85 protein-coding genes and 1 tRNA gene (2 of these 86 cut by a window edge) are annotated in these 115,343 nt (G+C 71.6%); 43 read left to right on the top strand and 43 right to left on the bottom strand.

From position 1 onward, the window contains the following. Positions 1 to 1,475, top strand: partial view of an arginine--tRNA ligase gene (gene argS / locus POL25_RS10820; protein ID WP_272085874.1) — the 3' portion only. Its footprint begins 337 nt before the window's first position; only the last 1,475 of its 1,812 coding nucleotides appear in the window; its start codon lies off the left edge, out of view; its stop codon occupies positions 1,473 to 1,475. Positions 1,476 to 1,647: 172 nt separating this feature from the next. After that, a complete protein-coding gene (locus POL25_RS10815) occupies positions 1,648 to 2,040 on the top strand; it encodes an MAPEG family protein (protein WP_272085873.1) in 393 nt (130 codons plus the stop codon). A 135-nt stretch (positions 2,041 to 2,175) separates the two neighbouring features. Here the strand turns inward: POL25_RS10815 and POL25_RS10810 are convergent, their stop codons facing one another. Next, positions 2,176 to 2,751 (bottom strand): hypothetical protein, encoded by a 576-nt coding sequence (locus tag POL25_RS10810; protein ID WP_272085872.1) that lies wholly within the window; start codon positions 2,749 to 2,751, stop codon positions 2,176 to 2,178. 171 nt (positions 2,752 to 2,922) lie between these two features. Here POL25_RS10810 and POL25_RS10805 point away from each other — a divergent pair, with 171 nt between their 5' ends. Continuing rightward, positions 2,923 to 4,491: an MYXO-CTERM sorting domain-containing protein gene (locus POL25_RS10805; protein WP_272085871.1), complete on the top strand. Its 1,569-nt coding sequence runs from the start codon at positions 2,923 to 2,925 to the stop codon at positions 4,489 to 4,491. Between the two features lie 106 nt (positions 4,492 to 4,597). Here POL25_RS10805 and POL25_RS10800 read toward each other — a convergent pair whose 3' ends face one another. Both POL25_RS10800 and POL25_RS10795 read right to left on the bottom strand, forming a co-directional pair. Then, a complete protein-coding gene (locus tag POL25_RS10800) occupies positions 4,598 to 6,994 on the bottom strand; it encodes a hypothetical protein (protein ID WP_272085870.1) in 2,397 nt (798 codons plus the stop codon). Between the two features lie 107 nt (positions 6,995 to 7,101). Continuing rightward, a tRNA-Gly gene (locus POL25_RS10795) sits at positions 7,102 to 7,174 on the bottom strand. A 160-nt stretch (positions 7,175 to 7,334) separates the two neighbouring features. Here POL25_RS10795 and POL25_RS10790 point away from each other — a divergent pair. Next, positions 7,335 to 7,925 carry a 5-formyltetrahydrofolate cyclo-ligase gene (locus POL25_RS10790; RefSeq protein ID WP_272085869.1) on the top strand — a complete coding sequence of 197 codons (591 nt, stop codon included), beginning with the start codon at positions 7,335 to 7,337 and terminating at the stop codon, positions 7,923 to 7,925. Between the two features lie 76 nt (positions 7,926 to 8,001). Here POL25_RS10790 and POL25_RS10785 read toward each other — a convergent pair whose 3' ends face one another. Next, entirely contained in the window at positions 8,002 to 8,826 is an 825-nt protein-coding gene (locus tag POL25_RS10785) for a peptidylprolyl isomerase (RefSeq protein WP_272085868.1), read from the bottom strand. 292 nt (positions 8,827 to 9,118) lie between these two features. On the opposite strand from POL25_RS10785, the gene POL25_RS10780 reads away from it, so the two are divergent. From POL25_RS10780 to POL25_RS10770, 3 genes are read left to right on the top strand one after another with little or no spacing between them, the layout of a single operon-like run. Continuing rightward, positions 9,119 to 9,418, top strand: a complete 300-nt coding sequence (locus POL25_RS10780; RefSeq protein ID WP_272085867.1) for a putative quinol monooxygenase — start codon at positions 9,119 to 9,121, stop codon at positions 9,416 to 9,418. Between the two features lie 14 nt (positions 9,419 to 9,432). Then, a complete protein-coding gene (locus POL25_RS10775; protein WP_272085866.1) occupies positions 9,433 to 9,816 on the top strand; it encodes a hypothetical protein in 384 nt (127 codons plus the stop codon). A gap of 13 nt (positions 9,817 to 9,829) precedes the next feature. Further along, positions 9,830 to 10,132, top strand: coding sequence for a putative quinol monooxygenase (locus POL25_RS10770; protein ID WP_272085865.1), 303 nt, complete (start codon positions 9,830 to 9,832; stop codon positions 10,130 to 10,132). Positions 10,133 to 10,135: 3 nt separating this feature from the next. Here the strand turns inward: POL25_RS10770 and POL25_RS10765 are convergent, their stop codons facing one another. Beyond that, positions 10,136 to 10,912 carry a creatininase family protein gene (locus POL25_RS10765; protein WP_272085864.1) on the bottom strand — a complete coding sequence of 259 codons (777 nt, stop codon included), beginning with the start codon at positions 10,910 to 10,912 and terminating at the stop codon, positions 10,136 to 10,138. Between the two features lie 38 nt (positions 10,913 to 10,950). Then, entirely contained in the window at positions 10,951 to 12,531 is a 1,581-nt protein-coding gene (locus POL25_RS10760) for a benzoate-CoA ligase family protein (protein ID WP_272085863.1), read from the bottom strand. 131 nt (positions 12,532 to 12,662) lie between these two features. Here POL25_RS10760 and POL25_RS10755 point away from each other — a divergent pair, with 131 nt between their 5' ends. Then, complete coding sequence (locus POL25_RS10755; RefSeq protein WP_272085862.1) at positions 12,663 to 13,148, top strand: hypothetical protein; 486 nt, start codon at positions 12,663 to 12,665, stop codon at positions 13,146 to 13,148. Positions 13,149 to 13,247: 99 nt separating this feature from the next. Here POL25_RS10755 and POL25_RS10750 read toward each other — a convergent pair whose 3' ends face one another. Further along, positions 13,248 to 14,066 carry an OmpA family protein gene (locus POL25_RS10750; RefSeq protein ID WP_272085861.1) on the bottom strand — a complete coding sequence of 273 codons (819 nt, stop codon included), beginning with the start codon at positions 14,064 to 14,066 and terminating at the stop codon, positions 13,248 to 13,250. Between the two features lie 208 nt (positions 14,067 to 14,274). Here POL25_RS10750 and POL25_RS10745 point away from each other — a divergent pair, with 208 nt between their 5' ends. The 3 genes from POL25_RS10745 to POL25_RS10735 all read left to right on the top strand — a co-directional run bounded on the left by POL25_RS10745 (position 14,275) and on the right by POL25_RS10735 (position 19,226). Next, the gene (locus tag POL25_RS10745; RefSeq protein ID WP_272085860.1) at positions 14,275 to 17,124 is read left to right on the top strand and encodes a DNA translocase FtsK 4TM domain-containing protein; all 2,850 of its coding nucleotides are present in this window, start codon (positions 14,275 to 14,277) and stop codon (positions 17,122 to 17,124) included. Positions 17,125 to 17,287: 163 nt separating this feature from the next. Then, positions 17,288 to 18,040: a LolA family protein gene (locus POL25_RS10740; RefSeq protein ID WP_272085859.1), complete on the top strand. Its 753-nt coding sequence runs from the start codon at positions 17,288 to 17,290 to the stop codon at positions 18,038 to 18,040. Positions 18,041 to 18,209: 169 nt separating this feature from the next. Continuing rightward, positions 18,210 to 19,226: a hypothetical protein gene (locus tag POL25_RS10735; protein ID WP_272085858.1), complete on the top strand. Its 1,017-nt coding sequence runs from the start codon at positions 18,210 to 18,212 to the stop codon at positions 19,224 to 19,226. Positions 19,227 to 19,355: 129 nt separating this feature from the next. Here the strand turns inward: POL25_RS10735 and POL25_RS10730 are convergent, their stop codons facing one another. Further along, a complete protein-coding gene (locus POL25_RS10730) occupies positions 19,356 to 21,590 on the bottom strand; it encodes an alkaline phosphatase D family protein (protein ID WP_272085857.1) in 2,235 nt (744 codons plus the stop codon). Between the two features lie 191 nt (positions 21,591 to 21,781). Between POL25_RS10730 and POL25_RS10725 the strand changes: the two genes are divergently transcribed. After that, on the top strand, positions 21,782 to 23,161 hold the full coding sequence (locus tag POL25_RS10725; protein WP_272085856.1) for a parallel beta-helix domain-containing protein: 1,380 nt from the start codon (positions 21,782 to 21,784) through the stop codon (positions 23,159 to 23,161). 13 nt (positions 23,162 to 23,174) lie between these two features. Next, positions 23,175 to 24,365: a hypothetical protein gene (locus POL25_RS10720; protein WP_272085855.1), complete on the top strand. Its 1,191-nt coding sequence runs from the start codon at positions 23,175 to 23,177 to the stop codon at positions 24,363 to 24,365. Positions 24,366 to 24,416: 51 nt separating this feature from the next. Here the strand turns inward: POL25_RS10720 and POL25_RS10715 are convergent, their stop codons facing one another. Further along, complete coding sequence (locus tag POL25_RS10715; RefSeq protein ID WP_272085854.1) at positions 24,417 to 25,631, bottom strand: hypothetical protein; 1,215 nt, start codon at positions 25,629 to 25,631, stop codon at positions 24,417 to 24,419. 282 nt (positions 25,632 to 25,913) lie between these two features. Here POL25_RS10715 and POL25_RS10710 point away from each other — a divergent pair, with 282 nt between their 5' ends. The 4 genes from POL25_RS10710 to POL25_RS10695 all read left to right on the top strand — a co-directional run bounded on the left by POL25_RS10710 (position 25,914) and on the right by POL25_RS10695 (position 30,800). Then, complete coding sequence (locus POL25_RS10710; protein WP_272085853.1) at positions 25,914 to 26,429, top strand: (2Fe-2S)-binding protein; 516 nt, start codon at positions 25,914 to 25,916, stop codon at positions 26,427 to 26,429. Then, positions 26,419 to 28,869: a xanthine dehydrogenase family protein molybdopterin-binding subunit gene (locus tag POL25_RS10705; protein WP_272085852.1), complete on the top strand. Its 2,451-nt coding sequence runs from the start codon at positions 26,419 to 26,421 to the stop codon at positions 28,867 to 28,869. The genes POL25_RS10710 and POL25_RS10705 overlap by 11 nt, the downstream gene beginning before the upstream one ends. Continuing rightward, positions 28,869 to 29,888, top strand: a complete 1,020-nt coding sequence (locus tag POL25_RS10700) for an FAD binding domain-containing protein (RefSeq protein ID WP_272085851.1) — start codon at positions 28,869 to 28,871, stop codon at positions 29,886 to 29,888. Before POL25_RS10705 ends, POL25_RS10700 begins: the two co-directional genes overlap by 1 nt. Positions 29,889 to 30,107: 219 nt before the next feature. Further along, the gene (locus tag POL25_RS10695; RefSeq protein ID WP_272085850.1) at positions 30,108 to 30,800 is read left to right on the top strand and encodes a hypothetical protein; all 693 of its coding nucleotides are present in this window, start codon (positions 30,108 to 30,110) and stop codon (positions 30,798 to 30,800) included. A 53-nt stretch (positions 30,801 to 30,853) separates the two neighbouring features. On the opposite strand, the gene POL25_RS10690 is transcribed toward POL25_RS10695, so the two are convergent. The 3 genes from POL25_RS10690 to POL25_RS10680 form a co-directional block, all read right to left on the bottom strand. Beyond that, the gene (locus tag POL25_RS10690) at positions 30,854 to 31,768 is read right to left on the bottom strand and encodes a hypothetical protein (RefSeq protein WP_272085849.1); all 915 of its coding nucleotides are present in this window, start codon (positions 31,766 to 31,768) and stop codon (positions 30,854 to 30,856) included. A 44-nt stretch (positions 31,769 to 31,812) separates the two neighbouring features. Beyond that, positions 31,813 to 33,372, bottom strand: coding sequence for a hypothetical protein (locus POL25_RS10685; RefSeq protein WP_272085848.1), 1,560 nt, complete (start codon positions 33,370 to 33,372; stop codon positions 31,813 to 31,815). A 240-nt stretch (positions 33,373 to 33,612) separates the two neighbouring features. Then, positions 33,613 to 34,188 (bottom strand): alpha/beta hydrolase, encoded by a 576-nt coding sequence (locus POL25_RS10680; protein WP_272085847.1) that lies wholly within the window; start codon positions 34,186 to 34,188, stop codon positions 33,613 to 33,615. 360 nt (positions 34,189 to 34,548) lie between these two features. On the opposite strand from POL25_RS10680, the gene POL25_RS10675 reads away from it, so the two are divergent. The 4 genes from POL25_RS10675 (at position 34,549) to POL25_RS10660 (ending at position 40,408) form a co-directional block, all read left to right on the top strand. Then, positions 34,549 to 35,781 carry an efflux RND transporter periplasmic adaptor subunit gene (locus tag POL25_RS10675; RefSeq protein WP_272085846.1) on the top strand — a complete coding sequence of 411 codons (1,233 nt, stop codon included), beginning with the start codon at positions 34,549 to 34,551 and terminating at the stop codon, positions 35,779 to 35,781. Beyond that, positions 35,778 to 38,861, top strand: coding sequence for an efflux RND transporter permease subunit (locus tag POL25_RS10670; protein ID WP_272085845.1), 3,084 nt, complete (start codon positions 35,778 to 35,780; stop codon positions 38,859 to 38,861). Before POL25_RS10675 ends, POL25_RS10670 begins: the two co-directional genes overlap by 4 nt. Further along, a complete protein-coding gene (locus tag POL25_RS10665; protein WP_272085844.1) occupies positions 38,862 to 39,623 on the top strand; it encodes an NRDE family protein in 762 nt (253 codons plus the stop codon). Positions 39,624 to 39,721: 98 nt separating this feature from the next. Beyond that, positions 39,722 to 40,408, top strand: a complete 687-nt coding sequence (locus POL25_RS10660) for a porin family protein (RefSeq protein ID WP_272085843.1) — start codon at positions 39,722 to 39,724, stop codon at positions 40,406 to 40,408. Between the two features lie 231 nt (positions 40,409 to 40,639). Here the strand turns inward: POL25_RS10660 and POL25_RS10655 are convergent, their stop codons facing one another. The 5 genes from POL25_RS10655 to POL25_RS10635 form a co-directional block, all read right to left on the bottom strand. Then, positions 40,640 to 43,480 carry a DNA methyltransferase gene (locus POL25_RS10655; protein WP_272085842.1) on the bottom strand — a complete coding sequence of 947 codons (2,841 nt, stop codon included), beginning with the start codon at positions 43,478 to 43,480 and terminating at the stop codon, positions 40,640 to 40,642. 168 nt (positions 43,481 to 43,648) lie between these two features. After that, positions 43,649 to 44,842, bottom strand: a complete 1,194-nt coding sequence (locus POL25_RS10650) for a hypothetical protein (protein ID WP_272085841.1) — start codon at positions 44,840 to 44,842, stop codon at positions 43,649 to 43,651. A gap of 107 nt (positions 44,843 to 44,949) precedes the next feature. After that, positions 44,950 to 46,371, bottom strand: coding sequence for a sensor histidine kinase (locus POL25_RS10645; protein ID WP_272085840.1), 1,422 nt, complete (start codon positions 46,369 to 46,371; stop codon positions 44,950 to 44,952). Positions 46,372 to 46,501: 130 nt separating this feature from the next. Then, positions 46,502 to 51,772 (bottom strand): ATP-binding protein, encoded by a 5,271-nt coding sequence (locus POL25_RS10640; RefSeq protein WP_272085839.1) that lies wholly within the window; start codon positions 51,770 to 51,772, stop codon positions 46,502 to 46,504. 81 nt (positions 51,773 to 51,853) lie between these two features. After that, positions 51,854 to 53,269, bottom strand: coding sequence for a DsbA family protein (locus POL25_RS10635; RefSeq protein ID WP_272085838.1), 1,416 nt, complete (start codon positions 53,267 to 53,269; stop codon positions 51,854 to 51,856). Between the two features lie 109 nt (positions 53,270 to 53,378). Here POL25_RS10635 and POL25_RS10630 point away from each other — a divergent pair, with 109 nt between their 5' ends. Further along, positions 53,379 to 54,359 carry an ABC transporter ATP-binding protein gene (locus tag POL25_RS10630; RefSeq protein WP_272085837.1) on the top strand — a complete coding sequence of 327 codons (981 nt, stop codon included), beginning with the start codon at positions 53,379 to 53,381 and terminating at the stop codon, positions 54,357 to 54,359. A 170-nt stretch (positions 54,360 to 54,529) separates the two neighbouring features. On the opposite strand, the gene POL25_RS10625 is transcribed toward POL25_RS10630, so the two are convergent. Together POL25_RS10625 and POL25_RS10620 are read right to left on the bottom strand one after the other, a co-directional pair. Continuing rightward, positions 54,530 to 54,925 (bottom strand): YqaA family protein, encoded by a 396-nt coding sequence (locus tag POL25_RS10625; RefSeq protein ID WP_272085836.1) that lies wholly within the window; start codon positions 54,923 to 54,925, stop codon positions 54,530 to 54,532. A 355-nt stretch (positions 54,926 to 55,280) separates the two neighbouring features. Beyond that, the gene (locus POL25_RS10620) at positions 55,281 to 55,985 is read right to left on the bottom strand and encodes a hypothetical protein (protein WP_272085835.1); all 705 of its coding nucleotides are present in this window, start codon (positions 55,983 to 55,985) and stop codon (positions 55,281 to 55,283) included. 230 nt (positions 55,986 to 56,215) lie between these two features. Here POL25_RS10620 and POL25_RS10615 point away from each other — a divergent pair, with 230 nt between their 5' ends. Together POL25_RS10615 and tcmP are read left to right on the top strand one after the other, a co-directional pair. Further along, positions 56,216 to 57,007, top strand: a complete 792-nt coding sequence (locus POL25_RS10615; RefSeq protein WP_272085834.1) for a DUF5131 family protein — start codon at positions 56,216 to 56,218, stop codon at positions 57,005 to 57,007. Between the two features lie 21 nt (positions 57,008 to 57,028). Continuing rightward, entirely contained in the window at positions 57,029 to 58,204 is a 1,176-nt protein-coding gene (gene tcmP, locus POL25_RS10610) for a three-Cys-motif partner protein TcmP (protein ID WP_272085833.1), read from the top strand. Positions 58,205 to 58,450: 246 nt separating this feature from the next. On the opposite strand, the gene POL25_RS10605 is transcribed toward tcmP, so the two are convergent. The 8 genes from POL25_RS10605 to POL25_RS10570 all read right to left on the bottom strand — a co-directional run bounded on the left by POL25_RS10605 (position 58,451) and on the right by POL25_RS10570 (position 70,865). Continuing rightward, positions 58,451 to 59,434, bottom strand: a complete 984-nt coding sequence (locus POL25_RS10605) for a hypothetical protein (protein WP_272085832.1) — start codon at positions 59,432 to 59,434, stop codon at positions 58,451 to 58,453. 142 nt (positions 59,435 to 59,576) lie between these two features. Next, a complete protein-coding gene (locus POL25_RS10600; RefSeq protein WP_272085831.1) occupies positions 59,577 to 60,809 on the bottom strand; it encodes an LLM class flavin-dependent oxidoreductase in 1,233 nt (410 codons plus the stop codon). A 236-nt stretch (positions 60,810 to 61,045) separates the two neighbouring features. Next, positions 61,046 to 63,763, bottom strand: a complete 2,718-nt coding sequence (locus POL25_RS44215) for a DUF4215 domain-containing protein (protein WP_272085830.1) — start codon at positions 63,761 to 63,763, stop codon at positions 61,046 to 61,048. A 196-nt stretch (positions 63,764 to 63,959) separates the two neighbouring features. Then, positions 63,960 to 66,848: a DUF4215 domain-containing protein gene (locus POL25_RS44210; protein WP_272085829.1), complete on the bottom strand. Its 2,889-nt coding sequence runs from the start codon at positions 66,846 to 66,848 to the stop codon at positions 63,960 to 63,962. A gap of 105 nt (positions 66,849 to 66,953) precedes the next feature. Continuing rightward, positions 66,954 to 68,093 carry a phosphatidate phosphatase App1 family protein gene (locus tag POL25_RS10585; protein WP_272085828.1) on the bottom strand — a complete coding sequence of 380 codons (1,140 nt, stop codon included), beginning with the start codon at positions 68,091 to 68,093 and terminating at the stop codon, positions 66,954 to 66,956. Between the two features lie 115 nt (positions 68,094 to 68,208). Next, positions 68,209 to 68,844 carry a glutathione S-transferase family protein gene (locus POL25_RS10580; RefSeq protein WP_272085827.1) on the bottom strand — a complete coding sequence of 212 codons (636 nt, stop codon included), beginning with the start codon at positions 68,842 to 68,844 and terminating at the stop codon, positions 68,209 to 68,211. A 149-nt stretch (positions 68,845 to 68,993) separates the two neighbouring features. Beyond that, a complete protein-coding gene (locus POL25_RS10575) occupies positions 68,994 to 69,257 on the bottom strand; it encodes a hypothetical protein (protein WP_272085826.1) in 264 nt (87 codons plus the stop codon). 15 nt (positions 69,258 to 69,272) lie between these two features. After that, on the bottom strand, positions 69,273 to 70,865 hold the full coding sequence (locus POL25_RS10570) for a L,D-transpeptidase (protein WP_272085825.1): 1,593 nt from the start codon (positions 70,863 to 70,865) through the stop codon (positions 69,273 to 69,275). A 90-nt stretch (positions 70,866 to 70,955) separates the two neighbouring features. Here POL25_RS10570 and POL25_RS10565 point away from each other — a divergent pair, with 90 nt between their 5' ends. Then, complete coding sequence (locus POL25_RS10565; protein ID WP_272085824.1) at positions 70,956 to 71,924, top strand: hypothetical protein; 969 nt, start codon at positions 70,956 to 70,958, stop codon at positions 71,922 to 71,924. Positions 71,925 to 72,041: 117 nt separating this feature from the next. Here the strand turns inward: POL25_RS10565 and POL25_RS10560 are convergent, their stop codons facing one another. Beyond that, a complete protein-coding gene (locus POL25_RS10560) occupies positions 72,042 to 72,548 on the bottom strand; it encodes a hypothetical protein (protein WP_272085823.1) in 507 nt (168 codons plus the stop codon). A gap of 70 nt (positions 72,549 to 72,618) precedes the next feature. On the opposite strand from POL25_RS10560, the gene POL25_RS10555 reads away from it, so the two are divergent. The 3 genes from POL25_RS10555 to POL25_RS10545 all read left to right on the top strand — a co-directional run bounded on the left by POL25_RS10555 (position 72,619) and on the right by POL25_RS10545 (position 76,814). Next, entirely contained in the window at positions 72,619 to 73,929 is a 1,311-nt protein-coding gene (locus POL25_RS10555; protein ID WP_373372088.1) for an N-succinylarginine dihydrolase, read from the top strand. A 160-nt stretch (positions 73,930 to 74,089) separates the two neighbouring features. Beyond that, positions 74,090 to 75,250 (top strand): sensor histidine kinase, encoded by a 1,161-nt coding sequence (locus POL25_RS10550; RefSeq protein ID WP_272085821.1) that lies wholly within the window; start codon positions 74,090 to 74,092, stop codon positions 75,248 to 75,250. Positions 75,251 to 75,293: 43 nt separating this feature from the next. Beyond that, positions 75,294 to 76,814 (top strand): 4-hydroxyphenylacetate 3-hydroxylase family protein, encoded by a 1,521-nt coding sequence (locus tag POL25_RS10545; protein WP_272085820.1) that lies wholly within the window; start codon positions 75,294 to 75,296, stop codon positions 76,812 to 76,814. A gap of 297 nt (positions 76,815 to 77,111) precedes the next feature. Here the strand turns inward: POL25_RS10545 and POL25_RS10540 are convergent, their stop codons facing one another. After that, complete coding sequence (locus POL25_RS10540) at positions 77,112 to 78,395, bottom strand: vWA domain-containing protein (protein ID WP_272085819.1); 1,284 nt, start codon at positions 78,393 to 78,395, stop codon at positions 77,112 to 77,114. Positions 78,396 to 78,466: 71 nt separating this feature from the next. Continuing rightward, positions 78,467 to 79,024 carry a YybH family protein gene (locus POL25_RS10535; RefSeq protein WP_272085818.1) on the bottom strand — a complete coding sequence of 186 codons (558 nt, stop codon included), beginning with the start codon at positions 79,022 to 79,024 and terminating at the stop codon, positions 78,467 to 78,469. Positions 79,025 to 79,183: 159 nt separating this feature from the next. On the opposite strand from POL25_RS10535, the gene POL25_RS10530 reads away from it, so the two are divergent. Together POL25_RS10530 and POL25_RS10525 are read left to right on the top strand one after the other, a co-directional pair. After that, entirely contained in the window at positions 79,184 to 81,880 is a 2,697-nt protein-coding gene (locus POL25_RS10530) for an MMPL family transporter (protein WP_272085817.1), read from the top strand. Between the two features lie 141 nt (positions 81,881 to 82,021). Next, positions 82,022 to 82,978: a hypothetical protein gene (locus tag POL25_RS10525; RefSeq protein WP_272085816.1), complete on the top strand. Its 957-nt coding sequence runs from the start codon at positions 82,022 to 82,024 to the stop codon at positions 82,976 to 82,978. Between the two features lie 151 nt (positions 82,979 to 83,129). On the opposite strand, the gene POL25_RS10520 is transcribed toward POL25_RS10525, so the two are convergent. Both POL25_RS10520 and POL25_RS44205 read right to left on the bottom strand, forming a co-directional pair. Next, entirely contained in the window at positions 83,130 to 83,675 is a 546-nt protein-coding gene (locus POL25_RS10520) for a DUF924 family protein (protein ID WP_272085815.1), read from the bottom strand. Between the two features lie 177 nt (positions 83,676 to 83,852). Further along, entirely contained in the window at positions 83,853 to 84,752 is a 900-nt protein-coding gene (locus POL25_RS44205) for a DMT family transporter (RefSeq protein ID WP_272085814.1), read from the bottom strand. 281 nt (positions 84,753 to 85,033) lie between these two features. Here POL25_RS44205 and POL25_RS10510 point away from each other — a divergent pair, with 281 nt between their 5' ends. Then, the gene (locus POL25_RS10510) at positions 85,034 to 85,477 is read left to right on the top strand and encodes a hypothetical protein (RefSeq protein ID WP_272085813.1); all 444 of its coding nucleotides are present in this window, start codon (positions 85,034 to 85,036) and stop codon (positions 85,475 to 85,477) included. An 85-nt stretch (positions 85,478 to 85,562) separates the two neighbouring features. Here POL25_RS10510 and POL25_RS10505 read toward each other — a convergent pair whose 3' ends face one another. Next, a complete protein-coding gene (locus POL25_RS10505; RefSeq protein WP_272085812.1) occupies positions 85,563 to 85,805 on the bottom strand; it encodes a hypothetical protein in 243 nt (80 codons plus the stop codon). Positions 85,806 to 86,237: 432 nt separating this feature from the next. Continuing rightward, positions 86,238 to 86,408, bottom strand: coding sequence for a hypothetical protein (locus POL25_RS10500; RefSeq protein WP_272085811.1), 171 nt, complete (start codon positions 86,406 to 86,408; stop codon positions 86,238 to 86,240). Positions 86,409 to 86,421: 13 nt separating this feature from the next. Between POL25_RS10500 and POL25_RS10495 the strand changes: the two genes are divergently transcribed. Further along, positions 86,422 to 87,324 (top strand): hypothetical protein, encoded by a 903-nt coding sequence (locus POL25_RS10495; RefSeq protein ID WP_272085810.1) that lies wholly within the window; start codon positions 86,422 to 86,424, stop codon positions 87,322 to 87,324. A 553-nt stretch (positions 87,325 to 87,877) separates the two neighbouring features. On the opposite strand, the gene POL25_RS10490 is transcribed toward POL25_RS10495, so the two are convergent. Further along, entirely contained in the window at positions 87,878 to 88,048 is a 171-nt protein-coding gene (locus POL25_RS10490; RefSeq protein ID WP_272085809.1) for a hypothetical protein, read from the bottom strand. Positions 88,049 to 88,061: 13 nt separating this feature from the next. Here POL25_RS10490 and POL25_RS10485 point away from each other — a divergent pair, with 13 nt between their 5' ends. Continuing rightward, on the top strand, positions 88,062 to 88,964 hold the full coding sequence (locus POL25_RS10485; RefSeq protein ID WP_272085808.1) for a hypothetical protein: 903 nt from the start codon (positions 88,062 to 88,064) through the stop codon (positions 88,962 to 88,964). A gap of 266 nt (positions 88,965 to 89,230) precedes the next feature. Here the strand turns inward: POL25_RS10485 and POL25_RS10480 are convergent, their stop codons facing one another. Further along, on the bottom strand, positions 89,231 to 90,850 hold the full coding sequence (locus POL25_RS10480) for a hypothetical protein (protein ID WP_272085807.1): 1,620 nt from the start codon (positions 90,848 to 90,850) through the stop codon (positions 89,231 to 89,233). A 246-nt stretch (positions 90,851 to 91,096) separates the two neighbouring features. On the opposite strand from POL25_RS10480, the gene POL25_RS10475 reads away from it, so the two are divergent. Further along, the gene (locus tag POL25_RS10475) at positions 91,097 to 92,212 is read left to right on the top strand and encodes a hypothetical protein (protein ID WP_272085806.1); all 1,116 of its coding nucleotides are present in this window, start codon (positions 91,097 to 91,099) and stop codon (positions 92,210 to 92,212) included. 14 nt (positions 92,213 to 92,226) lie between these two features. On the opposite strand, the gene POL25_RS10470 is transcribed toward POL25_RS10475, so the two are convergent. Beyond that, positions 92,227 to 93,846: a hypothetical protein gene (locus tag POL25_RS10470; protein ID WP_272085805.1), complete on the bottom strand. Its 1,620-nt coding sequence runs from the start codon at positions 93,844 to 93,846 to the stop codon at positions 92,227 to 92,229. Between the two features lie 14 nt (positions 93,847 to 93,860). Next, positions 93,861 to 94,646 (bottom strand): hypothetical protein, encoded by a 786-nt coding sequence (locus POL25_RS10465; protein ID WP_272085804.1) that lies wholly within the window; start codon positions 94,644 to 94,646, stop codon positions 93,861 to 93,863. A 170-nt stretch (positions 94,647 to 94,816) separates the two neighbouring features. On the opposite strand from POL25_RS10465, the gene POL25_RS10460 reads away from it, so the two are divergent. The 4 genes from POL25_RS10460 (at position 94,817) to POL25_RS10445 (ending at position 101,554) form a co-directional block, all read left to right on the top strand. Then, on the top strand, positions 94,817 to 96,223 hold the full coding sequence (locus POL25_RS10460; RefSeq protein WP_272085803.1) for a serine/threonine protein kinase: 1,407 nt from the start codon (positions 94,817 to 94,819) through the stop codon (positions 96,221 to 96,223). Between the two features lie 332 nt (positions 96,224 to 96,555). After that, positions 96,556 to 97,116, top strand: a complete 561-nt coding sequence (locus POL25_RS10455; RefSeq protein WP_272085802.1) for a TetR/AcrR family transcriptional regulator — start codon at positions 96,556 to 96,558, stop codon at positions 97,114 to 97,116. Positions 97,117 to 97,237: 121 nt separating this feature from the next. Then, positions 97,238 to 98,416 carry an efflux RND transporter periplasmic adaptor subunit gene (locus POL25_RS10450; RefSeq protein ID WP_272085801.1) on the top strand — a complete coding sequence of 393 codons (1,179 nt, stop codon included), beginning with the start codon at positions 97,238 to 97,240 and terminating at the stop codon, positions 98,414 to 98,416. Positions 98,417 to 98,443: 27 nt separating this feature from the next. Next, positions 98,444 to 101,554 (top strand): multidrug efflux RND transporter permease subunit, encoded by a 3,111-nt coding sequence (locus POL25_RS10445; protein WP_272085800.1) that lies wholly within the window; start codon positions 98,444 to 98,446, stop codon positions 101,552 to 101,554. A 76-nt stretch (positions 101,555 to 101,630) separates the two neighbouring features. On the opposite strand, the gene POL25_RS10440 is transcribed toward POL25_RS10445, so the two are convergent. After that, on the bottom strand, positions 101,631 to 102,242 hold the full coding sequence (locus POL25_RS10440) for an RNA polymerase sigma factor (protein ID WP_272085799.1): 612 nt from the start codon (positions 102,240 to 102,242) through the stop codon (positions 101,631 to 101,633). Between the two features lie 99 nt (positions 102,243 to 102,341). Between POL25_RS10440 and POL25_RS10435 the strand changes: the two genes are divergently transcribed. Together POL25_RS10435 and POL25_RS10430 are read left to right on the top strand one after the other, a co-directional pair. Beyond that, positions 102,342 to 104,966 (top strand): protein kinase domain-containing protein, encoded by a 2,625-nt coding sequence (locus POL25_RS10435; RefSeq protein ID WP_272085798.1) that lies wholly within the window; start codon positions 102,342 to 102,344, stop codon positions 104,964 to 104,966. Between the two features lie 815 nt (positions 104,967 to 105,781). Beyond that, positions 105,782 to 106,582, top strand: a complete 801-nt coding sequence (locus tag POL25_RS10430) for a hypothetical protein (RefSeq protein WP_272085797.1) — start codon at positions 105,782 to 105,784, stop codon at positions 106,580 to 106,582. A gap of 512 nt (positions 106,583 to 107,094) precedes the next feature. Here POL25_RS10430 and POL25_RS10425 read toward each other — a convergent pair. Both POL25_RS10425 and POL25_RS10420 read right to left on the bottom strand, forming a co-directional pair. Continuing rightward, a complete protein-coding gene (locus POL25_RS10425) occupies positions 107,095 to 107,565 on the bottom strand; it encodes a hypothetical protein (RefSeq protein WP_272085796.1) in 471 nt (156 codons plus the stop codon). 60 nt (positions 107,566 to 107,625) lie between these two features. Continuing rightward, positions 107,626 to 108,522 carry a UbiA-like polyprenyltransferase gene (locus tag POL25_RS10420; protein ID WP_272085795.1) on the bottom strand — a complete coding sequence of 299 codons (897 nt, stop codon included), beginning with the start codon at positions 108,520 to 108,522 and terminating at the stop codon, positions 107,626 to 107,628. 628 nt (positions 108,523 to 109,150) lie between these two features. Here POL25_RS10420 and POL25_RS10415 point away from each other — a divergent pair. After that, entirely contained in the window at positions 109,151 to 110,065 is a 915-nt protein-coding gene (locus POL25_RS10415; RefSeq protein ID WP_272085794.1) for a hypothetical protein, read from the top strand. Positions 110,066 to 110,125: 60 nt separating this feature from the next. Here POL25_RS10415 and POL25_RS10410 read toward each other — a convergent pair whose 3' ends face one another. Continuing rightward, positions 110,126 to 112,582, bottom strand: a complete 2,457-nt coding sequence (locus tag POL25_RS10410) for a serine/threonine-protein kinase (RefSeq protein WP_272085793.1) — start codon at positions 112,580 to 112,582, stop codon at positions 110,126 to 110,128. A gap of 136 nt (positions 112,583 to 112,718) precedes the next feature. On the opposite strand from POL25_RS10410, the gene POL25_RS44200 reads away from it, so the two are divergent. Then, positions 112,719 to 113,714, top strand: a complete 996-nt coding sequence (locus POL25_RS44200) for a PEGA domain-containing protein (RefSeq protein ID WP_272085792.1) — start codon at positions 112,719 to 112,721, stop codon at positions 113,712 to 113,714. A 17-nt stretch (positions 113,715 to 113,731) separates the two neighbouring features. On the opposite strand, the gene POL25_RS10400 is transcribed toward POL25_RS44200, so the two are convergent. Then, positions 113,732 to 114,304: a hypothetical protein gene (locus POL25_RS10400; protein ID WP_272085790.1), complete on the bottom strand. Its 573-nt coding sequence runs from the start codon at positions 114,302 to 114,304 to the stop codon at positions 113,732 to 113,734. Positions 114,305 to 114,390: 86 nt separating this feature from the next. On the opposite strand from POL25_RS10400, the gene POL25_RS10395 reads away from it, so the two are divergent. Further along, positions 114,391 to 115,343: the 5' end (the start) of an ATP-binding cassette domain-containing protein gene (locus tag POL25_RS10395; RefSeq protein WP_272085789.1), read on the top strand. Its footprint extends 1,627 nt past the window's final position; the window shows 953 of its 2,580 coding nt (coding positions 1-953); the start codon lies at positions 114,391 to 114,393; its stop codon lies beyond the right edge, outside the window.

Below are 115,343 nucleotides of genomic sequence, written 5' to 3'. Positions count from 1 at the left end.
CGGCCACCGGCGTGCGGGTGATGATCGAGTTCTCGCAGCCCAACACGCACAAGGCGTTCCACGTCGGCCACATGCGCAACCTGTGCCTCGGCGACTCGCTGGTCCGCCTGCTGCGCGTGGCCGGCGACGACGTCGTGGCCGCCAACTACCTCGGCGACGTCGGGGCTCACATCGCCAAGTGCCTGTGGTGGTTCCTCGATCGCCTCCACGATCGGACCCCGCCGGCCGACCGCCGCGGCGAGTGGCTGGGCGAGCTCTACGCGGCCGCCAGCAATCAGCTCGACGCCTGGGAGGACCAGGCGCAGGCCGGCGACGTCGAGGCCGCGAGCGCGCTGCAGCAGGCCAAGGCGCGCACGTCGGAGATCCTGCATCGCCTCGAGGCGCGCGAGCCGGAGATCATGGCGGTGTGGCAGGAGACCCGCGCGTGGTCGCTCGAGGAGTTCGCCGAGATCTACGACTGGTGCGACGTCGGCTTCGACCGCGTGTTCTTCGAGAGCGAGGTCGACGAGCCCGGCCTCAAGCTGGTCGCCGAGTTCCTCGAGCGGGGCGTCTTCGTGGTCTCCAACGGCGCCGTCGGCGTCGTCAACGACGAGGTCAAGCACATGCCGTTCTTCATGCTGCGCAAGCAGGACGGCACCAGCCTCTACTCGACCAAGGACCTCGCGCTCGCCCGCCTCAAGTTCGAGGAGTACCGCATCGACCGCTCGATCTACGTCGTCGACGTGCGCCAGAGCGACCACTTCCGCCACGTCTTCCTCACCCTCAAGAAGATGGGCTTCCCGCAGGCCGAGCGCTGCCAGCACGTGCCCTACGAGATGGTCGAGCTGCCCGACGGGCCGATGGCCGGGCGCAAGGGCAACGTGGTGCTGTTCCGCAGCCTGCGCCAGCAGATGACGGCGCACCTGCGCAAGACGTGGTTCCAGCAGTTCGAGGGCCAGTGGCCGGCGGAGGAGATCGACGCCGCGGAGCGCATGGTAGCCCTCGGCGCGATCAAGTACGGGATGCTGAACCGCGACGTGAACCAGAAGATCGTGTTCGACCTCGCGGCCTGGCTCACCCTCGACGGCAACACCGGCCCGTACCTGCAGTACACCGGCGCCCGCGCCGGCTCGATCCTCCGCGAGTGCGGCGAGGTCGGCAAATCGCTCGACCCGGCGATCCTCGCCGGCGAGGCGGACCTGCAGGCGATCACCGCGGCGCTCAAGGAGCCGCAGGAGCGCGAGCTGCTGCTGGCCCTCGACCGCCTGCCGCAGGTCCTGCATGCCGCGGCCGAGCAGCTGCGGCCGTCGGTCGTGTGCACCTACGCGTTCGAGCTGTGCCGCACCTTCAACCGGTTCTACAACGCCGACAACTGCCGCGTGAAGCCGAGCGAGGGCGAGCAGCTCCAGGCGCGCCTGCTGCTCGTGCACGCGTTCGTGCACGCGCTGCGCGAGACGCTGGTGGTGCTCGGCATCGCGGTGCCGCGGCGGATGTGACGGCCGAGGCCGCCGCGCTCGGGCGGCGAGGTTCGGCCTCGCCGTCGAGTTCGCTTCGAGCTGCTCAGGCCGGCTCGCACCTGCGCAAAGTTGCTCGCAGAGCCCCGCGGACCGCGTGGACGCGGGCTTGCCCGCAGGTCGCGGCGGGGCCTTCGTGATAGCGTCCCGCGCCATGACCGTCGCCCTCTGGTGCCTGTTCGCCGCCGCGCTCCTCCATCCGCTCAGCAAGTTCCCGCTCGCCGCCGCTCAGGCCCGCGAGGGCCGCGGCTACGACAACCGCAACCCCCGCGCCCAGCAGGAGCGCCTGACCGGCTGGGGCGCGCGCGCCCGGGCGATCCACGCCAACCAGATCGAGAGCTTCCCGCTGTTCGCCGCCGGCGTGCTGGTGGCCACCGTGGCCGCCCCCAAGGTCTGCGCGGTCGACTGCCTCGCGCTCGCCTACATCGGCGCGCGCCTGGTCTACCCGATCCTCTACCTCGCCGATGTCCACTACGCCCGCTCGCTGGTGTGGAGCGTCGGCTTCGGCGCCAGCCTGGCGCTGCTCACCAGCCCGGCGTGGGCGTAGCCGGCTGGCGCGCGGGACATGCTCTTCGGAGCATGTCCTCTCGCGCATGCTGAAGAGGACATGTCGCGGAGGACATGTCCTTGAGAGAGAGCACCTCGTGGAGAGCATGCCCCGAAGGACATGTGATTCCACTCTTTAAAAAACCGCGAGGAGGCCGATCTGCGGGCCGAATTGCAGCTCGCAGAAGCCGGGCGCCGCCGGGGCCGAGAACGCCGCGCGGCAGCGGCCGCCGGGGAAGCTGAGCGAGAAGCGGATCGCCAGGTCGAGCCAGACGCGGCCGCCGAGGTGGATCGTCGCGCCGGGGGCCGCCACCGCGTGACCCAGCACCCCGCCGCGGGCGCCGAGCACCTGCGGCCCGACGGCGGCGAGCAGATAGGCCGCGAAGCTCTCGGTGCGCAGCGGGATCCACCGCACCATCGGCGCGACGCGGAACGCCGCCGTGGGATCGCCGGCGCGCGGCCGCTGCGACGGATCGGTCGGCGACGCCAGCAGCACCGTCGCCTGCAGCTCTCCGCCGATCTCCACGCTCTCGCGCAGGAAGTACCCGCCGCGCAGACCGACCCCGACCAGCGTCAACTGGCTGGCGATGCTGCTGTCGGCGAACAGCCCCAGCTCACCGCCGCGGCGGCGGAACGGGGCCGCCGGCGTCGGCTCGGCCGCCCGGACCTCGAGCGACGCGCCCACGATCGCCACGGCCACGACCAGCTTCACGAGCCGCGCGGCGGCGCAGCTCCGCCGCCCGAGTGAACGCCCCGGGGCGGGCCCACGCGACGCGACGCGCGAAACGAAGGCCCGCAGTCGCGGCACGGGGGAGAGGTCGCGCACGGCGGGGCGATCGTAGCGGTCCGCGGGGCAGGGTCAATCCGCGACTACGATCGTCCGATGTCGAGCCTCACGTTGGTCCTCACGCTCGCCGCGGCTGCGGTGGCCAACCCGTACGCCCCTGATGCGCGGCCGGTCGTGCTCGATCTGCGACCCGGGGCCGTCAACGCCGTGCCGCTCCTGCCCGGGCCTGACGCGGGCGCGACGTTCGCGGACCTGGCCGCGCACGAGGGCCGGCCGGTGGTCGAGAAGGAGCCTGGCAGCTTGCCGCCCGGGTGGGTGCAACTCGGCGGCATGGTCGTGCCCGAGGCCGTCGCCAACGGCGCGCCGGTGATCTCGCCGTTCGCGGCCCGCCCCGAGGTCGCGCGCAGCAAGGTCGAGGGGCCCGGCGCCGACGACCTGTGCGCCTACCCCGACGCCGTCCCTGGCGGCGTTTATCCGGGCGAGTTCCGCCGCGGCACCGAGTACCCGCGCCGCGGCACGATCTACATGAACTACACCGGCGGCGTCCTCTATAACGGCATGGGCGACAACTCGGCCGAGAACTGGTCCGCGCTGGCCAAGACCGGCTCGCAGTACCCGGTCTACACCGGCGGCGAGGAGCGGGCGATCGCCGTCGCCCAGGCCGTCCAGGCCGACTTCGCCGCCTGGGCCCTGCGCGTGGTCTACCTCGCGCGCCCGCCGAAGGTCCTGCCCTACGTGATGATCATGATGGGCGGCCACTACAGCGACACCGTGGCCGGCCCCTCGGGCGGCGTGGCTCCGGGCGCCGACTGCGAGGACCTCGGCCTGCGCAACGTCTGCTACGCGTTCGTCAACAACGACTCGACGAGCAACCAGGCCAACGTGGCGAGCCAGGAGATCGGCCACACGATGGGCCTCGGCCACACCGAGGGCAACGATCGGGTCATGGCGTTCGGCTACGACACCTACGCCCCGATCGACATGGGCTTCGGCGCCGAGTGCACCCCGACCATCACCGTGCAGGGCCAGTCGGGCGCGTGCGTCGGGGTCAACAAGTGCCACTGCAACGAGGGCGAGCTGCAGGACGACACGCGCACGCTGTCGGCGATCTACGCCCCGCCCGGGCCCGACGTGGTGCCGCCGGAGATCGCCATCACCGCGCCGGAGGACGGCGCGGTGTTCCAGGAGGGCGACGCCGTGACGGTGAAGTTCGAGCCGTGGGACGACTACGGCGGCTACGGCTGGAAGCTGCTCGTCAAGCACGACGGCGCGCTGGTGGCCGACGTGGTCGACTACAACGCCGCGCTCGAGTTCACCCTCAGCAACCTGCCTTCCGGCAGCTTCGAGCTGACCGCGCTGGTGATGGACCAGGCCGACCAGACCGCCGAGCACACGATCACCATCACCGTCGAGGGCACGGCCGCCCCGACCACCAGCGCCGGCGAGACCGACAGCGACAGCGACGGCGACACCGACGCGAGCACCGACGCGAGCACCGGCGAGACCGACGCGGCCAGCGAGACCGGCGACAGCAGCAGCGACAGCGACGGCACGCCCGCGGACGGGGCCGACGACTCGTGCGCGTGCCAGTCGGACGGCGCCCCGGCCGGCGCTGCGTGGGGCCTGCTCGCGCTGCTCGGCCTGCGTCGCCGCCGCGGCGCGTGAGCGAAGCGGAGCCGCTCGCGCCGACGCGCGGCGCGATGGGCATGTCGTTTCAGACATGGTTGAAAGGGCATGTCCCGGTGGACATGTCCTTGCGGTCTATGAGAGATCACGCGACGCGTCGGCGCCGCCGCAGCAGCGCCAGCGCGGTCAGCCACCACGCGCCGTCCGGGCCGCTCGCGCACGCGCAGCCGGGCTCGCCGTGCTCGCCGCCGGTCGCCGGTGGGACGATGAACGTGGCGCCCGCGTCGCTCGTCGGCTCGTCGCTCGCGCCGGTGGTCGGCAGCTCCTCGGCGCCCGACGAGGTGGTCGTGTCATCGCCTGTCTCTTCGGACATGCAGCCATCGACCACCCACTCACACGCCGCGTCGCACGTCAGGTCGCCGGCGCCGAGGCCGAGGTCCGCGCAGGTCTGGCCGCCGAGGTCGCCGCCGTCGCAGGCCTCGCCGCCGCTGCGGACCCCGTCGCCGCAGAAGTCGCAGACGGCCGGCGTCGGCGCGTCGCACGGGCGGATGTGGTGGTGGCACAGGACCTCGTTGAGCTCGAGGTAGGCCGCCTCGCCGTGGTTGCAGGCGACGTACGTGGCGACGTCGTCGGCGAACCCGCGGTAGGTCGCGCTCGACACCTGGGCCGCGTAGAGGAGCGCGCGGCCGATCGCGTCGGCGGCCGGCGCGGCGCTCAGCGCGGGCAGGGGCGTGCAGTCGTATGGCGGCGCGGTCGCGCAGGTCTCGCCGTGCAGCAGCTCCCAGAAGGCCTGGAACCAGCTGTCGAGCGCGTAGCCGAGCCCGCGGTCGCACAGGCCGGTGCCCTCGGCGAAATCGATGTCGATCGGCGTCGGCAAGTCGCAGCGGTCGGGGAAGTTGGACTCGCCGTTGCCGCAGGCGGGGTCGTCGTCGGCGACGAAGCGCGAGAACTCGCTGGCCCCGGGTCGGCAGGCGGCGTTGTGCGGGTTGCGGTTCTCGCCCAGGCTGAGCGACGTCAGCGTCACGCACGAATCGGCCTGCCCGGCCGCCGGGTAGAGCACGGCGTAGAACCACAGCGCCATCAAGCTGGCGTAGGTCTCGGACAGCGGCAGCACGTCGTCGGTGGTGCCCGGGTAGCAGTCGGCCGCGCACGGCATGCACACGAACGGCTCGAACATCAGGCCCGGCGCGGCGAACAGATCGACGAAGTGGCCGAACTCGTGCGGCAGCACCGACGGCGAGGCGCTGGTGCCCTTGAGGTACATCGCGCCGGTGACCTCGTACGGGCCGGCGCCGAGCGGGTGGCGCAGCGCCTCGGGCGGCTCGTCGCTCGCGCCGGCCCAGGCCGACGTCACGCACCAGCTGGCCTGCGCCCCGCACAGCGGCACGGCCGGGTCGGCGGCGGCGATCAGCCGCGGCGCGAACTGCCCCGCCGGCAGCGCGCTCTCCAGCCCCAGCGCCGGCATCGCGCTGTCCCAGCGGCCGTGCAAGATCGCGTCGGTATGATCATAGTAGCGGCGCAGCAGCGAATAGGTGTTCTGCAGCCCGTATTCACGCGAGTCGGGGTAAGCGTCGAACTCGGCGCCTTGCTGGCCGTGGATCGGGCTCGCCAGCGCCTCCGCGCGCGAGGTGGCCCCGGCGGCGTCGATCAGCACCACGCGCGCGTCGGCCAGCCGCACGCTGCCGTCAGCCAGCGAGCCGGTGGTCGGCACCAGCGTCGTCTCGATCGTCGCGTCGTGGATGTCGCTGGCCAGATCTTCGGCCCGCACCGCGAACGCCACGGTGTCGCCGAGCCCGGCCCCGCGCGGGTCGACGTACGCCAGCAGCGGCAAGCTCGCGGCCCGCGGATCGGCGGCCACGACCACGTCGGCGACCCGCGCCGGACCGTGGAACACCGCGGCGGCCCAGCCCAGCGCGCGCGCCCGCGGGAACGCGACCAGGCGCAGGTTCACCAGCCGCAGGTCGCCCTCTGCGAGGCCCGTGCGCGCGCCCGCGTGGGCCAGCACGCTGGCGGCGGCGACGTCGCGGGCGGCCGGCGCGGCGGCGAAGGCGTAGTCGTCGCGGCCGTCGGCGATCGCGCCGCGGATGCCGATCACGCCGGTGCGATCGGCGATCAGCGTCAAGGTGGCGTCGGCGCCGTACACCGGCCATTCGCGGTAGCGCTGACGCAATCGCAGCAGCCGCAGCGCGCCGGCCTCGCGGCGCACGACCGGCGTCTCGGCCACGCCGAGGTCGCCCGCGCGCAGCCCGTCGCGCAGGCCGAGGTCGCGCGGGTGAGCGACGATGAATTGCAGCAGCCGCAGCCGCACCAGCCAGTCGGGCTCGCCAGGGCCCAGCGTGAACAGCCGGGCCCCGAATGTCGACAGTCCGTAGGTGTCGCCGTCGTCGTGGCAGTACAGCGCGTGATCGCAGCGCTCGCCGACGCAGGCCAGGTCGCAGGCCGGTCCGGTCATTCCCGGCGGGCAGCTCGGCGCCCCGCCGGCGCGACAATCGTGGCGGTCCGCGTCGGGCGCCGACAGCAGGAGCAACCACGCCAGCAGCATCGCCGCCAGCGTTTCACACGCGGGCCGCGAGCGTCAACGGAGGCGAGCCCCGCGAGCAAACCGACCCCGAAAGCAAACAAGGCCCCGAGTGGGGCCTTGCTATCGAGAGCGGGAGACGGGAATCGAACCCGCGACATTCAGCTTGGGAAGCTGACACTCTACCAACTGAGTTACTCCCGCGAGGCCGCCCTGTGTACCAGGGGGCGCGGCTGGCCGCAAGTCCGGCGCGCATCCGCCACGGGCCCGGGCGACGACCGGGCGGCGGCTGCAGGTCCCGGCCGGAGACCCCACGCGGCCTGCTTTCTTGCGAGCGGCGTCCGCCCGCGGTAAGTGCGCGTGAATGCTTACGAAGGCGGACATTCGAGCGCACAGCGCGGCGAGGCGGCGCGAACGCGGGCCGGAGGACGTGGCGGCCCGCTCGGCCGAGCTGTGCGCGCACGTGCTGGGCGAGGCCCGCTGGCGCGCGGCGACCTCGGTGGCCGCGTTCGTCGGCGTGAAGGGCGAGCCCGACACCCGGCCGCTGCTGATCGCCGCGCTGGCGGCCGGAAAACGGCTGTGGCTGCCGCGCATGGCCGGGCCGCGTCGGCAGAACCTCGAGTTCGTGGCGGTCACCGACCTCGCCGCTCTGGCGCCGGCCTCGTTCGGCCTGCTCGAGCCGCGCGACGGTCCCGGCGTCACCCTGGCCGACGCCGACGTCGACCTGGTGCTGATGCCCGGCCTCGCCTTCACCCGCGCCGGCGTCCGCCTCGGCTACGGCAAGGGCCACTACGACGGCGCGACCGCCCCGCTGCGCAGCGCCTCGCGCCCGGTCCGCGTGGGCCTGTGCTTCGCCGACGAGCTGGTCGAGACGCTGCCCGTGGAGCCGCACGACGTCGGCGTGCACGCGCTGGCGACCGAGCTCGGGCTGCTCGATTGCACATGTCCTGAGTGACATGTCCGAGGGGGCATGTTGTAGAGGACATGCCCGCGAGGGCATGTCGTCCAGGACAGCATGCCGCCCCAGCCCGTCACTCGATCCGCTGGATCACGTGGAAGCCGAAGTCGCTCTCGACCACCGCGCTGAGCTCGCCGGGCTTCAGCGCGAACGCGGCGGCCTCGTAGGCCGGGGCGAACATGCCGCGGCCGACCGCGCCGAGGTCGCCGCCGCGCTCGGCCGAGCCGTCCTCGCTGCGCTTCTTGGCCAGCGCCTCGAAGTCGGCCCCGGGCTCGCTGGCAGCGACGTGGATCTCCGTCGCCAGCTTCTGCGCCTGCTCCTTGGTGCGCTTGAGCTTCGCCTCGGCGTTCCGCGCCCCGGCGTAGCGGACCAGGATGTGCCGCGTGTGCACCTTCTCGACCTTGCAGCGCTGGGCGACCACGAAGCCGTGCGGGTGCTCGACCGCGGCCGAGGTCTCGCCGATGCCGAGCGCGAACACCACGTCCTTGAGCGGCGCGTACTTGTCCGGCCAATTGTCCCTGGCGTAGGTGCCCATCGCCCCGCCCTTGGCCTTCGTCTTCGGCTCGTCGGACTCGGCGGCCAGCTCGGCGAAGGCTGTCCCGGAGGACAGCTTCTTCTGCAGCTCCCCGGCGCGCGCCTGCGCGGCCGCCTTGTCGCGGGTGATCGTCGCTTCGGCGTCCTCGGCCCCCTGCCAGGCGACCACCACGATCTTCGTGCACGCCTCGTCGGCCTCGCCCTGCGGGTACTTCGGGGTCGGCGGCGCCTCCGGCTCGGCCCTGGTCGGCGGGGCGACCGCGACCTTCTCGGCCGGCTCGGCCGGCGGGCCCGCGGGCTTGGCGGCGCCGCCGTCGCAGGCGGCCAGCAGCAGGACGAGGCAGGACAGGGCAGGGCGCGTCATCGCGGCCAGGATACACCGCGGCAGCCGGCGCGAGCGAGCGGCCGCGCGCGCCCGGTCGCCCGCTGAAGGATATCGACAAGCGACGGCGCCGGAGAACACCTGTCCCGGAGGACAGACACAAAGGCCGCCCGTGCGTCGCCCGGCTCGCAGCGGCCGCAAGAACCCATCTTGGCTCTTCGACGCGGCCACGGCGGGCGGTCGCGGAAATTCGCGAGTGCCCGGCCCGCGGGCGCCGGGGCGAGCGACGAAATCAGCAATCGACAGCCCGGCGGGCGGCCCGCAACTTGCGGGCATGGAAGAACGAACGGTCCACGTCGTCACGACCATGATGACCCGGCCGCAGGCCCCGGAGACGTTCGCCGGCGCCATGCGCTCGCTGGTCGAGGCCGGCCGGGAGCTGCCCGGCAACCGCCGCTTCGAGGCCTACCAGGGCACCTCGGACCCGCGCGAGTTCGTGGTCATCGAGGCGTGGGACAGCGACGAGGCCGCGGACGCGCACCTCGGCGCGGACCACACCGAGCAGACCTTCGTGGCGATCGGCCCCTTGCTCGAGCAGCCGTCGGCGATCGTCCGCCACGTACGCGTGGCCTGACCCCGAGGAGCGCCATGAACCTGCCGGAGATCCACGCGACCCTCAGCGAGATGGAGGACACGATGCTCGGCGGCCTGGCCGCGATCGACGTGTTCGCCAAGAACTCGGGCAGGTCGGTCGCCGGCCTGCGCACCTCGCCGCGGGCGTGCGCGCTGTTCAACATCCTGTTCGACCGCATCGGCGACACGCTCAAGCGGACCGGCCTGCCGGTGCCCGAGACCATGCACCAGACCATGCTGCGGCTCGGCGAGGACGGGGAGGTCATGATCATCGTCGTCGATCTGTCCGACAAGTACCGCATGGGCATGGCGCTCGACTGCACCCGCGCCCAGCTCGGCATCATGGTCAGCGTCGTCCTCCCGGACGCCATCACCCGCATGCGCGCCGCGCTGCGCTGAGAGTCGTATGCCCGTGTTCAATCCATCGCTCCTCGTCGTCGTGCAGTTGACCGTCGACCGCGCCGCTCTGGTGACCGCGATCTCCCTCCTCCAGGATCTGGCCGAGCGCAGCCGATCGGAGCGCGGCTGCTCGCGCTTCGAGGTGCTGCAGCAGGCGGCCGACCCGGGCCAGCTCGTCACCGTCGAGCGCTGGGACAGCGAGGTCGCGGCCGACGCTCACATGCGCAGCCCGCACGTGAAGGTGCTGCTGGCCCGGCTGTCGCCGCTGCTGCTGCACGAGCCGCGGTTCGCCCGCTACCGCAGCGTCGAGCGCTGAGGTTCACGCCAGCGAGCCGACCACTGCCTCGACGACGAGGGTGGCGAGGGTCGCCAAGATCTCGCGGCCCTCGTCGGCGGTCGCGTCGGCCGGAGCGCCGCAGTAGGCCCGCGGCATGTCGCACTCGAGGAAGCCGCGCTTGCCGGCGCGGATGTGCTCGGCGAGCGCGACCGGGTGCTCGGGCAGCGCGGCCGCCAGGTCCATGCGCACCAGGTCGGGGCGGATCGCCAGGACCAGGCTGGTCTCGTAGCGGCCGGCGTGACACGAGCCGCTCTGGAACTCCGGCGTCAACCGGGCCGCGAGCGCGCGTCGGGTGGTGTCGACGAACAGCAGCACGTCACCGGTCTCGGCCTGATAGCGGCGCGCGACCTCCCGCAGCGAGCCGATGTGGTCGGGCTCGAGGTGGGCGGTGAACACCACCACGCGGTCGAAGCCCATCGCCCGCATCGCCCGACAGGTCCCGAGGACCAGGCCGATCGCGACCTCGGCGTCGATCGACGTCGAGCCGGCGAACTCCTTGGCCCACTCGGTCACCGCGTAGTGGATCGGCGGCAGCGCGGCCGCCAGGTGCCCGCGGGCCGCCAGCTCGCCGGCGGCCAGGCCGACCACCGCCTCGCCGATCAGGCTGTCGGTCGCCAGCGGCAGGTGCGGGCCGTGGGCCTCGGTGCTGCCGACCGGCAGCAGGGCGATCTTCGGCTGCGGCAGCGCCAGCAGCCGCTCGACCTCGGGGTAGCTCAGCTCGGCGAAGCGGACGTAGAGGCCGGGTGTCTTTTCGGTCATGGTACTCAGGCCAGGTCCTTCAGGACATGTCGAAAGGTTCAGGTGAGCGCGGCGGCCAGCTTGCGCAGCTCGCCGCGCTTGATCTTGCCGGTCTCGGTGCGCGGCAGGGTGGCGATGAACTCGACCCGGCGCGGGGCCTTGAAGGCGGCGATGTTGGCACGGGCGTGGGCCAGGATCTCGGCGGCCAGCGCCTCGCCGGCGGCGTGCCCGGCGGCCAGCTCGACGTAGGCGACCGCGCGCTCGAGCCCGTCGGCGTCGCGGTAGCCGACCACCCCGGCCTCGTGCACGGCCGGGTGGCCGAGGAGGCAGTTCTCGACCTCGACCGGCGAGACGTACACGCCCGAGCACTTGAGCATGTCGTCGCCGCGGCCGCAGAACCAGAAGTAGCCGTCGCTGTCGACGTGGAACTTGTCGGCGCCCTTGACCGAGTCGCCCCAGAAGGTCGCGCGGCTCTGGTCGCGCATGCGCCAGTAGCCCTGGCCGGCCGAGGGCCCGGTGATCACGAGGGTGCCGATCTCGCCGGGCGGCACGTCGCGCCCGTCGTCGTCGATCAGGCGGTAGGTGTAGCCGTCGACGAGCTTGCCGAGGCTGCCGTCCTTGACGTCGCCGGGGCGGTTGGTGATGTAGACGTGGAACATCTCGGCCGAGCCGATGCCGTCGAAGATCTCGACCCCGGTCGACTGCTTCCACAGCCGGTACAGCCGCGACGGCAGCGCCTCGCCGGCGCTGACCAGCGAGTGCAGCGACGACAGGTCGCGCCGCCCGGCCTCGTCGAGGTGGTCGAGCATCTTGGCGATCGTCGTCGGCACGGTCACGAACTGGGTCGCGCGGTACCGCTCGATCAGGCCGTACCAGCGCTCGGGCGCGACGCGCTCGGGCACCATCACGCAGCTGCCGCCGACGCTGAACGGGAACAGCATGTTGCTGGCCAGCGCGTAGCCGAAGAACAGCTTGGGCGCGGAGATCGTGATGTCGTCGCGGGTGATGCCGAGGGTCCGCTGGGCGTAGGCGACGGTGTTCCACACGAAATCGTGGTGCATGTGGACGACGCACTTGGGCTTGCCGGTCGAGCCCGACGACGAGAGCCAGGTCGAGAAGTCGTCGCGATAGGTCGGCTCGGTGCGCGCGGTGTCGGGCTGGCGGGCCAGCTCGGCGTGCCAGTCGAGGGTGTCCTTCGGGACAGGTTCGCCGGCACGGTCGACGACGATCACGATCGGCGGGTAGGGCGCTTCGCGCCACACGGGCTCGAGCTGCGGGTAGATCTCGGCGTCGACGATCACCACCCGCGGCCGCGCGTACTCGAGGTAGTAGGCGTAGTCGGCCGGCAGCAGCCAGGTGTTGGTCGGCACCGCCACGCAGCCGGCCCGCAACACGCCGAAGTACGCGGCCGCGAACTCCGGGGTGTCGAGCAGCAGCAGCTGCACGCGATCCTCGATGCGCAGGCCGAGCGAGCGCAGCAGGTTGGTGACGCGACACGACGCGGCCACCAGCTCGCGGTAGGTCACCTGCGCGTCGCCGCAGTAGATCGCGGTCTTGTCGCCGAGGCCCTCGGCGACGCGGGCGTCGAGGAACCACTCGACCATGTTGAGGCGATCGGGGACGACGATCGGTGCAGGCATGGGGCGCGGGCAAAATCCCACAAGGGCCGCGCGCACGGGCAGCCGCGGGCGGGTGCGAGGCCTCACGGAGCCCCGGCCGCCGCGCCGCCGCGCCCCCACAGGCGGGCGAGCTGCGGTATGTTCCCCGCCCCGTGGAGGTCGTCTACCCGCGCCTCGCCTTCGATCTCGACCGCGACGCGTTCGTGGTCTGGCTGCGCTGGGTGTCGCTCGAGCGGCCGCTGTCGCCGGAGGCGCCGCCGTCGCAGGGGATCCGCGTCGAGCTGCAGCTCAACCGCAACGCGGTGCTGGGCCCGACGATCGCCTACCGCCGCGAGCTCGAGCCGGCGCCGCGGCTGTACCGGGTGCCGCGCAGCCGCTGCACCGAGGTCCTGCGGGTCGCCGCGCGCCGCGGGGTGCTCGACGTCCAGCTCATCATCCATGGCTCGATCGCCAACGCGCCCTACGCCGCGCTCTACCACGTGCGCGACGACGACGGCGAGCTGACCGAGATGCCCGGGACGCCGCTCTTGCAGGTGCAACCATCGACGCCCGGCGACCGCTGGCACGTGGCCGGCCAGGCCAACCTGCGGGTGCAGCTCGACCTGATCGAGCGCAAGCACCTGCGCGTGCTGGCGTGAGGCGAGCGCGGCGAGCCCGTCGCGCACGCCGAGCGCACGCCGGTGACCCAACGAAGACGGCCGCCCGGAGGCGGCCGCGTGGGCGGGGCGAACCGGGGCTCAGCTCTGGCCGCCGGTGAGCATCTCCTTGAGGCCGGGGATCTCGCCGAGCAGCGGCATCAGGACGATCTCGATGCGGCGGTTCTTGGCCTTGCCGTCCTCGCTGGTGTTGTCGGCGACCGGGTCGACGTCGCCGTAACCAGCGGCGCCGAGGGTGCCCTGCGGCATGCCCTGGGTGACGAGGAACTGCACGACCTCGACCGAGCGGGCGGTCGACAGCTCCCAGTTGTTCTTGAACTTGGCGGTCTTGATCGGGACGTTGTCGGTGTGGCCGGCGACCAGCCACTCGCGATCGTTGAGGCTCTTGAGCGCGCCGGCGAGGTTCGAAAGCGCGGCCTGACCCTCGGGCTTGAGGTCGGTCTTGCCGGAGTCGAACAGGATGCTGCTGGCCAGCTTGACGACGAAGCGGCCCTTGCGGACCTCGACCTGGATCGTGCCGGCGTCGATGAGCGACTTGAGCTTGGCGAACAGGTCCTTGTAGACCTGCAGCTCGGCCAGGCGCTTGGCCTTCTCGTCGCGCAGCTTCTTGAGCTCGTCGGCGGTCGCGCCGGCCTTGCGCGCGAGGTCGGCGTTCTGCTCCTCGAGCACCTTGATCTCGTTGCCGAGGCGCGCCACGTCCTTCTCGAGCTGGGCGATCTTGTCCTTGAGCGAGGTGTTCTCCTCGTTCAACTGCTTGTTCTTGCCCTGCTCGCTCCGCAGATCGCCCTCGGTCTTCGACAGCTTGGCCTGCGTCTCGGCGAGGGCTGCCTCGAGTTCTTTGCGTTTGCAGCCGGTCAGGGCCAGCGTGGACAGGAGCGTGAGGACGGCGAGCTTGCGCATGGCGGAAGGCTATCCCATGCCGGCCAAATTTTTGACGCATCTCGTGTTCGGGGCTTACCCTCGCGGTCCGGGCCCGGCATTCGGGCCATAACGCAGCGAGATCACAGAGAAAATGGCCAAACCACGAGCCGGCTCTCAGTCTGCGCGCAATGCGCATGCGCGCGAAAGTTCTAACGGGCTGCCACGGCCCTGGGGCGAGTTCCTCGGCGTGGTGCTGCTCGCCATCGGCGTGCTCATGCTCGGCGGGCTGTTCTCGTATCAGTTCGGCACCGGCACGCTGATGGGACCGGTCGGCCGCCTGGTCGCGGGGGCGCTGTACGCCTCGCTCGGCATGGGCGCGTACCTGCTGGTGCTCGGGGTGCTCGGGCTCGGGGTCAAGGCGCTGCACGGCGACGCGATGGAGCTGCGCTCGGGCGAGGGCCTCGGCTTCTCGCTGGCGACGGTGGCCGGCTGCGTGCTGCTGCACGTGATGTTCCCGGTCTACCGGATCTACGGCTTCACGGCCGGCGGCCTGGCTGGCGAGGTGCTCGGCGAGATCGGCCTCGGCATGTTCGATCGGGCAGGGACCTACCTGATCGCCGGCGCGCTGATGTGCGTCGGCCTGTTCGCCTCGACGCCGCTGTCGACCGCGCACCTGATCGGCGCCGTGCGCATGATCGGTCGCGGCTTTATCGCCATCGGCCAGTACCTGTGGGGCGGGCTGGTCGGCATCGGTGAGTCGCTGCGCGGTCGCCCGGACGACAGCGCCGAGGACGACGAGGAAGAGGAGTACGACGAAGAGGTCGACGAGGACGAGGAGGTCGACGAGGAAGAGGCCGAGGAGGAGGAAGAAGAGGAAGAGGAGGAGGAGGCCGAGGAGGAGCCCAAGCCCAAGCGTCGCCGCCGCAAGCCCAAGGCCGAGGTCGCCGAGGAGGAAGAGGCGCCGGTGGTGCCAGTGCCCGCGGCGATCATGGCCGAGGCGCCGCGCAAGAACCGGAAGGTCGCGCGTCGCCCGGAGGACATGCCGGAGATCGTGCTGACGGCCACGCGGCCCGAGGGCGAGGCGGCCAAGGTCGAGCCCAAGGCCGAGCCGAAGCTCGAGCCCGCCGAGGACGTCGCGCCGCGTCGCCGCCGCAAGCCGGCCAAGGTCGAGCCCGAGGTGACGATCGAGGCCGAAGAGCCCTCGGGACATGTCGACGAGGACATGTCCGAAGAGCCAGATGCTCCGGCGCCCGCGCCGGTCAAGGCCGCGCCCAAGCCGGTCAAGAAGGCCCCGCCGCGGCCGCAGGAGCTGGCGGCCACCGTCGAGGTCACCACCGAGCTCGACGACGAGGAGAGCCTGGCGCCGGCGATCGTCGCCCGCGCCCCCGTCGCGCCCGCGCCCGCGCCTGCGCCCGCGCGCGTGCCCGAACAGCTGCCGCTCGCGCCCGCGGCTGCTGCGGCCAAGCCGGTCGAGCGCGTGCCGTCGATCCCCGGCATCGTCCGCCTGACCTCAGGCCCGTTCAACCTGCCGCCGTCGAAGCTGTTCGAGACCGCCGACGCGCCCGCGGTCGAGGTCGACAAGAACTTCGTGCTCGAGCAGGCCGAGCGCATCGAGCACGCGCTCGCCCAGTTCCGGGTCAACGGCAAGGTCACCAAGATCCACCCCGGGCCGGTGATCACCCGCTACGAGTTCAAGCCCGACCCGGGCGTCAAGCTGTCGCGCATCGAGAGCCTCGAGAACGACCTCGCCATGGCGCTCGAAGCGATCGCCATCCGTATCCTTGCGCCGATCCCCGGCAAGGCGACCGTCGGCTTCGAGGTCCCCAACGCCACCCGCGAGACCGTCTCGATCAAGGAGATCCTCGAGAGCGAGGCCTTCGAGGCCGCGCGCGGCGGCAAGCTGCCGATGGTGCTCGGCAAGAACATCACCGGCAAGCCGGTGGCGATCGACCTGGCCAAGGCGCCGCACCTTTTGGTCGCCGGCGCGACCGGCTCGGGCAAGTCGGTCGGCGTCAACGCGATGATCTGTTCGCTGCTGTTCGCGTGCCCGCCCGAGGACGTGCGCATGATCATGATCGACCCGAAGATGCTCGAGCTGAGCATCTACAAGGACATCCCGCACCTGCTGCTGCCGGTCATCACCGACGCCGAGCAGGCCAGCATGGCGCTGCGCTGGGCGGTCGACGAGATGGAGCGGCGCTACGCCGTGCTGAGCGACGCTCAGGTGCGCGACATCGCCGGCTTCAACAAGAAGCTGCCGCAGCTGATCGACGAGTGGGAGGCGGAGAAGCGGGCGCTCGAGGAGGCCGCGGCCGACGCCAGCGCTGCGGCGCGCGAGGAGGGCGAGGACGCCATCCCGGCCGAGTTCCTCGGCGGCGTCGGCTTCGACGACGACGGTCCGGTCGAGTCGATGGGCGGCCTGCCGACCGGCGCCAAGGTCGGCGACCGGCCGGAGAAGATGCCGTACATCGTCGTCATCATCGACGAGTTCGCCGACCTCATGATGGTCGCCAGCAAGGAGGTCGAGACCAGCGTCGCGCGCATCGCCGCCAAGGCGCGCGCCTGCGGCATCCACCTGATCCTGGCGACCCAGCGGCCGAGCGTCGACGTCATCACCGGCACGATCAAGAACAACTTCCCCTCGCGCATCGCCTTCCAGGTGACGAGCGACATCGACAGCCGCACGATCCTCGACGGCAAGGGCGCCAAGCAGCTGCTCGGCATGGGCGACATGCTGCACATGGACCGCGGCGGCCAGCCGCAGCGCGTCCACGGCTGCTACGTGTCCGAGGACGAGATCCTCAAGGTCGTGGCGTTCATCCGCAAGCAGGCGCGGCCGACGTACAACCTGGCGATCACGGCCAAGCGCGACGAGGAGGAGGAGGAGGCGCCGAGCGACCGACGCGCCGACTCCCTCTACGACAAGGCGGTGCAGATCGTCGCCGAGACGCGCAAGGTCAGCACCAGCATGATCCAGCGCCGGCTCAACATCGGCTACAACCGCGCCGCGAAGATCGTCGAGATGATGGAGGCCGAGGGGGTGATCGGCCCGTCGCGGGGCACGGCGCCGCGCGAGGTGTTCGTCCAGGCCGCGTGAGTCGGCGAGATCTCCGCTGCCCGGGCCTGCACGCCTGGAAGTGTGCTAGGAATCTCGCGGCGCGGCCCTGCGCGGCGGCGCTCGCGGCGACGGCGCGGCGGTGAATCGCCCCCAGCCACCGCCCGTCTTCACGGCCACGGGGCACCGCCCCAGGAGCACAAACATGGAAGCCTTCACGATCTGCGCGCTCTCTCTCGGCCTCTTCTGCAGCGATGTTGCTCTCGCCGACGCGATGGATGCTCCGCTGCTGCCCCTGAGCGTGACCCAGGGGGCCTCCGCACAAGCGGCCGCTGCGCCGGTCGCGGCGCCCGACGTGAAACCGTCCGCTTCGGCTGTGCTCGCTTCGGTGCAGTCGTTCTACGACGGCACCACCGACCTCGTCTGCAAGTTCAAGCAGACCTACGTGCACCCGGTCTACGGCACGCGCACGGTCAGCAACGGCGACCTCCGGCTCAAGAAGCCCGGCATGATGGTGTGGGACTACGAGGGCAAGGCCGACCCCGACTTTTATGTCGACGGCCAGAAGCTGTGGGTGGTCGAGCACGACACGCGGCAGGTCGTCAGCCAGAAGGTCGAGGGCAACTCGAACCTCGCCGGCGCGATGAAGTTCCTGTTCGGCGGGCAGAAGCTGATCAAGGAGTTCAAGGTGCGGATGGCGCCCGAGCAGCCGACCAAGAGCTACGGCATGCCGGGGCACAAGGTCATCGAGCTCAAGCCCAAGGAGCAGAACCCGCACTACAAGTCGCTGCTGCTGATCGTCGACGACCTCACGGGCCGGGTCGACTCGTTCGTGGTCCGGGCGCAGGACAACAGCACCAACCATTTCGTGCTGACCGACGTCGCCAGCAACCAGAACCTGGCGGCCAAGGACTTCAAGTACGCGGTGCCGAAGGGTTACGTCGAGACGCGGCAGTGATCGCGGCTTCAAGTCCGCGGTGAGGTCCCGGGCCCGCGCGCGCAGCGTGCGGGCCCGCTCGCGTTTGCGGAAGCGATCGTGCTGCCGGCGTCGGTTGCGCGGCGGGTCTCGCCTGTGTACCGTGGCGCCGACTACGACCATGCAGCGCACTTCCCTGGTTACTCTGAGTTTGCTGACCGCGCTCGTTGCGACGGTCGGCTGTGGCGACGACAAAGGCACCACCGCGACCGACGCGTCGACGGGCACCTCCGAGAGCACCGAGTCGACCGCCGGCACGACGCCGACGACGACGACGACCGACGCCACGGACGGGACCGCGACGACCGACGACACCGCGGGCACGACCACGCCGACCACCACCAGCGGCGCGTGCGAGGATGGCATGCAGATGCCGGGCGCCGGCGCCGAGGGTTCGCCGTGCACCGCCAACGCCGACTGCGAGTCCGAGTCGTGCGTCAAGTGGACCGACAGCCAGACCGACGCCGTCTGCGGCGCGCGGGCCGAGTGCGGCAACACCCGCTTCATCGGCACGCTGACCGACTTCGCCACCGGTGCGCCGATCGCCGGCGCCGAGCTGCGGGTCGTCGGCGCCCTGGCTGCCATTCAGGGCATCGACAGCGCGGTCGACATCGTCAAGGTCACCTCCGGCGCTGACGGCCGCATCGACGCCACCTCCGAGACCCCGGTCAACACCGGCATCGGCGTCATCGGCGTCGTCGGCGGCGGCGACTACTACCTCACCGCCACCGGCCTGGCCCAGCCCTACGAGGGCACCACGCTGTACCCGCCGCTCAACGGCATCCACGACATCTGGACCGTGCCCACCGCCAAGCTGACCGAATGGTCAGGTTACCTCGAGGCCGACGCCGACCAGGCGGTCCTCGACGCCCTGCCGCTCGGCGAAAACGGCGGCGTGGTCGGCCTCGTGCGCAAGGACGGCGCCCCGGTCGCCGGCGCGCGGGTCATTCCGGAGAGCGACGGCTCGACCGCGCCGATCCGCTACCTCGACGAGGACGGCATGGGCTTCAACATCGACGGCACCAGCAGCAACGGCGTGTTCATCCTGCTGAACCCGTCGATCGCCGAGAAGTTCACCGTCGAGGTCGACGGCGCCGCCACCGGGCTGACGGGCACCGCCGGCAGCGCCAAGGCGGCCGTCTTCGCCCTCATCTTCAACGTGCTCTGAGCTCCGTGAGCGCGTCCCGGGGAGGGAGCCCGGGGCGGCCCACCGCGGCCACCGCATCGGCGGTGGCCGCGTTTTATTTTGCGGATCGGGTGTCGCTTCGGACATGCCCGATCGGCCATGTCCGAAAGGTCAGACCCACGTGTTGGTGGTCGGGTCCCAGCGCTTGTAGGTGCCGGCGAAGTCGCGGTAGAGGTCGCGCCCGCCGGGCTTGACCTGGAACTTCTCGCGCTTGAACTTGCCGGCCAGGGCGTCGTCCATGCCCTCGTAGTCGATCAGCGACTCGCTCTCGCTCAGCATGTGGAAGGTCGCGTCGAACCCGGCCCCGTCGACGACCACGCTGACGAAGCCGTTGCGGCTCGAGTCGGCGAAGGCGAGGTGCGGGTTGGTGGTCGTGCCGGTGAACAGGGCGTCGATCGCCGCGGCCAGCATGCCGGCGCCCGGCAGGCTGCTGAGGGTCGGGTCGGCCGCGACCTGCAGCACCAGCAGCGACTGGAACGGCGTCGAGCTGATGCCCGCGCCGACCAGCTCGACGATCTTCTCGTCGGGCGCGCCGGCGACCATCGGCGTGCCGGCGTAGAAGGCGTGGATGTCACCGGTGATGGCGACCACGTTGTCGACCGCCTGCAGCTCGCCGAGCAGCGCGTCGCGGGCCGGGTTGAAGCCGTCCCACTGGTCGACGTTGATGTAGTAGAGCTGGTTGAACGGCTCGATCGGGAACGACGTCAGGTCGATCACCAGCGGCATCAGCGTGTACTCGGTGCCCCACACCTTCCACGTCGCCGTCGAGCCCTTCATGGTCTGCAGGAACCACTCGCGCTGGGCCGCGCCCATGACGTCGACCGAGGCCGGCTCCGCCTTGGCGCGGGCCGCCGCCCAGGCGTCGAAGGCCGGCTTGACGACGAAGTAGCGGGCGCCGATCGAGCCGTGGATGCCGCGCTTGCCGAGGCCGAGGAACGACAGCCCGCGCGGCAGCGTCGCCAGCTCGGCCTCGTCGATCGGCGGGGTCGCATCGTCGACCGCGGCCAGGGTGTTGTTGATGAAGTTCGCGTCGATCTTGCCGGTGACGAGCGCGGGGTCGAAGCCGAGCGCGGCGGCGGCGGCGGTCAGCGCGTCCTTGTAGACGCCGTCCTGGTAGGTGTCGATGTCGTCGACGTACGGCCCGGCGAACTCGGGCAGCGAGCCGAATTGCTCGACCAGCGCGGCCTCGTCGAGCACCACTGCGCCGGGGAACCCGTCCTCGGGGATCAGGTGGTCGGGGCGATAGCTGCGGAGGTCGGTCATCACCAGGTGGAGGTGCTTGCCGAACCGGAAATCGCGGTAGATCTTGATGTCCTGCGGGTACGGCTTGCTCGGGTCGTACACGAATTCGTCGTCGCCGAAGTCGATCGGCATGTACTCGAACCACGCCTGGTTGGCGTGCTTGCGGCGGGCCTCGTCGTGCTCGTCGACGCGGCCGTCGAAGTAGGTCGCGGTCGCGCCGAAGCAGTCGTCGCTGAACTCGTGGTCGTCCCACACCGCGATCATCGCCAGGCTCTCGTGCACGCGCCGCAGCGCCGGGTCGGAGCGATAGCCGCGGTACAGCTCGCGGTAATTGCTGAGGCTCTTGGCCGCGAAGTACTCGGTCTCGGTGCCCTCGTTGAACACGATCGCCCCGGCCGTGTCCGAGAACGCGATCCCGCGGCCGGCCGCCTGGAACGTCGGGTCGCCGGTAGTTTCGTAGATGTAGTCACCGAGGTGAACGAAGAAGTCCAGATCCGGCTCGGCCAGCAGGCCGCGGTAGCTATTATAATAGCGGCCGTTGAAATCCTGGCACGACGCGTAGGCGAAGCGGACCGCGACATCGGCCTCAGGAGCCGGCGCAGTGCGGGTTTTGCCGACCTGGCTGGCGTATCGGCCGTCTTCGCGATTGTGAACGAATCTATAATAATAGGTGGTCGCGGGCTCGAGGCCCTTGATCTTGGCCTTGGCGCAGCGGTCGAACATCGCGCGGGACGGGACCGCCGCGCTGGCCGCGTCGAGGTCGACGCGCACCGTGAATTCGGGGTCGGTCGCCACCTCCACGGTGAGCTCGAGATCACCGTCGCCCGCCGCAGCGTCGTCGATGCGGGTCCACAGGATCACGCTGTCGGGCCGCGGGTCGCCGGACGCCACCGACTGGGGAAAGTACGCCTCACCGTCGAGCAGCGGCTCCTCGGCGCCGGTCGTCGGCGCGGTGCTGCCGGTCGGTTCGGTGCCGTCCGTGCCCGTCGAGCCGTCGCTGTCGGTGACCCCGTCGCCGTCGCCCTTGCAGGCGGACAGGCCGGCGGAGACGACGCTGACGAGCGTCGCACGCAAGAATTGGCGGCGAGAAAATCGTTGAGTCATTGAGTCAGTGGCTCCCCGTCGGCGACTCTATCGCAGTCTGCGCAGACGCTCGCGGGTCCGCGCCCCGTGCGTTTTGCCGCGGCTCATCACGGCGGCGGCGTGCGCGGTGCAGTGCGTGAAGAAGACGTCACGCGACCGTCGATCTGGCGACGCGGTCCTCGCATCGGGTATGAAGGTGTGAAATGCCTGGCATGAAGTCTCCTGGTCCCTGTCGCTCCCTCTCCTTCGCGCGCGCCGCCGCCGGCCTCGCGCTCAGCCTGTCCCTCGGGGCATGTGGTGGCGACGACAAGGGCGACACCGACACCACCGACTCGACCGCCGGCACGCAGGGGACCGACGGCACGCAGGGGACCGACGGCACGCAGGGGACCGAGCCGACCACGACTGACGGTACGCAGGGCACCGAGCCGACCACCGGCGAGCCGATTCCGGCCGACTGCGACGCGCTCGTCAGCCCGAGCGACGACGACGTTGCGGCGCTGCAAGGCGCGCTGCTCGACGCGGCCGACGGCGACGTCGTCTGCATGGCCGAGGGCACCTTCTCGCTCAACACCGAGATCTCGATCTCGGCCGACAACCTGACCCTGCGCGGCGCCGGCCGCGACCTGACGATCCTCGACTTCAGCACCCAGGACCTCGGCGCCAACGGCATCAAGATCAGCGGCGACGGCGTCACCGTGAAGTCGTTCACCGTGAAGGAGACGCCGGGCGACGGCATCCGCGGCGACGACGTCGCCGACATCACCTTCGACGACATCTCGGTCGAGTGGGCCGCCAAGGAGTCGGAGGAGAGCGGCGCCTACGGCTTCTACCCGGTCGGCTCCACCGGCGTGGTGATCCGCAACTCGCGGGTCATCGGCGCCCGCGACGCGGGGATCTACGTCGGCCAGTCGACGAACATTTTGGTCGAGGACAACGAGGCCTACGACAACGTCGCCGGCATCGAGATCGAGAACTCGACCGGGGCGACGGTGCGCCGCAACCACACCCACGACAACACCGCCGGCATCCTGATCTTCAACCTCCCGGGCCTGCCGGTCCAGGACGGCAAGCACACGCTCTGCTACGAGAACATCGTCGAGAACAACAACGGCAACAACTTCGGCATCCCCGGCACCTCGGTGGCCGCGGTCCCGCCGGGCATCGGCTTCATGGTCCTGGCCGCCGACGAGAACGAGATCCGCGACAACATCATCCGCGGCAACCGCACCACCGGCGTGATCCTCGTCAGCTACAACGAGGCGATCGGGCTCGAGCCGGCCGAGGACCCCAACTTCGATCAGTACGCCGAGGGCAACTACATCCACGACAACAGCTTCGAGGACAACGGGACGATGCCCGCCACGCCGATCGACGGGGTGGTCGGCGTGCCCACGCCCGACATCATCTTCGACGGTTGCCTCGACCCCGACGCGATGGCGATGGACCCGGCGCTGGTCAACTGCCTGTGGCAGAACGGCGACGCCGACTACATGAACTTCGACCTGTGCGGCGGCCTCGCCGACAAGAGCACCGACCTGGGCCCGGTCACCTGCGAGGGCATCAGCCTGCCCGAGCTGCCGGCCGGCTGAACGGAGACCCGACATGCCCCGGAGGACATGGATGCGAGGACATGGTCTTGCGGCCATCTTGATCGTCGGTGCCGGCTGCGGCGAGGCCGGCAAGGCGGACACCGAGACGGCCGGCGGGACCGAGACGACGTCCGGCACCGGCACCGGCTCCGGCGACACGACCGCGCCGACCACCGGCGACCCGTGCGCCGGGTCCACGCGCTGCCCGCTCGAGGGCCCGTGGCCGCTGCCGAAGCTCAGCGACTACGATTTCTTCGGCGACCCGATGGTCGACCTGGGGCCGAAGGACGGCGTGGTGCCCTACACGGTGGTCGCGCCGCTGTGGTCCGACGCGGCCGGCAAGGGCCGCTTCATCGTCCTGCCGGAGGGCGGCGCGATCGGCTTCACCGACGGCGAGGACTGGAGCTTCCCGGACGGCTCCGTGATCATCAAGAACTTCTGGTTCGACCACGACCGCCGCGACCCGGCCGCGGGGCGGCGGATGATCGAGACGCGCCTCCTGTACCTCGAGGCCGGCGCGTGGCAGTCGGTGACGTACCTGTGGAACGACGAGCAGACCGAGGCCACGCTGCACAAGATCGGCAAGCGGGTCGACGTCGAGTTCATCGACGAGGACGGCGAGGCCCAGGTCGAGGAGTACATCGTGCCCAACCTCGACCAGTGCGAGAGCTGCCACGAGCGCGACGACACCACCCACCTGCTGGGGGTGATCACCCATCAGCTCAACATGCAGGTGAGCGTCGACGGGCAGGCCGTCAACCAGATCGAGTGGCTCGCCGCCCAGGACATGTTCGCGGGGTCGCTGCCCGACATGCAGGCGATGCCGCGGTTCGTCGACCCGTTCGGCGACGCCTCGCTCGACGACCGGGCCCGCTCGTACCTGCACGCCAATTGCTCGCACTGCCACCGCCTCGGCGCGGGCGCGGGCAAGAGCGGGCTGGTGTTCCTCGGCTGGGAGGGCGATCCGGCCAAGTATGGCGTGTGCAAGGTGCCGGCCGCCGCGGGCCCTGGCGCCGGGGGCCGCTACCACGACATCGTCCCGGGCAAGCCGGACGACAGCATCGTCATGTTCCGCATGGACTCGCTCGACCCGGAGATCAAGATGCCCGAGCTGCCGAACCGGGTGATCGACGCGCACGGGGTCCAGCTGATCCGCGACTGGATCGGCGCCATGCCGGAGAAGGACTGCGAGATGAAGCCCTGAGCTGGCGCTCGGGACAGGTGCTCGCTGCGCCCACGTGAGGCCGGGACAGCCTCACTGGCGCGGCGGGACCGGGTCGCAGTACAGGCAGGGGTCCATCACCGGCGACGGCGTCTCGGCCGGGTGGGGCGGGCGTCCGAGCGGGATCGTCAGCGTGCCTGCGCCCCAGCGGCCGGCGCGGCGGCGGCGGAGCACCGCGGTCACGCTGTCCTCGCGCACGTAGAGCTCGGCGAAGCCGGGGCGCTGGGTCTGCATTTCGGCCCGCAGCGTCGTGCTCTGGAAGTACCAGGCGCCGCGGGCCCCGGCGCGGCTGTCGGGGGCCGAGGCCGAGCCCGACACGACCTGGAACACCGGGTGCTTGAGCCAGTAGCGGCTCGAGCGCTTGGTCGCCGCGCCGATGTCGGCGGTCGCCAGCAGCATGCGGTCGTGGGCCGACAGCGCCCCGGCGAACAGCCCGGCGTCGACGGCCCGGCGCACCGGCGCGGCGTGGAGGTAGAAGCCGCTGTCGCTGTACATCCCGCCGACGCCGTGCGGGCCGGCGCTCTCGAGCGGGTGGTGGCTGACGAGCAGGCGCGGCCACGCGGTCGGTGAAGCCGTCAGCGCGGCCAGCAGCGCCTCCTGCTCGGCCAGGCTCTGGTCGGCGCGCGCGGCCGCCGGGGTGGCGACGGGCGGCGGCGCCAGCCAGGCGGCGCTGTCGACCACCACCAGCTCGACCAGCGGAGATGTCTCGGGGGACATGTCCTTGGGGCCCGGTGCGCAAAGACCTGTCGCACAGGACATGGTCACACGGACATGTCCGTCGGGATAGACGGCGAACGCGTAGTTGTGGCCCGGCATGGCCCACGGGTGCGGGCCCTTGTCGGGCTCGGACTGCAGCTCGAGCTCGGGCTGGCCGCAGCGCCAGTCCTGCTCGCCGAGCGCGGCCAGCACCGCGCCGCCGGCGGCGACGTGGTCGCGGACCACCCGCGCCAGCGCGGCCGGGCCCTTCTGTTGCCACGCGGCGGACACCGGGGTGCAGCGGCCGAGGTCGCCGGGGCCGACCGGGCCGATGTTGTCGCCGAGCCAGAGCACCACCGCGGGTCGGCCGCGCCGCTTGTGTTCGGCCAGCACGCGCTGCAGCTCGACCGCCGTCGCCTGGCCCGCCCCGCCGCGCGCGCCCACGTCGCCGAGCAGGACCAGGCTGACCTCCGGGACAGCCGGCACCGCGGGCACCACCGGCGGCCCCCACGGCTTGCCGCGCTCGATCGCGCAGGCGGCCAGCGTCGTCATGAGGACCGCGAGGACCGGGCGGAGCGTGCTCGGCCCTGCCTTGCCGCGACGGCCGTGCCGGCGAGATCCGCGAGCCTGCGCAGCCGTCATGGACGCGCGAGCATATCACGCGGACCGCTCGCGCCGGCGGGCTCGCGGCGGGCGTGACGGGCAGCGTGCGGCGCGGCGCGCACTCGGGCTTCGCGGCGGACCGGGCCCAGCGGGCGCTGCGGCGAGGTTACGCACGGTCTGGAGCCGGGGGCGCGCTTGCGCGGCCCGGGGGGGTCGGGCAAAAGTCGAAGCATGCCGCCCGCGGCGATCATGCTGTCGATGACCGTCAACGGCGAACCGGTGCAGGTGGCCGCGCCGCCGCACTGGACGCTGCTCGAGGTCCTGCGCTACCGCCTCGATCTGATCGGCAGCAAGCAGGGCTGCGACAAGGGCGACTGCGGGGCCTGCACGGTGCAGATCGACGGCGTGCCGCAGCTGGCCTGCCTGACGCTGGCCTGCCACGCCGAGGGCCGCGCGGTCACCACGGTCGAGGGGCTCGGGCTGGCGGCCGGCGGGGTCCACCCGCTGCAGGACGCGTTCGACCGCCACACCGCGGCGCAGTGCGGGTTCTGCACCCCGGGCATCCTGCTCAGCGCCGAGGCGCTGCTGCGCAAGCGCGGCCGCGAGGTCACGCGCGCCGAGGTGTGCGACGCGCTCGCGGGCAACCTGTGCCGCTGCACCGGCTACACCAAGATCATCGACGCAGTGGTCGACGCCAGCCGCGTGATGGCCGGCGCGCCCACCCAGGAGGCTGGCCATGGCGAGTGACGACGGGGAGCGCGAGGCGACGGACGTCGGCATCGACACGGGCGACGCGGGCGACGCGGCCAGCGAGCAGGCCGAGCGCGACCGGATCGCGTGGCAGCTCGGCAAGTCGCACCGCAAGGTCGACGCGATGGAGCGCATGCGGGGCGTCACCCGCTACACCGACGACCTCAAGCTGCCGGGCATGCTGCACGCCAAGATCTTGCGCAGCCCGCACGCGCACGCGCGCATCAAGTCGATCGACAGCTCGGCCGCGCTGGCCATGCCCGGGGTGTTCGCGGTCGTCACCGGCCAGGACTTCAAGATCCCCTACGGCATCATCCCGTGGACGCCCGACGAGAACGCGCTCGCGGTCGACAAGGTGTGCCACGTCGGCGACGGCCTGGCCGCGATCGCGGCCGTCGACGAGGACACCGCCAACGCGGCCCTGCGCGCGATCAAGGTCGAGTACGACGTCCTGAAGCCGTACTTCGACCCCGAAGAGGCGCTCAAGGTCCGCGACCGCGAGGGCACGATCAACCCGTACGCGCGCAAGGGCAACGTGTCGAAGCACGTGCTGCTCGAGTTCGGCGACATCGACGCCGAGCTGGCCCGCGCCGACCTGGTGATCGAGAGCGAGTATTTCTTCGAGGGCACCACCCACGGCGCGATCGAGCCTCACTGCGCGCTCGCCCACGTCGACGGCGGCGGGATCCTGACCGTGTGGTCGGCGACGCAGGTGTCGCACTACCTGCACCGCGAGCTGGCCAAGGTGCTCGAGCTGCCGGCGCACAAGATCCGCGTGATCCAGCCGCCGCTCGGCGGGGCCTTCGGCGGCAAGAGCGAGCCGTTCGACCTCGAGTTCGTGGTCGCCAAGCTGGCCATGAAGACAGGTCGGCCGGTCAAGCTGCTGTACACCCGCGAAGAGGTGTTCTACGCCCACCGCGGCCGCCACCCGATGAAGATGAAGCACCGCACGGGCTTCACCAGGGACGGCGGCCTGCTCGGCGTCGACGCGCGCACGCTGCTCGACGGCGGCGCCTACTCGAGCTTCGGCCTGGTCACCACGTATTATTCGGGCCAGTTGATGTGCGCGCCGTACGTGTTCCCGGCCTACCGGTTCGACAGCACGCGCGCCTACACCAACAAGCCGGCGTGCGGACCGAAGCGCGGCCACGGCTCGGTGCAGCCGCGGTTCGCGATGGAGATCCAGCTCGACAAGGCGGCGACGGCCCTGGGCCTCGACCCGATCGAGCTGCGCCGCCGCAACGCGATCAAGGCCGGCGAGAAGACCGTCAACGAGTTCACCGTCGGCTCGTCGGGCTTCCTCGAGTGCCTCGAGAAGGTCGAGCGCTCGTCGGGGTGGGTCGAGAAGCGGCGCGGGCTGCCTCACGGCCGCGGGATCGGCATCGCCGGCTCGACCTACATCAGCGGCACCAACTACCCGATCTACCCCAACGAGATGCCGCAGGCGGCGGTCCAGATCTGCCTCGACCGCAGCGGCCGGGCGCGGGTGTTCAGCGGCGCCAACGACATCGGTCAGGGCAGCAACACGATGCTGGCGGTGATCGTGTCGGAGGAGCTCGGGATCCCGCTCGAGGACATCCGCGTGCTGTCGGCCGACACCGACCTGTGCCCGGTCGACCTCGGGGCCTACTCGTCGCGCATCACCCTGATGGTCGGCAACGCCTGCCTCGACGGCGCGCAGCGGCTGCGCCGCAAGGTGTGCTCCAGCGTGGCCAAGCGCTGGGGCGTCCCGCGTCAGCGCGTCACCCTGGCCGGGCGCATGGCGATCGACCGCGAGGACCCGTCGCGCCACGTCGACAGCGCGCAGGCGTTCCAGTGGGCCGAGGCCGACCACGGCCTGCTCGGTGAGACCGGCAGCTACAACACCCCGAAGGACCGCCACGGCGAGTACCGCGGCGGCACGATCGGCGCCTCGCCGGCGTACTCGTTCACCGCCCACGTGGCCGAGGTCGAGGTCGACCGCGAGACCGGGCTCGTCGAGGTCAAGACGATCTGGATCGCCCACGACTGCGGCAAGGCGCTGTCGCGCAAGATCGTCGAGGGCCAGATCGAAGGCTCGACGTACATGGGCTTCGGCGAGGCGTTGATGGAGCGCCACGCGGTCGACCCGGGCCACCGCGGCGTGCACATCGGCCCCAGCCTGCTCGACTACCGCATGCCGACCTTCCTCGACACGCCCGAGCTCGAGGCGATGATCGTCGAGGCGCCCGACGCCAACGGGCCCTACGGCGCCAAGGAGGCCGGCGAGGGCCCGCTGCACTCGAGCATCCCGGCGATCGCCAACGCGATCTACGACGCCGTCGGCGTCCGCCTCGACCGCCTGCCGTTCACGCCGCAGGCCGTGCTCGCGGCGCTGCGCGAGCGCGAGGAGAAGGAGCGGGCCGGCCAGGTCGCCCCGCACAAGCCCGCGGATCTGAACTCCCGGAGGAGCGCCTGATGCTGCGCCTGCCGCAATTCGAGGTCGTCGCCCCCGAGAGCGTCGCCGAAGTCGTGACCGCGCTGCAGCGGCCCGGCGCGCGCGTCATCGCCGGCGGCACCGACATCCTGCCCAACCTCAAGCACCACCTCGGCACGCCGGCGCACCCCGCCGAGCTGCCGCCGGTGCTGGTGAGCCTGTCGCGCGTGACGGCCCTGCGCGGGCTCGTGCTCGACGAGGCCGCGGGCGTGCTGCGCATCGGCAGCGGGGTGACGCTGTCACAATTGAGCGAGCACCCCGAGGTCCAGCGGCGCTTCCCCAGCCTGTCCCAAAGCGCAGGTGCGGTGGCGAGCCCGCCGATCCGCAACATGGGGACCATCGGCGGCAACGTCAACCTCGACACCCGCTGCCGCTACGTCAACCAGACCCACTTCTGGCGCGAGGCGCTCGGCGGCGGCTGCCTCAAGTCGGAGGGCAACGTGTGTCACGTGGTCCCCGGCGGCCGCAACTGCGTGGCGGCGATGAGCTCGGACAACGTGCCGGTGCTCATCTCGCTCGACGCGACGATCGTGCAGGCGGGCCCCGAGGGCGTGCGCGCGCTGCCGATCGAGGAATTTTACAAGGCCGACGGTCTGGCCCACACCAACGCCAAGCCGGGCGAGGTGACGACCGAGCTGCGCGTGCCGCTGCCGAAGGGTCCGCGGCGGTCGCAGTACATCAAGTGGTCGGTGCGCAAGAGCATCGACTTCCCGCTGGTCAGCGTGGCCGTGCGCTTCGACCTCGGCGAGGACGAGGCGACCGTCGCCGCGGTCAAGGTGGTCGTCGGGGTGCTCGGCTCCAAGCCGCGCACGCTCAGCAAGCTCGACGACGTCGCCGGCAAGAAGCTCGCCGACCCGGCCGTGGCGCGCATGGTCGCCGACGCCGCCTACGCGCAGTGCAAGCCGCTCGAGAACGTGCCCTACGAGGCGGCCTATCGCCGCGACATGATCCGCGTGTACACGCGCCGCGCCGTCGAAGCGCTGGCCGCCGCGGGCGAGTGAGGCGATTGCGGTCTTCGGACCGCAGTCCGTCAAATTGGCGTCCTGGGCTCATGAACGGCGCGTGACCGCCGTTCCGCGCCCGGGCCAATGCCATGACCGTGGCCTGTCGTCCCGCGCGGGCGGGGCCGCGCGCGGCGGCGGCACTTTTCACCGCGGCGCCGACTGCCTAAGCTGGCGATGCTCGCGGATTGTGGTTTAGCGCGAGCAGAGAGGGCCACCATGTCCGAACTCCCGAAGCTCGCCGCGCCGCAGCTCGTCGTCAACAGCCGGATGCTCTATACCAGCTGGATCCCCGCCGATCCTGGTGCGTGCCGCGACCTCTTGCCGCCCGCCCTGCGTCCCGCCCCGAACGGCGCCGTGTACATGAATCAATACGTCGTCGATTCGGCCGAGCAGTCGGTCAACTTCGGCGCTTACACGCTGACCTACCTCGGGCTCGACCTCGACTCGTTCGCGCCCGACGGGGTCACGCCGGCCCGGTTCTTCACCCATTACTTCAACTCGTCGTCGATCGTGCGCGCCTACGTCAGCGAGCGCGGGGTGCCGGCCAGCCCGGGCAGCACCGAGCTCGAGCTGCACGCGCACACGCTGACGGCCACGACTTCGATCGCCGGCAAGCCGCTGATCCGCACGCGGGCCAAGGTCAGCAAGAAGATCGGCACGACGGTGGCCGGGCACCTCAAGTACGTCACTCGCATCGGCGACCGCCTGGTCGGCGGCAACTACCCGTACATCGGCGAGCTGGTCGACGAGTTCGTGGTCCAGTCGATCGAGTTCCTCGACAAGACCCACCCGGTCTACGCGCTGCGCCCGGCGTCGCCGCTGCAGGTGCTGCCGGCGGCGAGCTTCTACTCGCCGCGCGACTCGTTCGTGTACCCGGGCGGCGTCGAGGACATGGGCCCTGCCGAATAATTTGCGTACTTCGGGACATGCGCGAAAGGGCATGTCCCGAAGGACTTCTTCTTTTAGAAAGTGACCGGCTCGCCGGTGCGGCAGGCGGCGGCGAGCTTGGGCCAGAAGTGGCTGGCGACGCCGTGGCCGTACCAGGTGAGCGGGTGGAGCGTGCGCCCGTGGAGCCGCTCGCAGCGGTCCATGGCGCGGATCCGCCGCGGGTCGTAGCCGTCGTTGCCGAGGTCGATCTGGTCGGCGAGGGCGGCGGCGCCGAGGTCGTCGAGCTCGTCGCGCGGGCGCACGAGAGCGGCGAGCTCGGCGAAGTAATTACGGCCGTGGCTCGGCGGCGGCTGCGGGACCTCGAGCTCGAGCCGCGCGAGCACGAGGTACAGCGGCTGGTCACGCGCGTCGGCGGCGGCGAGCAGGCGCGCGCGCGCAGGCAGGTCGAGGTGGGCCAGCAGCTCGGGGCGATCGGCGAGGTAGAGGGCGGCCTCGTCTCGCAGGTCCTGGGGGCCCTCGGCGATGGCGTCGACGAGGACGCGCACGCGGGCCGCGGGGTCGTTGGCGGCGGCGTAGGCCCGCAGCGCGCGGAGCTGCGGGGAGTCGGCGCGAGCCTCGAGATAACCCTCGTAGAGGCCGAACGACTGGCCGCGCGGGCCGAGGAACACGAGGGCGCGGCGGCCGGCGCGGTAGCCGATCCGGCAGCTGGTGTTGGTCTCCTCGGCCTCGAGGGTGGCGCGCGGCGAGCCCTTGAGGGTCCGCAGCACGCGGAGCCGGGCCATGCCGGCCTGACGCGGCCCGGGGGTCTGCTCGACGCGAACCTCGGCGACCCGCGCGGCCTGGTCGAACAGCTCGAACGGGGTCTGATGGCGCTTGCTGCAGGCCGCCGCGGGGCGCGGGGCGAGGATGTGCAACAGGACGGCCGCGAGCAGGACGCCGACGATCGGGGACGAACGCCGAGGTGCGAGGCAGGAGGCGCGCGGTGCCATGATGGGTGGGCGAATCATGCGACAGGCGATGGACGGCGAGGGAATCATTGGCCGATCAGCACGGTGCCGGCCTTGCCCGCGGCGAACACCTCGCCGGTCGGCGCGGACCATGCAGCGAACAGCGCCTTGGCGTCGGCAGGGGTGGCGACGGGGCCCCAGCCGATGCCGTCGAAGGCGACGACCGCGGCCACGCCGGTGAGCGTCTCGCCGACGGCGAACACGCGCGCGGCGGCGGTGCCGGTGAACATGTGGAGGTAGCCGCTGTGGCCGGGGTTGACGATCTTCCACGCCTGGCCGTCCCAGCGGTGGCCGATGCCGCTGTGCGGGGCGGCGGCGTAGGCGAGCTGCGGGCTCAGGACCCACAGGCCGAACGAGGGGTTGGGCGAGGCCATGTTGGTGATGGCGGCGCCGTTCCAGCGCAGGGCCCGATCGGCCGTGATGTAGGCGTCGTCGGCCGAGAAGGCGTGGATCGAGATCGTGCGCGCCTTGCTGCCGTCGGGGGTGTAGACGGCCTGCGGGGTGTAGACGGCGAGCTGGGTCTTGACCCCGCCGGTGACGCGATAGAGCACCTGCTTCTCGCCGTTCTCGTCGTAGACGAGGGCGAGCAGGTCCTCCTCGCCGAGCACCGAAAGGCAGGCGGAGGACTCCCAGATCGGGTTGAGGTCGGCGTAGGGCAGCCACTCGAGGCCGTCCCAGCGGATGATCGCGCCGTCGGCCGCGATCGCGTACACGTCATGAGCGGCGCTGCCGTGCACGCACTCGAGCCGCTTGCCGACGCCGCTGTCGATCGATTTCCAATTGACGCCGTTGTGGTGCAGGGCGGTGCCGCTGGCGCCGACGACCCACACGTCCTTGGCGTCGCTGCCCCACACGCTGTAAAAATCGACGGCTCCGGGCACGCTCTGCTTGGTGAAGACGCAGTCGTCGAGGCAGGCCGGGGCCGGCATGACGCACGCGCCCTGCTGGCACACCTGGCCGGGGCCGCAGGCGGCCGCGTCGCTCCACACGGTGCACCCGGTGTCCGGGTCGTCGACGCACTCGCTGATGCCGCCGCCGCTGCACTGGCTGGCTCCCGCGTCGCAAGCGTCGACGCAGCCGGTCACGCAGGCGCCGTCCTGACAGGTCTCGTCGGCGGCGCACGGCTGGGGATCGGACCACTCCAGGCAGCCGCCGCGAGCGAGGCTGCAGGTGTGCACGGCGCCGTCGCCGACGCACTGGGTGACGCCGTCCTCGCAGGCGTCGACGCAGCCGGTGGTGTCGATGTCGGTGGTGCTGGTGGTGGTGTCGGTGGTGTCGGTGGTGCCGTCGGTGACGGTGCTCGCGGTGGTCTCGGTCGCGCTCGCCTCGGAGGCGCTGACGGCCGTGGCTTCGCTGGTGCCGGTGGTGGTCGAAGCACCGGTCTCGCTGTCGGAGGCGCTGTCCGAGCCGGCGTCCCCGGTGGTCGGGACCACGGTGTCGGTGGCGCCAGGGCCGGTGGTGCCGGTGGGCGTGCCGGTCGTGGTGGCGCCGGAGTCGGAGTCGGAGGCGCCGGCGCTGGCCGTGCCGTCGTCACCGCAGGCGGCCGCGACGACCAGGAGCAGGGGAACAAGGCGGGGAGAAGCCATGGGCCGGGTATCCCGCGAGGCCGACCGGCGCGTCAAGCTCCGGCGCCCCCGTACGAGAATGACATGTCCGAAGGGACATGGACGGCGGAGCGCCGCGCAGATCCGTGCCCCGGCCGCGTAGGGGGGTCGTGGCCACGGGTAGCAGCAGGCGCGTCGGTGAGCGACAAGGCGCATGATTCGTGTGTACCAAAGGACATGTCCTATGAGGCATGTCTCATGAGGCGTCATTCTTAAAAAGAATCAGGCGGCCACGAGGCGCAGCAGGGCGGCGAGCACGGGCGGCGCCTCGATGGAATTAAAGTGGCGGGCGCCCGGGGCGAGCTCGATCTGCGCGCCGAGGCGCTCGCGCCACAGCGCGGCGTTGCTCGCGTGGTCGCGGGTGAAGCCGTCGTTGTCGGACAGGAGGACGGTCAACCTCGGCACCGCCGCGCGCACGCGCTCGAGCTCGGGGAGGTTGTTCTGCCAGGGGCGGATCGCCGGCCACGGCTCGTCGACGGTCCACCAGCCGGCGACCGCGAGCATGCCGGCGATCTGCGACCCGGCCGGCAGGGCGGCGAGGGCGTGCAGGGCGGCCTGGCAGCCGACGCTGTGGCCGAGGACGAAGGTGTCCCGAAGGACAGCCGGGTCGTCGCCGAGCAGCCCGGCGATCGCCGGCGGCCAGGTGTCGAGGCGCGGGCTGCCGGGGTTCGGCAGGTCGGCGACGATCACGGGGTCGAGCGGTCGCCCGGGCGCGGACGCGAGGGCCTCGACGAGCCACGGGTAGAAGTCGGAGCGCGGGGTCCCGGCCCAGCGCGGGACGACGAGGAGGCGGGGCATCGCCGCGAGCATAGACCTCGGCGCTCATCACGAGGATGGTCGCCGCGCATGGCCGGGACGGATCGCTCGCTCGCGCTGGCTCGCCGCAGCGGCGCTATTTTTCGTCCCGAAGTGGAAGGTACCCACGGCCAGGACAGGCCTCGGCGGCTGTCGCGAGGATGGTCGTCGCGCGTGCTGACTCGGACGGATCGTGGGCTCGCGTCCGACTCGCCGAGCGTCGCGACTTGTCGTTCGTCGGTGGCGGCGACGGATGAGGCCGGAGCGCGGCGGACGCGACGTCGCGCCGATCGGGGCGGTGCGCGTGGTCGCAGGGGCGGCTCCCGCTTGACCGCGGCGGCGCCGCGGGACAGTGTGAGGGCCGTGCCGCTCGCCCCCGCGCGCGTCGTCCTGCTCGCAGCCGTGCTGGCCGCCGCGTGCACGAGCGCGCCGGCCGACGCCGGCAAGACGGCCTCCGGGCCGCAGCCGCGGGCGGTCGAGGTGGCGGAGGCCCGGGCCGCGCCGCATCCGCGAATTTTGACGCTCTCGGGCACGTTGGCGGCGCTCGAGAAGGTGCAGGTGGCGGCGCGGGTCGAGGGGCCGATCACGGAGGTGAAGGTCGACCTCGGCGATCGCGTGGTCCGCGAGCAAGAGCTGGCGGCGATCCGGCCGATCGACTACCGCGCGCGGGTGTCGGAGGTCGAGGCCTCGCTGGCGCAGGCGGACAGCGACGTGAAGCGGCTCGAGAGCCTCGGCGGGGTGGCGACGCAGGAGGAGCTCGAGCGGGCGCGGACGCGGCTGGCGGGGGCCAGGGCGCAGCGCTCGCAGGCGTCGCGGCAGCTCGGCGATACGACCGTGCGGGCGCCGTTCGCCGGGGCGATCGCGGCCCGCCACGTGGCCCCGGGGACCTACGTGAAGCCGGGCACGGCGCTGTTCGACCTGGTCGCCGACGATCGCCTGCGGCTCACCGTCGAGGTGCCCGAGCGCTACGCGGCGCTGGTCCAGGTCGGCACGCCGGCGACGATCACGCTCAAGGACTCGCTGGTCGGCGAGCCCGGCGAGGCCGGGGCGAAGATCGCCGAGGGCTCCGGCGCGGCCCAGGCCGCGGTCACGCGGGTGTCGCCGGTGGTGTCGCCGACGACGCGCACGTTCACGGTCGAGGCGGTGTTCTCGCCGGCGGGCAGCGTGCTGCGCCCGGGCATGTTCACGGTGGCGACGCTGTCGCTCGGGCAAGAGCCGGGCAGCGTGCGCGTGCCGCGGGCGGCCGTGTTCCACGTGCTCGGCCGCGACCGGGTGATGCGGGTCGAGGACGGGGTCGCGGTGGCGCACGACGTCGACCTGATCGCCGAGGACGGCGGCGACGCGATCGTGCTCGGGCTGGCGCCGGGCGCGTCGGTGATCGTGCGCGGGCCGGCGACGATCGCCCCGGGCACGCCGGTGGCCCCGAGCGCGATGAAGGACATGCCCGCAGCGACAGGTCCCGAGGGACAGGGCGCGAAGGACATGCCCCCAGGGGCAGCCGAGAAAAGCGCGGAGACGAAGGCCGCGGGGCCGGCGGCGGTGCCTGTCGCGAAGGACATGCCCGCAGGGGCAGGTGAGAAGGGGAAGGCGCCGTGACGCTGTCGGAGATCTGCGTCCGCCGGCCGGTCTTCACCCTGATGCTGATCCTCGCGTGCGTGACCTTCGGGGTGCTGTCGTTCCGCACGCTCGGGGTCGACCAGTTCCCGGACGTCGAGATCCCGGTGGTCACGGTGACGACCACCCTGCGCGGGGCCAGCCCGGAGGAGATCGAGACCCAGGTCTCGAAGATCGTCGAGGACGCGGTCAGCACCGCCGAGGGCATCGACGAGCTGCGCTCGACGTCGCTCGAGGGCGTGTCGGTGGTCACGATCAACTTCCTGCTCGACCGCGACCGCGACCAGGCGACCCAGGACGTGCGCGACAAGGTCGCGGCGGCGCTCAAGAACCTGCCCGAAGGGACAGACCCGCCGGTGGTCACCCGCTTCGACACGACGGCGATCCCGGTGATCACGCTGGTGGTCTCGTCGGACCGCCGCGACCTGCGCGAGGTCACCGAGATGGCGCGCAAGCAGGTGCTGGAGCCGCTGCAGGGGGTCGCGGGGGTCGGGCAGATCCAGCTGGTCGGCGGCCAGCGGCGGGCCTTCAACGTGCTGCTCGACGCCGACGCGCTGGCGGCCCAGGGGCTGTCGATCCAGCAGGTGCGGCAGGCGATCGAGCAGCAGAACCTCGAGCTGCCGGGCGGGCGGCTCGAGAGCTCGGGGCGCGAGGAGGTGCTGCGGACGATGGCCCGCGTGCAGGACGCGCGCGAGCTGCGGCGGCTGGTGGTGGCCGAGCGGCAGGGCGCGCCGGTGGTGCTCGGGCAGATCGCCGAGGTCGAGGACAGCACCGAGGACCCGCGCTCGCTGTCGCGGCTCGACGGCGAGAACGCGGTCGCGCTGGTGGTCCAGAAGCAGGCCGGCACCAACACCGTCGAGGTCGTCGACTCGATCTTCAAGCGCATCGGCACGCTGCAGCGCGGCCTGCCGGCCGACATCGAGGTCACGCCGATCCGCGACGCCTCGCGCTTCATCCGCCGCTCGATCCACGAGGTCGAGCTCCACCTGGTCCTCGGGGCCCTGCTGGCCAGCGTGTCGGTGCTGCTGTTCATGGGCTCGATCCGCTCGACCCTGATCGCGGCGCTGGCGATCCCGTGCTCGATCATCACGACCTTCGCGGTCCTGCGCGCGCTCGACTACACGCTCAACAACTTCACCCTGCTGGCGCTGACGCTGGCGGTCGGCATCGTCATCGACGACGCGATCGTGGTGCTCGAGAACGTGTACCGCCGGGTCGAGCACGGCGAGCCGCCGGTGGCCGCCGCGATCGCGGGCACCCGCGAGATCACCCTGGCGGTGTTCGCCACCACGCTTTCGCTGATCGTCATCTTCCTGCCGACGGCGTTCATGGAGGGCCGCGTGGGCCGGTTCTGGCGCAGCTTCGGCATCACCACGGCGTTCTCGATCGCGGTGTCGCTGTTCGTGTCGCTGACGCTGACGCCGATGCTGTGCGCGCGCCTGCTGAAGCCGCCGAAGCCGAGGACGAACGCGAAGCCGAGCCTGGTCGCGCGCCTCAACGACGGGCTCGACCGCGGCTACGCCTGGCTGGTCCGCTGGTCGCTGCAGTGGCGCTGGCTGGTGGTGGCGGCCTCGCTGGCGACGGTGGCGACGGTGGTGCCGCTGGGCCAGCGCATCGGCAAGGACTTCATCCCCAAGGACGACACCAGCGAGTTCATGGTGGTGCTGACGATGCCCGAGGGCTCGAGCCTGGCGGCGAGCTCGGCGATGGCGGCGCGCATCGAGGGCCACCTCCGCGAGCTCCGCGGGGTCGAGCGGATGTTCACCAGCATCGGCGCGGCCCGCGGCGGCGACGACGTCACCGAGGTCCAGATCTACGTCCAGGTCATCGACATCGAGAAGCGCGACTACCCGCTGATGGCGGTGCAGAAGCAGGCCCGCGAGGCGCTGCGGCCGTACCCCGACCTGCGCCCGAGCGTGCAGGACCTGGGCGGCATGGGCGGCGGCGGGCGCAACACGCAGCTGGCTTTCTCGCTGCGCGGGCCGGACCTCGACCAGCTCGGCGAGTACACCGCGACGATCCTGGCGAAGATGCGGGAGATCCCCGGCCTCGTCGACATCGACTCGTCGGCGGCGGTGCGCAAGCCGGAGGTGCGGGTCAAGATCGACCGCGACCGCGCGGCCGACCTCGGGGTCCGCGCCGGCGAGATCGCGGCGGCGCTGCGGACGATGGTCGGCGGCGAGCCGATCTCGAAGATCCGCGAGGGCGCCGAGCAGTACGACCTGTGGCTGCGCCTGCGGCCGGAGGACCGGCGCGACCTCGACTCGCTGCGCGGGCTGCCGATGCAGGCGCGCGGAGGGCTGATCCGGCTCGAGGCGCTGGCGGAGTTCGAGCGCGAGCGCGGGCCGGCGCAGATCGATCGGCTGGGGCGGATCCGTCAGGTCGAGATCGGGGCCAACCTCGACGGGCTGCCGCTCGGCGACGCGGTCGACAGGGTCAAGGCGATGGTCGCCACGCTCGACCTGCCGCCCGAGTACGAGGTGGTGTTCAGCGGCCGCGCCAAGACGATGAGCGAGACGATCACGAGCTTCCTCGGGGCGCTCGCGCTGTCGTTCCTGTTCATGTACATGGTCCTGGCGGCGCAGTTCGAGAGCCTGCTGCACCCGGTGACGATCATGCTGTCGCTGCCGCTGTCGCTGCCGTTCGCGCTGCTGTCGCTGATGCTGCTCGGCGACACGCTCAACATCTACTCGACGTTCGGCGTGTTCATGCTGTTCGGGATCATCAAGAAGAACGGGATCCTGCAGGTCGACTACACCAATACGCTGCGCGCGCGCGGCGAGGCGCGCGACGTGGCGATCGTCGAGGCCAACAAGACCCGCCTGCGGCCGATCTTGATGACGACGATCACGCTGATCGCCGGCATGATCCCGATCGCGCTCGGCAAGGGCCCAGGGGCGGCCTCGCGGGCGTCGATGGCGAAGGTGATCATCGGCGGGCAGGCGCTGTCGCTGCTGATCACGCTGCTGATCGTGCCGGTCGCGTACTCGCTGTTCGATGACGCCGGGACCGCGCTGACGCGGCTGAGCCGGCGGCTGCGCGGGCAGAAGGGCGAGGGCTGAATGTGCACGCTGCTGTTCGCGGTGGGGGTCCACCCGCGCTACCCGCTGGTGCTGGCGGCCAACCGCGACGAGTTCTACGCCCGCGAGACGGCGCCGGCGGGGTGGTGGCGCGAGGCCCCGCAGCTGTTCGCCGGGCGCGACCTGCAGGCCGGCGGGACGTGGTGCGGGGTGACCCGCGCGGGCCGCTGGGCGGCGCTGACGAACGTGCGCGACCCGGCCGACGTGCGCGCGGGCGTCGTCTCGCGCGGGGCGCTGGTGGCCGACTACCTGCGCGGGGGCGCGGGGTCCGGGGAGTACGTGGCGGCGATCGCCGGCGAGCGCTACGCCGGGTTCAACCTGGTGTGCGGCGACCGGGATGGCGTTTGGTACATGAACAACAAGACAGGTGAGCGGCGGCGCCTGGGCCCGGGCCTGTACGGGCTCAGCAACGCGGCCCTCGATACGCCATGGCCGAAGGTGGTGCGCGGCAAGGCGGGGCTGGCGGGGTTGCTGGCGGGCGAGGGGATGAGTCCGTCGGCGATCGCGGCGATGCTGGCCGATACGACCCCGGCGGCCGACGCGGAGTTGCCCGACACGGGCGTCGGGCTCGAGCTCGAGCGGGCCCTGTCGCCGCTGTGCATCGCCATGCCGGGCTACGGCACGCGCGTGTCGACGGCGCTGCTGGTCGGGGCCGACGGCTGGACGCTGTGCCGCGAGCAGGCGACGGTGCCAGGGCCTCAGCCGGCGACGGCCGAGGTCAAGTTCCGGCTCGAAGGCGCATAAACCGGTCCGCGGTGCGGCTGCGGGCGCGTGGGGGCTCGTCTTTTGCCCGGCTTCGCGGTACATGATGGTCCGCCTCGCCCGGAGCCCGCATGCCGCGAATGCCGAAAGTCCTCGTACTGGCCTCCGTCCTGGTTCCCGCCCTGGCCCTGCCGTCGCTGGCCCGCGCCGACGAGCCGGCCGCAGAGGCCGAAGCGGAGGTCGAGGCCAAGCCCGAGAAGCCGCTGCCGGCGTGGCGCAAAGAGCTGCACATGATCGAGGTCGGCTGGCTGATGGGGGCGCTGTTCCCGGCCAAGGACCACGGGCTCTACGGGGTCGAGCCGCCGATCCCGGCGCGCCCGTTCAAGACCGGCTTCGACATCGGCCTGCGCCTGGCGTACCTGCCGGTCCGCTTCGTCGGCGTCGAGGTCGAGGGCAACGTGTCGCCGACCAAGGTCGACGTCGAGGACGGCAAGCGAGCGGTGCTGTTCGGCTTGCGCGCCCACGTGATCCTGCAGCTGCCGACCCGCATCACGCCGTTCCTGGTGGCCGGCGGCGGGATGTTCGGCGGCTCGTCGAAGGACGAGCTGATCGGCAAGAAGGTCGACGGGGCGCTCCACGTCGGCGGCGGCCTGAAGATCTACGTCAGCAAGTGGGTGGCGATCCGCGTCGACGGCCGCGACATCGTGACGCCGTCGTACGCGAAGGCGGCCGGCGGAGAGCTGAGCTACGGGCACCACGGCGAGTTCACGTTCGGGGTGTCGTTCGTGTGGGGCCGCAAGGGCACGAAGATGTGGCCCCGCGGCTGAGCGGGCCGCGAGCGGGCGATTCGCGGGTTTGGTGGAGGGCGCGAGGCCCGAGAGTCGGATGCACGGGCGGCCCGGTGTGGGGCCGTGAGGCGCGCGCGACGGATTCACGGTCGGCACGACTTCGGAGCCCGTGGCTGGGCGGGCCGAGGGTGATTCGCAGGCGACACGAGTTCGGGTCGGGCTGCGAGGGTGCGCATGCCGATCGGTCGTGGGTCGGAACGGTCGAGCGAGTCAGGCCGGGGTGATGCAGTCGCTCGAGGTGCAGGCGGCGCGTAGCTCGGGGCTCGGGCTCAGGGCGTCGAGGCCGGGGCCGACGATCGCGGCGCCGGACGCTTCCTGGGCGGCGAGGTCGCGGTTGAGCTCGAGGAGGAATCCGAGCGGGTCGCCGCGCAGGTCGTAGGCGGCGCGCACGGCCGCGTCGAGCGCCTCGTGGGCGTCGCGCAGCGGGGTGCGGTCGGGGCGGTCGAGCGTGCGGTAGAGCTGGCGGCGCGACAGGCTGTGCTGCTGCAGGGCGGCGGCGCGGATCGTGCGGAGCTGGCGGGCGGCCACGGCGATCTGGCGGACCTGCGCGGCGCTCGGGGCCTGCGGCCAGGGGAAGGCGCCCCACACGGTGCTCGAGGTGTAACGAGAGTCGCGCTTGAGGGTGGAGCCGCGGGCAGCGAACCACTGCCAGTGCAGGGCCGATTGCAGGACGCCGAACGAGTAGTCGTCGTCGCGGGCGAACACCACCAGGGCGTCGCTCGGACGGATCTGCGGGCTGACGAACTCGAAGATCGGGCGCCGGGTGACGCGCACGCAGGCGATGAAGCGGGTCAGCGCAGCGATCGCGGCCAGCATCTCGCCGCGCCGCCAGGACAGCTGCCACCAGCGATCGAGGAAGCCGGCGTGGTGGCGATTGACGCGGGCGCGAGGGTGGCCCTGCGCGACCTCGGCGTTGCGCCGCAGCTCATCGGCGGCGGCGCGGCGACGGTCGGGCAAGACGGCCGCGGCGACGCGCGCGAACGGGGCGGCGAAGGCCCGGGCCGCGGGCAGGTCGCGCTCGCCGAAGTCGATGACGCAGCGGCCAGGGCCGCCGTCCTTGCGGCCGAGCAGGTCGTCGCCGCCGAGGTAGGGGAACAGCACTGCGGCGTCGCCAGGGGCCCCGGCGAGCATGCGGCGGGCCTCGGCAGGCGCGAGCAGGAAGCCGTCGTGGCCGACGGTCTGGCCCTGATAGCAGCCGGCGACGAGGTTGGCGCGCAGCGGGGTGGCGGCGCTGACGTCGGTGTCGGGGCTGAGCGCGGGGCCGATGCGGTCGACGATGACGGTCTGCCACGGGCTGTGGGCGGCGTCGCCGGTCTGCCACGAGAGGTATTTTTTCCCGCGGACTTCGCTCTGCTTGACCCAGCTGACGATGGAGACGTTGACGGCGGCGTCGCCGGACCACACCTCGGCGGCGACGGCCTCGGTGATGCTGCCGGTGGCGACGATGTGGCCGAGGCCGCCGTCGCGTGATTCGTTCTGACGGATGGTGTTGGTGCCGACGAGGCCGGCGCGACCGCCAGGCGGCAGCAGGTCGTGGGCCCTGCGGAACCAGTAGACGCAGTAGTCGGCGCGGCCGGAGACCTGCGGGTAGGCGGCGCGCAGGCGGCGGAGATACTCGGGGCCGAAGGCGCGCTGCATCTTGTTCTTGGCCTGAAACGGCGGGTTGCCGAGGATCACGGAGGCAGGGGGCCAGTCGGTGAAGAGGGCGTCGGCGATCCGCAGGTCGGGGCGCGCGGATGTCTCCCGGGACAGGCCGATCGCGTGGCGAGCGTCGGCGCGGCGGAGGTCGCCGGGCACGCTGGAATCAGATGTCTCGAGGGACAGGGCGAGCTCGCGGGCATCAGATGTCTCGAGGGACAGGCCGGGGTCGCGGGTATCAGATGTCTCGAGGGACAGGCCGAGCTCGCGGGAATCAGATGTCTCGAGGGACAGGCCGGGGTCGCGGCGGGCATAGGCGTCGGCGAGGTGCAGGGTGGTGCGCGCGAGCTCGATGGCGAAGGGGTCGCGGTCGATGCCGGCGAGGTTGGCCAGCGAGACGCGGGCCGGGAGCGGGACGGGGCCGAGCTCGGCGTGGAGCCGGGCCAGCAGCTCGGCCTCGAGCCGGAGCAGCTCGCGGTAGGCGACGTGGAGGATGTCGCCGCTGCCGCACGCGGGGTCGAGCACGCGCAGGGCGGTGAGCTCGGCGTGGAGGGCGAGCCAGGCCGCAGGCGAGTCGGCGGCGGCGATGCGCTCGCGCCAGGGACGGACGAGGGTCGGCAGGACGAGGCGCTGGATGTCGGCCTCGCCGGTGAAGTGCGCGCCCTGGGCGTGGCGGCGGCCTGGGTCCATGCCGGCCTGAAACAGGGCGCCGAACACGGGCAGCTGGACGCGCGACCAGTCGGCAGCGGCGGCGTGGGCGAGCAGGTCGCGCTCGTCGGCCGAGAGGGGGTCGAGAGCGGCGTCTTCGTGCAGGTGCGACTCGAGGGACGTGCGCGGGAGGAGGCCGAGGTCGGCGGCGAACAGGGCGTGGACGATGCGCAGGCTGCAGCGGCGGGCGCGGTCGCGGTCGACGCCGCGGGCGACGAGCCGGTCGAACACGGCGGTGATCCGCGCGGCAGCGTCGCGGGTGACGGCGACGCGATCGTTGCGAAACCGCGGCGGCTGCGGCTCGGGCAGGAGGAAGGTCAGGGCGGCGTGGTCGCGCGGGAGGTCGGCGACGGCGAGGCGATCGACGGGCTCGTGCAGCTGCACGGCGAACTCGTGGAGCTCGAGCCCGGTGAACTCGCACAGGGCGACGTAGCGCGGGTGGGCGGTGTGATACTGCCAGTGCTCGAACAGCGGCGCGCGATGGCGGGCGAGGTCGGTGCCGCGCGGGTGCAGCTCGAGCAGCAAGGTCGAGCCGAGGAGCAGCCGGTTCGGCGGCTCGAACTGGCCGCCGGCATGGTGAAGGTCAGGCCAGCCGAAGGCGCGCAGCAGGCCGTCGCAGAAGGCCCGGGCGTCGCCCGGCCCGGCGCCCACGAGCGAGCCGACGCGGGCCGCGAACTCGGCCAGTCGCTGCGCGAGCGCGGACATGGGCGACGCTCATGGGAGCACGCGAGCTCGCGGCGTGTCCAGCTCGCGGGCCCGAGCCGGGGCAGGCGGAGCATGGGAGCACGACAGTCGCGGCGGGCCTCCCGCTCGGCGAGCGGGATGCGGGGCGCAGACGCAGCCGCGAGGACGCGGCCGCGAGGAGGCGGGCGCTCAGCGGTTGCGGGCGGGGCGCTGCCAGTCGTGGTCGAGCATCGTGACGCCGCCGCGGGCGGTGACCCACTGGTTCGTGACGATGTAGTACGAGCGGAAGATCCACGGGCGCACCGCGAACACGAAGTTGTGCTCGTGGGTGACGCAGATCGGGGTGCTCGGGTGGCGCGGGAATTTCCACGCCTTGACGGTGTCGCGCAGGACCTGGTCGACGGCCGGGTCACCGACCGAGTCGAGGGTGGTGATCTTGTCGACGGCGCCGGTGGACTCGATGCAGAAGCCGGTGCGGCCGATGCCCTGCGACCAGGCGACCTGCAGGTCGAGCGCGCCCAGGCGCTTGGCGTCCGGCGGGGCCCAGGTCTTGGTGGCGGCGTCGTCGGTCAGCAGGGCCCACAGGGCGGTGTAGTGGCCCGACTCGGCGTGGCAGGCCTCGCGCGAGCCGCGGGCGCACCACTCGCTGGCGATGGCGCGGGCCTTGTCGGGATCGGCGGGGGTGCCGATGCCGTGTTGCAGGTAGGCGGCGAGGCCGATGCAGCCCTCGGCGAGCCCGAGGTCGCAGGACTTTTGGTAGGCGCCGTACGCCTGGGTCAGGCCCGACTCGTCCTTGCTTTCGGCGGCTTGCAGCCAGCCGAGGCGAGCGCAGCCGATGGCGTCGCCGAGGTCGCAGGCGGAGGTCAGGGCGGTGATGGCCTTCGGGATATCCAGCGGGCTCTTGCGAGCGTGCCAGTCGTCGCTCAGACACATGCCCTCGATCCGGCAGGCGAGCGCGTCCTTCTTGTTGCACGCGGCGGCCACCTCGGCGCACGACTCGTCACGCACCTTGACCGCGTCCTGGCGGGCCGGCGGCTCGGGGCGGACCACCGAGTAGTGATTGCCGAGCAGCACGCAGGCCGGGATGTAGTTGAGCTCGCAGGCGCGGCCGTAGAAGCTGATCGCGGTGTTGAGGTCGCGATAGCCGCGCGAGACGTCGTGGCGCGCCTCGTAGTCGTGGGCGACGGTGAGGCAGGCCTTGAGGTCGCGGCCGTTACACTCGTTGCAGGTGCGCGCGAGCTGGCCGTGCTGGTCGCAGCTCGCCATCGCGGTGGCGTCCCAGGGCGACAGCGCGTAGCCGGTGTTGGGGCGCTTGCACGCCGCGGCTCCGGCAGCGACGGTGAAGCAGGCGAGGAGGAGCAGCGACGTGGTGCCCTTCGTCATGGCGCGCGGAATCTACCAGGCGGAGCGGAGAGGGTCACGCGCGGACTCGTGCCCCAGCACACAGGGCGAGGACGGCGAGCCGGGCGCACCCGGAGGCAGAACGGGGCTCAGAAGGCGCTGGTGGTCACGGATTCGGTGTGCTCGGGGATTGTGTAACGCCGCGGCAACCGGACCGTGAAGGAGCTGCCGCGGCCGACGGAAGATCGCACCTCGATGGCGCCCCCCATCAGCGACACCAGCCGCCGGCACACCGCCAGGCCGAGCCCGGTGCCCTCGTAGCGGCGCGTGCTCGAGGCGTCGACCTGGGTGAAGGGCTCGAAGATCCGCTCGATCTTGTCGATCGGGATGCCGATCCCGGTGTCCTCGACGAACACCTCGAAATTGTCGGGGTCGCCGCGCAGGCGCACCGTCACGGTGCCGTCGCGGGTGAACTTGATGGCGTTGCCGACCAGGTTGATGACGACCTGGCGCACGCGGGTGGCGTCGTGGTGGACGGGGCCGAGGTCGTCGGCGAGGTCGAGCGTGAGGACGTCGTTGTTGCGCAGGGCCAGGGGGATGAAGATCTCCGCGACCTCGCGCAGCAGCCGGGCCGGGTCGAACTCGGTCGGGCTCAGCTCGAGCCGCGAGGCCTCGATGCGCGTGAGGTCGAGGACGTCGGTGATGAGCCCGAGCAGGTGCCGGCCGGAGGCGTGGACCTTGCGGATGTCGTCGATCAGGTCCTCGTTGCCGCCGCGGTCGCGCAGCTCGTCGACGACCAGCTCGCTGTAGCCGAGGATCGCGTTCAGCGGGGTCCGCAGCTCGTGGCTCATGGTCGCCAAAAACGCCGACTTGGCGGCGTTGGCGGCGATCGCCTGGTCGGCCGCGTGGCGGGCCTTCTCCTCCTCCTGGACCGCCGACGCCAGCTGCGCCGAGGCTTGCTCGATCTGCACGATCGCCGCTTCTTTGGTCGCCTCCGAGAACGAGGTCATCCAGGTGATCAGGACCGCGTTGCCGGCGATCGCCCCGAACGCCAGCAGCACGGTGATCTCGGGGTCGTTGACCTCCGGCAGCTCGACGCCGGTCGCCTGGGCGACGTAGACGGCGGTGAGCGTGGCGACGGTGATGAGGCCCCACGCGAGGCCGCTGCGGCGCCCGGAGATGATGCCGGCGAGCATCGGCAAGAGGGTGAGGCAGATCGTGAACGGGGCCCGCACGCCGCCGCCGGTCCAGGTGGCGAACAAGAACCCGGCGTAGAGGATCGCGCAGATCCAGTTGCCGGTCAGCCACAAGGAGCCGCGGCGCATGAACAGCACGCCGAGCAGCATCAGCAGGAGGCTGCCGGTGGTGTTGACGAGGGCGATCCGGCGGAGCTCGGGCTCGCGGATCATCGCCAGCGGGATCAGCAAGGCGCCGCCGACGACCAGGTTGGCGCCGAGGATGCCGAGCGCGAGCTGCGAACGCCGGTGCGTGACGGGGTCGCGTCGCAGCTCCGGTGGGATGAACCCCCGGGCCCACGAGAGCAACCGCCGCAGCTTGGGCGCGTCCGTCATCAGGCCCTGAGATTGTCGCCAAAAGAGGCCCTCGCGGACTAGTGTCCGCTCGTGCGGCCACGGGAGGTCCCTCGCGGGCTTTCTCCAGGCTGCGGGTCCGGCGCAGCGCGACGGGTGCGCGCGCCGCCCTTCAGGCCGCGGGCGCCTCGCTGTGCGGCACTTCGACCAGGTGGCGCGGCAACCGGACGCGGAAGGTCGAGCCGATCCCGGGCTCGCTCGACACGCCGATCTCGCCGCCCATGAGGCGACAGAAGCGATGGACGATGGCGAGTCCGAGGCCGGTGCCGCCGTACTTGCGGGTGGTCGACATGTCGGCCTGGTAGAAGTCCTGGAACAGCTTGTCGATCTGGTCGGGGCGGAACCCGATGCCAGTGTCCTCGACGGTGAAGACGATGTCGTCGCGCCCCAGGGCCTCGTCGAACTCGTGCTCGACCCCGAGCGTGATGACGCCGTCGGTGGTGAACTTGGCGGCGTTCGACAGCAGGTTGAAGAGGATCTGCTTCACCTTGGTCTCGTCGCCGACCATGGTGTGGATGTCGGTCTGGATCGCCTGTGCCAGCATGTTGCGGTTCTTGGCGATCATCGGCGTGATCATGGCGGCGACCCGGGCGACCAGCGCGGGCAGCGAGAACTCGACGATCTCGAGCTGCATCTTGCCGGTCTCGACCTTGGAGAGGTCGAGGATGGTGCTGATGAGGTCGAGCAGGTGCGAGCCCGACATGCGGATCTTGCCGAGGTCGGTGACCATCTGCCGGCTGCCGACGTGCTCGGCGTCCTCGACCAACATCTCGCTGAAGCCGATGATGGCGTTGAGCGGGGTCCGCAGCTCGTGGCTCATGTTGGCGAGGAAGGTGCTCTTGGCCCGGCTGGCGGCCAGGGCCTGGTCGCGCGCGGAGGTCAGCTCCTCGTTGAGCCGCAGCAGGTTCTCCTCGGAGATCTTGCGCGAGGTGATGTCGCTGACCAAAAGGACATGTCCGGGGGTGGCGAGGTCGAGCTCGTGGAAGTGGCCGGTGAAGGTGATCTCGAACACCTGGCGCTCGCCGTCCTGGACGAGGTCGGCGACGCTGCGGCCGAGCGACTGGACCTCGCCGCAGTGGGGGCACGGGCGCGGCTCGGGCAGGAGCAGCTGACGGGCGGCGCCGGCCCACCAGTCGGCGACGGAGGGCCAGCGGCTGGTCATGTCGGCGAGGATCGGGCTGTGCCGGGCGAGCTCGCCGTCGGGCTGGAGGACGGCGATGCCGATGCCGACGGCGCTGGTGGCGTGCTCGAGCAGGGCGGACTTCTCCTGCGCGGCGGCGACGACCTGGGCCTCGAGCTGGGCGGCGCGGGCGGTCTCGAGGGCGATGGCGATGTGACCGGCGATGGCGCACAAGATCTCGACGTCACCGCTGGTGAAGGCGCCGCGGACCAGGCGGTTGTCGAGGTAGACGATGCCGATCATGCGATCCTTGAGGATCAGCGGGGCCGCCATGGCGCTGTGACGGCCGCGGCCGCCGCGGTCCTCGCCGGACACGACGATCGGCTCGCGCGTGCTCTGGACCTGCTCGACGACGTCGCGGACGACGCCGAAGTCGGCCGCGAGCTCGCCGCCGCGGGCGTCGCGGCCGACCTTGAACTCGAGCTTGCCGGTGTCGTCGCACAGGAACAGGGCGCAGCGCTCGGCGGCCAGCAGGCGCGCGAGCTCGTCGATGGCGATCCGCGCCTGCTCCTCGAAGGCGCGCGCGGTGGCGGAGGCGAGGCTGAGCTCGAGCAATGCGTCGAGGTGCCGGCGCAGGCGGGCGGCCTGGACGTCGCCGAGGTGGCCGTCGCTGGTGCCCCGCGGCTCGTGGACGGCGCCGAGGTCGAAGGTGCGGCGGATGGCCTCGGCGCGCGGGCGCCAGCCCAGCTCCTCGGCCAGCGCGGCGGCGGCCCGGGCCTCGCGGCGGCCGGCGTCGACCCGCCCGGCGCCGCACAGCGCGTGGGCCCGGTGGTGCAGCGCCTCGCAGCGCAGCCACCGGTTCTCGCTGGCGAACGCGAGCTGCTCCGCTTCGGACAGGTCCGTGAGGGCATGGTCGAAGAGACCTGTCATCCAGGACATGCCCGATCGGCCAAGTAGGAGGAAGCCGCGCAGGACCGGGTGGTTCGGCAGCAGGGTGAGGGTGTCGAGGGCGGCGCGCAGGCGGACGAGGTGAGGCCCGCGCAGGGCCGGCGGGGCGGCCAGGGCCTGGTGGAGGCGGGCGTGGACGACGAAGGCGTAGGCGTAGCGGACGTGGTAGGGGACCTCGCGCGGGCGCAGCGACAGGGCGTCGAAGCGGGCGATGGCGTCGTCGACGACGGCCGAGGTCTCGCCGAGGAGGACGAGCGTGACGACCTCGAGGCCGTAGAGGTTGGCCAGCTGGCCGCGGTCCTCGGCGAAGCTGGCCGCGCCGCCGCGGGCCCGACCGAGGTGGCGCAAGGCGTCGTCGCGGCGGCCGGTGCCGGCCAGGACGACGGCGTGCAGGCCGTGCGTGAAGACGGTGGCCTGGCGGGTGGTGCGGTCGCCCTCGAGCTCGAGCTCGGCGGTCAGGCGGCGCAGGACGGCGAGGGCCCGGCCGTCGTGCCCGCGCACCCACAGGTTGAGCGCGAGCAGCTGGTGGGTGAACACCAGGCCCCAGTTCTCGAGCCAGCGGTGATGATCGGCGAGGGTGCGCGCGAGCATCTGCTCGGAGGCCAGCACGTCGCCGCACGACTCGTGGATCGCGGCGGCGTAGAAGCTGACGCGCGCGAGGGTGCGGCGGTCGCCGACGGCGGTGGCCATGGCCACGCCCTCGGCGGCGCAGCGGCGGGCGGCGTGCGAGCGGCCGACGGCGGCGTAGATGATGCCGAGGGCGATCTTGGCCCGCGCCAGCTCGGCCGATGGGCCGAGGCGCTCGCCGTAGTAGCGCAGGCGGCCGACGGCCTGCAGCAGGGTGGCGGTGCGGATGTCGAAGTAGGCGACGCGCACGGCGTCGTCGTAGAGCTGGGCGAGCAGGGTGGCGCGGGCGCGGCGCGGACCGACGGCGCGGCCGACCCCGGTGGCGGCGATCAGCGCGGCGGCGAGGACCATGCCGAAGCTGAGCAGCAGCGCCAGCGGGCTGCGCGACGGCATGGTCGCGCCGACCTCGGCGAACGCGGCGGCCAGGCTGGCGAGGGCGCGCTTGTGCTCGAGCCGGAACAGCTCGACGCGGGCGCGCCGGCGCAGCAGCTGGGCGCGCCGGGCCGGGTCTGTCTCTTGCGACATGGCCCGAGAGACATGTACTTCGGCCTCTTCGTGGCGACCGGTGCGGCTGCAGACCTCGCTGAGGCCCTCGTCGAGGCGCGGGTCGGGCGGCAGGCCGACGCGGGCGCGCAGCTCGTCGGCGCGGCGGAAGTAGCGGTAGGCGTCCTCGTCGGCCGATTCGGCCTGGGCCAGGCGACCGGCGCGCAGGCAGACCTCGATCGCGCGCTCGGGCTTGGAGTGGTCGCCGGCGAGGTAGTGGTGGGCCAGGCGGTGCAGGCCGTCGCCGTCGATGTCGACATTGTCGAGCGCCTCGGCGACGCGCTGGTGGTACGAGGCCAGGCCGGCGCCGTCGAGGCCGGCCAGCAGGGCCTCGCGCACGCGGTTGTGGACGAACACGTAGTCGCCGAGCGGGCCGCGCTCGAGCAGGCGGGCGGCGGCGGCCTCGGACAGCGCCTGCGACACGCCGAGCGGGTCGCGGCCGAGCACGCGGGCCAGCAGCGCCGGCTTCACGTCGGGCCCGAGCACCGCGGCGGCGCGCAGGGCGTCGCGGGTGCGCTCGCGCAGGCGGGCGACGCGGGTGAGCAGCAACTGCTGGACGTCGCCAGGCAGGTGGAGGTTGGCGAGGCCGGCGACCTCGACCTGCCAGACGTCCCAGAACGGCCGCAGGACCCCGCCGTCGAGCATGGCGCGCACGTACTCGATGACGCCGAGCGGCAGGCCGCCGCTGCGGCTCTCGACCAGGCGCACCAGCTCGTCGTCGACGCGCCGCTGGCCGAGCATGGCCGCCATCAAGGCGGCGACGGCGGGCTCGGACAGCGCCTCGAGGGCCAAAAATTCGCAGGCGCCGTCGCGATCGAGCTCGCCGGCCCAGCGCTCGAACCGGCCGACGGTGACCAGCAGGAGCGGCAGCTCGGCGATCCGGCCGACGAGCAGGCGCAGGGCGGCGAGGGTGGCGTCGTCGATGACCTCGGCGTCGTCGACCCACAGCACCGCGCCCGGGTTGGCCTCGGCGATCAGGGCCAGCGCGTCGACGGTGGCCGACACCAGCTCGCCGCCGTCGCCGCCGGCCAGGGCCGCGGTGTCGGGCCGCAGCCGCCGCAGGTGCGGGTCGACGGCGGCGCGCAGGCCGGCGAGCGGGCGCGCGTCGGGCTGGCACCTGACTGAAAGGACAGGCACGCCGTCGCCCGCGCGCGCGGCCGCGAACGCGGCGAGCAGCCGCGACTTGCCGCTGCCCGGCTCGCCGGTGACGAGCACGCCGCCGCCGAGGCCCTCGCGGGCGCGCGCGTGAGCCTCCTCGAGCCGGCGGAGCTCGGGCTCGCGGCCGACCAGCGGGCCGTCGAGCCTGTCCTTTGCGAAATGTCCGAAGGGACCTGTCCCAATGGACTCGTCGATCGCCAGCAGGGCGGCGGCGGTGGCCTCGCCGGTCTGGAACCGGTCGTCCGGGTCCTTGGCCAGCAGGCGGGCGACCACCGCCGCGAACGCGGGCGAGCAGCGCGGGACCAGCTCGCGCAGCGGCGGCGGGGCGAGCACGGCGTGCTGGCGCAGCAGCTCGTCGGGCTCGCGGGCGAGGAACGGCGGGCGGCCGGAGACCGCCTCGAACAGCATGGCCCCGAGCGCGTAGAGGTCGGAGCGGGCGTCGACGGTGCGGTCGAGCAGGCCGCCCTGCTCGGGCGCGCGATAGGCCGCGGGCCCGGCGGCGCCCGGCGGCGCGCCGTCGCGGAGGTCGAAGTCGACCAGCTTGACCAGGCCGCTGGCGTTCGGCAGCAGCAGCACGTTCTGCGGCCGCATCTCGCGGTGGAGCAGGCGCCGGCGGTGGATCTCGCCGAGCACGCCGGCGAGCTGCAGGCCGAGCTGGATCGCCTCGGCCTCGGACAGCGGGCCGGCGGCCAGCCGCGCGGCCAGGGTCCGGCCCTCGACGTACTCCATGATCACGTACGGCAGGCCGGCGGCGTCGCCGATCTCGAACACCTGGACCACGCACGGGTGCGACAGCGTCGCCAGAGTGGCGGCCTCGCGGCGGAAGCTCAGCGCCGCGGTCTCGAGCTCGCCGGCGTCGGTGCGCAGCAGCTTGACCGCGACCACGAAGTCGCCGCGCCGGGCCCGATAGACCACGCTCCGCGCGCTGCGGCCGACCTCCTCGAGGAGCTGCACGCCCGGCAGCTGCGCAGTCGGTGTGTCCGGCACCGCGGAAGTATCACCCAATCGGCGGCCGCTTCGCGCCGCGGGCGGCCGGCGCAAGGCCGCGCGGGGCGGTTCCGCGCCGGATCAGCGGGCCGCGCTCGGGGCCGGTGGCGTCACCAGGCGGTGATACAGGGCCGCCGGGGGGACTCCCTCGCGCAGCAGGGCCTCGGCGCGCTCGAGCTCCTCCTGGATGACGAGGCGGAACTCGAGCTCCGGCACGGCGCCGTCGACCGCGCGGCCGTTGACGAAGTACGCCGGCGTGCCGCGGACCCCAAGGGTGGTGCCGAGATCCTGGTCGGTGACGATCCGCGCGTCGGCCTCGGCGCCGTGCAGACGCTGCTTGAACTTCTTGGGGTCGAGCTTCAGCTCGCGGGCGATCTGCAGCAGCGTGTCCTCGTCGAACCGGGCCTTTTCGCCGTAGAGGCGGTCGTGGAACTCCCAGAACTTGCCCTCGGCCTGGGCCGCCATGGCCGCGCGCGCGGCCATGAACGCGTGGCTGTGGAACGGCAGCGGGTAGTGCTTGAACACCACGCGGACCTTGTCGCCGTAGCGGCGGCGCAGCTTCTCCACGGTCTCGTGGCCGCGCACGCAGAAGCCGCACTCGAAGTCGGCGAACTCGACGATGGTGACCAGGGCGGTGGCCGGGCCGCGCTGCGGCGAGTCGTCGATCGGCACCGGATAAATGACGTCCGGCTTGAGCCCGGGCCGAGGCTTGCGCACCTGGACCTCGCGGTAGCCGTCCTGGATGGCGTGGGCGTAGATCCGGTCGGGCTTGACGCCCTGCTCGCGCCACTTGGCGGCCAGCTCGAGCTCCTCGCGGACGACCGAGCGCAGCAGCTCGAGCGGCTTGGCGCCGTTGATGTGGCGGCCGTTGATGAAGTAGGCCGGGGTGCCGGTGACGCCGAGGCGCCGGCCCTGACGCAGGTCTTTCTGCACGGCGGTGCCCCAGCGCAGGGCCTCGAGGTCGTCCTGGATCTTGCTCAGGTCGAGCTCGGCGGCGCGCGCGGCGTCCTGCAGGCTCTCGAGGTCCATGCCCTTCTGGCCGAAGATGCGGTCGTAGAAGCCCCAGAACTTGCCCTGCTCGAGCGCGGAGCGGGCCATCAGCGCGGCGACGAGGGCGTAGCCGTGGAACTCGAGCGGGAAGGCCTTGTAGGCGAAGCGCAGCTGGCCGGCGAACTCCTGCTCGAGCGCGAGCATGCTCCGGTGGCCCTTCTCGCAGTAGGGGCACTCGAAGTCGGAGAAGGCGACGATGGTGACGGGGGCGTCGGCGGGCCCGCGCACCGGCGCGTCGCCGACCTCGACGTAGAAGCGCTCGTGGGGCACGTCGCGCGCGATGCCGCCGGTCTCGAAGCCGGGCAGCCCGGCGGCGGCCTGCGCCAGCGGGCTCTCGCCGGTCGCCTGCGCCTCCGCGGGGGCCTCGGCGCTCGCCTTGGGGCGCGAGCAGGACAGGAGCGCGAGCGAGGCGCCGAGGAGCGCGGTGCGGAGCGAGGGACGCGGCATCGGCCGCCAGTGTACCGCGCGAGCGCGGATGATGCCTGGTAGGCTGGCGGGAACATCGGCCGGCGGCGGCCGCGTCTTCTCCGCGAACCACCACGGGAGCCCAAGACCTATGCAGCGCGTCGTCTGTGTCGATGTCAATCACTCGTACGACGGGGTCCGCGACGCCGTCCGCGACCTCCGCCTCGAGATCCGCGCCGGCGAAGTGCTGGCCCTCATCGGCCCCAACGGCGCCGGCAAGAGCACGACGCTGCGGATCCTCGCCACCCTGCAGAAGCCCGACCGCGGGACGGTGCTGTGGGACGGCCGCGACGCCTGGGGCGAACGCTACGCGATCCGCCAGAAGATCGGCTTCCTCGGCGACGGCACCGCGCTCTACCCGGGCATGACCGCGGCCGGCTACCTGACGTTCTTCGCCGAGTGCTACGGCCAGGACGACAAGGCCGCGAAGGCGCGCGTCGACGAGCTGCTGCAGGTGTTCGACCTCGCCAGCAAGGCGCACGCGCGCGTGTCCGACATGAGCAAGGGCATGCGCCAGCGGCTGGCGATCGCGCGCACGCTGGTCCACCGGCCGGAATTGCTGCTGCTCGACGAGCCAGCCGACGGCCTCGACCCACTGGCGCGCAGGCAGCTGCGCGAGGTGCTGCGCCAGGTCGCCGGCGAGGGGGTCGGGATCGTGATCAGCAGCCACATCCTGCGCGAGCTCGACGGCTTCTGCGACGCGGTAGCGGTGATCCAGCAGGGCAAGCTCGAGGTCCACGGGCCGGTCGACGAGGTGATCAACCGCTACGAGGTGGGCCGCCGCCTGCACGAGGTGCAGGTGACGCGCGGGCTGGGGCGCGCGATCGAGATCCTGCGCAAGCACGAGGGCCTGATCGAGGCGGTGCTGCCGCTGCACAAGGGCGAGGTCCAGCCGGACCCGGAGAAGGACGAGCGCGGGCTGCTGCGCGTGCGGATCCACGGCAGCGAGGAGCGGGCGGCCCACCTGCTCAAGGAACTGGTGCTGGGCGATGTCGAGGTGATCTCGCTGAGCAAGGTCCGCTCGGACCTCGAAGACGTGTACAGCAGCCTGGGACGCGACAAGGTCAGCTGACCGTTCAGGCATGTTCGAAAGGCCATGTGCTCATGGACATGCTTTTAAAGGCATGTCCTCGAGGCCATGACCGAACAGGCAGGTCATGATCGCGGTCGGGCCTGACCTGCGTGAGGCGAGACGCGAGCAGCGGGTGTCGACGTGAAGTCTGATCGCGCGGTGAGCGTGCGTCAGGCCGCTGTCAAACAGAGCCAGACGAGGGCGGCGTAGCGGGCCAGCTTGCCGAGGGCGATCCACAGCAGGGCGGGCAGGACGGGCAGCTTGAGCCAGCCTGCGACCAGGCACAGGGCGTCGCCGCCGAACGGGAGCCAGGCGAGCAGGAGCACCGGGGCGCCGCGGCGCTGCAGCCACCGGGCCGGGCGCGAGGCGAGCCTGGCAGGGTCGATTGCGACACGGCCGAGCCGACCGAGCGCGTAGGTGGTGAGGCTGCCGGCCGTGTTGCCGAGGGTGGCGACGGCGAGGGCCGCGGGCCATAGATCGGGCCGGGCCGCCAGGAGCGCGAGCAGCCACACCTCGGAGGCGAGCGGCACGAGCGTGGCCGCGAGGAAGCTGACGACCAGCAGCACCAGCAGCGAGGCCTCGGCGGGCGGGAGCAGGGCGGCGAAGTCGGGCAGGCACTTCGAGCATGCCTGCGCGCAGGGCTGACGTCACGCGTGGGCATGCATGCGCGCGGCGCTGGCGTCACGCGTGGGCATGCCTGCGCGCGCGGCTGGCGTCACGTGGGATGCGGGATGCGAGGCGTGACAGGCGGAGCGCGCGCGGCGGGGCCATGGCCGGGCGAGGCTTCGCGTCACGCGGACGCGGGGCACGCGGTGCGGGATGCGGCGCCCACGACGCGAGGCGCGGCAGCTCGGGACGCTCGCGTCGCCAGGCAGGCGGCGGTGCGCGGAGGACCGTCGCGCTCCACGCCACGGGCTGCGGTCAGGTCTCGTACCCGAACGACGCGATACAGACCTCGCCGACCTCGCCGCTGACGACCTCCTCGAGGCAGTCGGCCTTGGCCTGGATGTCGACCTCGGCCCGGCAGTCGTCGAAGTGCGCGGCGTCGCGGAGCTCATAGCGGCCGACATCTTTAAAATAGCCGCTGGCGTCGAGCTCCTCCTTGTGGGCGACGTAGGCGGTGCGGTCGCCCTGCAGGTAGACGTCGATCTTGCGCTGGCCGTAGCCGTTGTCGATGTCGTAGTGCACGCTCAGCGAGCCGATCGCGGTGCCGTCGGCGAGCGCCTCGAGCACGCAATTCACGGCGGCCTCGTCGGCGGCGGCGCAGGTCTGGTCGATGTCGCTGCACTCGAACTCGACCGCCGGACACAGGCTGGTGGTGCCACACACGTTCTCGACGGTGGAGGAGAGGTTGACGTGGGCCTCGAAGCAGCAACAGGCGTCGGCGACGGTGTGGTCAGGGCACAGCGCGCTCGGCTCGCCGGTCTCGGTGCCGGTGCCGGCGTCGGTGTCGGTCGAGGCGTCAGTCGAGGTCGGGGTGCCGGTCGAGGTCGGTGTGCCGGTGGTGGTGGTCGAGGTGTCGCTGGTGGCGTCGCCGGCGGTCGTCTTCTCGGCGCCGGGACAGGCGGGGAGGACGGCGAGCAGCGTGACGGCGAGGAGGTCGAGGCGGGCGAGAGCGTGGGGCATGAGCGGTGTTCGGGGCGGGGATAGCGGATGCTGCAGCGTCGGCATAGCGGCCGTGATGCAGCTCGAAGAGTATGCCCGCGCGTCGGTCTCGCGTCATCTGCGAGCGATCGTCGTCGCGCTCGCTTCAATGGGTCCAGCAAGGTGCGCTGGGGGGGCCCCACGAGACTTCGCGTGTTTGCTCAGCTCGCTGCGACCTCGTGCCGATCCGGGGCCTGTGCTATCCCCGACGAATGAGCGACGGCAGCGCGATCGAGTGGACCGACGCCACCTGGAACCCGGTGCGGGGGTGCACCAAGATCAGCCCGGGCTGCAAGCACTGCTACGCCGAGACGTTCGCCGAGCGCTGGCGCGGCCTGCCGGATCATCCGTACGGCCAGGGGTTCGATCTGCGGCTCGTGCCCGAGAAGTTGGCGGAGCCGCTGCGGTGGCGCAAGAGCCGGCGGATCTTCGTCAACTCGATGAGCGACCTGTTTCAGGAGGGCGTGCCGATCGAGTTCATCCGCAGCGTGTTCACGACGATGAACCGGGCGCCGTGGCACACGTACCAGGTGCTGACCAAGCGAGCCGCACGCATGCGGCAGGTGTGCTCGGAGTTGCCGGATGCGCTGGTCCGACAGCCGCAGATCTGGCTCGGGGTCAGCGTCGAGGATCGCAAGTTCGGGCTGCCGCGGATCGACGTGCTGCGCGAGACGCCGGCGGCGCTGCGCTTCCTCTCGATCGAGCCGCTGCTCGAGGATCTCGGGCGGGTCGACCTGCGCGGGATCGACTGGGTAATCGTCGGCGGTGAGAGCGGCCCAAAGGCGCGGCCGATGCAGGAAGCGTGGGTCCTCTCGCTGCTCGAGCAGGCGCGCGACGCCGGAGTGCCGTTCTTCTTCAAGCAGTGGGGCGGCGTGCAGAAGAGCCGTCACGGTCGCACGCTGCTCGGTCGGACTTTCGACGAGCTGCCCGCGAGCGCCCGCGAGCGCTCGCAGGCGCGCCCGGTCCGGTCGCGCGAGCCCGTGCGTCTCGAAGTGCTAGCATGATCGGGTTCCCTGGAGGGGGCCGTGGTACATCGTCAAGACTATCGACGCCGCGAGCAGGCGTATGTCAAACATTACGTGCTCGAGCACTATCTGCAGCAGCTCGCCCTGAAGATCGGGCATTACCGACCGGGGACGACGCTCAACTATATCGACGGGTTCTCGGGGCCGTGGCAGCAGGCCACCGAGGCGCTGCGGGACACCTCGCCGCACGTGGCGCTCACCCAGCTGTGCGCGGCGCGAGACCTGTTGCGGGCGCGGCAGATCGAGCTGCGGGTCCGCGGGATGTTCGTCGAGACCGGCCGCGAGGCGTTTGCGCTGCTGCAGGGGTTACTGGACGAGCAATTCGCGTCGGTCGAGAGCGCGGCCCACAACGGCGAGTTCGAGGCGCATATCCAGCAGGCGTGTCGGTTCGCCGAGCAGGGACCGCAGCCGTTCGCCTTCGTCTTCATCGATCCGACCGGCTGGACGGGCTACGGGCTGAAGGCGATCACGCCGCTGCTGAAGATCCGCCGCAGCGAGGTGCTGATCAACTTCATGACCAAGGACATCACCCGCTTCGTCGACGACGGTGAGTCGGTCGCGCTCCAGTCGTTCATCGACCTGTTCGGCGACGCGACCTACCGCGAGGCGTGGCGGGGATTGGCGGACCTCGACCGGGAGGACCGGATCGTCGAGACGTACTGCGATCGGGTGCTCAGGGCGGGAGGCTTCGCGCACTGCGTGCCGACGGTCGTGCTCAACCCGCGCCACGATCGGACCTGTTATCACCTGGTCTACGCGACGCGAAGCCTTCACGGCCTGGTCGCGTTTCGTGACACCGAGCGAGAGGTGACGCCCGAGCAACGAGCGGCGCGGGCCGAGGCGAAGCAGCGCGAGCGGCTGCAAAGAGGGCAGACCGAGATGTTCGAGGCGCCCGTGATGGAGACGTCGTACATGGCCGAGCTGCAGCAGCGCTATCACCGGAGGGCCCGCGCGGCGCTGGCGGACCGGTTGCGCGACGCCGGCGAGGTCGAATTCCCCACGCTCGTCGGGGACGGCTTGCGGCTACCGATGACCTGCCTGGCCGACGTCAAGGACTGGCTAAACGCGTGGAGGGACGCGGGCGAGGTCGAATTCCTCGGGCTCGCCCCGGGCGAGCGAGCCCGGGCGATCGACAAGAAGCATCGCGTGCGCTGGCGCGGCGGTCGCTTGTCGTGAACCGGCGGCGCTCGCTGCCCTGGGCAGGGTGACTCGGAGGCCGGCGCGGGCCGGCCGTGTTCGGGGCAGCCGAGGCTCGTCACTCGTCGCCGCATGGAAGGCGGCGTTTAGAGCAATGCTTGAGAGTATGTACTATACGTCATGTCCTGAAAGACATGGTCTCTCAGGCATGTTCCCTCGGACATGCTCTCGAGGACACCCTCACTGCGCGCCGGACGAGACCGAGGCCGGCGCGAGGAGACGCCTTCACTGCGCGCCGGACGGGATCGAGGCCAGCGCGGCGGGGGTGGGGGCGTCGGTGAGGGAGTGGAGGGCGAAGTCGATGGCGACGGACAGGGTGTCGACGGGGCCGGCCGGGAAGCCGCGGGTGTGGAAGCGGACGATGCCGCGGCGGTCGAAGATGAGGACCACCGGGGCTTGGGAGTAGTCGAAGATCGACTCGCGGATGTCGGCGGCGGGGCCCTCGAGGCCGACCGTGAAGCCGTTGTTCGGGGCCGACGACAGCTGGAAGATCGGGATGAAGCCGTCGGGGCCGGGGTCTGCGGTCTTGCGCAGCATGTCGCGGATGGCCGGCTCGGCGCGGAAGTCGGTGATGAAGTAGCTGTCGACGCCGGCGGCGGCCAGCTCGTCGCTGAACTGCTGCATGTGCGCGTACACGGAGGGGGCGAGGACCAGCGAGCGGCGGTACTCCTCGATGTACTGGGGCAGCTCCCAGATCACCAGCAGGGCGGCGCGGCCGTACAGCTCGCGGCCGCTGATGTAGCCGCGCGGCTCGTCGGCCCGGTAGAAGCGGATCGCCGGGATCGCGTGGCCGAACAGCTTGCTGCGGGCCCACTCGGGGGCGCGGTCGAGGGCGTCGGCGCCGACGGTGAACAGCGGCGGGGCGGCGGCGATCGGCGGCAGCAGCTCGTTGGGCTTGGCGACGATCGTGACGTCGCGGATCTCGTTGCCGCCGTACTTGGCGACCTGCAGGGTGAGCGGGGCGCTGCGGGCCAGGTTGATCTGGTCGAGCTCCGCGCCGCTCGAGACCGGGCGGCCGTCGACGGCGAGGATCCGGTCGCCGCGCTTGATCTCCTCGCAGCCGACCTCGCAGCCGAGGTTGTAGGCGACCCAGACGCCGCCCGGGGCCAGCTCGCTGTGGGCCGGGGGCGGCCGCGGCGGGTTGAGCTCGGGGCCACAGGCACAGAGGCCGAACGACAGGGTCAAGGCGGAGAGCAGGGAGCGCTGCACGGCGAAGGGATCCTTTGCTCCGTTGAGCGTGGCAGCGGTATCCGGCCGATGCCAGGGGAACATGAAAATTTATTCATCTCGCGCGTCCGCGACCGCTCCGAGGCTCGTCGGCCCCAGGAGCGGGCGCGGACGCGCGGGCGGGTCACACCTCGGCGAGCAGCGTGCCCTCGCCGTGGAGGGGCGCCGGCGCGGGCTGTTTCGCCAGCTTGGGGATCAGCCCGCCGACCAGGCGGATGCTCTTCATCACCTGCTCGTGGGTCAGCTGGCCGACCTGCTGGAAGCACATCAGGCGGTCGATGCCGAGGTCGGCGTAGACCTGCATCTTGCGCAGGCAGGTCTCGGGGCTGCCGACGATCAGCGAGTCCTGGTCGGCGAGCGCCTCGTAGACCTCGGCCGGCGAGACTTCCTCGCCCTGCATGATGCGGCCGATGACGATCTGGGCCCGGTTGACGCGGCCGCCGGTGCGGGCCTGCTCATTGTTGAGGAATTGGCCGAGCAGGGCGCTGCCGGCCGGGTCCTTGAGCCGCTTCTCCTGCTCGGCGGCGACCTGCAGGAACTGCTCCTTGGCCTCGAAGAAGGTGAACGAGCGGTTGGTGTACCAGGCGGCCGCCGTGGCGGCGCCGTTCTGCATCGCCTCCTCGTCGGTGTCGGCGCAGTGGACGAAGGTGAAGAACGCGACCTTGTCGTTGATGAACTCGCCGACCGGCTTCGTGCACTGCGCGATCGCCTTGCGGTAGAGCTCGATCCACGCCTTGACCTGCTCGGGCGGGGCCCACAGCGTGACCCCGAGCGCGCCGACGCCGTTGCGGCCGGCCTGCTCGAACGAGGCCGGCGACGAGCACGCCTGCCACAGCGCCGGGTGCGGCTTCTGCAGCGGCTTGGGCACGATCGGCACGTTGTTGATGTCGAAGTACTGGCTCTTCCAAGAGAAGCGCTCTTGCGTCCACATCTTCGGGATCATCTCGAACGCTTGCTGCATCTGGTCGCGCGCCTCGTCGGCGGCGATGTTGAAGGTGCGCCACTCGGGGATGGTCGAGCGGGCCAGGCCGAGCTCGACGCGACCGTTGCTGAGGTGGTCGAGGAAGGCGGCCCGCTCGGCGATCCGGATCGGGTGGTTGAAGCGGTACGGGGCCAGCGCGGCCGAGTGGCCGAGGCGGATGTTCTTCGTGTGTTGCGAGATCGCGGTCAGCAGGATCTCCGGCGCCGACGACAGGCTGAACTCCTCGCCCCCGTGGTGCTCGACCTGCCACCACGTCCCGTAGCCCATCTCGTCGGCCAGCTTGGCCTGCTCGAGCGCCTCCATGATCCGGCGGTGCTCGTGGTCCGGCGTCCACGGCCGGGGGTCCTGAATCTCGGTGAAGATGTCCAGCTGCATTCCAACCTCCTCCCGGGCGTTCGCCCGGCCTCGTTGCCCTGCGCAAATAGTGCCGAGGACAGCATACCGGTCAGGTGTCCGCAGCCAAGGTTCAGGCCGCTGAAATCGGCCGCTTGGGATCGCGCAGGCGCAGTCGGAGGGCGAAACGACGCGACCCCGGCCGGTGTGGTCGGGGTCGCGAGGGATCAGGGGGGCGCGCGCCTCGAGAGTGTCTCGAGCGGCGCGCCGATGCGGTTCTACGAGCGACGGCGGCGGAGCATGACGAGGCCGGCGAGGGCGAGCACGGCGGCGCCGAGGTCCCCCGCCCCCTGATTGCAGCCGCAACCCGACTCTTTGTCGCCGCCGCCGGTGGCCGAGTCGGTGTCGGTGTCAGTGTCGGTGTCGGTGTCGGTGAAGACGGGGCCGCCGGGGCCGGTGGTCGGGTCGATCGACTCGATGGTGCAGCTCGGGCTGCAGCCGTCGCCGGCGTCGAGGTTGCCGTCGTCGCAGGCCTCGATGCCGCTGATGATGCCGTCGCCGCACACGCCCTGGGTGACGGAGCCGGTGCCGACGACGCACAGCTCGTCGATGTTCCAGCCGCCGAACTCGAGCGCCTCGTCGCCCTCGAGGATGAACTCGAGCTGGACCTGACCGTTGCTGACGAACGGGGTGAGGTCGATGTCCTGGAACCGCCACTCGCCGTCGATGTGGTGCAGCTTGCCGGCGTCGTTGGTGGCGTTGCGCCACGCCTCGCTGCCGTTGGCGAGCACGAGCGCCTGGTCGAAGTTGGCGTCCTCGACCTCGAGCCAGCGGCGCAGCTGCAGGCGCACGGTGTTGTGGCCGGCGACGTTGATGACGGGCCCGAGCATGTGGCTCTCGAGGAAGCTCTCGTAGGTGCCGGGCGGGGCCAGGCCGTTGCCGGCGACGCTGCTGCCGTTGAACGCGGCGGCGGGGTCGGGGCCACCGGCGGGCGGGCCGAACGCCCAATCGCCGTTGAGCTGCCAGCCCTGCGCCGCCGGGCCCGACTCGAAGTCCTCGCAGAAGATGTTGGTGACGGGGCCGAGGTAGAGCTCGTAGGTCGGGTCGGCCGCGTTGGTCGGGAACACCACGGTGGTGCCGCCCTGCAGCACGAGGCGCACCTGATACTCGAGCACCTTGCCGTCGCCGACGTTGGGCATGATGCCGGCGAAGCCGCCGGCGCTCGGGTTCATCGGCACCATGCCGTTCTGCTGCTCGCCGCGCACGCGCCAGTGCAGCTCGGCGCCGAGCGGGCTGAGGTTGAGACAGGCCTTTTGCTGGCCCGACACGATCAGGTCGACGAGCACGCCGTCGGGGGTCGGCGCCGAGGTGACGACGTCGGCCGCGACCGCCGACGGACCGACGAGGCCGTGGGCGTCGAAGGCGACGTTGATCTCGCACTCGTTGGGTGTCCCGTTGGACAGGTCGCCGTCGTCGTCGTCGGCCAGCAAGACCTCGGGGTACATGCTCGGCATGTCGACCGCGCGGCGGATCGACTCGAACCACAGCTTGTTGACCTGGGCCACGCCGGGGCCGGCGCCGAGCTTGTTCCGCAGGGCCTTGCGCAGGTCCCAGAGGGCGCCGCCGATGATCCGGCCGGCGTCGTGGATCTCGGTGTTGTCCTCGGGCCAGTGCCACTCGGAGCCCTGCGGATCGAGGGCGCGCAGCGGGCCGGGGTCGCCCTTGAAGAAGCCGGGCGCGAGGTCGGGCGAGTCGGTGATGGTCGCGCTCAGGAAGTCGGAGATGCCCTCGGACAGCGCGCCGTCGGGGAAGCCGACGCCGGGGATGATGCCCTGGAAGTGCACGTTGTGGCCGAACTCGTGATAGACCACGTCGGCGATCCGGCCGGTGTTCTCGCACTGGGCGTCGGACTGGAAGAAGTTGATCGATTCGCCGTCGGCGAAGGCGTTGCAGACGTCATTGATGTTGACGATCGCCGGCATCTGCTGGTCGACGAAGGCGAAGTCGGGGGCGATGGCGCGGACCATCTGCTTGACCCGGTCGGCGTGCACGTAGGTGGTCAGCTGGGCGTCGAGGAACTCGTCGGCGGCGACGCTCCAGGTGGCTTGACCACCTGGCGGAAGGGCCAGGTTGGTGGCCGCCGGGGCGCCGGCCTCGCTGGCGACGGCGACGAACGAGCCGAGCACGGTGGTGGCGACGGTGGCCGGGCTGCCGTCGGCGAAGCTGACCGCGCCGGTGATGGTGGTGACGGCGGGGGCGCCGTTGACGACCACGCCGAGGTTGGCGGCCGCGAACTCGAGCCGCTGACCGCCGGGCCCGCGCACCGGGGCGTCGATCTTGAGGTTGCCGGAGGCGAAGCGCAGCAGCTGTTCACGCGCCAGCGGCTCGCCGGTGGCGGCGTCGACGTAGACGGCCCAGCGACCGATCGGGGCGGTGGTGTGCACGGTGACCCGCAGGACCTCGCGGTAGCCGCGGACGCGCTCGTCGTCGACGAGCGGGAGGATGAAGGGGCCCTCGACGCGATCGGGGCGAGCGTCGCCGCCGATCCATTCGCGGGCCCGCTCGCGCGCGACGGGCTCGGGCACGGGGCTGTCCGTGAGCACAGCCTGGACCCTGGGCAGGGCCTCGCTGCCGATCATGGCCAGGCGCCCGGCCTTGAAGCGGAAGCTGACCTGACCGCCGAGGACCGGGCGGCCGCGGTAGTGCTGGGCGAAGCCGAGGCTGTGGATGCCGGAGGAGAGGTCGTCGCCGACGAGCACGAAGTCGGCGGCGGCGCTGCCCGGGGCGAGCAGGTCGAGGTGGCGCGCGAGCAGGTCGTGGGCGCTGCGCAGCTCGAGGTCGCGGCTCGGCATGGCCCTCGGGACAGCCGCGCCCCTCAGGCCCCACAGCCGCAGCGGCACGCCGGTGGCCCGATCCCAGACCACGTCGCCGGGCTCGAGGGCGGCAGCGAAGCGGCGATAGGCGGCCTGGGCGACCGGCGGGGCGGCGTGAATCACGGCGCGCGAGGTCCTCGCGCTGCCGCCGGCCGCGGCGCTGAGCTCGACGCTCGCGCGCCGGCCTGCTTGCGGGGCGAACGCCTCGGCTGGCTCCGGTGCGAGCCAGCAGAGCGCTGTCACGATCGTCGCCGAGACACTACCCGCAGCAATATTCTTTAAACGCACATTACTCGCTTACGCGCTCCTCACCAGGCCGTCAAGCGCGGAGCGCGGACGTCGGCCGGCGACGCGTCCGCCGCCGCCAGGCCAGTCCGACCAGGCCGAGCATCCATGCGCTGGAGCCACCCGCGCCCCCCGCGCCACGGCAACCACAACCGCCCATTTCGCTCGCGCCGCCGGTGCTGTCCGAATCGTCGGAGGTGCCGGTGTCGGAGTCCGGATCGGCGCTGCCGGTGGTCGACAGGGCCCCTTCGGTGGGGTCTTCCGGCGATTCGACGGTGCACGTGGCGCTGCATCCGTCACCGTCCTCGGAATTCCCGTCGTCACATCCCTCACCCGCGGCGATCACCCCGTCGCCGCAGACCGCCGGCGGCGGCTCCTCGACGCCGACGATGCACACGTCGTCGAGGTTCCAGCCGCCGAGCTCGAGGCCGCCGTCGGACGACAGGCGGAACACCAGCTGGGCGGTGCCGGAGAACGCGACCGGGGTGATGTCGACGTCGTGGAAGCTCCACTCGCTGTCGCGATGATGCACGTCGCTGTTGTTGTCGCCCATCATGCTGTTGAAGTTGCGCCACCCGAGCTCGCCGTTGACGAGGATCTCGGCGCGGTCGAAGTAGGCGTCCTCGACGTTGAGCCAGCGCTGGTATTGCAGGCGGTAGGAGGCGAAGCCCGGCGGCAGCTCGACGATCGGGCCGGTCAGGTTCATGACCCGCTGCGGCGAGTAGCGGCCGTCGCTCGAGAGGTCGATGCCCGCGACCTTGTCGCCGGCGAACGCGGCATCGGCGTCGCCCGACTTGCCGAGCGGTGCACCGATCTCCCACTCGCTGCCGAGCGTCCAGCTCGCCACGTCGCCCTCGAAGCCCTCGCACCAGATCGGCACGACCTCGCCGTAGTAGCGCTGGTACCACGGATAGGCCGGGTTGGCCGGGAACTGGGCCTCGGTGTCGTTGCTGAGGTCGGCGGTCACGCGGTACTCGATCACCGTGCCGTCCTGCTGCGGCGGCAGGGCGCCGGCGAAGCCCTCGGGCGTGCTCGTCATCGCGATCTCGGTGATCGTCGGGGTGCCGCGCACGCGCCACTCGAGCTTCGCGCCGGTCGGCGAGAGGTCGATGCACGAGCTCTGCGCGGCCTGGATGTCGAGCGCGACCGGGACGCTGCCGTCGGCCTCGGCCGCGAGCGTGCGGACCTCGCCGCCGAGGATGGCGGCGCCGACCAGGCCGTGGCGATAGAACACCTGGTCGATGAGACAGCTGTGCGGGGTGCCGTTGGCGAGGTCGCCGTCGTCGTCGTCGACCAGCAGCGCCTCGGGGTACATGGTCGGGATGTCGCTGGCGCGGCGGGTCGCCTCGTACCAGATCTTGTCGGCGTGGGCGATGCCCTCGGCCTCGCCCATCTCGGCGATGAGCTCGGTCCGCAGGTCCCACAGCGTGCCGCCGATGATGCGGCCCTCGTCGTGCGACTCGCCGCGGTGCTCGGGCCAGTGCCACTCGTAACCGTCGGGGTCGAGGTCGCGCAGCGGCTGGCTGTTGAGGAAGAAGCCGCGGGCCATCGCCGGGTCGCCGGTGATGGTGGCGCTGAGGTAGTCGGAGATGCCCTCGGACAGGGCGCCCTCGAACAGGCCGACGCCGGGGATCAGCGACTGGTTGTGCACGCTGTGACCGGCCTCGTGATAGACGACGTCGGGGATCCGCGCGGTGTTCTCGCAGTTCTCGTTGCCGTCGAAGAAGAACAGGTCGTCGCCGTTCGACATCGCGTTGCAGGCGCCGCTGTTGTCGCTGACGGTGACGTCGACCTGGCCGTCGAGCCAGGCGAGCGGCTCGCTGGCGATCGCCCGCACGTAGTCCTTGGCGAAGTTGCCGGCGACGTAGGCGGTGAGCTGGGCGTCGAGGTGCGGGTCGCCGTCGCCGCTCCACTGGACCTCGCTGCCCTCGTCGAGCGCGAACACCTGGCTGGCCAGCGCGCCGGCCTTGTTGATGATGCGGACGAACTGGCCGCGCACGCCGAGGCCGACCTGCACGGTGGCGGCGTCGAACGTGACAGTCCCGGCGGCGTCGGTGACGGCGGGCACGTCGTCGATGGTGATGTCGAGGAAGGGCGCCGGCCGCAGGACCCGCTCGCCGTAGCTCGGGCTGCGCTCGGGGACGTCGTAGAGGACGGTGCCGGTGGCGGAGATGAACTTCGAGACGCGGGCCAGCGGGGTTCCGGTGGCGGCGTCGACGTAGACGGTCCAGCCGCCGAGCGGCTGGTCGGAGGCGACTTCGACGGCGCGCGCCTCGAGGTAGCGGATCGGGCCGTGGCCGACGAGCGGGAGGATGACGGGGGTCGAGACGGCGCCGGCGGTGGCGGCCGGGTACTCGCCGCGCAGCCAGTCGAGGGCGCGGGCGCGGGCCTGCTCGTCGGCGATCGGGCTGTCCGAAAGGACAGCTCGCACGTGCGGCAGGGCCTCGCTGGCGATCAGGGTCAGGCGGTCGCCCTTGAAGCGGAGGCTGAGCTGACCGCCGACGACGCGGCGGCCGTGGTAGGTCTGGGCGAAGCCGAGGCTGCGAATGCCGGCCGAGAGGTCGTCGCCGATCAGCGCGAGATCGGCCGGCCGGGCGCCAGGGGCGAGCAGGTCGAGGTGGGTGGCGAGGAACTCGTCGGCGATCCGGCGGGCGACCAGGCTCGAGGTGACGGCGCCGGCGGCCGGCAGACCTGCGCCCCACACGCGCGTGGGGACGTGGGTGTCGGCGTCCCAGATGGCCTGGGCGGTCGGGCCGAGCTCGGCGGCGAGGCGGCGCCAGGCAGCCGCAGCGACGCGTGGCGGGGCACCCCCGAGGTCGACGGCTCGCTGCAGGCGCATCCCGACCCCCGGAGCGGGCTGCCAGGCGCCCGGCTCGACGCGGCGGGCCTGAGCCTCGCCGGCGGCGCCGAGAGCAAGAATCACAACGAGACTGGCGGAGCTCAGGAGACGGCTGAACATGGACTTCCTGGCAAAGCACGCTAGCCGCGCCCGCAAGTCCGCGTCAACCGAAGTGCCCGGCTGTCGTCTTCAGGGCAAGGTCGGCGGCAGCTCCGCGGGGTCGTCGAAGATCTGCCAGCGCGCCGCAGGGACGCCCTCGAAGGCCGTGCGATAGCGCGGGGCCTCGCGGGCCTCGTCGGTGACGTCACGGATGTAGATGGCGACGACCTGGTCGGGGAACTCACGGTAGGCGGCGCCGTAGACCTCGGGGTCGAGCTCGCCCGAGTCGCCGACGAGCACGAAGCGCCGGCCCGGCGCGCCGGTGAGGAGCTGGCGCAGCAGCGGGGCCTTGTAGGCCTGCGGGTCCTGAAACAGGGCGAAGAAGCTCGCGTCCTTGGCGCGGAACAGCTTGAGGTGCGCGCTGCCGGCCGGGAAACCCGCGGCGTCGGTGAACTCGCGCAGGGCGTCGTGGAGCTGCCACGGGCTGGCGGAGAGGTAGTGGAAGCTGGCGCCGGCCGAGGCCCAGCGCTGATAGGTCGCGGCCATCGCCGGCACGGCCTCGAACTCTTTTAAAAAGGTCCGCTCGAGCAGGCGCTGCTTGTCGCGCACGTCGCTGAGCTTGATGGTGTCGTCGACGTCGCTGACGACCGAGATACCGGCGGGGTCGAGGCGGACGATGGTGCCGACGAAGCTGCGAGCGTCGCCGGGCTGCAGGACGGCGGTCACGGCGTTGAGGGGCGCGGGCAGGTCGGCGTCGGCGAGGCGCAGCTCGGTGACGCTGTGGCCGTTGGCGCCGGTGACGGCGAGGGGGTGGACCTTGCCGCCGATCTGGACGACGACCCGCTTGCCGCTCTCGTTGTCGACGAGGAAGGTGCGGGCCCGCTTACGGAACACCTCGCTCGCCGCGCTGCCGGGCGGGAGCTCGAGCGCGGTCGCTAAGGCCTCGACCGCGGCGCCGCGGCGCCAGGAGTCAGCCTCGGGCTCGAACACCCAGACGCGCAGGTCGACGCGCCAGCCGTCGCCGTCGCGCACTGCGAGGGCGGGCAAGAGGCGCAGGTCCTCGTCGGTTTTTAAATTGGAGACGCCGACCGGCTGCACGGCGGTCGCGGGCGGCGACGGAGGCGGAGGCGGAGGCGCGGGCGTGGGCTCGGGGGCGCGGTCGCAGGCGGGGGCGCAGGCGAGGATGGCCGCGAGCACAGGTCGGACGAGCGAGGATGGTGGATGGGACATGTCCGAAGAGACCGCAGCGACGGGGGCGAAACGAGCGCGGCCGCGGCGGACATGTCTGAAGGGACAGGTCCGGCCGCGGCCGTGGCGGGCGCTGAAAGGTCAGGCGCCCGGTGAATCACGCGGCGCTGGAGCGGCCGATGACCTGCTGCCAGGTGGGCCGCTCGCTGATCCGGCGCCACCAGTGACCGACGCGCTCGCTGGCGTCGATGAGGCCGATCTCGCCGGCGGCGGCGAGGTACTCGATGTACGGCATGAAGCCGATGTCGGCGAGCGTGAAGCCGTCGCCGACCATGAAGTTGCGACCCTCGAGCTGGCGATCCATGACCGCGACGGCCTTGGCCACGCCCTTGCGACCCTCCTCGACGGCGGCCATGTCGGGGTCCTTGCCGAAGAACTTGCCGAACACGAGGTTGTAGATGATCTTCATCGCCGGGCCGGTGAAGTTGGAGGTCTCGATCGAGATCCACTGCTCGGCCTGGGCCCGCTGGCGCAGGTCGGCGGGCATCAGGGAGGGGCCCGAGAGCTTGGCGTCGAGGTAGCGGCAGATGGCCCGCGACTCGTAGAGCTGCCAGCCGTCGTCGTCCTCGAACACGGGGATCTGGCCGAACGGCTGCCGCGCGAGGTGCTCGGCGGCGTGTCCCTCGCCCTTCATGATGTCGACCATGACGAATTCGGCCCGGTGGCCCTTCTCGGCCAGCGTCATCAGGACCTTGCGCGTACACGTACTCATCGGGTGTCCGTAGACCTTCATCGAACTCGCGTCTCCTGCTTCAGGAAGTGGGCGCCATGTGTATCACGAGCGTCGCGCGCATGTCCGCGCGAGGCCGCATGACTGCAGCGAGGTGAACGCCGTGCGCACGCGTCCGTGCGCACGAGGTCGGGTGAACGGCGACATCGGACTCAGCGAGAGGGGCGGAGGTACGGTGCGAGTTCGCCATCCAGCGAATCGCAGGACGAGGCGCGGTCCTCGAGACATGGGGCGATGTCGTGGGCGAGGCGCATAGGCAGCGCGAACGCGGCGATCATGGTGCGGACGACGAAGAAGCGGCCGGCGACCTCGCCGTGTTCTTCACAGCTCTCGCAGATCCGCGCGACCGATTCGGCGACGCCGGCTCCGGCTGCCGCGCGCTGCTGCAGCTCGAGTCGCAACGCGCTCTCGAACATGGACCCGCGCGCGGATCACTCGGTGACCACCACGGCCGAGCCCTTGCCGAACGGGCCGGTCGCGGGGGTGACCGAGTGCCAGCCGTCGGGCAGCGCCGGCTCGGTGAAGCCGAACAGCCAGCGGGCGTCGGGCGGGGACAGGTTGACGCAGCCGTGGCTGCGCACCAGGCCGAAGCCGCCGTGCCAGAAGGCGCCGTGGAGGGCGACGTTGTTGTGGAAGTACTGCGTCCACGGCACGTCCTCGATCGAGTAAGCGTCGTCCTCGACCGGCTGGTCGCGCATCGAGGTGGCGATGTGCTTGCTCTGCAGGCGGTGGACGCCGACCGGGGTCATGCCGGGCTCTTTGCCGGTCGAGATGATGGTGGTGAACACCGGGCGGTCGCCGGCGTAGGCCACGAGGGTCTGCTCGGACAGGTCGACGTGGACCCACTTCTCCTCGGGGCCGACGCCGGGCGGGCGCTTCAGCTTGTACGACTGGCCGATCGCATACTCGGGCATCAGGTTGCCCTCGGCGTCCTCGTAGAAGCGAGTGGTGCCGATCGTCACCTTGCGCACGAACGGGTAGCGCGAGCGCCGGACCGGCTTCTTGTCCTCGAGCTTGATCAGCGCCTCGCCCTCGCCCGAGCGGCGCTGCAGCGGGGTCTCGCGCACGATCCAGTGGACCGGCAGGTCCTCCTCGCCGCGCAGCACCACGCCCTGGAAGTTCGAGCCCTCGCGCTGCTCGAGCTGGTACTTGCGGGCGAAGGTGCCGCGCAGGGTGCGGAGGAACTTGCGCTCGCTCTTGACGGCCTCGCCGGCGACGGTGACGTAGAAGCCGGCGTTGAGGTACTCCTTGACCACCGCCGGGACCTCGGGCGGACGGTCGGCGGTCGCGGTCGGCATGAGCGATCGGCCATGTTCCGAGAGCCATGTCTTGGCGGCCATGTCAGCCTGGTCCTGCTCGCTGAAGCCGGGCAGGCGGTGGAAGAACGGGGTGCCGTCGTGCGAGACGCGCCAGTACTCGTAGGGCATGGCGGCGTCGAGGCGCGGGCGCGGGGTGGCGACGGTGCCGTCGTCGGGCGGCTGGTCGCCGACCTCGAGCCCGGCGTTGAGGCAGATCCACCCGCCGGGGTAGACCTTGTGCCAGCCCTTGGTGCAGCCGCCGCCGAAGCTCAGCTCGGCGTCGGTGCGCACGCGGGTGCCGGCGCGCAGGATGCCGAGGATCGGGGCGTCGCGCTCGGTCCGCTCGCGCACGACGGCGGCGAGGCCGGTGACGAGGCCGTGCTTGGGATATTTGGCCGCGAGCTCGGGGGTCCACTCGGGCAGCGGGACGTGGATCGGCGGGTAGGCGGTGAAGCTGCCGTTGGCGTCCGGGGTGTAGGGATCGCCAGGCGTGGCGGGCGTGTCCGCGGCGATCGCGGGCGCGTCGGCCGGGGCGTCTTCCGGAGAGATCGCCGGCGCCTCGGGGTCGGCCGCGGGCGGGGCGAGGTCGGCGGGCGGATCGGCGTCGCCCGCGGGGGCCGCGGGTCCGACGACGGGCTGGCGCAAGCCGGTCTCGTACACCGCCGCCGAGAGCACGACGCCGCAGAGAAAGCTCCCGACGCCCTCGATGAGCCGCCTGCGCTGCATGTCGCCGAAGGTGCCGCGGACGATAGCCGTGCGGCCCGGCGGTGGCAACCCGCTTGCTCCAAACGCAGGGGCTCGTCCATGCTCTCCGCCGTGACCTTCGTCCCCGCGCCGCCCCGGCGACCCGCGCCCGCTCCCGTCCTCGCACCGGGACGTCGCGCCGGCCGGCTCGGGCCGTCGGCGATCGCGGTGGTCCTCGCGCTGTCGGCGGAGGCGGCCGCGGCTGCGGCGCCGGCACCTGGCCCTTCGGACAGCTCGGCGGCGGCGCCGGAGGGATCTGCCCCTTCGGACAGCTCGGCGACGGCCGCTGGCCCGGCGAGCGGCCCGGGCGCTGCCGCGGCGCCGACCTCCGTGAATGCGGGCGGCTCCGCGCCGGTGGTGCCCGCTCCGGCGGACAGCGCGGACCCGGAGGCTGACCCCGAGGACAGCTCGCGATCGGCGCGCAAGCTCGAGGGTCCGGCCGACGCGGCGACGGTGGAGACGCCGGCCGAGGCCCTGCCGATGGCCAGCGCGACCGGGGTCAAGCCGCCGCGGGTCGACGGGACTTACGTCGGCGTCACGCTCGGGCCGGGCGTCAGCTTCGCCCGGGTCAACGATTTCCCGACGCCCAATGCGTTCGTCGGCGGCGGCGGTACTTTTCGCGTCGGCGAGGTCATCTATCCCTGGCTGAGCATCGGCGTCGAGATCTCCGGCAACCTCGCCTACCGCGGCGCCGACCCGCGGCAGCGCCTGCTGCAGGGCGCGTTCCTGGTCGATTTCGGGTTCTATCCGGGGGCCAAGAAGCAGATCCCGCTGTCGCTGCGCGCGGGTTTCGGCGCCGGCGGCGGGGCGGTGCGCGAGCGCGGCCGGACCGACCGCTCGGGCTTCGGCGGGGCGGTGTTCACCGCCGCGGTCCGCTACGAGTTCTTCCCCGGGGCGGCGAAGCGACGGCCGACCCGCGGCGGCGGCTTCTCGCTCGGCCCGGAGCTCGGCTACATCGGCTTCATGCCGGCGGCCAAGGGCCGGCCGATGTCGCACACGCTGTACCTCGGGCTGTACGTCGGCTTCTACTTCGGGTCGTGAGCGGACGGCGCCGATCTGTCGCTTGCGACAGGTCGCTCGGGACATGTCGCATGGGGAATGTCCTCGGCGCCATGTCCCCGAGGACATGCGCCTGAAGACATGTCCTGGCCGCCAGGCTCAGCCGAACATCATCGCCGCGGCGACCAGGGCCAGCAGGGCGGCCATCCAGGTCAGGGTGTTGGCGTCGAGCGCGGGGCTCTGGGCCGGCAGGCGGTAGGCGAGGGCGGTGGCCTCGTCGGCGGCGGCGGGCGGCGCGGGGCTCGGCATCGCCGCCAGGGCCAGCTTGACCTCGGGCGGCGGTTCGCCGCGGCGCGGGTCGACCTCGACGTGGACCAGGAGATCGCCGGGGCGGCCGCCGTCGAGCGCCTCGCCCTGGCCGCGCAGGCGCAGGACCCCGCCGGTGGGGAAGTCGGCAGGCAGCGACAGGCGCACGCGGTCGTCGCTGTCGAGCGAGGACACGGTGCGGCGCGCGTATCCGCCCTCGGCGGCCAGGTCGAGCGGGACGCGGACCTCGAACGGGAAGGGGAGGCCGAGCGCCCAGGCGGGGACCGTGACGTCGGCGTGGAGGTCGCGGCCGCGGGGTCCGGGCGCCTCGGGTTCGAAGATGCTGCCGAGCTGCGTCAACGCGCGGCCACTATACCGCGCGCGCCGGCGCTTGCGCCACGGCCCCGGGTGGTGCCAAAACCGCGAGGGCATGGGCGAGGTCAACTTCGACGGGCTGATCGGGCCGACCTACAACGATGGGCTCGCCGCCGGCGTCGCGCCGAGTCAGCGCGCCGGCTCGACCACCAACCCGAAAGCGGCGGCGCTCGCCGGTCTGGCGAAGATCCGGCTGGCCCGCTCGCTCGGGCTCAAGCAGGCGGTGCTGCCGCCGCAGCCGCGGCCGAACGTCGACTGGCTGCGCCGGATCGGCTTCACCGGCGACGACGAGCGGGTCCTGCGCGCCGCGGCCGAGGGCGACGGCATGTGGCTGCGCCTGTGCAGCAACCCGTCGTCGATGTGGGCCGCCAACGCGGCGACGGTGGCGCCGAGCAGCGACACGCGCGACGGCCGCGTGCACATCGTCGTCGCCAACCTGCAGCACATGCTGCACCGCGCGCAGGAGGCCGAGACGACCCACTCGGTGCTGTCGGCGATCTTCCGCGACGAGGCGCGCTTCGCCGTGCACGCGGCGCTGCCGGCGGTGCACCAGCTCGGCGACGAGGGCGCGGCCAACACGCTGCGGCTGCAGGTCGGCGAGCGGCCGGCGGTCCACGTGTTCGCGTGGGGCCGCGGTGCGTACGCCCGCCACGCGGCCTCGCGGTTCCCGGCGCGGCAGACGGTCGAGGCCTCGCAGGCGCAGGTGCGGCTGCTGCAGCTCGACCCGGCGCGGGTGCTGTTCCCGCAGCAGCACCCGGACGGCCTCGACGGTGGCGCCTCGCACTCGGACACGCTGGCGCTGGCTCACGGCTCGCTGCTGCTGATCCACGAGCTGGCGCTGCGCGACGTCGGCAACGTGCTGACCGAGCTGCGGCGGCGGCTCGGCTCGGCGCTGCAGGTCGCGCTGGCCCGCGCCGCCGACCTGCCGCTGCAGGACGCGGTCGGCAGCAGCGTGTTCGGCGGGCAGTTCTACACCTGTCCCGACGGACAGCTCGGTCTGCTGGTGGCCGCCGAGAGCCGCGAGAACGCGGCGGCCCGCGGCTACCTCGATCGCCTGGTGGCCGACGGCCACGTGGCCCAGATCCGCGAGGTCGACCTGCGGCCGGCGCTGCGCCACGGCGGCGGCCCGGCGTCGCTGCGCCTGCGGGTGCCGCTCGACGAGCGCGAGGAGGCGGCGCTCGGCGGGCGGGTGATCGTCGACGACGCGCTCGAGGCGGCGCTGGTCGCCTGGGTCGAGAAGCACTACCGCGACCGCCTCACGCCCGACGACCTGGCCGACCCACAGCTGCTGCGCGAGGTCCAGACGGCCCTCGACGCGCTGACGCAGCTGCTGGCGCTCGGCTCGGTCTACGCGTTCCAGCGCTGACGCGGCGAGCACGGCGCCCGGGCTCCAGCGCTGCTGGCGAGCGCGGCGCCCGGCGGCGGCGGCGCGCCTCGGGTGCGGCCGAGCTTCCGTGACACGGCGGGCGGGGGGCCGCCCGGGTCCGAATCGCGGGAGAGAGACCTGGGCTATGTTCGATGGGACCATGACGCCCCTCTCGCCGCAGGCCGATGCGCTCGCCGAGCTGCTGGAGCGCCAGCGCGACGCCATCATCGAGCGCTGGTCCGAGCGCATGCGGGCCACGGCGCCCGCCGGCGCCCGGCTCAGCAAGTCGGCGCTGCGCGACAGCCTGCCCGAGTTCCTCCAGGAGGTGGCCGCGGCGCTGCGCCGGATGCCTGACGGCGCCAGCGACATCGCCCGCGAGCACGGCCGCCAGCGCTACCGGGTGGGCTTCGACCTGCGCACGCTGGTGATCGAGTACGACCTGCTGCGCGAGGTGCTGCTCGACGTCGTCGAAGCGTCGGGCCTGCCGCTGCGGATCGCCGACGTGCGGGCCCTGTGCGCCGCGTTCGCCGTCGGCATCGCCGAGGCCGTCGACCAGTTCTTCTGCGAGCACGAGCGCGACCTGGAGGCCGGCGCCGCCGAGCGCGAGCGCGCCAGCGAATTCGAGCGGCAGTTGATCGCGATCGTCTCGCACGACCTGCGCAGCCCGCTGGCTGCGATCTTGCTGGCGGCCGAGGCGGCGGCGCGGCGCGGCGCGGTCGAGCAGCGGACCGAGCGGCTGTTGCTGCGGATCCAGACCGGCGCGCAGCGGGCGACCCGGCTCATCAACGATCTGCTCGACTACACCCACGAGCGCAAGTCGGGCCGGATCCCCGTCAGGCCGCAGGTCGTGTCGCTGCGGGTGCTCGTGCGCGAGGCCATCGACGAGGTCGCCGCCATGTTCCCCGAGCGCATCATCGAGTACGCCTGCGAAGACCCGATCGAGGCCCGCGTCGACCCCGACCGGATCGCCCAGGTGCTCTCGAACCTGCTGACGAACGCGCTCAAGTTCAGCCCCGCCGGCACGGTGGTGCGGGTGACCACGCGAGTCGACGTCGACGGCGACGTGGTGGTGATCGAGGTGCACAACTGGGGCCCGCCGATCCCCCCGGACCGGCGCGGCTCGATCTTCGAGGCGTTCCACTGCGGCGACCCGTCGCTGCCGACGCGGGCCTCGCTGGGGCTCGGGCTCCACATCTCGCGCCAGATCGTGCTCGCGCACGGCGGCACGATCGACGTGTGCTCGAGCGCCGAGCGCGGCACGACCTTCACCTGCACCCTGCCGCGACGGGCGCAAGCGGCGACGCTGCCGAACCCGGCCTAGGCGCCGCGTGCGGGCGGCGGGCGGCTCGGGTTATCCTGCCGTCATGTCCGGCGCCGCCGCATCGTCCAGCGAGACCGAGCCGTCCCCTCCGTGGCTGCCGCCGCGACCGCCGATCGTCAGCGGCGCCGACTACGTCGCCAGCCTGCGCGGGCGCGAGCTGCGGGTGTTCCTGCTCGGCAAGCGGGTGGCGGAGCCGGTCGACCACCCGATCTTGCGGCCGTCGATCGAGGCGGTCGCGCGTACCTACGACCTCGCGCTCGAGCGGCCCGAGCTGGCGACGGCGACCGTCGCCGCGACCGGCGAGCGGGTCAACCGCTTCCTCCACGTCACCGAGTCGGCGGCCGACGTCGTGCAGCAGAACAAGATGCAGCGCCGGCTCGGCCAGCTGACGGGCACGTGCTTCCAGCGCTGCGTCGGCATGGACGCGATCAACGCGCTGCACACCACCACCTGGCTCATCGACCAGGCGCGCGGGACGCCCTACCACAGCCGCCTGCGCGCGTTCGTGCGGGCGATGCAGCGGCAGAACCTGGTGGTCGGCGGGGCGATGACCGACGTCAAGGGCGACCGCGGCAAGGCGCCGCACGAGCAGAGCGACCCCGACATGTTCGTGCGGGTGGTCCGGCGCGAGCCGGGCGGGGTGGTGATCCGCGGGGCCAAGGCGCACCAGACCGGGTGCATCAACTCGCACTGGATCGTGGTGATGCCGACGATGCGGCTCGGGCCGCGCGACCGCGACCACGCGATCGTGTGCGCGCTGCCGGTCGACCACCCGGGGCTGACCTTCGTGGTCGGGCGCCAGTCGTGCGACACGCGGGCGCTCGAGGGCGGGTCGGTCGACGTCGGCAACGCTCGCTACGGCGGCCAGGAGGCGCTCATCATCCTCGACGACGTGTTCGTGCCGGACGAGCTGATCTTCATGGACGGCGAGTTCGAGTTCGCGGCCGACCTGGTCGAGCGGTTCACCGCGTACCACCGCCGCAGCTACGTGTGCAAGGCGGGGGTCGGCGACGTGCTGATCGGCGCGGCGGCGCTGATCGCCGACTACAACGGGGTGCCGCAGGTCTCGCACGTGCGCGACAAGCTGGTCGAGATGGCCCACCTCAACGAGACGATCTACGGCGCCGGGATCGCGGCGTCGCACGAGTCGACGGCCACGCCGGCGGGCAACTGGCAGAACGACCCGCTGCTGGCCAACGTGTGCAAGCACAACGTCACCCGCTTCCCCTACGAGCTGGCCCGCCTGGCCCAGGACCTGGCCGGCGGGCTGCTGGCGACGCTGCCGTCGGAGCACGACTTCGCCGACCCGGAGATCGGGCCGCTGTTGAAAAAATACCTGCGCGGGCGCGACGGGGTGTCAGCCGAGGCGCGGGCGCGGGCGCTGCGGCTGATCGAGAACCTGACGATGGGGCGCAACGCCGTCGGCTACTTGACGGAGTCGATGCACGGGGCCGGCTCGCCGCAGGCCCAGCGGATCCAGATCGCCCGGCAGATGCAGGTCGAGGACAAAAAGGCGCTGGCCCGCGCGCTGGCCGGGATCACCGACGAAGTCGAAGCCGGCTGATAAGGGGCATGTCCTGGGGGACATGGCGTCGAGGACATGCTTGATGGGGCATGTCCTGCGGGACACTCGGCCGGGAGCGCGGCGGGCCGCGCCCGTCGGCCTCTTCGGCTCACTGAGCAGGGCTCGCGCGGGTCGTGAGGTCGGCCCGCCGGGTCGGGGGGCAGAGAGCGGACGAGCCGCGCGCCGAGGGTGCGGCTCAGGGCCGCGCGCCGGGCCGAGGTGCGAGGTCATGGCGCAGAAAGCAGACGAGCCGCGCGCCCGGGGGGCGTGCGGCTCGTGGCTGCGGCGGCAACACGATCAGCCGGCGTCGCAGTAGTACTCGACGTCGGCTTCGCCGGCGATCTTGAGGTCGCCGCAGGCGGTGCCGCACAGCTCGATCGCCATGTACGGCATCGGCTCGACGTAGTGCCAGCCGTTCTCGGTGGCGCAGTCGGCGATCAGCGGCACCTCGGTGGCGCCGAGCTTGACGATCGTCTTGTCGGGGAACGCCGGCGGCGAGTCGAGCGGGATGATGCAGCTCTGCGCGTCGGCGACGATGGCGTTGAGCGCGTCGCTGAGCTCGATGGCGTTCTTGGCGCTGTAGAACTTCTCGTCGCCCGCCTTGGCCGTCCCGCCGAGCGTCGCCAGCTCGTTGAGCTTCTCGTACGGGTTGATCATGTTGGGGTTGCCGTCCTGGACGTTCGGGTTCGGCGCGTTGTCGATGGCGATGCCGATGACGTAGGTCGGGATGCTGTCGACCGTGAAGGCGTCGCCGACGATCGGGGCCAGGTTGGCGTCGTACTCCTCGAACAGCTTGGTCAGCGTGTCGGCGGTGGTGCTGCAGTTGGCGGCGCCGTCGGTGACGAGCATGACGATGCGCGGCACCGTCGGGTCGAGCGACTTGAGGTGGGTCAGCGCGGCCGTCATGCCGAGCGCGGTCGGGGTGCCGCCGGCGATCGTCATGTTGCTCTGGCCCGGCAGGACCGCGATGATCGCGTCCTTGTTGTTCTCGGCGACCGGCACCTCGACCATGTCGTTGACGAGGCAGGCGGTGTTCTTGTACTCGCCGAGCGCGCTCTTCGACGGGAACAGGTTCATGCCGAAGTTGAAGCTGCCGTTGAAGTCGGTCAGGACCTGGTTGACGACCCCGTAGAGGCTGTACCAGCGGGTCACGTCGGGCGTGGCGGGGTCGGCGTCGGCGTCCCACTTCTGCAGCATCGAGCCCGACTTGTCGAGCACGAGCATGGTGTTCGGCTTGACCGGCTGGACGGTGACGGAGATCTCCTGACACGGCGTGTCGCCGGTGGTGCCCATCGTCGACAGCGTGGTCGTCGTCAGCGGCTCGGTGGTCGGACCCGCGGTGGTGTCGACCGGCTCGGTGGTGCTGGTCGGGCCCTCGGTGGTGGTCGGCGCGGTGCTCGAGTCGGTGGCGCTGACGGTGCCCTCGGTGGTGGTCGGCTCGGTGTCCGTGACCGTGCCGGTGCTGGTGCCCGGGTCGGTCGTCGTCAGCGGCGGCAACGTCGTCGTCATCATGTTGCCGGTCGCGCCCTGCGTGTCGCTACCGTTGTCGCCACAGCCGCCCACGAGCCCGAAAGTTGCCAAGAACAGAACACCCGAAAAACGTCGCATCACCACTCTCCCGCGCGAAAACAGAGGTTTAAGGTCGACCGCGACTATAGCTCAGGGCGACTGTCCGTGTGCGACTGTTTTCGCGACGACGTGGACGCGGACGTGTCGGCGCCGGCCGCGGGAGGTGGGCCGGCGCTGTCGACAGAGGTGTGGTCGTGGACGATGGTCCAGCCGCGAGCGTCGCGCTGGAGCACCAGCGTGAAGACACCCGCGCCGGCCGCTTCCGTCTGCGTGAGACGCCAGCGCCCGAGGACCACCGCGGCGTCGCGGCCGATGCCGCGGACGTCGACGACCGTGAATTCGAGGTGGCCCATCGACTCGATCCCGCGCGCGCCATAGCGCTCGAGATAGCGAGCGCGAGCGGCGACGAAGCCGCGCCGGATCGCGCCACCACTGGTGAACACCAGCGCCTCCGACGGTTCGTAGGCGCGCAGGAAACCCTCGAGGTCGCCGTGGTTCCACGCCTCGGCCTGCTCGCTCAGCACGCCCTCGACGGCGCGGCGATCCTTGCTGGTGAAGCCGCACCCGGCCGCGAGCAGGCCGAGCAGGAGGATCGCTCGCTGGGCCACCCGCGAGCCGAACCGTCCACGAGGCCCGCTCACGCGCGCGGCCGGACCGCCCGAACGGGCTTTCACGTGGGGCCCCGCGGCGTTAGGGGGCGACATGTGCTCCGCGTCACACTTGGGGGCGCGCGGCGCGGGCAAAAAACCTGGATAAGTTGCCCAGAGCAGGGCCCGAGTATAGCTCAGGGCGGTCCGTCGATGCCCGAATCCCTCCCGCACCGGTTTTTCTCCCGCATCGCCGACATCAGCCTGGGCCGCCCCGGGCTCGTACTGGCGGTCGCGGGTGTGTTGGTGGCCGCCTCGGCGGTGACGCTGCCGCAGCTGCGAGTGTCGACGTCGCGCTACGGCTTGGTGTCGGACGACAACCCCGACCAGGCGCGGATGCTGCGGTTCTTCGAGCGCTTCGGCAACCCCGACGCGCCGGTGCTGGTGGTCTCGGGCGAGCGGCCCGAGGACCGCCGCGCGGTCGTCGACCGCCTGATCGCCGGGTTCGAGGCGGTGCCGGAGCTGCACGGCCGCGTGCTCGCCCGCGTAGGTCCGAGCGAGGTCGCGGAGGTGCTGCTGCTCCAGCGCCCGGAGATCCTGTCTCAAGTGACAGGTGGCCTGCCGCCCGACGTCGCGCTCGCGCCGCTGGTCGAGGGCGGTCTGCCGGCGTGGTTCGGGGCGATCGAGGGGCAGCTGCAGGCGGGGCTCGACGGCGAGGCCGCGCCGCAAGATCCGGCGCGCGCGGCCGAGGGCCTCAAGCAGCTGGGCGGGCTGGCGGGCACGTTCGACCGCTACCTCGCCGGCGAAGATCTCATGCGCGCGGCCATGCAGGCGCAGGCCGGCGAGGCGCCGGTGCGCGGGCGCGACGAGGCCGGTTACCTCCAGACGGTCGACGGCCAGCACCACGTCGTCAGCGTGTTCCCCGAGTTCATCGGCAACGAGGTCAGCGACTTCGCGCCGATGATCGCGAAGATCCGGGAGATCCGCGACGAGGCGGTCGCGGGCGCGCCGGTCGGCGTCACCGCCGCGATCACCGGCCTGCCGGCGCTCGCCAGCGAGGAGCAAGACCTCGTCAGCCTCGGGCTCATCCAGTCGAGCGTGTGGTCGGGCGTGGCGATCGTGGTGCTGTGTCTGGTGATGCTGCGGTCGCTGCGGCAGACGGTGCTGAGCCTGGTGCCGCTGCTGGCCGGGCTGGCGCTGACGCTCGGCGCGGTCTACTGGATCTACGGCTACCTCAACCTGATCACCTCGAGCTTCGTGTCGACGCTGCTCGGGCTCGGGATCGATTTCGGCGTGCACATGATGCACCGCTTCAACGAGCAGCGGCGCAAGGGCTCGGCGGTCACGGCGGCGATCCGCGAGGCGCTGCTGCACACCGGGCCGCCGATCCTGGTCGGCGCGCTGGTGACGGTGCTGGCGTTCCTCACCACGCTGGGCTCCGACTTCACGGCCTACGCCGAGCTCGGGGTGATCACCGCGATCGGCCTGCTGTTCGTGGTCCTGGCGACGCTGTTCGTGTTGCCTTCGCTGCTGGTCCTGGCCGGCAAGACCGGGCTGGCGGCGGTCAAGAAGGAGCCGCCGATGGTCCACCGGCTGGTCGGCTTCGTCGCCAGCGCGCGGGTGTTCATCGTCATTCTCGCGGTGGTGGCGGCTGTCGGCGGCGGCTGGGGGCTGTCGCGCATCGCCTTCAACGGCCGCTACTTCGACTTCCTGCCGCGCAACAGCGAGGCCGTGCGCGCGCTCGAGGCGCTCGAGGGCGACCCGCTTATGAGCCCGGTCTACGCCAACGTGGCGGCCGACGACCTCGAGTCGGCGCGGGCCAAGGCCGAGGCGCTGCGGGCCCTGCCGGAGGTCGCGGGGGTGCAGACGGCGACCGACCTGCTGCCGCCGCTCGACGCCGCGCGGCTCGAGCAATTGCGGGCGATCGACAAGCTCGGGCCGCTGCCCGACTTCGCCAAGCTGGCCGCGCGCAAGACCACGCCGGAGGAGCTGCTGCCGAAGATCAAGGCGATCGTCGACGCGCTCGACGAGGTCCGCTTCGCTCTGCAGCAGGGCGGGCAGCCGACCGAGGCGGTCGACGCGGCGCAGGCCAGCTTCCGCGCCCTGCGCGAGCGGCTCGACAAGGCCGGGCCGGCGGAGCGCGAGCGGCTGGCCGCTGCCGAGCCGCAGATGGCCGACCTGCTCGGCCGGGCCTGGACCACCGGCAAGAACGTGGCCGCGCGCGGCAGCTACGCCCCGGGCGACCTGCCGCCGCTGTTCCGCACCCGCTTCGTCGCCCGCGACGGCGGCGGCCTGGCGATGTTCGTGATTCCTGGCGTGTCGCCGTGGGAGTCGAAGTCGGCGGCGGCCTTCCGCGACGCCGTCACCGCCATCTCGCCCGACGCCTCGGGCCTGGCGATCAACATCGAGCTGCACTCGTCGATGATCGTGGCCGGCTTCCGCCGGGCCGCGCTGTGGGCGGCGCTGCTGATCCTCGCGGTCGTGACCCTCCAGCTCCGCTCGCTCCGCGACGGCGCGCTGGCGCTGGTGCCGACGGTGCTCGGGTGGCTGTGGATGCTCGGGCTGATGGCCGCCGTCGGTCGCACCTTCGACGTCGCCAACATCGTCTCGCTGCCGCTCGTCATCGGCATCGGCACCGCGTTCGGCGTCCACCTGATGCACCGCTGCCAGGAGAGCGAGCAGCACCACAGCCACGCCCGCCTCGACGACCTGGTCCGCGGCACCGGCAGCGCGGTGGTGCTGTCGGCCCTCACCACCATCGCCAGCTTCGCCTCGCTGACCCTCAGCGACTACGGCGGCATGCAGAGCTTCGGCTCGGTGATGGTCATGGGCATCGCCAGCTGCCTGCTCGCCAGCCTCCTGGTGCTGCCGGCGCTGCTGCTGATGATGGGCCGGGTCCGCCTGCACTGAGGACACGCTCCGGGGGACATGCTCCCCGGGTGAGACGCCGGCTCCAGTTCGGTGTGCATGCACCGAGGCCGGCGAGCTCGGCCGTGGCCCGTCCGCCGCGTGGAGGTGGGCGCGGGCGCGCGAGTTCACTATGCTTCGCGCGTGCCGATCCATGTCCATGGCGGATCTTTGCTGCTGGCCCGGCTCGCCGAGGCCGGCGTCCCCGGGGAGCGGCTCGAGTGGTCGGAGGTGCTGTGCGAGGGCCCGGTCCCGGCGGAGGTCGACGACGAGACGTTTCGCCAGATCCGCGCCGACTGGCTGGCCGACCACATCGGCGACCTCGACGCCGTGCCGCGGATCTGCGCCGGCCTGCGGGCCCAGGACGAGGCGCTGGCGGCCGCGGCGGCGCGCGACGAGCTGGTCCTTTGGACAGGTAACGAGTGGTTCTGCCAGGCGGTGGCCCTGGCCCTGATCGCCCGGCTCGGTCCGACCGGAGCGCGGCTGTCATGGGTCACCGCCGACGACGACCCCGTCCGCCCGGGCTGCAGCGTGGGCGAGCTCGGCGAGGCCGCGCTGGCGCAGGCGTTCGCGGCCCGCGAGCGCATCGACCCGGCCGCGATCGCCCTGGCCGTGCACGCCTGGGCGGCCTACCGCGCGCCGGCGCCGATGCGGCTGCAGGCGCTGGTCGACGATCCGGCGGCGTTCGTCGTCTGGCCGGCGCTGCGCGCCGCGCTGGCGCTGAGCCTGGCCGAATGGCCAGGTCGTGAGGACGGCCTGGCTCGCACCGAGCGCCAGCTGCTGGCCGCGCTGGCCAGCGGCCGCGCCGACGTGGGGGAGCTGCTGGCGGCCTGCGGCCGCGCCGAGGCCCGCCCGTGGCTCACCGACCTGCTGGTGCTGGCCCGCCTGCGCCGGCTGGCCGGAGGCGAGGCGCCGCTGGTGCGCCTCATTGGCGAGGACCCGCGCGCGCTGACGGCGGAGATCACCGAGGCCGGCCTGGCGACCCTGGCCGGTCGCGCGCGCTGGGCCACCCCGGCCCGCTGGCTCGGCGGGGCGCTGCTCGACGCGGCGACCCCCTGGTGCTGGGACGGCGAGCGCGGCCGCGTGTTCCAGTGGACATGACCGAAAGGCCATGTCGCTGACCGTCCAGCCGGGTCGGGCGAAGCCGGCCCGTCGCGGTGAATGAACCATCGGGCATGTCCTCTCGGACATGCCCGATCAACCATGCCCGTTCAGACATGCCCTGGCGGACATGTCCCGGAGCACAGCCGCGTCAGAACGACGAGCCTGGCTGGATCAGGAACTCACACTCCTCGCCGGTGCTCTCGCGGCCGAGGACGGAGTTGCGGTGGGGGAAGCGGCCGAAGCGGGCGATGATGTCGCGGTGGCGGATCGCGTAGTCGAGCCACATCGGCGTCTCGTCGAGGGCGCGCATCAACTCGACGCAGCGCTCCTGGTCGGCCAGATCTTCGCTGTGCTCGAGCGGCAGGTAGAGGAACAGCCGCTCCTCCTGGGTCAGGTCGTGCTCGAGGCCGGCGGACAGGGCGGCGTTGGCGACGTCGCGGGCCTTGGCGTCGGTGGCGAACGCCTCGGGGGTGCCGCGGAACATGTTGCGCGGGAACTGATCGAGCAGGATGACGAGGGCGAGGGCGCCGCGCGACGAGGCGGCCCAGCCGTCGAGGGCGCCGCTGGCGGCCCGCGCGTGCAGCTCGCCGAACTGGTCGCGGATGTCCCGGTCGAGGTCGTCGGAGCGGACGAACCACTTGGGCCGGACCGGCGGCGAGAACCAGAAGTCGAGGACGGCGTCGGGAGTGCTCATGGCGGGTGAATTTTGTGCGGGGACCGGGCGAGGGGCAATGCCCCGCGGCGCCGCCGGCGACGAGAGAATTGTGCCGGCGGGCCGACAGCGGTTCGGCCGATGACCGCGGTGGGCTCCGAGGATTTCGCGGGCGTCATGCGGGGGCCGCGGGCGACGGTCCACTGGCGAACGCGGGCCTCAGCCGGCGAACAGCAGGGCCACGCCGGTGACCGCGACCACGGCCCCGAGCAGCCCGCGCACGCCGACGCGCTCGCCCTCGAGGCGCGCGGCCAGCGGGATGATGAAGATCGGCGAGGTGCTGAGCAGGCTGGCTGCGACCCCGGCGGAGGTGCGCTGGAGCGCGAACAGGGCCAGCGAGACGCCGAGGAAGGGGCCGAGCAGCGCGCCGATGGTGGCGTAGCCGAGGGCGCCGCGGTCGCGCAGGGCGGCTCGCAGGCGCGGCGTGGTCGAGGTCGCCAGCACCAGGGCGACGAAGCAGCCGAGCCCGACGAGCATCCGGATCTGCGCCCCCGCCAGCGGCTCGCAGCCGACCATCCCGCGCTTGCTCAGCACCAGCCCCACCGCCTGCCCGAGCGCGCCCCCGAGCCCGAGCAAGATCCCCCGCAACCGCGGCGTGGCCGGCCCCGGCGTCGCCCCTGCGGGTGTCCTTTCGGACAGGACCCAAGCGACACCCGCGAGGGTGATCGCCATGCCCGTCAGCGACAGTGGGGCGAGCCGCTGGCCGAGCACCGCGAAATCGATCACGGCCGTCAGCGGCGGAGCGAGCGCCATGAGCAGCAGCGTCAGGCGCGGACCGATCTCGATGAACGCCCGGAACTGACACAGGTCGCCGAGGAAATAGCCGACGAAGCCGGACAGCCCCAGCCACCACCACTGGTCCGCCGTCGCGTCGGTCGGCAGGGCCCGCCCGCGCAGCGCGAGGCCGGCGACCGCGGCGAACACCAGCGCGAGCGCCATGCGGATGACGTTGAGCGGCAAGCTGCCGATCCGCCGCCCGGCCCGCGTGAAGGCGAGCGAGCCGAGCGCCCAGCACACGGCCGTGCCGAGCGCCGCGAGCTCGCCGAGGTGGTCCTTCACGGCGCGAGTCTACGCGCGCGGGCGGCCGGAGGGGAGGCGTGGCGCGGCGCTCGAGGGAGGCGAGCAGGTCGGTCTGCGGGGCCTGCAGGGGGCGGCGAAGCGGTCGCGCGGGGGGGAACAGCGCGTCGCGGGGCGAGGTCGCGCTCGTGGACATGGCCCGAGGGACAGGTCTAAATTTCGTCGGCCCGGGCGTCGCCGACGAGCACACCAGCGGCGCCGTGGGCGGGGCGGCGCCGGTTTCGGGTAGGCTGCGAGCGTGGCACATCCGAGCGCGAGGGCCCATGCATGACGAGCCGAGCGACCCGCAGCCGCAGCCGTGGCGGCGGGGCCGAGGACGGGTCCAGCGCGAGCTCGGCCGGCACTGGTTTTATGTCGATCTCTCGCTCGAGGTCCGGCCCGCCGAGCGGCATGCGTTCACGGTCGAGCTCGAGGAGCCGGCCGGCGGCTGGGAGGTGGCCCACGGCAGCACGATCGAGGCGGCGGTCCGCTTCGTCGAGGAGAAGGCGCTACACCGCCTGGGGCGCGTCGACCTGGGGGCGCTCGTGGTCACGCTGAAGCGAGTGTCGACGAGCAGCCGCGGGACCACGGCGCCGCTGGTGTTCTACGCGACGCTGCTGGCGCTCGAGGAGGCGCTCGAGCTCAAGGTCCCGGATTTTAAGATGGACTGGGAGACGCTCGAGCTGCGGCTGAAGATCGCCAACGGGAAGCAAAACCGGCGGCCGTGAGCGCGACTGCAACGGTGATTGCAGGCGCAACTGTATAAACGGGTCGGGCGGCGGCCTCGCTGCGGAGGTAGTTGCGCACGCAACGTTATAAGAGCGACGCTGTGTGGGCCGCAAACGAGTAGCGTTGCCGGTGCGCGATCGGTAGCCTCGCAGGGTCCATGTCGTGCGTCACCGTCGCCGCTGCGCCCTGCGCCCTGTGCTCTTGCCGCAGTACCAGGATGGGCGTCGTTCGTCCGCGGGGCAGCGAGGCGGCGACGAGCAGCGCGGCGACTTCGCTGTCGCCGGGCGAGCTGTCGAGGTCGACCTCGACGAGCGACGCGAGCAACATGGCGTCGATCCGAGGGCCGGCCGGCGGGCAGCTTCTTGAAGATGCTGCGGCCCAACTCGTGGCCCACGCCGATCCACTGATTCGCGTGTAGGGCGAGTTCCGCGAACGGCTCGCAAATTCGTAACAGCGATGACCCTGCTTTCGCGGTCATCGAATTGAGCCTTACGGTACATCGCTGATGCGAGGGCCGCGGGCGGGCGTGGCGTGTGCCGCAATGGTCAGCGAAGGCGCAAATATTTAGATTACAGCGAGCGTGGTTCGATAAAACGCTGGGCGGTCGCTGCAAGGTTATGCAGCGACTCATTCGTCGCAAACGCAATTTTATAAAAAGGGCCCCGCGCGAGCGCGTGCGCGCCAAACGAGTAGCGATCGTGGCGCACGGTCGGTAGCTTCGAGCGCGATGTCGCGCCTCATCGGCTCCGTCGCTGCTCTCTACTTTGTTGGCTGCAACGCCGCTGCGCCGGATGGCTCGCCGTTCGGGACCGCGAGCAGCGAGGTGGGGACGGGCAGCGCGAACCCTTCGACATCGACGACATCGACGACGACGTCCTCGACGAGCGCGGTCGACGTGACGACCTCGACGACATCGACGACCTCGAGCACGAGCGACGCGAGCGTGACAGGCAGCGGTGGAGCGCTGCCCGACTTCGGGGACGTGGCGCCGATGGGCTGCCAGGGCAAGATCGACATCATCTTCGCGATCTCGACGGAGTACCCGATGAAGGAGTACCAGCCGCGGCTGATCGCGGCGTTCCCCGAGTTCGCGCAGGCTCTGGAAGAGGAGCTCGGCGGGTTCGACCTGCACATCCTCGTGACCGACTCGTCGTTCGTGTGGGGGATGAGCGACTGCTCGCAATGCAAGGACCCCGACGACTGCGATCCGAACGGAGAGCCGAGCCAGTGCGGGGCGAAGCTCGACGCGTGCGACACGACGATGGGCGCCGGCGAGACGTTCAGCAGCGGGATCGGCTCGTCCGGGCGTCGCTGCGAGCTGGCAGGCGGACGTCGCTACATCACCGACGAAGAAGAGGACCTGGTGGAGGCGTTCACGTGCCTCGCGCGGGTGGGCTACGCCGTGGCGACGCCGATGCCGTTCGACTCGATCCTGGCGGCGCTGGACCACCCGCTCATCGAGACGGGGATCGAGCTGAACGCGCCGGGCGGCTGCAACGAGGGGTTCTTTCGCGACGATGCGTTGCTGCTGCTCGTCATCATTCAAAACTCGTACGAGTATGTGTCCCTGGGCGGGCCGTACCAGTGGCGCAAGGCGCTGTACGAGGTGAAGGGCGGGGACGAGGACGCGGTGATCGCGCTGGCGATCACCGCGGACAATGACATCGTACCCAGCCTGTGTGCGCCCGACGGCCCGCAGGGGTATACCAACCGCATGCGGCTGTTCATGGAAGACCAACTCAAGCACGGCAACATGGCGTCGATCTGCGCGCCCGCCTACGGGCAGTTTTTTAAGGATGTGGCGGCCAAGCTCGGGCCGCTGTGCGATCAGTTCATCCCTCGCTGATCCGAGCGCCTGGCCCGCCAGCTTCCAAGGAGCCCAGTAGCGGCGCCAGCGGCTGAAATCGCCTGCCCGGGTGCTTCCTGCGGGGCCTGCGGGGGCTCCCGATCCTGTCGACCGTGAGTGACGCGCTGCGAGCGTGGGAGCTCGCTAACGTTGCATCACAACCGGGCTCGGCGCGTTGGGGACATCGAGCGCTATCGTCCGCTTGTAGCTCCGTTGGAGCATCCGCAACCGCAGTCACCGGGCGCCCAGTGGGACGCGCTGGTGCACTGCTCGACGGTGTTTTCTTGTTTTCGAGTTTCGCCGCCGCTCGGCTGAAGCAGCCCGGTGCTGAATGGTTGGCGCAGCGGAGGAGCAAATGTTTAGATTGCGGCGTGCTCGTCGCAAGGATCCAGCAGACGGTCGCTGCAAGGTTATGCAGCGACTGCTTCGTCGCAAACGCAATTTTATAGACGGCCGTCTCGGGGCCCGAAACGCGCCAAACGAGTAGCGATCGTGGCGCACGGTCGGTAGCTTCGAGCGCGATGTCGCGCCTCATCGGCTCCGTCGCTGCTCTCTACTTTGTTGGCTGCAACGCCGCTGCGCCGGATGGCTCGCCGTTCGGGACCGCGAGCAGCGAGGTGGGGACGGGCAGCGCGAACCCTTCGACATCGACGACATTGACTACGACGTCCTCGACGAGCGCGGTCGACGTGACGACCTCGACGACATCGACGACCTCGAGCACGAGCGACGCGAGCGTGACAGGCAGCGGTGGAGCGCTGCCCGACTTCGGGGACGTGGCGCCGATGGGCTGCCAGGGCAAGATCGACATCATCTTCGCGATCTCGACGGAGTACCCGATGAAGGAGTACCAGCCGCGGCTGATCGCGGCGTTCCCCGAGTTCGCGCAGGCTCTGGAAGAGGAGCTCGGCGGGTTCGACCTGCACATCCTCGTGACCGACTCGTCGTTCGTGTGGGGGATGAGCGACTGCTCGCAATGCAAGGACCCCGACGACTGCGATCCGAACGGAGAGCCGAGCCAGTGCGGGGCGAAGCTCGACGCGTGCGACAAGACGATGGGCGCCGGCGAGACGTTCAGCAGCGGGATCGGCTCGTCCGGGCGTCGCTGCGAGCTGGCAGGCGGGCGTCGCTACATCACCGACGAAGAAGAGGACCTGGTGGAGGCGTTCACGTGCCTCGCGCGGGTGGGCTACGGCGTGGCGACGCCGATGCCGTTCGACTCGATCCTGGCGGCGCTGGACCACCCGCTCATCGAGTCGGGCATCGAGCTGAACGCGCCGGGAGGCTGCAACGAGGGGTTCTTTCGCGACGATGCGTTGCTGCTGCTCGTCATCATCCAGGATTCCTACGAATATGCGTCGCTTGGCGGGCCCTACCAGTGGCGCAAGGCGCTGTACGCGGTGAAGGGCGGGGACGAGGACGCAGTGATCGCTCTGGCGATCACCGCGGACAACGACCTCGTGCCGAGCTTGTGTGCGCCCGATGGTCCGCAGGGAAATACCAACCGGATGCGGCTGTTCATGGAGGACCAGCTCAAGCACGGCAACATGGCGTCGATCTGCGCGCCCGCCTACGGGCAGTTTTTTAAGGATGTGGCGGCCCAGCTCGCGCCGCTGTGCGATCAGTTCATCCCACGCTGATTCGCACGGTCGCAGTTACTCGCTTCTGGGAGGTCGAGTGGCGGCGAGCGAGAGGGCGGCATCGCCAACCTCGCAACGCATGGCCTCGGTCGTGAGAGCGCGCTGCATCGGCACCGCCCGGAGACCCACGGATCCGAGCGCCTGTCGCGGCGCCAGCGGCTGAAATCGTCTGACCGGGTGCTTCCTGCGGGGCCTGCGGGGTCCTGTCGACCGTGAGTGACGCGACGAGCGTGGGAGCTCAGTCTGCGCCGTCCGTCGCGGTCGGATCACGGGTGGTGCACGCGCACCCAGGCACGCGCCCCGCGTGCGCCTGCAACGGCACAGAAACCGCGAGAGTCGCAATCGGCCGCAGTCAACGCTGCCTGGCCGAAGTCCTGCTTGAAAAGGAAGGGATCGTCACTCGACCGGAAACCGAGCACGGAGGCGTTGACGCCCGTGCTGGCTGCGGTGGTGAACTTGTTCTCACGGTCGCAAGCCAACCCGTGGAAGGTCGCGCCCTTGAGCGGATCCAGGCGCCGCTTGGCACCCCCGTTCCCTGTCGGGCCGAGCCAGCGAGCTGCGGGGGACCGCGGGTTCTGATCCTCCTGAATCCAGCCGCCCGCCACCCATTCGTCTCCGCAGACCGTGACAGCGACGAGGCCGTCCTGGGGAGCGTCGAGGCCGCTGGAAGTCCAGGCTTCCACGAGCCCGTCTTTGAGCGTGTACTGGATCGAGAAGGCTCGTTGCCGCGGGTCCTTGTCCTCCAGGACAGCGCGCTCGCCGACCACGATCAGCGCGTCCAGGTCGTCGGACCAGACCACCGCGCGCGGGTGTTCGTCGAAGACATTGAATTGATCGTTCCAGTCGTCGCCGGGCAGAGGCGCTGCGATCGTGTCGTGCCAGATCTTCGACCCCGCCGCGTCGAAGCCCTCGATGAGGCCGTCGTAGCGCAGGGGGTTGGTGCTCACGCGGGTGTCGCCGACCACGAAAAAACCGTCGGGCACGGCCGTGATGCCGCTGTACGTATCGCCTACTTCCTTGCCGAGGTGCTCGCCCAGGAGTTCGCCGTCGGGCGCGAACACTGCGACGTATGGTCTGCGGTCGAGGCCGTCGCCGATGTTGGCGGCGAGGGCCGTGCGGCCGGCGTCGTCGATCGCCACGCCGACGGCTTGCGAGGGCTCCCAGTCCTCGACGAGCGCGGTCCACTGGGAGATCTGGCGGGGGAAGCCGGCCTGCGGTGCGCACGACTCCGGATCGAGGCGCCACAGCGTCGCCTCGAGCTGCGAGGTCACCAGCGTGCCGGCGACGATCAGCGCGTCGGCGCCGTAGGCCGTGGCCGTCAGCCAGCCGTCGTGGCTCGGCTCCTCGAACTCACACTTCTCGGCGCCGGTCTCGGGCAGCATCACCCACAGCGTCGTCGACTTCATGGCCGAGAGGCCCTCGTCGTCCTCGGCGTACAGCACGAACGAGTGCTTGCCCTGCGACGCGGCCTTCGAGGTGGCCGTGAAGGTCCACGCGAACTCGGCGGGCTTGCCGGTCCAGACCTGTTCGTCGTCGACCTCGAGCCGCAGCTTCACGACATCGCTGCTGACGACCGCGAGCACCTCCGCGTCGCCGGCCTGGTCGAGGCTGGCGGGCTCGAGCTGGAGGCTGATGATCTGCGGCGGCTCGTTCTCGAGGGCGCCCGTGGTCGTGCTCGACGGCTCGGCCGTCCCGAGCGTGGTCGGCGGTTCGCTCGTGACCGTCTGCGTGCCGCTGCTCGCGTCGCCGCCGGGGACGAGCGTGGTCGTCGAGGTGCCCGAGGCGCCGCCGCTGTCGGTGTCCGGGAACTTGTCCGAGCCTTCCTTCCACACCTCTTCGAAGCAGGCGGCGAGCAAGAGCGGGAGCAGAAGAGTTCTTCGGGACATGTCCTCGGCCGCGGTTCGAAGGCGCGGCGCAAAGATGATACCGGCGGGACCGCCGCGCACGCACTCGCCGAGCCGCGAGGCGGTCGAAGTCGGTGCGGGCACGTCGCACGAGCGCGGCGGCGAGGCCGACCTTGCGTGGCGAGGTCGTTCCTTGCCTACGCAACGAAATAAATTGCTTCAGATGGAGGCGCGAAGATCTGCCAAATGGGTAGCACGCGCGACAGCAGGCCGGTAGCCTTACGCGCGATGTCGCGCCACCTCGCTTTCGCCGCCGTCATGGTCCTCTTCGGCTGCCACGCCGAGTTCAACGCCGGGCCGGGGGCTTTCGGCAGCGCGAGCGGCGGAGAGGCTTCGAGCGGGGCGCCGTCCTCGAGCACGAGCAGCACGACGCTTGCCCCGACTTCGAGCACGACGACGACGAGCACGAGTGACGAGGCGTCGACCGCGACGTCGGAGCCGCACGTGACCACTGGCGGGCTTCTGCCGGATTTCGGTGACGTCGCGCCGGTCGGCTGTCAGGGCAAGCTCGACATCATCTTCGCGATCTCTACGCATCACACGATGGAGCCGTATCAGTCGCGGTTGATCGCGGCGTTCCCCGAGTTCGTGAAGGCGCTCGAGGAGGAGCTCGGCGGGTTCGATCTGCACGTCCTCGTCACCGATTCTTCGTACACGTGGTCGATGGACGATTGTTCATTGTGTAAAGATCCCGCCGACTGTGATCCGAACGGCGTGCCCGAGCTGTGCGGCGCCAAGATCGACGAGTGCGACTACACGTTGGGCGCGGGCGAGACGTTCGCCAGTGAGCTGGGCTCCTCGGGTCGTCGCTGCAAGCTCGCAGGGGGTAATCGCTACATCACCGACGAGGAGCCGGACCTGCTGGCCGCGTTCGACTGCCTCGGCCGCGTCGGCTACAACAGCTCTACTCCGGTCGCCTTCGACTCGATCCTCGCGGCGGTGGACCGTCCGCTGATCGAGACGGGTGTCGAGCTGAACGGCCCTGGCGGCTGCAACGAAGGTTTCTTGCGAGACGACGCGCTGCTGCTGCTGGTGGTCATCCAGACCATGTACGATCAAAAATCGGCGGGGGGGCCGTACCAGTGGAGCAAGGCCATCTACGAGGTCAAGGGCGGCGACAGGGACGCCGTGTTCGGGCTCGCCATCATCACCGACGGTGACGTCTCGCCGAGCGTGTGCTTTCCCGGCGAGCCTGCGGGGCCGTCCCACCGCATTCGGCTGTTCATGGACGACTACCTCGAGCACGGCAGGCTCGAGTCGATCTGTGCCCCGTCCTACGGCCCGTTCTTCAAGGAGACAGCGGCCCAGCTGGCGCCGCTGTGCAACAAGTTCATCCCCCGATAGTTGGCGTGCCGCCGTCACGGGTGTTGTACGCGGACCCAGGCCTGGTCGCCCTGGAGGCCGACGGCGGCACAGAAGCCGCGTGCATCGCAGTCGACTGCCATCAACGTCGCATCTTCGAACAACTCGTTGTCGGCGAACGAATCGTCGCTGCCCTTGAAGACCAGCGAGTGAGCGGCCGAGTTCGAGACGGCGGCGGCCGTGATCTTGAGCTCCCGGTCGCACGCGATGCCTTGGATCCTCGCGTTCGCCAGGTTGTCGAGGCGACGCTTGTCGCCGTTGCCCTGGGCATCGAGCCAGCGCGTCACGGGCGCGTGGCTGTTCGGGCCGGTGCGAACCCAGCCTCCCGCGACGTGGCTCGCGCCGCACCTCGCAACCGCGAAGAGGCCGTCTTCATCGCCTTCGAGACCCTTCGAGGTCCAGCTGCCGACGATGGCGCCGTTCAGCGTGTACTGCGCCGAGAACGCTCGGGTCCACTCCGTGGGCGGCGATTTCTCGACCCGACGCTCGCCCACGATCACCAGCGCTTGTCGACCCTCGTCCCATGAGATCGCGCGTGGGTGCTCGTCGAGTTTGTTGGTGTTATCCACGAAGTCATCGCCGGGCAGCGGCGCGGCCAGCACATCCGACCACAGCATGGTGCCCTTCGCGTCGAAGCTCTCGACCAGCCCGTCGAAGCGCGCCGGTTCCTCGCCGACCAGCGTCTCGCCGATCACCACGAAGCGATCTTCCGCCGCCGCGATCCCGCTGTACGTCTGTTTTTGCGGACCGAGGCGCTCCCACTGCAGCGCGCCCGCGGGCGACAGCACCGCGAGGTAGGGCTGGCGCGCGAGGCCGGTGCCGACGTTGGCGGCGATCGCCATGCGGCCGTCGGCGTCGACCGCCACGCCGACCGCTTGCGACGCGGGAAGCGCCTGCTGCAGGGCCGTCCACTGCGCGATCGTCCACGGGAACCCGGCTTGCGGCTGGCAGTTGTCGGGATCGAGGCGCCACACGGTCGCGGCGCCGGCCAGCGTGCCGACCACGATCAGCGCCTCGTCGGTGTAGCGAGCGGCGGTCAGCAGGCCCGCACCGAGGTCCTTCGCGCACTTTTCAGCGCCGGTCGGCGGCAGCGACACCCACAGCATCGCCGTCGCGCTGGCGCTGAGGCCCTCGCCATCGCGGGCGATCAGCTCGAGCGTGTAGGTGCCCTCGGACGCGGCCTGCGAGGTCGCCGCGAAGCTCCACGCGAACGCCTCCGGCGGACCGGCCCACACCTCTTCCCCGTCGACGAGCAGCTGCAGCGCCACCGTGTCCTCGCTGACGAGCGCGCTCACCTGCGCGTCGCCGGCCTCGTGGAGCGTGTCGGGCTCGACCGTGAAGGCGAGGATCTGCGGCGGCGTTTCGACCGGGTCGGGCAGCGTCGTCGACGAGCCGATCGGGCCGGTGGTCTCGTCCGGTGGTTCGCCCGTCGCGGTCTGGATCGGCTCGTCCGGGCCCTCGCCCGGGGCCGAGGTCGTCGCGGTCGTCGTGGTCGCGTCGGTGTCGGTGTCGGCCTCGGTCTCGGCGGGGAACAGCGCCGAGCCCTCGGCCCACACCTGTCCGAAGCAGCCGGCGGCCGCGAGCGCGAGCGGGAGCAGAAGTGTACTTCGGGACATGTCCGCGGCTCCGATCAGAACGACCCGCTGAACATGACACCGGCCGCTGCGCCGCGCACGTACGGCCCGGCCCGCAGCCGCCGCTTCGCCGACACGAACAGCGGGATCGCGGCGGCAAGCGTGGCCGCGCTGGCGAGGCCGACGCCCAGCGAGACCCATCGCGCCACGTCCGCGACCCCGTACGCCAGGCGGAACTGCAGCACCTCTTCTCGCGTCATGTCGCGGTCCTCTGCGGTCACTCGCGCCGTGATCTCGCGGGCGGTCGAGAGCTGATGGCCCATCACCGCGAGGGCGCCGAGGGTGGCCGCCGCGAGGCCGACGCCGGTGCCGAGCAGCGTGCCGCCGGCGACGAGGCGGACCTTCGCGCTGCGGTCGTGGGTCGCCGCGGGTGGCCTGGCCTCGGGGGCAGGTGCCCGGGGCGGCGGCGGAGGCGGGGGCGACGCCGTGGTCGTCGCTGCCGACGCGTCGGGGGCCGTTTCACAGCGGTCGGCCTCGACGTCACGGCGGTGACGCTCGAGCGCCGGCGAGCGCGGCAGGGCCGGGTCGGCGAAATATTCGCCCAGCAGCTCCTTGGCCTTGCAGCGGGTCGCGGGCGTGCCGTGGCGGATCCACGCGCCGGCGGCGAGGGCCGCGGCGAAGCGTCGCTCTTGCGGCGCGACGGACGCGTCGCGGGCGATCGGGGCGGCGAGCTCGGCGGCCTCGAGCGGACGGTCGGCGGCGTCGCACACCGGCAGTAGAACTTCGGGACAGGTGTCAGGGGGCCCGACCAGCATGAAGATCAACAACGTGTGCGTGTACATCGTCTCGCCCCCGTGCGCCGAAGCTGCCTTCGTATACCAAGAACTTGCAGCCCCGGGGAAACATGTGCGTGTACATCGTCTTGCCGGGCGAGGCGTCACGGGCCCTCGTATACCGCAGACCTGCGGCCGTGCTATGAGACGCCATGGTCAGGCCGGATCCGAAGGCGCTCGTGGGACGCACGCTGGGCGGCGTCTACCGGCTCAAGCGCCACGTCGCGACCGGGGGCTTCGCCGATCTCTACGAGGGCTGGCACGAGGAGCTGGAGACGCCGGTCGCGGTCAAGGTGCGGCGCGCGGTCGGCCTCGATGGCGCCCCGCAGAACGTCGCCCGCGACGACGACTATTGCTTCGCGCACTTCAAGACCGAGGCGATCCTCGGCTTTCGCCTGCGCGACCCTCACGTGGTGCGCGTGCTCGACTTCCGCCTCGAGGCCAAGGTCGAATACCTGGTGATGGAGTGGCTCGACGGCAAGAGCCTGCAGGGGCTCGCCGACGGCCGGCCGATGTACTGGCGGCGCGCGGTCGAGCTGATGGCCAAGGCGGCCGAGGCGGTGGCGAGCCTGCACGCGGCGGGGTGGTTCCATCGTGACATCAAGCCCGACAACTTCATGGTCATCGGCGGCGGCGACGACGAGCGAGTGGTGCTCATCGATCTCGGGCTGGTGCGTCAGCGGCCGCTCGCGGCTCCGATCGTGTCACAGCTGTCGGAGCCGACGGCGTGGATCGCCCACACGCCCGGGTATTGCGCGCCGGAGGTGTACGCGCAGGCGGGCAAGGAGATCACGATCTCGCCGTTCTCGGAGGCCTCGGAGGTGTTCGCGCTCGGGGTGACGCTTTATAAGCTGATCACGGGGCGGCTGCCGTGGCACGGTCGCACCGCGCAACAGCAGCAGGCCGAGATCGCGGGCGGCACCCCGCCGATCCCGCTGTCGCGGCTCGGCACGCGCGTGCCGTTCGAGCTGCAAGACCTGCTGCAGCGCGCCCTCGGCACCGATCCCTCCAAGCGGCCGAGCTCCGCGCTGACGTTCGCGCGCGAGCTGCGACGGGTGTTGATGCCTTCGAAGCCGCTGCCGGAGGTGGCGACGGCGCGGCCACCCGCGGCCGACCGTGAGGCCGGCGAATCGTCGCACCCGGTCTCGCCGCCGCCGGCGACGCCCGCGAAGGCGATGCTACCGATCTGGCGCGCGCTGCGGTGGTCGCCATTGGTGGTGCTGCTGATATTCGCCGGGTCGCTGTGGTGGAGCGTGACACCGGTCGTGCCGGCGCAATTGCCCGTGAGCGACGATCCGGCGCCGAGTCCCGCGCCCATGCCGGTGGTCGTGCGCGTGCCCGACGTGCGATCCGTGGCCGCGCAGCAACCGGTGGCGCCGTCGTCGACAGGTCGGCCGCGGGGCTCGCTGGTCGAACGATTGCGCCGCTGCCCGGGCGCGCCTTCGGGGCCGGTGGTGCTCGATGTCCGCGGCGGCCGGCTGATCGCCGTCGACTACGAGCCGCTGCGCGACGACGACGCCTGGCACCGCTGCGCGGCGAGGCGCCTGCGCGGCGCGAAGGACGGGCCGCAATTCCTCACGCTGTGACGGGGTGGTAGCGCCGTTCGAACTGTCCCGAGAGACATGTGACGAGCTCTCCGCGGCAGGTCCATGGCTGTGCGAAGGGACATGTGCTTGCGGACATATCGTGAGCGCCATGTCGGAGTGCCCGCGCGGCTGCCGGCCTCGGCCCCGAGGGGCGAAGTCACGCCTCGTTTGACTGGCGCGAAGGCCGCAGGAGGACCAAGCAGGGAGTGGGCACGGGTGGCAGGAACGGCGTTATCATGCCTCCTGTTGTGCGTCTGACTGCGACCGAACGCATCGCGCGGGGCGCGTCTTTGCTTGCGAAGATACCGACCAGCCGGTATGTTTCGCCGCCCGTGTCGCTCGCCAACCAGCGCAAGAAGGAGCCCGATGTCGTGCGGCAGAAGCTGCTCGAGTGCGCGGCCCAGATCCTGGTCGACCGGGGCCTCGCCAACCTCACCGTGCAGGCCGTCGCCGACGCCGCGGGGGTGACGAAGGGCGGACTCTTACATCATTTCGCCAGCAAGCAGAAGCTGACCGCGGCGCTGTTCGCCGAGCAGCTGCGCACCCTCGACGCCGAGATCGACGAGGCGATGGCGAAGGATCCCGTCGCGTACGGGAGCTTCACCCGGGCGTATGTCCGCAGCACCGTGCGCGGCGACCTCAACGGCCCGTGTCCGTGCGCGGCGCTCTCGATGTCGACGGTCACCGACCCGGACCTGCGGCGGGCCTGGGGTCAATGGTACAAGGCGCGCCTCGTGCGTCACCACGACACCGACGGCGACCCCGAGCTGCAACTCGTCCGCTACGCGACCGACGGCGTATGGTTGGCAGATCTGCTGGCTCAGGACGGTGAGCCCCCGATCGACCGCCCAGCCCTGATCCACCAGATGATCGAACTCACCCGAAAGCGGTGACGACGTCCCGACGCCGCGTCACCGCGTCTGCGATCGTCCCCGACTGACTCCTACGAATGCGCGCCGCGCTGCTGTCCGGACATTGTCCGGACGGAGGTCGCGGGCGCGAGCGGTGCCCATCATGCAAGCGTGCTCCTTCTCCTCGTTCGTCCAGTGTTTGGCGCTGCTCGTCCTGTTCGTCGCGTGCGAGCCGGCGGCGGCCGAAGTAGCTCCCGCGGGCGAGCCGCCGCCGCCCGAGGTGTCGACGATCGTCGTCGCGTCGCGCACGGTGCCTCGCGTGCGCGAGCTGCCGGGACGATTGGTGGCGTCGCGGGTCGCCGAGGTGCGGGCGCGCGTCTCGGGCATCGTGCTCGAGCGGGTGTTCGAGGAGGGCAGCGACGTGCGCCAGGGTGACGTGCTGTTCCGCCTCGAGCCCGCGGTGTACCGGGCGGACCGCGACGAGCGGTCGGCCGCGCTCGAGCGCGCGGTGGCGACGCTCGAGCAGGCGCGCCGGCACGAGAAGCGCCAGTTGACGCTGCTCGAGCGGCAGACGGTGAGCACGGCCCAGCACGACGTCGCCGACGCGGCGCTCAAGCAGGCCGAGGCCGACTACGCGTCGGCCAAGGCCCGGCTGGTCCGCGCCCGCATCGACCTCGACCACGCGACGGTGCGCGCGCCGATCGGCGGACGCATCGGTCGCACCCTGGTGACCGAGGGCGCGCTGGTCGGCGACGGCTCGGCGACGCACCTGGCGACCATTCAGCAGATCGATCCGATCTACGTCGATTTCGTGCAGCCGGCGGGCATGCTCGATGCGAGCGACCGCGAGGGCGCCGAGGTCGAGATCTTGCGCGCCGACGGCAGCCGCCATCCGGATGTCGGAAGGCTGCTGTTCACCGACGTCAACGTCGACCCGGGCACCGCGCAGGTGACGATGCGGGCGACGTTCCCCAACCCGGACGGGGCGCTGCTGCCGGGCACGTACGTGCGCGTGCGCCTGGCTCGCGGGCGCGACACCGAGGCGGTGGTGGTCCCGCCACAGGCGATCCAGCGCAGCAGCGCCGGCGAGGCGCAGGCGTTCGTGGTCGACGACGCCGGCAAGGTCGCGCTCAAACCACTGCGCACCGGGCCGCTGACCGAGCACGGCTGGATCGTCGAGGACGGGCTGGCGCCAGGCGAGCAGCTGGTCGTCGAGGGGTTCCAGAAGATCCACCCCGGCGGCAGCGCGAGGGCGGTGCCATGGGTCGCACCGACGACTGAGACGAAGGCAGCGCCGCCGACGACTGAGTCGAAGGCAGCGCCGACCACCGCGCAGCGCTGAACGCATCGTTCGCTCGAGGGCATTGGCATGATCTCCTTCTTCATCGACCGCCCGATCTTCGCCTGGGCCATCTCGCTGTTCATCATGCTGGCGGGGGCGATCTCGCTGACGTACCTGCCGATCTCGCAGTACCCGAGCGTCGCGCCGGTGACGGTCTCGGTGACCGCGAATTATCCGGGCGCGCCCGCCGAGCGGCTGTTCGAGGGCGTCACGCGCATCCTCGAGGAGGAGCTCAACGGCATCCCCGGGGTGATGTACTTCGAGTCGACCAGCGACGCCTCGGGGACGACGCAGATCATGATCTCGTTCGCGCCCGGCTATGACCCGGCCAAGGCGACGGTAGCGGTGCAGAACCGGCTCAAGCGGGTCGAGGCGCGGCTGCCCCGGGTGGTGGCGCAGCAGGGCCTGCAGATCGAGGAGGCGACCACCGCGATCATGCAGTTTGTCACGGTGCGAGCGACCGACGGCAGCCTGTCGGAGATCGAGCTCGGTGACCTGGCGGCGCGGCGGATCGTCGGCGAGCTGCGGCGCGTGCCGGGCGTGGGTCGCGCGCAGCTGTTCTCGACCGAGAAGGCGCTGCGGGTGTGGATCGATCCGTCGCGCCTGGTCGGCCTCGGCCTCACCGCCGCCGACGTCACCAGCGCGATCGAGGCCCAGAACGCTCAGATCGCGTCCGGCATCGTCGGCGCGCCGCCGGCCGTCGAGGGCCAGCGGATCGCCGCCAACGTGGTGGTGAAGGGCCAGCTCGGGACCGTGCAGGAGTTCGAGCAGATCGTCCTGCGCGCCAACCTCGACGGCTCGTTCGTGCGCCTGCGCGACGTCGCCGACGTCGAGCTCGGCGGCCAGAGCTACTTCATGCAGTCGCGCCTCGACGGCAAGCCGGCGGCGGGCATCGGCATCCAGCTGGCGCCCGGCGGCAACGCGCTGGCCACGGCCACCGGCGTGCACGCGAAGATCGCCGAGCTGACGCGCACGATGCCGGCCAACGTCGAGATCTCGGTGCCCTACGACACCACGCCGTTCGTCGAGGTCTCGATCCGCCAGGTCGTCGTCACCCTGCTCGAGGCGATGGGCCTGGTGTTCGCGGTGATGTTCCTGTTCCTGCAGGACCTCCGCTACACCGTGATCCCCGCGATCGTGGTGCCGGTGGCGCTGCTCGGGACCTGCGCGGCGCTGCTGCTGGCCGGGTTCTCGATCAACGTGCTGACCATGTTCGGCATGGTGCTGGCGATCGGCATCCTCGTCGACGACGCGATCGTGGTGGTCGAGAACGTCGAGCGCATCATGGCCGAGGAGGGGCTTCCGCCGCGCGAGGCGACGCGCAAGGCGATGGGCCAGATCACCGGGGCGATCGTCGGCATCACGGTGGTGCTGGTCGCGGTGTTCCTGCCGATGGCGTTCTTCCCCGGCTCGGTCGGCGTCATCTATCGTCAGTTCGCGGTGTCGATGGCGACTTCGATCGCGTTCTCGGCGTTCCTGGCGCTGTCGCTGACGCCGGCGCTGTGCGGCACCTTGCTGCGGCCGGCCAAGGCGGGCCACGGGCGAGCGCGGCGCGGGCCGTTCGCGTGGTTCAACCGCGGCTTCGAGGCGCTGACGAACGGCTACCGCGCCGGCGTCGGCGGGGTGGTGCGCCGGCCGGCGCGGTTCCTCGTGGTCTATGTCGCGCTGCTCGGCGCGCTGGCGTGGTGCTATCAGCGGTTGCCGTCGAGCTTCCTGCCGACCGAGGATCAGGGCTACCTGATCATCGACGTGCAGACCCCGCCCGAGGCGTCGCAGGGGCGCACGCTGGACGTCATCGAGCGCATCGAGGCGTACTTCGCCAGCGAGCCGGCGGTGGCCAGCACCTCGACGATCGCCGGGTTCGGGTTCTCGGGGCAGGGGCAGAACGCCGCGCTCGCGTTCGTCATGCTCGACGACTGGGCGGCGCGCGGGCCCGAGGACTCCGCCGAGGCCGTGGGCGGGCGGGCCAACGCCGCGCTCGGCGGCCTGCCGGACGCGATGGCGTTCGCCCTCGCGCCGCCTGCGATCGAGTCGCTCGGCAATTCGAGCGGGTTCAGCTTTCGCCTGCAGGACAAGGCGCAGCGGGGCTACGCGGCCCTGGCGGCGGCGCGCGACCAACTGTTGGCGGCCGCTTCGCAGAGCCCGGTGCTGGCGAACGTGTACGTCGAGGGCCTGCCGACGGCGCCGCAGATCGAGCTGCGGATCGACCGCGACAAGGCCAGCGCGCTCGGGGTCGGGTTCGCGGCGATCAACCACACGCTGTCGACCAGCCTGGGCTCGGCGTACGTCAACGACTTCCCCAACCAGGCGCGGATGCAGCGGGTGATCGTGCAGGCCGACGCGGCCCGGCGGATGAATTCCGAGGACCTGCTCGAGCTGTTCGTGCGCAACGCCGAGGGCAAGATGGTGCCGATGCGGGCGTTCGCCGAGGTGGCGTGGACGATGGGGCCGTCGCAGGTGGTCAGCTTCAACGGCTACCAGAGCATCAAGTTCAGCGGCAGCGCGGCGCCGGGGCGCGCCAGCGGCGACGCGATGGCGGAGATGGAGCGCCTCGCCGGCCAGCTGCCGGCGGGCTTCGACTACGCGTGGACCGGGCAGTCGCTGCAGGAGAAGCTGTCGGGCAGCCAGGCGGTCTACTTGCTCGCGCTGTCGCTCGTGTGCGTGTTCCTGTGCCTCGCCGCGCTCTACGAGAGCTGGTCGATCCCGCTCGCCGTCCTGCTCGTCATCCCCACCGGCGTGCTCGGCTCGGTGCTCGCCATCCTGTGGCGCGAGCTGCCCAACGACGTCTACTTCAAGGTCGGCCTCATCACGATCATCGGCCTGACCGCCAAGAACGCGATCCTCATCATCGAGGTCGCCAAGGAGCTGGTCGCCGAGGGCCGCTCGGTCCAGGCCGCGGCGATCGAGGCGTGCCGCCTGCGCTTCCGCCCGATCGTGATGACCTCGCTGGCGTTCATCCTCGGCGTGGTCCCGCTGGCGATCGCCACCGGGGCCAGCTCGAACAGCCAGCGGGCGATCGGCACCGGCGTGCTCGGCGGGATGCTGGCGGCGACGGTGCTGGCGATCTTCGCCACGCCGCTGTTCTTCCGCCTGATCGCGGCGGCCTCGCGCCGGCGCGAGACCTCGCGCGAGGAGTGAGGCTGGCCGCGGGGACATGCCCTGGCGGACATGCTCTCCGGGGCATGTCCTGGAGGGCATGCTCCGAGGGACAGGCTCAACCTTTGCCGAGCTGGTCGCGCAGCTCGCGGGCCCAGCGCTCGAGGTCGTTCATGGTCGCGGCGGCCAGCTCGGGGGCGGGGGCGAGGGCGGCGATGCGGTCGCCGAGCAGCTCGCGGGCGCGGCGGAGGCGGCTGCGCACGGTGCCCTCGGGCAGCTCCAGCGCGGCGGCGATGGCCGGGGCGGTGAAGCCCTCCCAGTAGAACAGCTCGACGACGATCTGCAGCTCGAGCGGCAGCGCGCGCAGGGCCTGGTAGAGGAGCTGCAGGTGCTCGCGGCGGTCGATCAGCGCGCTGGGCGACTCGCCGAGGTCGGCGACCGAGACGGTGTCGCCGTCGAAGATGCCGTCGCGGTACTGGTCGCGGAAGCGGCGGAGCAGCAGGTGGCGCGCGATCCCGAACAAGTAGGCGCGGACCGGCACGCCCTCGGGCAGCCTGTCGCTGCGCTCGACGAGGGCGAGGAAGGTGCGCTGCACGAGGTCCTCCACGCCGGTCTGGACCTTGCTGTAGAAGAAGCGGGCGATCGGCTCGAAGTGGCGGGCGAACAGCCGGCTGCCGGCCCGCTTGTCCCCGCCGCGCCACGCGGCCACCAGCGCCTCGTCGGTCTCCACGGGGGAATGGTAGTCGGGTCGGCCGCGGGCGGTGAAAAAAATCGTCCGCGGTCGTGATCGAGCGGCATGCTCGAGGAACGTCGCGGGAGAGAGCCTCCCATGACCGCCGTCGCCTTCGAAGATTTGACCCCGAGCTCCGACACGTTGCACGCGCCCGACCACGAACCACTGCGCCCGCTCGAGCAGATCCGCCGGCAGGTCGCGGCGGCGCTGTTCGACGAGCCGCACGAGCCGAGCACGATCGCCCGGTTCCAAGTGCTGCGGGTGGTCGGCGCCGGCGGGATGGGGGTGGTGTACGCGGCCCGCGACCCGCAGCTCGACCGCACGGTCGCGCTCAAGCTGCTGCACCCGGGCCAGCTCGGGCCGCGGGGGCAGCAGCGACTGCTGCGCGAGGCGCAGGCGATGGCGCGGCTGCAGCACCCGAACGTGCTCGCGGTGTTCGACGCCGGGGTGCACGCGGAGCAGGTGTGGATCGCGATGGAGTACGAGGGCGGCGGGACCCTCGGCGACTGGCTCAGGGCCGGGCCGCGGCGCTGGCAGGAGATCGTCGAGGTCTTGCTGCAGGCCGGGCGCGGGCTGGCGGCGGCGCACGCGGCGGGGCTGGTGCACCGCGACTTCAAGCCGGCCAACGTGCTCGTCGGCGGCGGGCGGATCCGTATCTCCGACTTCGGCCTGGCCCGGCTCGGCGAGGACGCGATCGCCGAGGCCGAGCAGACCACCGAGGACCACGCGGCGGCCCTGGCCGAGCCGATGACACGCACCGGCGCGGTGCTCGGGACGCCGGCGTACATGGCCCCGGAGCAGCTGCAGGGCCGTCAGGCCAGCGCGCGCAGCGATCAGTTCGCGTTCTGCGTGGTGTTGTTCGAGGCGTTGCACGGGCACCGGCCGTTCCGCGGCGACAACGTGGCCCAGCTGTGCGAGGCGTTCGAGCGCAAGGCGATGGTCAAGCCGACGCGGCCGCTGCCGCGGGCGCTGCAGGCGGTGCTGGAGCGCGGGCTGCAGACCGATCCGGAGGCCCGGTTCGGATCGATGGAAGCGCTGCTGGCTGCGCTGACCCGGGCCGCCGGGCGACGGGTGTGGCGGCCGGGGCTGGCGGTCGCCGGCGTGGCTGTCTCTGCGGCCATGTCCTTCGGGGCATATCAGTATTTCGCCGGCGACCCGCCGACGCCGGCGGCGGCGGTCTTGCCGGAGACGGTGACCTTCGAGCTCGACGAGCGGCCGGGCAAGAGCATCGACGAGGTGTGGAACGGGGAGCGGGAGCGGACGCTGCGGGCGGCGCTGCCGCAGGTACGGGTGGAGGTCGACATCCTGGTGACGGCGCTCGACGCCTACGCGGCGCGCTGGCGCGAGGTGTCGGCGACGCCGTCGGCGACCAAGGACGCCTACAACTGGACCAACACGTGCCTCGAAGACCGCCTCGGCGCGCTCGACGATCTTGCGACGGTGGTGGCGGAGGGGGCCCGCGAGAGCGCGGCGCTGGTCGGACACGCGGCGGAGTTCTTGCCCGACCTCGCCGACTGCGCGGAGCCGTCGCTCTACAACACGCTCACCAGCCAGGGCTTCGCGGCGACCCGGCGCGCGGGCTGGCGCGCGCGCTTGCTGTTGGCCGCCGGTTACGCGCCGCGGGCTTTGGCGGCGGCGCGGCAGCCGGAGATGGGCAAGAACATGGAAGCGCTGGCGTCGGCGATGTTGCTGGGTGACGCGCGCGTCAACGCCGAGATCGACCTCGCTGTCGGCGTCCTCCAATTTCACGATCCGTCGGACGAGCCGAACAAGTTCACGTACAACGATCCGCGCTCGGGCGAGCGCATCGTTCATCTCGAGCGCAAGCCGCCGCCGCGCACGCGCGCCCTCAAGGCGTTGCGCACGGTCGCGGAGGCGAGCGCGACGGCCGGGTTCGCCGATGTCGCGGCGCGGGCGTGGGCCGCCGAGGCCGAGCTGCTCGAGGCCGGGCCGCACAGCGACCACGCACGGCTGGCGGCGTGGGACGGCCTGCGCGCGGCGCTGGCCAAGCTGCCGGCGGAGCACCGACTGCGGCGCCGCCTGGCCGCCGACCTGGCGATCGTCGCGGCGGCGCACGTGCGCCACGTGGTGCCCGCGGGCGGCTGCGCCTCGGTCGAGGACACGCGGTCCGCGTGCGAGCCGGTGCGCGTGGCGCTCCACGAGTTCACGAGCGCGCTGCGCGGCGAGACCGACGCGGCGCGGCGCGGGTGGCTGCGTGAACAGCAGGCGGCGCTGCTCGAGTACGTCGGCGACGTGGCCGGCGCGCAGGCGCTGCGGACCGCGAGCGCCGACGAGCCCGACCGCCGCAGCCCGGGCGAGCGCGGGTACCTCGACTTCTCGGCCGGCACCGTCGTCGCGAACACGCCGGAGCTCGCCGAGGGGGTGCGCTGCACCTACGACCACAGCCGCTGCGAGATCGATCCTGCCATCGTCGCCGGGGACATCGATCCGGAGGCGCTGCTCGAGGGCGGATGGTTCAGGCCGGACGGCAAGGACGGTGAGCTGGTCGGGTTCCGGGTCGGAGGCGCGTACGGCAGCGACGTGATGCGCCGGCTCGATCTCCGCACCCGCGACCAGATCGTCGCCGTCGACGGCGTGCCGGTGGGCCAGGACTTCCTGTGGGACACCGACGCGGTGCTGTCCCGCGGGCGGCTGACGCTGACGATCGAGCGCCGCGGCAAGACGCTCGAGCGGGAGTACGTGCTGCGAGCCCCGCGATAATAACCATATGTCGGAAGAGACATATCGTAGCACCTGCATTTGACAGCACCGGGCCGAGCCGCTGCGCCGGGGAGACGTCATCGTCGATAGAAACGTGTTCCAGGCGCTGCTACGCCCGTGTGAACGTGGTTTATCGGCGAGCGCGGCCGTCGAGGCCAAATGTCGGGAGTGTCCCGCGATCGGGCCAATGAATTGTCCTCACCCTCGCTCGGGTGGCCCCTGATCAATCCTCGGATATGCAAGGCGGAGCGGGGCCGGGCTCATCGGCCGAATCGGTCGTGAAGCGGCGGCATACCGCGATTCGGCTGGATGAGCCCGGAATCATCACACTGGCGGACTCGTGCGTGGCATGGCGCCGAATCGGCGATGGACGGCGCCGGCCACGTGGCTACCGTTGCCTACAGTTTGCAGGTGCTGGCAATGAATTGGTCGTTCGCGCGGACTGCTATCGTGCCAATTCGCCAGCAATTGCCGCCCAAACGCTGGAATTCGCAGCGCGGCTTCCGCAACCCGCCGGCCTGAGACCGGGCTCGGCCCGGCCTTTGTCGCGTTGCACTCGGATCTATCAATTTGGCCGAAAGAGCCTCTGCAGCGGCTCTGACGGCGGTGTAGCGAACCGACCACGCGGCCATTGGACCCCGGGGCGCATCGTCCACCCACGATTTTTTGCTTGCCCCGATCGACGTGCGCCCCATGGTTGCCTCGTCAATGTCGCCTGCCGGGATCCTCCGCGGCGACTCGATGGTCTCCTCGCCGCGTAGACCCCCATCTACCAGCGATCTACACACTTTCCGACACCGGAAGGAAGGCTCACCATGACCCGCATCATCTCTTCCATCTTCGTCGCCGCCGCGTTCGCCACCACCGCCGGGATCGTCGTCACGACCCCCTCTGCCGACGCCCACGGCTGCGAGAACGGCTGTGGCGGCGGCTTCCCGGGCTGGGGAGGATTGGGGCTCGACCTCGACATCGACATCGACCTCGACGGCGACATCGACCTCGACCTCGGCAAGTGCTTCGACATCGAGGTCGGTCTCGGAGCTGATTGCGCGATCGTCAAGGACCTCGAGGCCGAGCTTTACTGCAATCCGCTCAGCGTCGAAGCCGCGTGCATCGCCGAGCTCGGCGTCGATTGTGGCCTCGACGCGTTCCTCGACTGCGTGGCCGACGTGACGGCCCACTGCGAGGCGGAGATCGAGGCTGACGGCGCGCTGTTCTGCGACGGCGTGTTCCTCGGGTCGGCGGGCTGCGGCGACGACCTCGGCATCGACATCGACCTCGGCATCGACATCGACATCGACCTCGACGGGCTGCTCGACGCCTGCTTCGACGTCGACCTCGATGCGGACGTCGACCTCGACCTCGACATCTGCCTCGACGTGAACCTCGGGGCCAACGTGGAGTGCGCGGTCGACCTGGGCCTCGAGTGCCTCGCCAAGTGCTCGCCGGTGGCGGTCGAGGCGGCGTGCATCGTCGAGCTCGGCGAGGACTGCAGCCTTCACGAGATGGCGGCCTGCCAGGCCGGCCTGATGGCCCACTGCCAGGCGGCTTGTAACCTCGGCGGCGCGCTGTTCTGCGACGGCGACATCTACGCCGGCTTCTTCTTCTGCGAGTAATCGCAGGACCGACTGCGGGCCCGGCCGCGATCGCCGCTGGCTGGCCCGACCCCCTTCGATGAGCGCGGCGAGCTCGCTTGACCAGGACCTCCTTGCGAGCTCGCCGCGTCTCGTCCCCTTCGTGCAAGGATTCGAAGGTGGCCACCGCTGTCCTCCGGGACACGGTGGGCCACACGCTCCCGACGAGAGCGGCCGGAGTAACGGTGCATGCGACTCCTGGCGCGAACCGGCCGCTCTCGTCACCTTTTCTGCGATGAACGATGCGGGGCCACGCGCGCGGATCTTTCGAGATCCGAGGCTCGTGACCACGCGCTTTCGCGAGCCGGGCGCTCTCGGGCGGTGATTCGCGCGTGGGAGAGGAACTGACAGTGAGGCCGAAGGATGACATCGGGTGCCGGTGCATCCATTCTTCCCAACGGCGAGCGCTGGTTTATTCGCCGGCGCACCAGGTCGCGCACGGGAATCGTTGCAGATGTCCCGATGGACATGTTGCGACGCAGCGAGCGCGAGGGTCAGGCTTCAGCGACCATCATGCGGCGCAGGCGGGCGAGGGCTCGCAAGACCTCGTCGCGGTGGCGGGCGAGGATGAGCCAGCGCGGCAGGCGAGCCAGCAGCGCCCGTTCGCCCAGGCGGATGCGGAGGCGCTCGCGCAGCGGGCTGCGCACGTCGTCCTCGAGCAATTGCAGGTGCTCGGCGTCGTGGGCCCACAGCACGTGGCCGCAGCACATCGTGCGCAGCCACGGCTCGGCGCTGGTCGGCTCGTCTTGCACGAAGCTGCAGGCGCGGCAGTACATCCGGCGCTTGCGCGTCGGCGGCGGATCGCCGACGTAGTCGGTGACGAAGCGGGCGCAGCCGTCGCAGCGGGGACAGACGACGAGGCGGACTGCCTGCTCGAGCGGCCCGCCGGTCAGCTCCTGGTCGTGCAGCGACGGAATCGCTGCGGCGGTCCGCTGCGGCGCTTCGGCATGGCCAGAGCGTCGCACGAGGGGAGGCGCTCGAGCCAGCGCGGGGCTGTCGTGGGCAGCCGCGAATTCGCCGTGTGGCTACAGCAGCGTGGCGATCAGGGCGCAGGCGAGGTAAGCCAGGCTGATGTAGCCGTTGAGATCGAAGAACGCCTTGTCGATCCGGCTGAGATCGCCGGGGCGCACGATCGCGTGCTCGTAGACGAGGATCGCCGCGATCAGGGCCACGCCGACGCCGTGGACGACGCCGAGGCCCTCGCGCACGTGCACGACCATCAGCGCGGCGACGGTGGCGACGTGGAGGAGGCCGCTGAAGACGAGGGCGCCGACGGTGCCGAAGCGGACGGGGATCGAGTGCAGCCGCTGCTCGCGATCGAAGGCTTCGTCCTGCAGACTGTAGAGGATGTCGAAGCCGGCGACCCAGGTGGCGACCGCGAGCATCAGCCACAGCGGGGTCGCGGGCGCGGCGAGATCGCCGGTGACGGCCACCCACGCGCCTCCGGGCGCCAGCGCCAGCGCGACGCCGAGCACCAGGTGGGCCGCCCACGAGAAGCGCTTGAAATAGCTGTAGGCGAGCACGACCAGCAGGCAGGCCGGCGACAGCAACAGGGGCACGGGCCCGAGCAGCCAGGCGCAGCCGAGGAAGGCCACAGAGGCGACGACGGTCAGCAGGACGGCGGCGCGCAGCGAGACCAGGCCGGCGGGCAGCTCGCGCATGGCGGTGCGCGGGTTGGCGGCGTCGATCCGGCGGTCGACGATCCGGTTGAAGCCCATGGCGGCGGTGCGCGCAGCCGTGAAGGCGAGCACGATCAGCGCGAGGCGCCCGAGGTCGAGGCCGGGCCCGCCGTGCGCGAGCGCGTGCCGGTGGGCGAGCGCGACCGCGGCGAGCGCGAACGGCAGGCCGAAGACGGTGTGGCTGAAGCGGACGAGTCCGCCGAGGCGACGCACGACGAGCCACGGGGCCGGAGCTGCGGTCACGCGCGCGAGTGTAGCAGCGCGCGAGGCGGGGAGGCCGCGGCAGGCGGCCGGAGGGGCGTGCGGAAGGGCAACCGGGGCGGCCTGGGCGGTGCGACGGGCCGCACGCGGGTGCGGTCCGGGCGCAGGGGAGGAGGGGCGAGGCGGAGAGGATGTCCTCGGGGACAGGTCGCAAGGCGAGGCGCGCGGCGAGACGCGAGGTGCTCGAGCGCCAGGGGTGGATGTCCCGAGAGACATGTGGATGGAGCGCGCACGCGTGCGCGAGGATGGCGCGAGAGCGCCAGGATGGCGCGCGAGTCATATGTCCCGAGAGACAGGTGCATCGAGGTCGCCTGCTCGTGCGTCCGGTCGCGCACGCGTGCGCCAGGACGGCGCGCGAGACATGTCCCGAGAGACATGTGCATCGAGGTCGCTGCTCGTGCGTACAGGCGAGCGCGCGCGCGCGCGTGCGCCAGGGCGGCGCGCGAATAACATGTCCCGGGAGACATGTTCTCCGAGACAGCGATGGTTCACTATGTCCGGCGTGTCATGGCGCGAGTGACATACCGTGCGGGCATGTCTCGCTCGAGAAATCGCGTGACCGTCGGCTGCAGGCTTTTGCGGGCCCTCGCGCCTGTGCTACACCGGCAGCATGATTGCGTTTCGTGGCTTTAATTACTGGGTGTTCACGGGTTTGTGCTGCGGTGCGATGGCGTGCTCCACCGCGCAGGAAGGCTCGTCGCAGACGGCGCCGCAGGAGACCGAAGGAGCGACCGAGGGCGTGACCGAAGGGGCGACCGAAGGGGCGACCGAAGGGGCGACCGAAGGCGCGACCGAGCCGACCGATACGGGCGTCGATCCGACGGAGGGCGCGACGGAGGGTGCGACGGAGGGCGCGACGGAGGGCGCGACAGAGGGAGAGACAGAGGGAGAGACCGAGGGCGAGCTGCCGGCCGCTTGCTCGGAGAGCGACCCGGCGGCGCTGGCCGAATTCGTGGTGGAGATCGACGACTCGGACGGCCACCACGACGTCGACCTGCCGTGCACGGTCGGCGCGGTGGCGACGGAGGCGGGCAAGTCGGTCACGACGCTGACCTGCCTCGACGGCGACGTGCCGCGCAGCGCGAAGCTGATCTTGCCGGCCGCGCCCGAGGGCGAGGTCGCGTGGGCCGCGGGCGACAACGTGCAGCTGGCCTCGCGCTTCGAGAACCTCGAGGTCTACTCGGAGAAGCAGCTCGAGCTGCGCGCCGCCGCCGACGACGCCCTGCTGGCGGCCGGGTTCGCGCCGCGGGTCGGCGGCCTCATCCCCGAGGTGTTCGCGCCGATCGCCATCGAGCTCACCGAGGCGTGCGGCCCGGTCCATTTCGACGCGCTCGAGACCTCGTACCAGCTCGACTTCACGCTCGAAGGCCAGGCCCTGAGCCTGTTCTCCGGCCACCGCGGCGAGCTGGCGATCGGCGGCGGCGAGAGCTTCGCCATCGACGTCGAGCGGGCGCAGTACAACACCTGCTGCCACGCGCTCGAGAGCTTCACGATGCTGGTCCGGCGGGTCGAGGTCGGCGAGTAGCGCCGCGGGACATGTCCTCATGGACATGCCCGAGCGGGCATGTCCCGAGGGACATCCGGCCTACTTGCCGAGCTTGGCCTTGAGCTTGGTGAGGCGCTCGTCGGCGTCGCGGGAGCCGAGCTCCTTGGCCTTGTCGTAGGCGCGGCGGGCGTCGGCGTAGCGCAGCAGCTTGAAGTAGGCGTCGCCGAGCTTGAGGTGGTAGAGGGCGGTCTTCGGCGCGGCGGCGATCGCCTTTTCGGCGTAGTCGGCGGCGCGCTGGTGGGCGCCCTTGTCGAACTCGAGGTCCGACAGGCCGATCAGCGCCACCGCGTTGCGGTTGTCGGCGGCCAGCGCCTGGTGGAAGAGCGTCTCGGCCCGCTTGCGGTCGCCGGAGGCCAGGGCGGAGCGGGCGTCCTTGGCCAGCGTGGTCGACTGTTTGACGTCGCGCTTGCTGCCGGCCGCGGGTGGCTTGCTCGGCGTGCTCGGCTCGGGCTCGGGCTGGGCCGCGGACGGCTGCGGCGCGCCGGGCTCGGCGGCGGTCGTCTCGGGCCGGGCCTCGTTCGCACGGCGCCCGCCCTTCGGCCGCGCCTGGGTCGACTGGACCAGCTTCTCGGCCGACGCGGCGATCACCAGCGACGTGTTGTCGGCGCCGTCGACGAGGTCGAGCAGCGCCCTGTCGCGCTTGCTCGTGTCCTCCTCGGCGAGCGCCACCAGCACGCCGGTGTTGCGCAGCTCGGCCGGGGTGAAGCCGCCGCTGAGGGCCCGGTCCTCGAGGTCGGAGATGAAGCCCGGGGTCACGCCGGAGCGCTCGCGGGCGCGGACGTCGTTCGGGTCGAACAGCACCGCCTGGATGTAGTAGTCGCGGGCGAACGGCTTGCCGCCGTCCATCTCCCAGTACTGATCGCCGAGCCGGACCAGCGTCTGCGCGAACTCCTCGCGCAGCTCGATCGCCTTGCCGTTGGCCAGCGAGCGGGCCCCGCCGCGCAGCTCCTCGAGCGCGCGGATCTTCAGCAGCGCGGTCAGCTGGGGCTCGTCCTCGGGCGGGTAGACCCAGTAGGCGCGGGCGCCGGCGGCCCGCGCGTCGTTGACGAGGGTGTCGACGGCGAGCTGCTCCTCCGGCGCGGGCGCGCGGCGCAGGTTCCATAGCGCGAGCGCCAGCAGCAGCGCCAGCAAGGTGCTGGCGCCGGCGATCGCCGGCCACAGCCACCGCCGTCGCTGGCGGATCATGCCCGGCTGCGGCATGTCGCGGCGCAGCCGCTCGTAGCGGTCGGCGTCGACCTCGGGCAGCGCGAGGTCGTCGTAGGCGGTGTGCAGGCCGGCGGCGATCTGGGCCTCGCACAGGGCGGCCTCGACGTCCCGCATGTCGCGGTAGCGGTGGTCCGGCTCCTTCTCGAGGCAGCGCAGGATCACCGCCTCGAGCGCCGGGTGCACCGAGCCCGGCGGACACAGCTCCGACGGCGGCGTCGGCGTCTTGGCCAGCTGATGCTCGAGGATCTCCTCGATCGTCGGCGCCACGAACGGCGGCTTGCCGACCAGCAGCTCGTAGGCGGTGCAGCCGAACGAGTACATGTCGAGGCGGCCGTCGAAGCTCTGGCCCAGCACCTGCTCGGGTGCCATGTAGTGCGGCGTGCCGGCGGCCCCGGCGTCGGTCTCGGCGTGCACGGTGGCGATGCCGAAATCGACGACCTTGACCCAATCGGCCTTGCCGTTGTGGCCGACCAAAATGATGTTGTCGGGCTTGACGTCGCGGTGGATGATCCCGACCTCGTGCGCCGCCGCCAGGCCCTTGCAGACCTGGCGCAGGATCCCGATCATCCGCGCCTGGTCCATCGGACACTTGTCGAGCTCGCTGTCGAGGCCGTGGCCGTTCAGCAGCTCCATCGCGAACATCAGGCGGCCGTCGGGCAGCTCGCCGAAGTCGAAGATCTCGACGATGTTGGGCGAGCCGATCCGGCTGGCGGCGCGGGCCTCGTCGCGGAAGTGGGCCGCCTGCTGCGGGTCTTCGCTGGCCTCGTGGCGGAGGATCTTGAGGGCCACGCGGCGCTCGATGTCCTCGTGCTCGGCCTCGTAGACGACGCCCATGCCGCCCTCGCCGAGCCAGCGGATCAGGCGGTAGCGGGTCCCGGGGACCCGGCGGCCGGGCAACAGGCGGACCTGCTTGCTGTCGGCGTTGCCCTGCGCGGCGCCGCTGCGCGTGATGACGCGGCCGGGGCCGCCGCGACCGGTCTTGCCGGCGAGCGGGCGCACTGGTTCGGGGCGGGCCTCGTCGCCCGGGCCTGCGTCCTTGCGGGTGATGGCGTCGGGCCGCGGGCCGCTGAGCTCCTTGCGAGTGACGGCGCGGTCGTCCTGGCGGACCGGCGGTGGCGCCTGCCCGAGGTGGTCCTTGCGCGTGACGGCGCGGTCGTCAGGGCGATCGGGCGCCGGCGGCTCGTCGAACGAGATCGTCCAGGAGTCGACGGCCGCGGCAAGGCCCGCGGGGCCGCGCGGCGGGGCGGGCACGAGCGGGGCCGGGATCAGGTCTCGGGGCGGCGCGGGCATCCGGGCGGGCGCTTCGAGTGTGGGCGGCCAAGGGGGGCCAGGACAAGGGGTGAGAACCACGGTGCGCGATTTCGCGCGGTGCGGGCACGCCCCCGCGGGCGCACTGGGGCGCGGGCGTTGATGCTAGGGTACGGGGGTGCGGGTCCCGCTTTGCGTGCTTCTCGGGTGGCTGCTGGCGATGCCGCCCGCCGGGGTGGTGAGGGCCGCGCCGGCCGAAAACGCGGCGACGCCGGCCGAATCGGTGCGGATCGCCGTGGTGCCGCTCAAGCTCGAGGGGCAGGTCGACGAGGCCACGCGCAAGGGTTGGGTCGTGGGCCTGCGGCGCGGGCTCGGGCGTGGCAGCTTCGCGCTGGTCGAGCAGGACGCGGCCGACCGCGCCGGCGATGCGCTCGAGCGGTTGCGCGAGGCGGGCGCGACGCACCTGGTGCGCACGTCGATCACGATGAAGAGCCGCGACTTCTTGCTCGAGCTCGAGCTGGTCGACGCGGGCTCCGGCGCGGTGCTCTTCAAGTCGCAGGAGCGGTGCGAGATCTGCGGCGTCGGCGAGGTCGCCGACCTGCTGGATTCGCAGGGCGCCCTGTTGCAGACGCGGCTGGCCGCGCTCGGGCAAGGCCCGCCGATGTTGATCCTCGACACCCGGCCGAGCGGCGCGCGGGTCCACGTCGACGGTGAGCTCGTCGGCACCACTCCGCTCGAGCGGCCGCTGCTCGCCGGGGCGCGGAAGATCCGCGTGACCATGCCGGGCTTCGTCGCCGAGGAGCGCGAGCTGACGTTCGTCGCCGGCGCGCGCGAGGACCTCGTGATCCCGCTGCAGCGCACCCCTGGCAGCCCGCGGCAGCGGGCGCTCGGCGGGGCGGCGGTCGGCGGCGGCGTGCTGCTGTTCGGCGCGGGCGTGGCCTTGCTCGCGCTCGACGACCTGCCGTTCAAGAAGCGCTGCACGGGCGCCGAGGTCGACGCCGACGGCGACTGCCGCTGGCTCTTCAACACCGGCTGGGGCGGGGCGGCGCTGGCGGTGTCGGGGGCGGTGCTGTTGACGCTGGGGATCGTCGCGCTGGTGCGCAATCGCGCGCCGCGGTCGGTCCGGAGCGCGCGGGTGCTGCCGACCGGATTGGGCGTGATGGCGCGGTTTTGAGCGCGCTGCGCCGGAGGTCACTTGCCGATCGCGGCGACCTCGGCGGCGTCCTGGCAGGTCAACACGCAGGTGGCGCGGTTGGTCGTGTTGAGGCTCTTGTCGGCGAAGCAGGAGTTGACGCAGCCGGTGAAGCTGGCGGCCGCGGCCTTGAACTTCTCCTTCGACGGACCGCCGGGCATGCTCTCGATCGCGGCCTCGGCGGCGTCGTCGCAGGTCAGCTTGCAGGTCTCGCGGTTGGTCGCCTTCTTCTCGGAGACGCAATCGCTGTAGCAGCCGCTGTAGGTGCGCACGACCGCGGCGACGTCGGTGGGCGAGCCGGTGGAGGGCTTCGGGTCGGTCGCGGTCGGGCTCGTCGGCGTGTCGGCGCCGGTGGCAGGGCGCGTCGGCTTGGGCTCGGCCGGCGGCGTGTCCTTGGTGCGGTCGACCGCGGGGACCGCCGGCGTCGGGCCAGGTTTACGCTGCTCGGCGGAGTCGTCGCAGGCGACGGCGACGAGCGCGGCGGCGAGGACGAGCCCGCGAGGAACAAGGCTCACGGCCGACCGGGCCTGCACGCGGGACTGGGTCTGACAGATCTGGGTCCTCGTGGTCATGCCCCAAGCATACACATCGTGGGGAAATTGCCCAGAAACGTTGACATTCGCGGGTGCCGGCTGGATCCTGCAAATACAAGGCTTGCGTGGAGCTGACGCCCGACAGCGACGAACCGTCGCCGGAAGTGACCTGGGCCGTGCGGCTGCAAGCGTCGCGGCTGGTGGTGCGCGAGCCGAACAAGCGCGAGGTGCCGTACCCGCTCGACGGCAAGCCGTTCCGCCTCGGTCGCGCCGACGACAACCGGATCGTCGTCAAGGCCGAGTTCGTCGCGGCGCATCAGCTGCGGTTCGAGCCGACCGGCGTCGGTGACGGCTATCGCGTCCGCGACCTCGGCGGGCCGTGCAGCCTGATGTTCAACGGACACCAGGTGTCCGAGCACGAGCTGCGCCACGGCGACGTGCTGCGGGTCGGCGATCCGTACACCGGCAGCTTCGTGACGATGACCTACCAGCGGCTGGCGCGGACGATGGCGCCGCCGGACGAGTCGGTGCCGCGCTGTCGGCTCGACCAGCCCGAGGTCACGATCGGCCGCGAGGGCTGCGAGCTGACGCTGGCGAGCTTGCTGGTGTCGCGGCGGCACGCGACCGTACGGGCATTGGCGGATGGCCACGAGGTGCGCGACCTCGGCAGCGCCAACGGCACCTTCGTCAACGGCGAGCGGGTCCAGCTCAGCAAGAAGCTGGCGCGTGGTGACATCATTCAGGTGGGGCCGTTCAAGCTGGCCTACGACGGGCGCTCGCTCGATTCGTACGACCACCGCGGGGCGATCGAGCTCAAGGCGCGGCGGCTCGTGCGGGTGGTCGGCGGCGGCAAGGTGATCCTCGACCGCGTGTCGCTGGCGATCTTGCCGCGCGAGTTCGTGGCGATCGTCGGCGGCTCGGGCGCGGGCAAGTCGACGCTGCTCGGCGCGCTGTCGGGCTTCAGCCGGGCCAGCGAGGGCGACGTGCTGGTCAACGGCGACGACTACTACGCGAACTTCGCCGCCTACCGCGGCCAGGTCGGCTACGTCCCGCAGAGCGACATCCTCCACCAGACGCT

This window comes from Nannocystis bainbridge (assembly GCF_028368995.1).
GTDB lineage: Bacteria > Myxococcota_A > Polyangia > Nannocystales > Nannocystaceae > Nannocystis > Nannocystis bainbridge.
This window is presented reverse-complemented; position numbering and strand designations above follow the sequence as displayed.

What these genes read in the sequence shown, in the direction of transcription:
- POL25_RS10665 (WP_272085844.1), top strand. Translation starts at nt 38,862, where the DNA reads ATGTGCACGCTGCTGTTCGCGGTGGGGGTCCACCCGCGCTACCCGCTG.
- POL25_RS10790 (WP_272085869.1), top strand. Translation starts at nt 7,335, where the DNA reads ATGCTTACGAAGGCGGACATTCGAGCGCACAGCGCGGCGAGGCGGCGC.
- POL25_RS10710 (WP_272085853.1), top strand. Translation starts at nt 25,914, where the DNA reads ATGCCGCCCGCGGCGATCATGCTGTCGATGACCGTCAACGGCGAACCG.
- POL25_RS10690 (WP_272085849.1), bottom strand. Translation starts at nt 31,768, where the DNA reads ATGGCACCGCGCGCCTCCTGCCTCGCACCTCGGCGTTCGTCCCCGATC.
- POL25_RS10785 (WP_272085868.1), bottom strand. Translation starts at nt 8,826, where the DNA reads ATGACGCGCCCTGCCCTGTCCTGCCTCGTCCTGCTGCTGGCCGCCTGC.
- POL25_RS10775 (WP_272085866.1), top strand. Translation starts at nt 9,433, where the DNA reads ATGAACCTGCCGGAGATCCACGCGACCCTCAGCGAGATGGAGGACACG.
- POL25_RS10615 (WP_272085834.1), top strand. Translation starts at nt 56,216, where the DNA reads ATGAGCGACGGCAGCGCGATCGAGTGGACCGACGCCACCTGGAACCCG.
- POL25_RS10530 (WP_272085817.1), top strand. Translation starts at nt 79,184, where the DNA reads ATGCCCGAATCCCTCCCGCACCGGTTTTTCTCCCGCATCGCCGACATC.
- POL25_RS10410 (WP_272085793.1), bottom strand. Translation starts at nt 112,582, where the DNA reads ATGCCCGCGCCGCCCCGAGACCTGATCCCGGCCCCGCTCGTGCCCGCC.
- POL25_RS10740 (WP_272085859.1), top strand. Translation starts at nt 17,288, where the DNA reads ATGGAAGCCTTCACGATCTGCGCGCTCTCTCTCGGCCTCTTCTGCAGC.
- POL25_RS10585 (WP_272085828.1), bottom strand. Translation starts at nt 68,093, where the DNA reads ATGTCCCATCCACCATCCTCGCTCGTCCGACCTGTGCTCGCGGCCATC.
- POL25_RS10760 (WP_272085863.1), bottom strand. Translation starts at nt 12,531, where the DNA reads ATGCCTGCACCGATCGTCGTCCCCGATCGCCTCAACATGGTCGAGTGG.
- POL25_RS10780 (WP_272085867.1), top strand. Translation starts at nt 9,119, where the DNA reads ATGGAAGAACGAACGGTCCACGTCGTCACGACCATGATGACCCGGCCG.
- POL25_RS10655 (WP_272085842.1), bottom strand. Translation starts at nt 43,480, where the DNA reads ATGTCCGCGCTCGCGCAGCGACTGGCCGAGTTCGCGGCCCGCGTCGGC.
- POL25_RS10510 (WP_272085813.1), top strand. Translation starts at nt 85,034, where the DNA reads ATGCATGACGAGCCGAGCGACCCGCAGCCGCAGCCGTGGCGGCGGGGC.
- POL25_RS10480 (WP_272085807.1), bottom strand. Translation starts at nt 90,850, where the DNA reads ATGTCCCGAAGAACTCTTCTGCTCCCGCTCTTGCTCGCCGCCTGCTTC.
- POL25_RS10815 (WP_272085873.1), top strand. Translation starts at nt 1,648, where the DNA reads ATGACCGTCGCCCTCTGGTGCCTGTTCGCCGCCGCGCTCCTCCATCCG.
- POL25_RS10545 (WP_272085820.1), top strand. Translation starts at nt 75,294, where the DNA reads ATGTCCGGCGCCGCCGCATCGTCCAGCGAGACCGAGCCGTCCCCTCCG.
- POL25_RS10730 (WP_272085857.1), bottom strand. Translation starts at nt 21,590, where the DNA reads ATGACTCAACGATTTTCTCGCCGCCAATTCTTGCGTGCGACGCTCGTC.
- POL25_RS10505 (WP_272085812.1), bottom strand. Translation starts at nt 85,805, where the DNA reads ATGTTGCTCGCGTCGCTCGTCGAGGTCGACCTCGACAGCTCGCCCGGC.
- POL25_RS10660 (WP_272085843.1), top strand. Translation starts at nt 39,722, where the DNA reads ATGCCGAAAGTCCTCGTACTGGCCTCCGTCCTGGTTCCCGCCCTGGCC.
- POL25_RS10700 (WP_272085851.1), top strand. Translation starts at nt 28,869, where the DNA reads ATGCTGCGCCTGCCGCAATTCGAGGTCGTCGCCCCCGAGAGCGTCGCC.
- POL25_RS10430 (WP_272085797.1), top strand. Translation starts at nt 105,782, where the DNA reads ATGACCCGCATCATCTCTTCCATCTTCGTCGCCGCCGCGTTCGCCACC.
- POL25_RS10805 (WP_272085871.1), top strand. Translation starts at nt 2,923, where the DNA reads ATGTCGAGCCTCACGTTGGTCCTCACGCTCGCCGCGGCTGCGGTGGCC.
- POL25_RS10635 (WP_272085838.1), bottom strand. Translation starts at nt 53,269, where the DNA reads ATGCCGCGTCCCTCGCTCCGCACCGCGCTCCTCGGCGCCTCGCTCGCG.
- POL25_RS10800 (WP_272085870.1), bottom strand. Translation starts at nt 6,994, where the DNA reads ATGCTGCTGGCGTGGTTGCTCCTGCTGTCGGCGCCCGACGCGGACCGC.
- POL25_RS10445 (WP_272085800.1), top strand. Translation starts at nt 98,444, where the DNA reads ATGATCTCCTTCTTCATCGACCGCCCGATCTTCGCCTGGGCCATCTCG.
- POL25_RS10520 (WP_272085815.1), bottom strand. Translation starts at nt 83,675, where the DNA reads ATGAGCACTCCCGACGCCGTCCTCGACTTCTGGTTCTCGCCGCCGGTC.
- POL25_RS10450 (WP_272085801.1), top strand. Translation starts at nt 97,238, where the DNA reads ATGCAAGCGTGCTCCTTCTCCTCGTTCGTCCAGTGTTTGGCGCTGCTC.
- POL25_RS10475 (WP_272085806.1), top strand. Translation starts at nt 91,097, where the DNA reads ATGTCGCGCCACCTCGCTTTCGCCGCCGTCATGGTCCTCTTCGGCTGC.
- POL25_RS10620 (WP_272085835.1), bottom strand. Translation starts at nt 55,985, where the DNA reads ATGCCCCACGCTCTCGCCCGCCTCGACCTCCTCGCCGTCACGCTGCTC.
- POL25_RS10750 (WP_272085861.1), bottom strand. Translation starts at nt 14,066, where the DNA reads ATGCGCAAGCTCGCCGTCCTCACGCTCCTGTCCACGCTGGCCCTGACC.
- POL25_RS10705 (WP_272085852.1), top strand. Translation starts at nt 26,419, where the DNA reads ATGGCGAGTGACGACGGGGAGCGCGAGGCGACGGACGTCGGCATCGAC.
- POL25_RS10715 (WP_272085854.1), bottom strand. Translation starts at nt 25,631, where the DNA reads ATGACGACGCTGGCCGCCTGCGCGATCGAGCGCGGCAAGCCGTGGGGG.
- POL25_RS10580 (WP_272085827.1), bottom strand. Translation starts at nt 68,844, where the DNA reads ATGAAGGTCTACGGACACCCGATGAGTACGTGTACGCGCAAGGTCCTG.
- POL25_RS10725 (WP_272085856.1), top strand. Translation starts at nt 21,782, where the DNA reads ATGAAGTCTCCTGGTCCCTGTCGCTCCCTCTCCTTCGCGCGCGCCGCC.
- POL25_RS10645 (WP_272085840.1), bottom strand. Translation starts at nt 46,371, where the DNA reads ATGACGGACGCGCCCAAGCTGCGGCGGTTGCTCTCGTGGGCCCGGGGG.
- POL25_RS10435 (WP_272085798.1), top strand. Translation starts at nt 102,342, where the DNA reads ATGACCGCCGTCGCCTTCGAAGATTTGACCCCGAGCTCCGACACGTTG.
- POL25_RS10650 (WP_272085841.1), bottom strand. Translation starts at nt 44,842, where the DNA reads ATGACGAAGGGCACCACGTCGCTGCTCCTCCTCGCCTGCTTCACCGTC.
- POL25_RS10415 (WP_272085794.1), top strand. Translation starts at nt 109,151, where the DNA reads ATGATTGCGTTTCGTGGCTTTAATTACTGGGTGTTCACGGGTTTGTGC.
- POL25_RS10685 (WP_272085848.1), bottom strand. Translation starts at nt 33,372, where the DNA reads ATGGCTTCTCCCCGCCTTGTTCCCCTGCTCCTGGTCGTCGCGGCCGCC.
- POL25_RS10470 (WP_272085805.1), bottom strand. Translation starts at nt 93,846, where the DNA reads ATGTCCCGAAGTACACTTCTGCTCCCGCTCGCGCTCGCGGCCGCCGGC.
- POL25_RS10550 (WP_272085821.1), top strand. Translation starts at nt 74,090, where the DNA reads ATGACGCCCCTCTCGCCGCAGGCCGATGCGCTCGCCGAGCTGCTGGAG.
- POL25_RS10570 (WP_272085825.1), bottom strand. Translation starts at nt 70,865, where the DNA reads ATGCAGCGCAGGCGGCTCATCGAGGGCGTCGGGAGCTTTCTCTGCGGC.
- POL25_RS10400 (WP_272085790.1), bottom strand. Translation starts at nt 114,304, where the DNA reads ATGACCACGAGGACCCAGATCTGTCAGACCCAGTCCCGCGTGCAGGCC.
- POL25_RS10630 (WP_272085837.1), top strand. Translation starts at nt 53,379, where the DNA reads ATGCAGCGCGTCGTCTGTGTCGATGTCAATCACTCGTACGACGGGGTC.
- POL25_RS10765 (WP_272085864.1), bottom strand. Translation starts at nt 10,912, where the DNA reads ATGACCGAAAAGACACCCGGCCTCTACGTCCGCTTCGCCGAGCTGAGC.
- POL25_RS10600 (WP_272085831.1), bottom strand. Translation starts at nt 60,809, where the DNA reads ATGCAGCTGGACATCTTCACCGAGATTCAGGACCCCCGGCCGTGGACG.
- POL25_RS10575 (WP_272085826.1), bottom strand. Translation starts at nt 69,257, where the DNA reads ATGTTCGAGAGCGCGTTGCGACTCGAGCTGCAGCAGCGCGCGGCAGCC.
- POL25_RS10720 (WP_272085855.1), top strand. Translation starts at nt 23,175, where the DNA reads ATGCCCCGGAGGACATGGATGCGAGGACATGGTCTTGCGGCCATCTTG.
- POL25_RS10555 (WP_373372088.1), top strand. Translation starts at nt 72,619, where the DNA reads ATGGGCGAGGTCAACTTCGACGGGCTGATCGGGCCGACCTACAACGAT.
- POL25_RS10695 (WP_272085850.1), top strand. Translation starts at nt 30,108, where the DNA reads ATGTCCGAACTCCCGAAGCTCGCCGCGCCGCAGCTCGTCGTCAACAGC.
- POL25_RS10465 (WP_272085804.1), bottom strand. Translation starts at nt 94,646, where the DNA reads ATGTACACGCACACGTTGTTGATCTTCATGCTGGTCGGGCCCCCTGAC.
- POL25_RS10680 (WP_272085847.1), bottom strand. Translation starts at nt 34,188, where the DNA reads ATGCCCCGCCTCCTCGTCGTCCCGCGCTGGGCCGGGACCCCGCGCTCC.